This window comes from Neomesorhizobium albiziae (genome assembly GCF_900114255.1).
GTDB classification, from domain to species: Bacteria; Pseudomonadota; Alphaproteobacteria; order Rhizobiales; family Rhizobiaceae; genus Neomesorhizobium; species Neomesorhizobium albiziae.
In genome coordinates, this window is record NZ_FOSL01000010.1 from 56,432 (window position 1) to 165,152 (window position 108,721).

Annotated in this window: 121 protein-coding genes (2 of these 121 cut by a window edge); 47 read left to right on the plus strand and 74 right to left on the minus strand. The window is 64.1% G+C overall.

Annotated features, from left to right (window positions below):
• The 9 genes from F3H98_RS16810 to hisB all read right to left on the minus strand — a co-directional run.
• Positions 1–167, minus strand: partial view of a glycerophosphodiester phosphodiesterase family protein gene (locus tag F3H98_RS16810; protein WP_210249688.1) — the 5' portion only. The gene continues 757 nt to the left of window position 1, outside the view; the window shows 167 of its 924 coding nt (coding positions 1–167); it begins with the start codon at positions 165–167; its stop codon lies beyond the left edge, outside the window.
• 156 nt (positions 168–323) lie between these two features.
• Entirely contained in the window at positions 324–1,280 is a 957-nt protein-coding gene (gene coaA / locus F3H98_RS16815; RefSeq protein WP_149761313.1) for a type I pantothenate kinase, read from the minus strand.
• A 28-nt stretch (positions 1,281–1,308) separates the two neighbouring features.
• Entirely contained in the window at positions 1,309–1,632 is a 324-nt protein-coding gene (locus F3H98_RS16820) for a phosphoribosyl-ATP diphosphatase (protein ID WP_149761314.1), read from the minus strand.
• A gap of 9 nt (positions 1,633–1,641) precedes the next feature.
• Positions 1,642–2,436 (minus strand): imidazole glycerol phosphate synthase subunit HisF, encoded by a 795-nt coding sequence (gene hisF, locus F3H98_RS16825; protein ID WP_149761315.1) that lies wholly within the window; start codon positions 2,434–2,436, stop codon positions 1,642–1,644.
• Between the two features lie 49 nt (positions 2,437–2,485).
• Positions 2,486–3,046, minus strand: a complete 561-nt coding sequence (locus F3H98_RS16830) for a Uma2 family endonuclease (RefSeq protein WP_149761316.1) — start codon at positions 3,044–3,046, stop codon at positions 2,486–2,488.
• Positions 3,047–3,050: 4 nt separating this feature from the next.
• On the minus strand, positions 3,051–3,806 hold the full coding sequence (hisA, locus tag F3H98_RS16835; protein WP_149761317.1) for a 1-(5-phosphoribosyl)-5-[(5-phosphoribosylamino)methylideneamino]imidazole-4-carboxamide isomerase: 756 nt from the start codon (positions 3,804–3,806) through the stop codon (positions 3,051–3,053).
• On the minus strand, positions 3,803–4,453 hold the full coding sequence (gene hisH / locus F3H98_RS16840) for an imidazole glycerol phosphate synthase subunit HisH (protein ID WP_149761318.1): 651 nt from the start codon (positions 4,451–4,453) through the stop codon (positions 3,803–3,805). The genes hisA and hisH overlap by 4 nt, the downstream gene beginning before the upstream one ends.
• 1 nt (position 4,454) lies before the next feature.
• Positions 4,455–4,934 (minus strand): DUF2628 domain-containing protein, encoded by a 480-nt coding sequence (locus F3H98_RS16845; protein ID WP_149761442.1) that lies wholly within the window; start codon positions 4,932–4,934, stop codon positions 4,455–4,457.
• Positions 4,935–4,969: 35 nt separating this feature from the next.
• Complete coding sequence (gene hisB / locus F3H98_RS16850; RefSeq protein ID WP_149761319.1) at positions 4,970–5,581, minus strand: imidazoleglycerol-phosphate dehydratase HisB; 612 nt, start codon at positions 5,579–5,581, stop codon at positions 4,970–4,972.
• 338 nt (positions 5,582–5,919) lie between these two features.
• On the opposite strand from hisB, the gene F3H98_RS16855 reads away from it, so the two are divergent.
• Both F3H98_RS16855 and F3H98_RS16860 read left to right on the plus strand, forming a co-directional pair.
• The gene (locus F3H98_RS16855) at positions 5,920–6,360 is read left to right on the plus strand and encodes a hypothetical protein (RefSeq protein WP_244621751.1); all 441 of its coding nucleotides are present in this window, start codon (positions 5,920–5,922) and stop codon (positions 6,358–6,360) included.
• Between the two features lie 68 nt (positions 6,361–6,428).
• Complete coding sequence (locus F3H98_RS16860; RefSeq protein WP_149761321.1) at positions 6,429–7,844, plus strand: Dyp-type peroxidase; 1,416 nt, start codon at positions 6,429–6,431, stop codon at positions 7,842–7,844.
• A gap of 87 nt (positions 7,845–7,931) precedes the next feature.
• Here the strand turns inward: F3H98_RS16860 and F3H98_RS16865 are convergent, their stop codons facing one another.
• From F3H98_RS16865 to F3H98_RS16875, 3 genes are all read right to left on the minus strand, one after another.
• On the minus strand, positions 7,932–9,404 hold the full coding sequence (locus F3H98_RS16865; protein ID WP_149761322.1) for an ammonium transporter: 1,473 nt from the start codon (positions 9,402–9,404) through the stop codon (positions 7,932–7,934).
• A 51-nt stretch (positions 9,405–9,455) separates the two neighbouring features.
• Positions 9,456–9,794, minus strand: coding sequence for a P-II family nitrogen regulator (locus tag F3H98_RS16870; RefSeq protein WP_149761323.1), 339 nt, complete (start codon positions 9,792–9,794; stop codon positions 9,456–9,458).
• A gap of 366 nt (positions 9,795–10,160) precedes the next feature.
• Positions 10,161–11,024, minus strand: coding sequence for an acyl-CoA thioesterase (locus F3H98_RS16875; protein ID WP_149761324.1), 864 nt, complete (start codon positions 11,022–11,024; stop codon positions 10,161–10,163).
• 110 nt (positions 11,025–11,134) lie between these two features.
• On the opposite strand from F3H98_RS16875, the gene F3H98_RS16880 reads away from it, so the two are divergent.
• The gene (locus tag F3H98_RS16880; RefSeq protein ID WP_149761325.1) at positions 11,135–12,394 is read left to right on the plus strand and encodes a ubiquinone biosynthesis hydroxylase; all 1,260 of its coding nucleotides are present in this window, start codon (positions 11,135–11,137) and stop codon (positions 12,392–12,394) included.
• Positions 12,395–12,510: 116 nt separating this feature from the next.
• Complete coding sequence (locus tag F3H98_RS16885) at positions 12,511–13,440, plus strand: TIR domain-containing protein (protein ID WP_149761326.1); 930 nt, start codon at positions 12,511–12,513, stop codon at positions 13,438–13,440.
• Between the two features lie 120 nt (positions 13,441–13,560).
• On the opposite strand, the gene F3H98_RS16890 is transcribed toward F3H98_RS16885, so the two are convergent.
• Positions 13,561–14,088 (minus strand): hypothetical protein, encoded by a 528-nt coding sequence (locus F3H98_RS16890; RefSeq protein ID WP_149761327.1) that lies wholly within the window; start codon positions 14,086–14,088, stop codon positions 13,561–13,563.
• A 230-nt stretch (positions 14,089–14,318) separates the two neighbouring features.
• Between F3H98_RS16890 and F3H98_RS16895 the strand changes: the two genes are divergently transcribed.
• The gene (locus F3H98_RS16895; protein WP_149761328.1) at positions 14,319–14,744 is read left to right on the plus strand and encodes an OsmC family protein; all 426 of its coding nucleotides are present in this window, start codon (positions 14,319–14,321) and stop codon (positions 14,742–14,744) included.
• Positions 14,745–14,812: 68 nt separating this feature from the next.
• Here F3H98_RS16895 and msrA read toward each other — a convergent pair whose 3' ends face one another.
• The 10 genes from msrA to F3H98_RS16945 form a co-directional block, all read right to left on the minus strand.
• A complete protein-coding gene (gene msrA / locus F3H98_RS16900) occupies positions 14,813–15,427 on the minus strand; it encodes a peptide-methionine (S)-S-oxide reductase MsrA (RefSeq protein ID WP_149761329.1) in 615 nt (204 codons plus the stop codon).
• A gap of 219 nt (positions 15,428–15,646) precedes the next feature.
• Entirely contained in the window at positions 15,647–16,273 is a 627-nt protein-coding gene (locus tag F3H98_RS16905) for a glutathione S-transferase family protein (protein ID WP_244621752.1), read from the minus strand.
• A gap of 26 nt (positions 16,274–16,299) precedes the next feature.
• A complete protein-coding gene (locus F3H98_RS16910; protein ID WP_149761330.1) occupies positions 16,300–16,884 on the minus strand; it encodes a dihydrofolate reductase family protein in 585 nt (194 codons plus the stop codon).
• 53 nt (positions 16,885–16,937) lie between these two features.
• Entirely contained in the window at positions 16,938–17,402 is a 465-nt protein-coding gene (locus F3H98_RS16915; protein WP_149761331.1) for an SRPBCC family protein, read from the minus strand.
• Complete coding sequence (locus F3H98_RS16920; protein ID WP_149761332.1) at positions 17,399–17,968, minus strand: dihydrofolate reductase family protein; 570 nt, start codon at positions 17,966–17,968, stop codon at positions 17,399–17,401. Before F3H98_RS16920 ends, F3H98_RS16915 begins: the two co-directional genes overlap by 4 nt.
• A gap of 30 nt (positions 17,969–17,998) precedes the next feature.
• Positions 17,999–18,550 (minus strand): dihydrofolate reductase family protein, encoded by a 552-nt coding sequence (locus F3H98_RS16925; protein ID WP_149761333.1) that lies wholly within the window; start codon positions 18,548–18,550, stop codon positions 17,999–18,001.
• 15 nt (positions 18,551–18,565) lie between these two features.
• Positions 18,566–19,039 (minus strand): SRPBCC family protein, encoded by a 474-nt coding sequence (locus tag F3H98_RS16930; protein WP_149761334.1) that lies wholly within the window; start codon positions 19,037–19,039, stop codon positions 18,566–18,568.
• 4 nt (positions 19,040–19,043) lie between these two features.
• Entirely contained in the window at positions 19,044–19,388 is a 345-nt protein-coding gene (locus F3H98_RS16935; protein ID WP_149761335.1) for an ArsR/SmtB family transcription factor, read from the minus strand.
• A 4-nt stretch (positions 19,389–19,392) separates the two neighbouring features.
• On the minus strand, positions 19,393–20,055 hold the full coding sequence (locus tag F3H98_RS16940; protein WP_149761336.1) for a glutathione S-transferase family protein: 663 nt from the start codon (positions 20,053–20,055) through the stop codon (positions 19,393–19,395).
• An 80-nt stretch (positions 20,056–20,135) separates the two neighbouring features.
• Complete coding sequence (locus tag F3H98_RS16945) at positions 20,136–20,981, minus strand: alpha/beta fold hydrolase (protein WP_149761444.1); 846 nt, start codon at positions 20,979–20,981, stop codon at positions 20,136–20,138.
• Between the two features lie 218 nt (positions 20,982–21,199).
• On the opposite strand from F3H98_RS16945, the gene F3H98_RS16950 reads away from it, so the two are divergent.
• On the plus strand, positions 21,200–21,733 hold the full coding sequence (locus tag F3H98_RS16950) for a winged helix-turn-helix transcriptional regulator (RefSeq protein ID WP_149761337.1): 534 nt from the start codon (positions 21,200–21,202) through the stop codon (positions 21,731–21,733).
• Between the two features lie 120 nt (positions 21,734–21,853).
• Here the strand turns inward: F3H98_RS16950 and mutS are convergent, their stop codons facing one another.
• Positions 21,854–24,547, minus strand: coding sequence for a DNA mismatch repair protein MutS (mutS, locus tag F3H98_RS16955; RefSeq protein ID WP_149761445.1), 2,694 nt, complete (start codon positions 24,545–24,547; stop codon positions 21,854–21,856).
• Positions 24,548–24,792: 245 nt separating this feature from the next.
• Here mutS and F3H98_RS16960 point away from each other — a divergent pair, with 245 nt between their 5' ends.
• Positions 24,793–27,078, plus strand: a complete 2,286-nt coding sequence (locus F3H98_RS16960) for an NADP-dependent malic enzyme (RefSeq protein ID WP_149761338.1) — start codon at positions 24,793–24,795, stop codon at positions 27,076–27,078.
• Positions 27,079–27,993: 915 nt separating this feature from the next.
• Here the strand turns inward: F3H98_RS16960 and F3H98_RS16965 are convergent.
• The 9 genes from F3H98_RS16965 to F3H98_RS17005 all read right to left on the minus strand — a co-directional run bounded on the left by F3H98_RS16965 (position 27,994) and on the right by F3H98_RS17005 (position 36,597).
• Positions 27,994–28,353, minus strand: coding sequence for an MmcQ/YjbR family DNA-binding protein (locus tag F3H98_RS16965; protein WP_149761339.1), 360 nt, complete (start codon positions 28,351–28,353; stop codon positions 27,994–27,996).
• 176 nt (positions 28,354–28,529) lie between these two features.
• Positions 28,530–29,336, minus strand: coding sequence for a l-ornithine N(alpha)-acyltransferase (gene olsB / locus F3H98_RS16970; RefSeq protein WP_149761446.1), 807 nt, complete (start codon positions 29,334–29,336; stop codon positions 28,530–28,532).
• 185 nt (positions 29,337–29,521) lie between these two features.
• Positions 29,522–31,813, minus strand: coding sequence for an ATP-binding protein (locus tag F3H98_RS16975; RefSeq protein ID WP_149761340.1), 2,292 nt, complete (start codon positions 31,811–31,813; stop codon positions 29,522–29,524).
• A gap of 87 nt (positions 31,814–31,900) precedes the next feature.
• The gene (gene acuI, locus F3H98_RS16980) at positions 31,901–32,893 is read right to left on the minus strand and encodes an acrylyl-CoA reductase (NADPH) (RefSeq protein WP_149761341.1); all 993 of its coding nucleotides are present in this window, start codon (positions 32,891–32,893) and stop codon (positions 31,901–31,903) included.
• Between the two features lie 162 nt (positions 32,894–33,055).
• Positions 33,056–33,523, minus strand: a complete 468-nt coding sequence (lspA, locus tag F3H98_RS16985) for a signal peptidase II (RefSeq protein ID WP_149761447.1) — start codon at positions 33,521–33,523, stop codon at positions 33,056–33,058.
• A gap of 20 nt (positions 33,524–33,543) precedes the next feature.
• The gene (locus F3H98_RS16990; RefSeq protein ID WP_149761342.1) at positions 33,544–34,398 is read right to left on the minus strand and encodes a TrmH family RNA methyltransferase; all 855 of its coding nucleotides are present in this window, start codon (positions 34,396–34,398) and stop codon (positions 33,544–33,546) included.
• A 43-nt stretch (positions 34,399–34,441) separates the two neighbouring features.
• The gene (locus F3H98_RS16995) at positions 34,442–35,497 is read right to left on the minus strand and encodes an RsmD family RNA methyltransferase (protein ID WP_149761343.1); all 1,056 of its coding nucleotides are present in this window, start codon (positions 35,495–35,497) and stop codon (positions 34,442–34,444) included.
• Between the two features lie 113 nt (positions 35,498–35,610).
• The gene (locus tag F3H98_RS17000) at positions 35,611–36,009 is read right to left on the minus strand and encodes a DoxX family protein (RefSeq protein ID WP_149761344.1); all 399 of its coding nucleotides are present in this window, start codon (positions 36,007–36,009) and stop codon (positions 35,611–35,613) included.
• A 105-nt stretch (positions 36,010–36,114) separates the two neighbouring features.
• Positions 36,115–36,597, minus strand: a complete 483-nt coding sequence (locus F3H98_RS17005; protein WP_188130448.1) for a DUF1772 domain-containing protein — start codon at positions 36,595–36,597, stop codon at positions 36,115–36,117.
• Positions 36,598–36,747: 150 nt separating this feature from the next.
• Here F3H98_RS17005 and F3H98_RS17010 point away from each other — a divergent pair, with 150 nt between their 5' ends.
• Positions 36,748–37,425: an HAD family hydrolase gene (locus F3H98_RS17010; RefSeq protein WP_149761346.1), complete on the plus strand. Its 678-nt coding sequence runs from the start codon at positions 36,748–36,750 to the stop codon at positions 37,423–37,425.
• 133 nt (positions 37,426–37,558) lie between these two features.
• Here the strand turns inward: F3H98_RS17010 and lhpI are convergent, their stop codons facing one another.
• From lhpI to sppA, 4 genes are all read right to left on the minus strand, one after another.
• Entirely contained in the window at positions 37,559–38,524 is a 966-nt protein-coding gene (gene lhpI, locus F3H98_RS17015) for a bifunctional Delta(1)-pyrroline-2-carboxylate/Delta(1)-piperideine-2-carboxylate reductase (RefSeq protein WP_149761347.1), read from the minus strand.
• A gap of 174 nt (positions 38,525–38,698) precedes the next feature.
• Positions 38,699–39,037: a LapA family protein gene (locus F3H98_RS17020; protein ID WP_149761348.1), complete on the minus strand. Its 339-nt coding sequence runs from the start codon at positions 39,035–39,037 to the stop codon at positions 38,699–38,701.
• A 142-nt stretch (positions 39,038–39,179) separates the two neighbouring features.
• Positions 39,180–39,464 carry an integration host factor subunit beta gene (locus tag F3H98_RS17025; protein WP_149761349.1) on the minus strand — a complete coding sequence of 95 codons (285 nt, stop codon included), beginning with the start codon at positions 39,462–39,464 and terminating at the stop codon, positions 39,180–39,182.
• Positions 39,465–39,521: 57 nt separating this feature from the next.
• Positions 39,522–40,487, minus strand: a complete 966-nt coding sequence (gene sppA, locus F3H98_RS17030) for a signal peptide peptidase SppA (protein ID WP_149761350.1) — start codon at positions 40,485–40,487, stop codon at positions 39,522–39,524.
• A 394-nt stretch (positions 40,488–40,881) separates the two neighbouring features.
• Between sppA and lptC the strand changes: the two genes are divergently transcribed.
• From lptC to ptsN, 6 genes are all read left to right on the plus strand, one after another.
• Positions 40,882–41,619: an LPS export ABC transporter periplasmic protein LptC gene (gene lptC, locus F3H98_RS17035; RefSeq protein ID WP_244621754.1), complete on the plus strand. Its 738-nt coding sequence runs from the start codon at positions 40,882–40,884 to the stop codon at positions 41,617–41,619.
• Entirely contained in the window at positions 41,606–42,166 is a 561-nt protein-coding gene (locus F3H98_RS17040; RefSeq protein ID WP_149761351.1) for an LptA/OstA family protein, read from the plus strand. Before lptC ends, F3H98_RS17040 begins: the two co-directional genes overlap by 14 nt.
• Positions 42,166–42,969: an LPS export ABC transporter ATP-binding protein gene (lptB, locus tag F3H98_RS17045; RefSeq protein WP_149761352.1), complete on the plus strand. Its 804-nt coding sequence runs from the start codon at positions 42,166–42,168 to the stop codon at positions 42,967–42,969. Before F3H98_RS17040 ends, lptB begins: the two co-directional genes overlap by 1 nt.
• Positions 42,970–43,195: 226 nt before the next feature.
• Positions 43,196–44,725 (plus strand): RNA polymerase factor sigma-54, encoded by a 1,530-nt coding sequence (rpoN, locus tag F3H98_RS17050; protein WP_149761353.1) that lies wholly within the window; start codon positions 43,196–43,198, stop codon positions 44,723–44,725.
• A 246-nt stretch (positions 44,726–44,971) separates the two neighbouring features.
• Positions 44,972–45,550 (plus strand): ribosome hibernation-promoting factor, HPF/YfiA family, encoded by a 579-nt coding sequence (gene hpf / locus F3H98_RS17055; protein ID WP_149761354.1) that lies wholly within the window; start codon positions 44,972–44,974, stop codon positions 45,548–45,550.
• Between the two features lie 72 nt (positions 45,551–45,622).
• Complete coding sequence (ptsN, locus tag F3H98_RS17060; RefSeq protein ID WP_149761355.1) at positions 45,623–46,087, plus strand: PTS IIA-like nitrogen regulatory protein PtsN; 465 nt, start codon at positions 45,623–45,625, stop codon at positions 46,085–46,087.
• Positions 46,088–46,336: 249 nt separating this feature from the next.
• Here the strand turns inward: ptsN and F3H98_RS17065 are convergent, their stop codons facing one another.
• Positions 46,337–46,594 carry a BQ00720 family protein gene (locus tag F3H98_RS17065; RefSeq protein WP_149761356.1) on the minus strand — a complete coding sequence of 86 codons (258 nt, stop codon included), beginning with the start codon at positions 46,592–46,594 and terminating at the stop codon, positions 46,337–46,339.
• A 72-nt stretch (positions 46,595–46,666) separates the two neighbouring features.
• Positions 46,667–47,095, minus strand: a complete 429-nt coding sequence (locus F3H98_RS17070; RefSeq protein WP_149761357.1) for an Hsp20 family protein — start codon at positions 47,093–47,095, stop codon at positions 46,667–46,669.
• Positions 47,096–47,210: 115 nt separating this feature from the next.
• Here F3H98_RS17070 and F3H98_RS17075 point away from each other — a divergent pair, with 115 nt between their 5' ends.
• On the plus strand, positions 47,211–48,152 hold the full coding sequence (locus F3H98_RS17075; RefSeq protein ID WP_149761358.1) for a nucleoside hydrolase: 942 nt from the start codon (positions 47,211–47,213) through the stop codon (positions 48,150–48,152).
• A 122-nt stretch (positions 48,153–48,274) separates the two neighbouring features.
• Here F3H98_RS17075 and F3H98_RS17080 read toward each other — a convergent pair whose 3' ends face one another.
• From F3H98_RS17080 to F3H98_RS17115, 8 genes are all read right to left on the minus strand, one after another.
• Positions 48,275–48,889 carry a LysE family translocator gene (locus F3H98_RS17080; protein ID WP_149761359.1) on the minus strand — a complete coding sequence of 205 codons (615 nt, stop codon included), beginning with the start codon at positions 48,887–48,889 and terminating at the stop codon, positions 48,275–48,277.
• Positions 48,890–48,994: 105 nt separating this feature from the next.
• Positions 48,995–49,897 carry a ribokinase gene (locus tag F3H98_RS17085; protein WP_149761360.1) on the minus strand — a complete coding sequence of 301 codons (903 nt, stop codon included), beginning with the start codon at positions 49,895–49,897 and terminating at the stop codon, positions 48,995–48,997.
• A gap of 73 nt (positions 49,898–49,970) precedes the next feature.
• Positions 49,971–50,462 (minus strand): hypothetical protein, encoded by a 492-nt coding sequence (locus tag F3H98_RS17090; protein WP_244621755.1) that lies wholly within the window; start codon positions 50,460–50,462, stop codon positions 49,971–49,973.
• Positions 50,459–50,881, minus strand: coding sequence for a hypothetical protein (locus tag F3H98_RS17095; RefSeq protein WP_149761450.1), 423 nt, complete (start codon positions 50,879–50,881; stop codon positions 50,459–50,461). The genes F3H98_RS17090 and F3H98_RS17095 overlap by 4 nt, the downstream gene beginning before the upstream one ends.
• A 17-nt stretch (positions 50,882–50,898) precedes the next feature.
• A complete protein-coding gene (locus F3H98_RS17100; protein ID WP_149761361.1) occupies positions 50,899–51,294 on the minus strand; it encodes a hypothetical protein in 396 nt (131 codons plus the stop codon).
• 14 nt (positions 51,295–51,308) lie between these two features.
• On the minus strand, positions 51,309–51,773 hold the full coding sequence (locus F3H98_RS17105) for a hypothetical protein (RefSeq protein ID WP_149761362.1): 465 nt from the start codon (positions 51,771–51,773) through the stop codon (positions 51,309–51,311).
• 130 nt (positions 51,774–51,903) lie between these two features.
• Positions 51,904–52,821, minus strand: a complete 918-nt coding sequence (locus F3H98_RS17110; protein WP_188130449.1) for a methylated-DNA--[protein]-cysteine S-methyltransferase — start codon at positions 52,819–52,821, stop codon at positions 51,904–51,906.
• A 208-nt stretch (positions 52,822–53,029) separates the two neighbouring features.
• Positions 53,030–53,524, minus strand: coding sequence for a DUF2244 domain-containing protein (locus tag F3H98_RS17115; protein WP_149761363.1), 495 nt, complete (start codon positions 53,522–53,524; stop codon positions 53,030–53,032).
• A gap of 22 nt (positions 53,525–53,546) precedes the next feature.
• On the opposite strand from F3H98_RS17115, the gene nth reads away from it, so the two are divergent.
• Entirely contained in the window at positions 53,547–54,293 is a 747-nt protein-coding gene (gene nth / locus F3H98_RS17120; protein ID WP_149761364.1) for an endonuclease III, read from the plus strand.
• Here the strand turns inward: nth and F3H98_RS17125 are convergent.
• The gene (locus F3H98_RS17125; protein WP_149761365.1) at positions 54,290–54,742 is read right to left on the minus strand and encodes a DUF2214 family protein; all 453 of its coding nucleotides are present in this window, start codon (positions 54,740–54,742) and stop codon (positions 54,290–54,292) included. The two genes, nth and F3H98_RS17125, sit on opposite strands and share 4 nt — an antisense overlap.
• On the opposite strand from F3H98_RS17125, the gene F3H98_RS31785 reads away from it, so the two are divergent.
• Complete coding sequence (locus F3H98_RS31785) at positions 54,741–55,130, plus strand: YdeI/OmpD-associated family protein (protein WP_244621764.1); 390 nt, start codon at positions 54,741–54,743, stop codon at positions 55,128–55,130. The genes F3H98_RS17125 and F3H98_RS31785 overlap by 2 nt on opposite strands.
• Positions 55,131–55,203: 73 nt before the next feature.
• Here F3H98_RS31785 and F3H98_RS17135 read toward each other — a convergent pair whose 3' ends face one another.
• A complete protein-coding gene (locus F3H98_RS17135; RefSeq protein WP_149761366.1) occupies positions 55,204–55,944 on the minus strand; it encodes a sulfate transporter family protein in 741 nt (246 codons plus the stop codon).
• A 155-nt stretch (positions 55,945–56,099) separates the two neighbouring features.
• Between F3H98_RS17135 and F3H98_RS17140 the strand changes: the two genes are divergently transcribed.
• Positions 56,100–57,092 (plus strand): adenosine kinase, encoded by a 993-nt coding sequence (locus tag F3H98_RS17140; RefSeq protein WP_149761367.1) that lies wholly within the window; start codon positions 56,100–56,102, stop codon positions 57,090–57,092.
• Positions 57,093–57,271: 179 nt separating this feature from the next.
• Here the strand turns inward: F3H98_RS17140 and F3H98_RS17150 are convergent, their stop codons facing one another.
• From F3H98_RS17150 to hrcA, 5 genes are all read right to left on the minus strand, one after another.
• Positions 57,272–57,904 (minus strand): trimeric intracellular cation channel family protein, encoded by a 633-nt coding sequence (locus F3H98_RS17150; protein WP_149761369.1) that lies wholly within the window; start codon positions 57,902–57,904, stop codon positions 57,272–57,274.
• A 100-nt stretch (positions 57,905–58,004) separates the two neighbouring features.
• On the minus strand, positions 58,005–58,370 hold the full coding sequence (locus F3H98_RS17155) for a type II toxin-antitoxin system VapC family toxin (RefSeq protein WP_149761370.1): 366 nt from the start codon (positions 58,368–58,370) through the stop codon (positions 58,005–58,007).
• Positions 58,364–58,579, minus strand: a complete 216-nt coding sequence (locus F3H98_RS17160) for a ribbon-helix-helix domain-containing protein (protein WP_149761371.1) — start codon at positions 58,577–58,579, stop codon at positions 58,364–58,366. The genes F3H98_RS17155 and F3H98_RS17160 overlap by 7 nt, the downstream gene beginning before the upstream one ends.
• 131 nt (positions 58,580–58,710) lie before the next feature.
• Complete coding sequence (gene grpE / locus F3H98_RS17165) at positions 58,711–59,364, minus strand: nucleotide exchange factor GrpE (RefSeq protein ID WP_149761372.1); 654 nt, start codon at positions 59,362–59,364, stop codon at positions 58,711–58,713.
• A gap of 240 nt (positions 59,365–59,604) precedes the next feature.
• The gene (hrcA, locus tag F3H98_RS17170; protein WP_149761373.1) at positions 59,605–60,675 is read right to left on the minus strand and encodes a heat-inducible transcriptional repressor HrcA; all 1,071 of its coding nucleotides are present in this window, start codon (positions 60,673–60,675) and stop codon (positions 59,605–59,607) included.
• Positions 60,676–60,882: 207 nt separating this feature from the next.
• Here hrcA and rph point away from each other — a divergent pair, with 207 nt between their 5' ends.
• The 6 genes from rph (at position 60,883) to ftsZ (ending at position 65,718) form a co-directional block, all read left to right on the plus strand.
• Positions 60,883–61,599: a ribonuclease PH gene (gene rph / locus F3H98_RS17175; RefSeq protein ID WP_149761374.1), complete on the plus strand. Its 717-nt coding sequence runs from the start codon at positions 60,883–60,885 to the stop codon at positions 61,597–61,599.
• A 246-nt stretch (positions 61,600–61,845) separates the two neighbouring features.
• Complete coding sequence (locus F3H98_RS17185; protein WP_149761375.1) at positions 61,846–62,256, plus strand: VOC family protein; 411 nt, start codon at positions 61,846–61,848, stop codon at positions 62,254–62,256.
• Positions 62,256–62,903, plus strand: a complete 648-nt coding sequence (rdgB, locus tag F3H98_RS17190; RefSeq protein WP_149761376.1) for an RdgB/HAM1 family non-canonical purine NTP pyrophosphatase — start codon at positions 62,256–62,258, stop codon at positions 62,901–62,903. Before F3H98_RS17185 ends, rdgB begins: the two co-directional genes overlap by 1 nt.
• Positions 62,900–64,063: a radical SAM family heme chaperone HemW gene (gene hemW, locus F3H98_RS17195; RefSeq protein WP_149761377.1), complete on the plus strand. Its 1,164-nt coding sequence runs from the start codon at positions 62,900–62,902 to the stop codon at positions 64,061–64,063. Before rdgB ends, hemW begins: the two co-directional genes overlap by 4 nt.
• A gap of 200 nt (positions 64,064–64,263) precedes the next feature.
• The gene (locus tag F3H98_RS17205) at positions 64,264–64,449 is read left to right on the plus strand and encodes a hypothetical protein (RefSeq protein ID WP_149761379.1); all 186 of its coding nucleotides are present in this window, start codon (positions 64,264–64,266) and stop codon (positions 64,447–64,449) included.
• 231 nt (positions 64,450–64,680) lie between these two features.
• On the plus strand, positions 64,681–65,718 hold the full coding sequence (gene ftsZ, locus F3H98_RS17210) for a cell division protein FtsZ (protein WP_149761380.1): 1,038 nt from the start codon (positions 64,681–64,683) through the stop codon (positions 65,716–65,718).
• Between the two features lie 195 nt (positions 65,719–65,913).
• Here the strand turns inward: ftsZ and F3H98_RS17215 are convergent, their stop codons facing one another.
• Positions 65,914–66,912, minus strand: coding sequence for a Bug family tripartite tricarboxylate transporter substrate binding protein (locus tag F3H98_RS17215; protein WP_149761453.1), 999 nt, complete (start codon positions 66,910–66,912; stop codon positions 65,914–65,916).
• 335 nt (positions 66,913–67,247) lie between these two features.
• On the opposite strand from F3H98_RS17215, the gene rsmI reads away from it, so the two are divergent.
• From rsmI to F3H98_RS17235, 4 genes are all read left to right on the plus strand, one after another.
• On the plus strand, positions 67,248–68,114 hold the full coding sequence (gene rsmI / locus F3H98_RS17220; protein ID WP_149761454.1) for a 16S rRNA (cytidine(1402)-2'-O)-methyltransferase: 867 nt from the start codon (positions 67,248–67,250) through the stop codon (positions 68,112–68,114).
• Entirely contained in the window at positions 68,107–68,481 is a 375-nt protein-coding gene (locus tag F3H98_RS17225) for a YraN family protein (protein ID WP_149761381.1), read from the plus strand. The genes rsmI and F3H98_RS17225 overlap by 8 nt, the downstream gene beginning before the upstream one ends.
• Before the next feature lie 87 nt (positions 68,482–68,568).
• Positions 68,569–69,393: a cyclase family protein gene (locus F3H98_RS17230; RefSeq protein ID WP_149761382.1), complete on the plus strand. Its 825-nt coding sequence runs from the start codon at positions 68,569–68,571 to the stop codon at positions 69,391–69,393.
• Between the two features lie 150 nt (positions 69,394–69,543).
• Positions 69,544–69,903: a VOC family protein gene (locus F3H98_RS17235; RefSeq protein ID WP_149761383.1), complete on the plus strand. Its 360-nt coding sequence runs from the start codon at positions 69,544–69,546 to the stop codon at positions 69,901–69,903.
• Positions 69,904–69,985: 82 nt separating this feature from the next.
• On the opposite strand, the gene F3H98_RS17240 is transcribed toward F3H98_RS17235, so the two are convergent.
• Complete coding sequence (locus F3H98_RS17240) at positions 69,986–70,264, minus strand: acylphosphatase (RefSeq protein ID WP_149761384.1); 279 nt, start codon at positions 70,262–70,264, stop codon at positions 69,986–69,988.
• 32 nt (positions 70,265–70,296) lie between these two features.
• Positions 70,297–71,670: a cytochrome P450 gene (locus tag F3H98_RS17245; protein ID WP_149761385.1), complete on the minus strand. Its 1,374-nt coding sequence runs from the start codon at positions 71,668–71,670 to the stop codon at positions 70,297–70,299.
• A 172-nt stretch (positions 71,671–71,842) separates the two neighbouring features.
• Between F3H98_RS17245 and F3H98_RS17250 the strand changes: the two genes are divergently transcribed.
• Positions 71,843–72,409 carry an NADPH-dependent FMN reductase gene (locus tag F3H98_RS17250; RefSeq protein WP_149761386.1) on the plus strand — a complete coding sequence of 189 codons (567 nt, stop codon included), beginning with the start codon at positions 71,843–71,845 and terminating at the stop codon, positions 72,407–72,409.
• Between the two features lie 156 nt (positions 72,410–72,565).
• Here the strand turns inward: F3H98_RS17250 and F3H98_RS17255 are convergent, their stop codons facing one another.
• Complete coding sequence (locus F3H98_RS17255; protein WP_149761387.1) at positions 72,566–73,675, minus strand: DUF2793 domain-containing protein; 1,110 nt, start codon at positions 73,673–73,675, stop codon at positions 72,566–72,568.
• Between the two features lie 203 nt (positions 73,676–73,878).
• Positions 73,879–74,802 (minus strand): alpha/beta hydrolase, encoded by a 924-nt coding sequence (locus F3H98_RS17260; RefSeq protein WP_149761388.1) that lies wholly within the window; start codon positions 74,800–74,802, stop codon positions 73,879–73,881.
• 396 nt (positions 74,803–75,198) lie between these two features.
• On the opposite strand from F3H98_RS17260, the gene gyrB reads away from it, so the two are divergent.
• From gyrB to F3H98_RS17275, 3 genes are read left to right on the plus strand one after another with little or no spacing between them, the layout of a single operon-like run.
• Entirely contained in the window at positions 75,199–77,673 is a 2,475-nt protein-coding gene (gene gyrB, locus F3H98_RS17265) for a DNA topoisomerase (ATP-hydrolyzing) subunit B (RefSeq protein WP_149761389.1), read from the plus strand.
• On the plus strand, positions 77,673–77,867 hold the full coding sequence (locus F3H98_RS17270; protein ID WP_149761390.1) for a type II toxin-antitoxin system HicA family toxin: 195 nt from the start codon (positions 77,673–77,675) through the stop codon (positions 77,865–77,867). Before gyrB ends, F3H98_RS17270 begins: the two co-directional genes overlap by 1 nt.
• A 13-nt stretch (positions 77,868–77,880) precedes the next feature.
• Entirely contained in the window at positions 77,881–78,156 is a 276-nt protein-coding gene (locus F3H98_RS17275; RefSeq protein WP_244621756.1) for a type II toxin-antitoxin system HicB family antitoxin, read from the plus strand.
• Between the two features lie 30 nt (positions 78,157–78,186).
• On the opposite strand, the gene F3H98_RS17280 is transcribed toward F3H98_RS17275, so the two are convergent.
• The 3 genes from F3H98_RS17280 to F3H98_RS31790 all read right to left on the minus strand — a co-directional run bounded on the left by F3H98_RS17280 (position 78,187) and on the right by F3H98_RS31790 (position 83,199).
• Positions 78,187–80,169, minus strand: a complete 1,983-nt coding sequence (locus F3H98_RS17280; protein ID WP_149761392.1) for an AI-2E family transporter — start codon at positions 80,167–80,169, stop codon at positions 78,187–78,189.
• Between the two features lie 158 nt (positions 80,170–80,327).
• A complete protein-coding gene (locus F3H98_RS17285; protein WP_149761393.1) occupies positions 80,328–82,466 on the minus strand; it encodes an adenylate/guanylate cyclase domain-containing protein in 2,139 nt (712 codons plus the stop codon).
• A 454-nt stretch (positions 82,467–82,920) separates the two neighbouring features.
• Positions 82,921–83,199, minus strand: coding sequence for a hypothetical protein (locus F3H98_RS31790; RefSeq protein ID WP_244621757.1), 279 nt, complete (start codon positions 83,197–83,199; stop codon positions 82,921–82,923).
• A 30-nt stretch (positions 83,200–83,229) separates the two neighbouring features.
• On the opposite strand from F3H98_RS31790, the gene F3H98_RS17290 reads away from it, so the two are divergent.
• Complete coding sequence (locus F3H98_RS17290) at positions 83,230–84,267, plus strand: phenylacetate--CoA ligase family protein (protein WP_244621758.1); 1,038 nt, start codon at positions 83,230–83,232, stop codon at positions 84,265–84,267.
• A gap of 175 nt (positions 84,268–84,442) precedes the next feature.
• Here F3H98_RS17290 and F3H98_RS17295 read toward each other — a convergent pair whose 3' ends face one another.
• Positions 84,443–85,546, minus strand: a complete 1,104-nt coding sequence (locus F3H98_RS17295) for a saccharopine dehydrogenase family protein (RefSeq protein ID WP_149761394.1) — start codon at positions 85,544–85,546, stop codon at positions 84,443–84,445.
• Between the two features lie 35 nt (positions 85,547–85,581).
• Between F3H98_RS17295 and F3H98_RS31110 the strand changes: the two genes are divergently transcribed.
• Together F3H98_RS31110 and F3H98_RS17300 are read left to right on the plus strand one after the other, a co-directional pair.
• Positions 85,582–85,740 (plus strand): hypothetical protein, encoded by a 159-nt coding sequence (locus F3H98_RS31110; protein WP_188130450.1) that lies wholly within the window; start codon positions 85,582–85,584, stop codon positions 85,738–85,740.
• Positions 85,741–85,766: 26 nt separating this feature from the next.
• The gene (locus F3H98_RS17300; RefSeq protein ID WP_149761395.1) at positions 85,767–86,195 is read left to right on the plus strand and encodes an Lrp/AsnC family transcriptional regulator; all 429 of its coding nucleotides are present in this window, start codon (positions 85,767–85,769) and stop codon (positions 86,193–86,195) included.
• 78 nt (positions 86,196–86,273) lie between these two features.
• Here F3H98_RS17300 and F3H98_RS17305 read toward each other — a convergent pair whose 3' ends face one another.
• On the minus strand, positions 86,274–86,525 hold the full coding sequence (locus F3H98_RS17305) for a DUF982 domain-containing protein (RefSeq protein WP_149761396.1): 252 nt from the start codon (positions 86,523–86,525) through the stop codon (positions 86,274–86,276).
• Positions 86,526–86,537: 12 nt separating this feature from the next.
• On the minus strand, positions 86,538–86,798 hold the full coding sequence (locus tag F3H98_RS17310) for a DUF982 domain-containing protein (RefSeq protein WP_149761397.1): 261 nt from the start codon (positions 86,796–86,798) through the stop codon (positions 86,538–86,540).
• A 180-nt stretch (positions 86,799–86,978) separates the two neighbouring features.
• On the opposite strand from F3H98_RS17310, the gene F3H98_RS17315 reads away from it, so the two are divergent.
• Positions 86,979–87,173 (plus strand): hypothetical protein, encoded by a 195-nt coding sequence (locus F3H98_RS17315; protein WP_149761398.1) that lies wholly within the window; start codon positions 86,979–86,981, stop codon positions 87,171–87,173.
• A 235-nt stretch (positions 87,174–87,408) separates the two neighbouring features.
• On the opposite strand, the gene F3H98_RS17320 is transcribed toward F3H98_RS17315, so the two are convergent.
• From F3H98_RS17320 to cysG, 5 genes are read right to left on the minus strand one after another with little or no spacing between them, the layout of a single operon-like run.
• Positions 87,409–87,942, minus strand: a complete 534-nt coding sequence (locus F3H98_RS17320; RefSeq protein WP_149761399.1) for a DUF934 domain-containing protein — start codon at positions 87,940–87,942, stop codon at positions 87,409–87,411.
• A gap of 9 nt (positions 87,943–87,951) precedes the next feature.
• Positions 87,952–88,716, minus strand: a complete 765-nt coding sequence (locus F3H98_RS17325; RefSeq protein WP_149761400.1) for a phosphoadenylyl-sulfate reductase — start codon at positions 88,714–88,716, stop codon at positions 87,952–87,954.
• Positions 88,691–90,361: a nitrite/sulfite reductase gene (locus tag F3H98_RS17330; protein ID WP_149761401.1), complete on the minus strand. Its 1,671-nt coding sequence runs from the start codon at positions 90,359–90,361 to the stop codon at positions 88,691–88,693. The genes F3H98_RS17325 and F3H98_RS17330 overlap by 26 nt, the downstream gene beginning before the upstream one ends.
• 36 nt (positions 90,362–90,397) lie before the next feature.
• Entirely contained in the window at positions 90,398–90,706 is a 309-nt protein-coding gene (locus F3H98_RS17335; RefSeq protein ID WP_149761402.1) for a DUF2849 domain-containing protein, read from the minus strand.
• Positions 90,703–92,145 carry a siroheme synthase CysG gene (gene cysG, locus F3H98_RS17340; protein ID WP_149761403.1) on the minus strand — a complete coding sequence of 481 codons (1,443 nt, stop codon included), beginning with the start codon at positions 92,143–92,145 and terminating at the stop codon, positions 90,703–90,705. Before cysG ends, F3H98_RS17335 begins: the two co-directional genes overlap by 4 nt.
• A 445-nt stretch (positions 92,146–92,590) precedes the next feature.
• Here cysG and F3H98_RS17345 point away from each other — a divergent pair, with 445 nt between their 5' ends.
• From F3H98_RS17345 to F3H98_RS17355, 3 genes are all read left to right on the plus strand, one after another.
• Positions 92,591–93,040, plus strand: coding sequence for a baeRF12 domain-containing protein (locus tag F3H98_RS17345; protein WP_149761404.1), 450 nt, complete (start codon positions 92,591–92,593; stop codon positions 93,038–93,040).
• 242 nt (positions 93,041–93,282) lie between these two features.
• Positions 93,283–94,191 (plus strand): adenylate/guanylate cyclase domain-containing protein, encoded by a 909-nt coding sequence (locus tag F3H98_RS17350; RefSeq protein WP_149761405.1) that lies wholly within the window; start codon positions 93,283–93,285, stop codon positions 94,189–94,191.
• A gap of 295 nt (positions 94,192–94,486) precedes the next feature.
• Positions 94,487–95,377: a DMT family transporter gene (locus F3H98_RS17355; protein WP_149761406.1), complete on the plus strand. Its 891-nt coding sequence runs from the start codon at positions 94,487–94,489 to the stop codon at positions 95,375–95,377.
• 42 nt (positions 95,378–95,419) lie between these two features.
• Here F3H98_RS17355 and F3H98_RS17360 read toward each other — a convergent pair whose 3' ends face one another.
• The 3 genes from F3H98_RS17360 to F3H98_RS17370 all read right to left on the minus strand — a co-directional run bounded on the left by F3H98_RS17360 (position 95,420) and on the right by F3H98_RS17370 (position 98,537).
• Positions 95,420–96,397, minus strand: a complete 978-nt coding sequence (locus F3H98_RS17360) for a small ribosomal subunit Rsm22 family protein (protein ID WP_149761407.1) — start codon at positions 96,395–96,397, stop codon at positions 95,420–95,422.
• A 9-nt stretch (positions 96,398–96,406) separates the two neighbouring features.
• The gene (locus F3H98_RS17365) at positions 96,407–97,666 is read right to left on the minus strand and encodes an Hsp70 family protein (RefSeq protein WP_149761408.1); all 1,260 of its coding nucleotides are present in this window, start codon (positions 97,664–97,666) and stop codon (positions 96,407–96,409) included.
• Positions 97,667–97,868: 202 nt separating this feature from the next.
• Entirely contained in the window at positions 97,869–98,537 is a 669-nt protein-coding gene (locus tag F3H98_RS17370) for a protein-L-isoaspartate(D-aspartate) O-methyltransferase (RefSeq protein WP_342211621.1), read from the minus strand.
• 158 nt (positions 98,538–98,695) lie between these two features.
• Between F3H98_RS17370 and F3H98_RS17375 the strand changes: the two genes are divergently transcribed.
• The 6 genes from F3H98_RS17375 (at position 98,696) to F3H98_RS17400 (ending at position 107,053) form a co-directional block, all read left to right on the plus strand.
• Entirely contained in the window at positions 98,696–101,497 is a 2,802-nt protein-coding gene (locus tag F3H98_RS17375; protein WP_149761409.1) for a [protein-PII] uridylyltransferase, read from the plus strand.
• A 151-nt stretch (positions 101,498–101,648) separates the two neighbouring features.
• Positions 101,649–103,241: a murein biosynthesis integral membrane protein MurJ gene (gene murJ / locus F3H98_RS17380; RefSeq protein ID WP_149761410.1), complete on the plus strand. Its 1,593-nt coding sequence runs from the start codon at positions 101,649–101,651 to the stop codon at positions 103,239–103,241.
• 117 nt (positions 103,242–103,358) lie between these two features.
• Entirely contained in the window at positions 103,359–104,567 is a 1,209-nt protein-coding gene (locus F3H98_RS17385) for an acyltransferase family protein (RefSeq protein WP_244621759.1), read from the plus strand.
• A gap of 161 nt (positions 104,568–104,728) precedes the next feature.
• Entirely contained in the window at positions 104,729–105,796 is a 1,068-nt protein-coding gene (gene trpS, locus F3H98_RS17390; protein WP_149761411.1) for a tryptophan--tRNA ligase, read from the plus strand.
• A gap of 69 nt (positions 105,797–105,865) precedes the next feature.
• Positions 105,866–106,357, plus strand: coding sequence for a universal stress protein (locus tag F3H98_RS17395; protein ID WP_149761412.1), 492 nt, complete (start codon positions 105,866–105,868; stop codon positions 106,355–106,357).
• Between the two features lie 120 nt (positions 106,358–106,477).
• Entirely contained in the window at positions 106,478–107,053 is a 576-nt protein-coding gene (locus tag F3H98_RS17400; protein WP_149761413.1) for a NifU family protein, read from the plus strand.
• Between the two features lie 98 nt (positions 107,054–107,151).
• Here the strand turns inward: F3H98_RS17400 and F3H98_RS17405 are convergent, their stop codons facing one another.
• Complete coding sequence (locus F3H98_RS17405; RefSeq protein WP_149761414.1) at positions 107,152–107,772, minus strand: L,D-transpeptidase; 621 nt, start codon at positions 107,770–107,772, stop codon at positions 107,152–107,154.
• Between the two features lie 229 nt (positions 107,773–108,001).
• Here F3H98_RS17405 and cueR point away from each other — a divergent pair, with 229 nt between their 5' ends.
• On the plus strand, positions 108,002–108,436 hold the full coding sequence (cueR, locus tag F3H98_RS17410; protein WP_149761415.1) for a Cu(I)-responsive transcriptional regulator: 435 nt from the start codon (positions 108,002–108,004) through the stop codon (positions 108,434–108,436).
• A 119-nt stretch (positions 108,437–108,555) separates the two neighbouring features.
• A protein-coding gene (locus tag F3H98_RS17415; protein WP_149761416.1) for an MmcB family DNA repair protein crosses the window boundary here: on the plus strand, positions 108,556–108,721 show its 5' end (the start). The gene runs 335 nt beyond the window's last position; only the first 166 of its 501 coding nucleotides appear in the window; its start codon is at positions 108,556–108,558; the stop codon falls past the right edge of the window.

The following is a 108,721-nucleotide window of genomic DNA, read 5'->3' on the forward strand; positions in this document are numbered from 1 at the left end:
TGTATGGCGACGAGGGTATTCTCCGGGGCGTCGGCCGTGCCGCCGCGATGAGCGATGATTTCCGGCGAGCCGGCAAAGGCTGCCCCGATGCCGAACGCGCCGATAATCGCCAGCGAGGCCAGCCGACGGAACGCCATTTTCCTCATTACGAAAGGAACCCTCATCATGGATTTTTCCCCCTCGAACACACGACCGCGCATTCCGGCGAAGTCGGCCATCATGCCAATCGAAGGCGGCAGCGCTGGAGGCGATTTCGCTCGGACGGGCGGATGATGTTTCGGAACGGAATGCAAGTCAAGGTAGCGTGAATGGCTCGAACACCCTCAAAGCTTGCGCAGCGCGACTTCCTCGACCCGATGGTTGGCACCCTTGCGCAGGATGAGATCGGCGCGCGGCCGCGTCGGCAGGATGTTTTCCTTGAGGTTCTTCAGGTTGATGTTGTTCCACAGGCCTTCGGCGATCGCCTTGGCGGCATCTTCGGAAAGCTGCGAATAGCGGTGGAAGAACGAATCGGGGTTGCGGAAAGCGGTCTCGCGCAGCCGCATGAAACGGGCGATGTACCACTGGTGGATCTGCTCTTCCTCGGCGTCGATGTAGACCGAGAAATCGAAGAAGTCCGAGACGAAGGGCACCGCCTTGCCGTCGTGCGGCAGTTCCCGCGTCTGCAGCACGTTGAGGCCTTCGAAGATCAGGATATCGGGGCGGTCGATGGTGACGAACTCGCCGGGCACGACGTCATAGGTCAGGTGCGAATAGACAGGCGCGCGGACATTGCGTTGCCCGGACTTGATGCCCGACAGGAACCGTAGCAGGGCGCCGACGTCATAGCTGTCGGGGAAACCCTTGCGCTCCATCAGGCCTTTCTGGCGCAGCGCCGCGTTGGGAAAAAGGAAACCGTCGGTGGTGATCAGGTCGACCTTGGGGCTGGACGGCCAGCGCGCCAGCAATTCCTTGAGCACGCGCGCGGTGGTCGATTTGCCGACCGCCACCGATCCGGCCATGCCGATGATGAAGGGGGTCTTGGCATCCGATGCGTTGAAGAATACCCGCCGCTGGTCGAACAAAAGCTGGCTGGCCTCGACATGCGCCGACAGGAGCCGCGACATCGACAGATAGACCCGGCGCACTTCGTCGAGATCGATCGGATCGTAGAGGGAACTGAGGCGGCGGACTTCGTCGGCGGTCAGCGTCAGCGGCGTGTCGGCGCGAAAAAGCGCCCAGTCCTGCGCCGAAAAGAACCGGTAGGGCGAGTATTTTTCGGTGGGTACGAGCTGGTCCATCAAAACTCACCCTTGCACTGCCGCCGCATCAGGCCGGCTTGCGTGAAGCCTTTTCGGCCAGCCCGGACTGCGCCGTGCGCCGCTCCAACTCCTCCAGAACCGCCGACAGCGGAACGCCGGCGAGCGCCAGAACGACGAGCCAATGATAGAGAAGATCGGCACTTTCCGAAACGAGACCTTCGGCGTCGCCTTTCACGGCGGCGATGACCGTTTCGACGGCTTCCTCGCCGAGTTTCTGAGCCGCCTTGTCCATGCCGCGCGAAAACAGCTTGGCCGTCCACGAATCCTGATCGCCCGATTGCGCGCGCTCGGCAACGATCCTCTCCAGGTCGGCAAGGGAAAATCCGGTCATTTCAGCCCTTTATGACGTCAGGGCCGGAGAGTCGAGTCGCATCGCAAGGCCCGCGGCGGCCATATGCGCCTTCGCCTGGCGAACCGAGTAGGTGCCGAAATGGAAGATCGATGCCGCCAGCACCGCGGTCGCGTGGCCCTCGCGGATGCCGGCGACCATATGGTCGAGATTGCCCACGCCGCCCGAGGCGATGACCGGCGCCCGCACGGCGTCGGCGACGGCGCGCGTGAGCGCGATGTCGTAGCCGATCTTGGTGCCATCGCGGTCCATCGAGGTGAGCAGTATCTCGCCGGCGCCGCGGTCGACGACCTTTCGCGCGAACTCGACGGCATCGATGCCGGTCCTTTCGCGCCCGCCATGGGTGAAGATCTCCCAGCGGTCGTCTTCGCCGGCGCCGGAGACCTTCTTGGCGTCGATGGCCACGACGATGCACTGGTTGCCGAACTTGTCGGCCGCCTCGGCGACGAAATCAGGGTTCTTCACCGCCGCGGTGTTGATCGATACCTTGTCAGCGCCCGCCAAGAGCAGTCTGCGGATGTCGGCGACCTGGCGCACTCCGCCGCCCACCGTCAGCGGCATGAAACACTGCTCGGCGGTCTTGGCCACCACGTCGAAGATCGTCTCGCGGTTGTCGGAAGAAGCGGTGATGTCGAGGAAGCACAATTCATCGGCGCCGGCGGCGTCGTAGGCCTTGGCGGCTTCGACGGGATCGCCGGCGTCGATCAGGTCGACGAAATTGACGCCCTTGACGACACGGCCGTCCTTGACGTCGAGGCAGGGAATGACACGGGCCTTGAGGGTCAACGGGCAGCCTTCATTTCTTGAGTTTTCGCCGCTGCGCGCTCGGGACGCGTCAACTTTCGATTCCCGCGTAGAGGGTGGCGAGATCGATGGAGATGCCAAGCGCAGGCAGGCTGACCGTTTCCTCACGTCCGGCGATGGAGACCGGTCCGTCCCAGCCCCCGCTTTCGTTGCGCGACCACAGCCAGACGCGCGGCTCGTCCTGGGAAAGGATGATATAGTGCCGCAATGTCGGCAATCCGGTGTATTCCGTGACCTTTTCGCCGAAATCCTGGCCGTAGGAGGATGCGGAAAGGATTTCGGCAAGCAGCAGGGGTTCCCTTGCCGTCAGGTCTTTCAGCGTGTCGAATGCGCGATCGACGTAGACGTCGGGGTAGCGCACGCCATCGCTGGTCTTGACGCCGAAATCGGCCGATCCGATGTCGTATTTCGCCAGATCCAGTTGCTGGCCGAGCTGCATGGACAGTCGGAACGCCAGCCGCGCATGCGCCCGCGTCACGTTGATCATCATCTCGACCACCCTCCCGCGCACGAATTCCCGCTTGCCCTCGCGCCCTTCGTTCCAGCGCAGGAATTCATCCGCCGTGGTCGGCATTTTGGTCTGCAGGTTCATCGGCCTAATCTAGCATGCCGCGCGGCGGTTTTGAAACGCCGCGCAAAATCGCCAGCGCTTCCTGCGGGTCGATGCGCCCGTCGTAAAGCGCCCGTCCGGAAATCGCGCCTTCCAGCTTTTTGGCATCGGGCATGGTCATGCGCACGATGTCGGCTATCGACGCCAGGCCGCCCGACGCGATGACAGGGATCGAGACGGCATCGGCGAGATCGATCGTGGCCTCCCAGTTGATGCCGGTGAGCACGCCGTCGCGGTCGATGTCGGTGTAGACGATGGCCGCCACTCCGGCGCCCTCGAACTTTTTCGCCAGTTCTATGACGCCAAGCCTGGAGGCCTTGGCCCAGCCTTCGACGGCGACCTTGCCGCCCTTGGCGTCGATGCCCACGGCGACCTTTCCCGGGAATTTCCGGCAGGCTTCCTTGACCAGCTCCGGGTTCTTCACCGCGACGGTGCCGAGGATCACGCGGGCGAGCCCCTTCTCCAGCCAGGCTTCGATATGTTCCAGCGTGCGGATGCCGCCGCCGAGCTGCACCGGGTTCCTCGTCGCCTTCAAAATGGCTTCGACCGCCCCTCCATTGACGCTTTCGCCGGCAAAGGCGCCGTTGAGATCGACGACGTGCAGCCATTCGAAGCCCTGGCCCTCGAAGGCTTTCGCCTGCGCTGCAGGGTCGGCGTTGTAGACGGTCGCCTGTTCCATGTCGCCGAGCTTCAGGCGCACGCACTGGCCGTCTTTCAGGTCGATCGCGGGATAAAGGATCAAGGCTTCCACCTCAGGAAATTGGCGATCAGGGCAAGGCCGAGCGCCTGGCTCTTTTCAGGATGGAACTGGGTGCCGGCAAAATTGTCGCGCGTCACCGCCGCCGTCACCGGGCCGCCATAGTCTGTCACCGCCAGCACCTCGCCGTCGTTTTTCGCGTCCAGATGATAGGAGTGGACGAAATAGGCATGCAGGCCGTCCGCCCCGGTCGGAATGCCGGCAAAGAGCGGATGCTGACGCTTGAGTTCCAGCGTGTTCCAGCCGATCTGCGGGATTTTCAACGACGGGTCGGCCGGCTGGATCTCCTTCACGTCGCCGGCGATCCAGCCGAAGCCCTTTGTGACCGTCTTTTCCAGCCCGCGCTCGGACATCAGTTGCATGCCCACGCAGATGCCGAGGAACGGCCGCGCCCTGGCGACGGCAACTTCCTCGACCGCCTCCCACATGCCCTCGACGGCGTGCAGGCCCGCCGCGCAATCGGCATAGGCCCCGACGCCCGGCAGGACGATGCGGTCGGCGCCGCGCACACGCCCGGCATCCGCGGTGAGTTCGATCTCGGCGGCGATGCCGGCCTCGCGGGCGGCGCGCTCGAAGGCTTTCGTCGCCGAGCGCAGATTGCCCGAGCCGTAGTCGATGATCGCTACCCTCATCTCAGGACTTGCCCGGATTGAGCAGGAAGCCAAGTGCTGGACCGGGATCAGCCTTGCGCGACGCACTCGCCATCGGCAGCAGGTCGCGATTGTCGAACCCGTCGTCCGCCACGCCGACGGTCTCGATGACATAGCGCGTTTCGGCGGCATCGAGGCTGTCGGCATCGACCACGCCGAATTCATGCCAGCCGCGGCGGCGCAAGGCCGCGATGCGCAGTGCTGCGCCCTCCAGGCCCATGTAAAGCGAAACCAGCAGCGAGAGCAGCGGCGAGGCGAGGCCGAAGCCCGCGACATTGCCAAGCGCGGTCAGGCCTACGGTGACCGCCAGTGCAAACGCGGCCTCGATCCACAACCGATGCCACAGCAGCCACAGCACCGGCACGAAAAAGGCGAGCCAGGCAAAGCCGTCGCGCACGAACACCGCATCGTCGGCATCCCCGCCTCTGCCGCCTTCAGCCTGCATCACCACGTAGCTCGCCATCTCGCTCACCCGTTCCCCGGTTACCCGTTCCCGTATCAGCCGTTCAATGTGCCCTTGGTCGACGGCACCGCGTCGGCCTGGCGTGGATCGGGTTCGAGGGCCGCGCGCAACACCCGCGCTACCGCCTTGAAGCAGGTTTCGGCGATGTGGTGATTGTTGGCGCCGTAGTGGTTTGTCACATGCAGCGTGATGCCAGCGTTCTGCGCCAGCGCCTGGAAGAACTCGCGCACCAGCTCGGTGTCGAAGGTACCGATTTTGGGCGCGGAAAAGACGACATTCCACACTAGGAACGGCCGGCCGGAAACGTCGATCGCTGCGCGGGTCAGCGTCTCGTCCATGGCAAGGTCGAGCGATGCATAACGGGCGATACCACGGCGCTCGCCAAGCGCCCTGGAGATCGCCTGCCCGATGGCGATGCCGGTGTCTTCGACCGTGTGGTGGTCGTCGATATGCAGGTCGCCCTTGGCCTTGACCGTCATGTCGATCAGCGAATGGCGCGAAAGCTGCTCCAGCATGTGGTCGAAGAAGCCGACCCCGGTCGAAATATCGAACCGGCCGCTGCCGTCGATTTCGACTGCGACGCTGATTTCGGTCTCTTTGGTCTTGCGCGCGACTTCAGCCGCACGCTGTGTCCTGCCGGGAGCCATGAGACGATCCTTGCCTGCCCAAAACGGTGCCTTTTAACAGCAGGGTCGGCCAAGCGCCAGCGTCCGCTGATGCCGGGCCGGACGGTCGAAGGCCGGGCGCCGTTGTGGATAGGGAAGAAGGACGCACCCAGTTCCAGAGAAGAAGACGCAAGTATCTTATCAAATGCTTTCTTCCTGATTTTCTGTCAATTATCAACAAACGTGCCTTTCGTTTCTTTGTTACAGAGATTCTAACTAGCAAAGGTGAAATATTTCACTTTCAAATAGCTGGGGCGTGGTTCATACTTCCTTGCGCAGATTTGGGAGGTACGTCGATGACCCATGCGTTGAATCTCACATTGCCGCTCAAGCAGGATGCCGAGAGCCAGGCCAAGCTCAAGCAGCTCGAAGCCATCTTCACCGATCAGGTGCAGCCGAAGATCGAAGAAGCGCTGAAGAAATCGAAGCTCGTGCACTTCGCCCGCGTGGTCGTTATCGACAACAAGTACATCCAGGTCATCACGGAATACGAAGGCGACCACCAAGAATATACGGAATTCTTTCGCCGCGAACTGACCCCCGTATTCGGGGCCATTTTCGGCCTGGCGGAAGGCGCGCCCTCATCCTCCGACTCCGTGGCGTTCTGGGAATACTCCAAGACGAATAACCGGAGAAGCCTTGGCCAGGACACCACCGGCGCGCTGGATTTTTCCGGCAATCCCGCCGGCTGGCTGTTCTCGGCCTACGACCACAAGGACGTCAGGACCATTCAGGCCGCGCTGGATAAAGCCGGCGCCTGACCGCAATCCCCGCTTTCTCAGCAATCCCGCCACGCGGGAACGAGAGCCCTTTTCGCTCGAGGGAATGAATGCCCGCACCGGACCCAGATCCGACGAAGCCGGACCGCCGCAATGTGCAGGGGCTGGTCGCCTACCGCTACGAGCAGCCGCGCTATGCCGTGCTGCTTTTCAGCATCGCCGATGCCGGGCTGGCGCGCGGCTTCCTGCGCTCGTGGTTGCCGCGTGTGCCGCGCGGCGACCAGGACCCGAAATCGCTGACCGGGCCGGTTCTGAACTTCGCCTTCTCCTGGACCGGATTGAGCAAGCTGCTGGCGGCCGATCCGGCGCTCGACGCCGCTTCGGGAAGGCGCGAGCTCGACTGGGCCTTCACCGACCAGACCCCCGACCAGGCGGCTGTCTCCAGCCAGCTTGGCTTCATCGAGAACAGCGCCCCCGCAAACTGGTGGGGCAAGCACGTTGCGCCCGCCGATATTCACCTGGCGGTCTATATGGCCTTCGATGACGACGACCAGGCGACGCGCTCGCTCGCCGAGATTCGCACGTCCGCCGCGCTATCGGGACTGGCCGAATGCAAACTGCCCGAGTTTGGCCAAGGCGCGCTTTCCGGATACCGGCCCGAAGGCGGCTTCCTGCATTTCGGCTACCGCGACGGCGTCACCTCGCCGGCGATCGACTGGGACGACAGCAAGCAGAGCGGGACGGTCGACTTCCGCGAGTTCCTGATGGGCTATCCCAACGACGACTACCCGGTCGCGCCGCAGAACCCCGGAGCCTGGCGGGACTTTGCGCGCGACGGATCCTTTGCCTGCCTTGCCTGGATTTCGCAGGATGTCGCGGCCTTCAATCGTTTCCTCGACGCCAACGCGCCGCTGGCAACCAGACATGCGGCGCCGGGCTTCGAACGGGACTGGGTCGCCGCCAAGCTGCTTGGCCGATGGCCTGACGGGTCGCCGTTGATACGGCACCCCGAGCGGCCTCCGGACAGGCCGGATTTCGACGACGCATTCGGCTACGGCGATGACAAGGCAGGGCTTCGGTGCCCGCTTTCGTCGCACATCCGCGTCGTCAACCTGCGCGACCAGGAACTGACGTTCGTCAATCAGCGACGGTTTCCGGGCGGGCCGCCCCGATTTGTCAGGCGCGGCTTCAGCTACGGCCCGAAGCTCACCGGCTCGGTCGACGACGGCATCGACCGGGGCGTCATCGGCACCTTCATCTGCGCCAGGGTGAACGAGCAGTTCTATTCGGTGCTGCGCTGGATCCAGAAGACGGATTTCGCGGAGGGCTATTTCAACCTGCCCTATGCCGGCTCCATGCAGGACGCGCTGTTCGGGAACCGGAAGAAGCCCGGCAGCAGCGCCAGGTTCCCGATCCCGTTCGAAAGCGGCGAACCGGCTCGCGCCGATCTTGTCGACTTCATCACCTACAAGGGCGTGGCGGTGCTTTTCCTGCCGAGCTTCACAGCACTTGCGCGCCTGACGTGATGGCTGGGATAGCCCCATAGAAAAAGAGCCCGGCCGGAGCCGGGCTCGAAGTTCGGACGGCTCCTGCGAAGGGCCATCCGGACGGGATCAGTTGTAGGCGCGCTCGCCGTGTGTGGTGATGTCGAGGCCTTCGCGTTCGGCAGCTTCGGGAAGCCGGAGGCCGATCGTTGCCTTGACGATGATCATGGCGACGAAGGAGACCACCGCCGTCCAGACGACCGTCACCAGCACGCCCTTGATCTGTGACATGATCTGCGTGGCGAAGACGTAGTCGGCTGTACCGCCGGCGCCGCCGTTCATCGCGTAGTCGATCACACCGGCGCCGCCGAGCGCCGGGTTGACGAACACGCCGGTCAGGATAGCGCCGATGATGCCGCCGACCGCATGAACGCCGAACACGTCAAGCGAATCGTCGTAACCCAGCTTGGCTTTGAGCCAGACAACCGCCCACAGGCAGACCGCGCCGGCGACGATACCGATCACGATGGCGCCGAGCGGGCCAGCAAAACCTGCGGCGGGGGTAACCGCGACAAGACCGGCGACAGCGCCGGAGGCTGCGCCAAGCAGGCTGGCGTGGCCGCGGGTCCAGTACTCAAGCAGGCTCCAGGTCAGCGCCGCCGCGGCTGACGCCACGATCGTGTTGAGCACAGCGATCGCCGCGTAGCCGTTGGCTTCGAGGTTGGAACCGGCGTTGAAGCCGAACCAGCCGACCCAGAGCAGGCACGCGCCGATCAGGGTGAAGACGAGGTTGTGCGGCGCCATGTTTTCTTTCAGGTAGCCGACGCGCGGGCCGACCATGATCGCGGCCACCAGACCGGCGACGCCGGCATTGATGTGGACGACCGTGCCGCCGGCGAAGTCAAGCGCGCCGAACCCCCACAGCAGACCGGAAATGGCGACCGTCTCTTCGGCAGTATGCGTCGCGGCGAATTCCGGACCAGCCCACCACCAGACCATATGCGCGACCGGCAGATAGGAAAACGTGAACCACAGCACGATGAAGAACAGCACCGCCGAGAATTTGGTGCGTTCGGCGATGGCGCCGATGATGAGAGCCGGCGTGATTGCAGCGAAAGTCAACTGGAAGATGACGAATGTCAGCTCCGGGATGACGACGCCGCGCGAGAAGGTTTCGACCACGGTGGTTGGATTGACGCCGGCAAGGAAAAGTTTCGAGAAGCCGCCGACAAATAGGTTCATGCTGCCGCCGTCGGTGAATGCCAGCGAGTAGCCATAGACCACCCACAGGATGGCGATCAGCGAGAAGCCGATAAACACCTGCATGAGAACGGAAAGCATGTTCTTGGCGCGCACCAGGCCGCCATAGAACAGGGCCAGGCCCGGGATGGTCATCAGGATGACGAGAACGGTCGAGATCAGCATCCAGGTGGTGTCGCCCTTGTCGGGAACGGGCGCTGCAGCGGGTGCCGCTGCAGCGGTGTCAGTTGCGGCCGGGGCGGCTTCCTGGGCGAAGGCGGCAACCGTGCCCATCGCTCCCAGAATGATCGTGCCCAGAAGGGCCTTGCGCGCCAGCGGCGCCAGACTGCTCGGAATTTTCATTGAAATGTCTCCACAAAAATCTGATGGCGGCTCAAGCGGTTTCCCCACGGCTCAGAGCGCATCTGTGTCTGTTTCGCCGGTGCGGATGCGGACCGCCTGGTCGATGCCGAAAACGAAGATCTTGCCGTCGCCGATCTGCCCGGTCTTGGCGGCGACGGTGATCGCGTCGACGGCCTTGTCGACCAGGTCGGCGGCCACCGCGACTTCGATCTTGATCTTCGGCAGGAAGCTGACGGCGTATTCGGCGCCGCGATAGATTTCCGTGTGCCCCTTCTGACGCCCGTAGCCTTTGACTTCGGTGACGGTCAGGCCCTGGATGCCGACAGCAGTCAGCGCTTCGCGGACCTCGTCGAGCTTGAACGGCTTGATGATTGCCATCACGATTTTCATAAGGTTTCACCCTCTGCTTTGCGGGTCCCCCGCGTTGCGTGACATCGCCGGCCCAATACGCGGCCGGTGAGTGCAAAGGGTTATTCAAGCTCCGTGCCAGTTGGCTCGGCCACGTGTTAACGCTCTGGAAACAAACGGAAACAGAGCTTGAGCAGCCATATTTGTTCGCAGATGCAGCAAGGCATCCGCTTAAAATTTAGGCAAAAAACAAAAAATGCCTATTCCGCAGGCTTCGTCTTGAGGGTCTGCTGAGATTCAGGTCAGGCCGAGCCGAAAAGGGTGGATTTCGAGAACCGGAGCGCAGCGTACATTTGGGTACGTGAGCACCGGAAGCGCAGAAGCCGCCATTTGCAGGCCGGCTGAATATCAACGCACCCTGAGGCGAATGAGGCCTTCCTGCGCTACCGACGCGATCAGGGTGCCATCCTCGCCATAGATCGCGCCACGGGTGAAGCCGCGCGAGCCCGACGACGAGGGCGTGTCCTGGGTGTAGAGAAGCCAGCCGTCGAGCGGGTGCGGCCGGTGGAACCACATCGCATGGTCGAGGCTCGCTACCTGCAGGTCAGGATCGAACACCGCGCGGCCATGCGGGAATGTAGAGGTGTCCAAAAGCGTCATGTCGGACAGGTAGGCGAGCACCGCCGTCTGCATCGCCCTGTCGGCCGGCACGGCGCCGGTGGTGCGCAGCCAGATGTTCTGCTCCGGCGGCAGTTTCTCGCGGCTGGTGTAATGTTCGAGCGTCACCGGCTTGATTTCGAGCGGCCGTTCGCGCGCCCAGTAGCGGCGGATGTTTTCGGGAACGTGCTTGGCATGGTCGAGCAGTTCGCGCTGGGTCTTCAGTCTTTCCGGTCCGGGCACGTCGCGCGGCATCGCGACCTGGTGCTCCAGCCCCTGTTCGTCGACCTGGAACGAGGCCTCCAGGGAAAAGATCGCATGCCCGTGCTGGATCGCGGTGACCCGGCGCGTGGTGAACGAGCCGCCGTCGCGCAGCCGCTCCACCTCGTAGATGATCGGCACGGTGATGTCGCCCGGCCGCATGAAATAGGCATGCAGCGAATGAGCATGCCGGTCCGGCTCGACGGTGCGTTGCGCCGCCACCAGCGACTGGGCAATCGTCTGACCGCCGAAGACGCGCTGCCAGTTCACTTTTGGGCTGCGACCACGATACAGATTGTGTTCGAGCTTCTCGAGGTCGAGTATGCTCAGGAGCTCTTGCATGGCCGCCGACATTTTCGCGCCTTTCGCGGAGGTACGGGAACAGCCGGTTTCCAACAGGAAGGCCGGGCGAAGTCAAGGTTGGGTAAAGTCGGGGCAGGGCGGGAAAGCGAGAGGAAGCAACGATGGCGGAAACCAGGACCAAACGCAACACGCCGAACGATGATGGCCCCCGCCTCGACGTGCTGGTCGCCGGCGCCGGCTATGTCGGGCTGGCCAGCGCCGTCTCCATCCGCCAGGCCCAGCCCAACCTGAAGGTCGCCGTCGTAGACGCAGCGCCCGCCGGCGTGTGGGAGCGCGACACGCGCGCCTCGGCGATCGCCGCCGCCGCCAGCCGCATGCTCGGCCAGCTCGGCTGCTGGGACGAGATCGCGCCCGAGGCTCAGGCCATCACCGAGATGATCGTCACCGATTCGCGCACAACCGACCCGGTGCGCCCGGTCTTCCTCACCTTCGACGGTGAAGTGGCCCCGGGCGAGCCGTTCGCCCACATGGTCGCCAACAAGGTGCTGAACAAGGCCTTGCGCCGCCGCGCCGCCGAGCTCGACATCGACATCATCGAAGGTGTGGCGGTGCAGGCGTTCGAACGCGGCCCCGCCGCGATGACGATCCACCTTGCCGATGGCATCGTGGTCAATGCGCGGCTTCTGGTGGCGGCCGATGGCGTCAACTCGAAACTGCGCGCCATGGCCGGCATCAAGACCGTCGACATCGACTACGGCCAGTCCGGCATCGTCTGCACCGTCCTGCACGAGCGACCGCACAATGGCCGCGCCGAGGAGCATTTCCTGCCGGCGGGTCCGTTCGCCATCCTGCCGCTCACCGGCGACCGCTCGTCGATCGTCTGGACCGAGCGCACCGAGGACGCCAACCGGCTTGTTGCTTCCGACGACCTGGTGTTCGAGATGGAGCTGGAGCAGCGCTTCGGCCTGAAGCTCGGCGAGATCCGCGTCGAGGGCAAGCCCCGCGCCTGGCCGCTCGGCCTCAAGCTGGCGCGCGGCTTCGTGGCGCCGCGGCTGGCGTTGGCGGGCGACGCCGCGCACGGCATCCACCCGATCGCCGGCCAGGGACTGAACCTCGGCTTCAAGGATGTCGCGGCGCTTGCTGAAACCATCGTGGAGGCCGATCGGCTGGGCCAGGACATCGGCGCGATCGACGTCCTGGAACGCTACGAACGCTGGCGGCGCTTCGACACGGTGCAGATGGGCGTCACCACCGACATCCTGAACCGCATGTTTTCCAACGATTTCGGGCCGCTCAGGGCGATCCGCGACATCGGGCTCGGCCTTGTCGACCGCATGCCGCGCATGAAGGAGTTCTTCATCCGCCAGGCGTCGGGACTGTCAGGCGACACGCCGCGGCTTTTGAAGGGCGAGGCGATCTAGAACCCGGGGCGACCGCGGACGCGGCCGACCGAAGTCCCGGTGAACTTGTTCCTTGACCTTGAGGCCCGCTGCGGCGAAACCCGCGGCAGGCGTTTTGGACCCGCAGGAGAGGCAGCATGTACAAACCTCGCATCTTTCTTGGTTCATCGGGGAAGCAGGAAAAGCTGCTTCAGGCGTTGACGGACGGTCTCGAAGACATCGCGCAGGTCGACCCCTGGACGACATCCTTCAACCCCGGCACGACCACGCTGGAGCGCCTCGTCGAACTCGCGCATGAGGTGGACTTCGCGGCGTTCCTGTTCGCCCAGGACGACTGGACGGCCGTGAACGTGGCCGCATCGCCTTCCGGCGAAGCCGGTCAGGCCTCGCCACGGGACAATGTCGTCTTCGAAGCGGGCCTCTTCGGCGGCGTCCTTGGCATGCGCCGCACCTTCATTCTCCACGCAAGCGGCTCCAAGCTTCCGACCGACCTCCTCGGCCTCACCTCCATACGTTACGGCGAAGCCACGACCCAGGAAGAGATCGACGCCGTCTGCCAGAAACTGCGCAAAGCGGTCGAAAATACGGGCCGCAAGGCCCACATCATTGGGACGTGGTGGCAGTTCTCCCTGACCGAGCGCAGCGAAAAGGAACCCTCCGCTGTCAGCCTGCTTCGGATTGCGCGCAACCGCGACGGCGCGCTCGAACTGAGCGGACGCTCATGGCAGGCGGATGGCCGGCTGTCGGCGCGCTACTGGAGCGAAGCGGTAAGGGAGAGGAAGGACCCGTCGGGGCTGTTCTATTACTGGAACGGAGAACGGCCGCTGGATCCGAAAGCGCCGCAACTGTTTGGGACCGGGGAGATCAAGCTCGAATCCGCCGATCGCGCGACCGGGTACTTCACGACCCGTGTCGACAAGCAGCCCAAAATAAGGGAGCGGACGTCCGGCATCTACATACGCGCCGAACCAGGCGACCTCGCCATCCTCGACGGCCTCGACAATGCGCAGCGCGCGAAACTGATCGCGGATCGGCTGAGCAACTGGGAAGCGGTCAAGAGCATGTAAGGTCCAAAGCATTTTGCAGCCGGGTGGCGACACCTGGCATCGTGCAAAATGCGGCTAAAGACGGATACAGCGGAATGCCCGGTTTACCCCGCCTGCACTCCGCTGCAGTCCGCCTGCCTTTCAGTTGACTTCCAACCCGAGTTTCTGGCGCAGCCTGCGCATGCGCGGCTCAAGGGTCGGCAGTTGCGGCCCGGTCATGGCCGAGGTCCGCCGGATCATCGCCAGAAGGTCGTGCCGCTCCTCCTCGCTCAGCCGGTCGCGCAGGAAAGGCCCGAGCTTGTCGATGACGGCGCCGGTATCGTCGATCTGGCTTGCCGCCCATTTGGCATAGACGAGCGTCTCCTCCAGCTTGCCGGCCCGTGCGATCGCCTCGATCTCCTTGCGCAGCGCAGTCTCCCGCTCCGGGGTCAGCGATGCGTCGTCCGAAAGCAGCGCAGAAATCAGCGTCGCGGCGGCAACCACGGGATCGTCGATGGCGGTGAGCGGCGACATCTCGTTCTGGTGGCGTATCCTGTTGCGCCGGATATTGCCGCGCACCCGGCCGATCACATCGGCAGCCTCGTTGGCGGCGTCCTTCATCATCTTCATGCGGTACCACCACAAGGCCGCAGCCGCCAGGATGCCGAGCACGGCGAGTAGAATATGCATGTCGGGCAGCCCTCCAGTCCGCCGAAAATAGGACAAGTTTCGGCAGCCATCAACGGCGTGAAAATGCAGGCTCCCGACCGGAGATGTGCGCCGCGCCCGCCTATGCCAGCCGATTTTGCGCAACCCAGGTCACAGATAGAGCGCAATGCCCGGTTCACCTGAGAGCATTCCGCTCTATAGTCATGGTGCGGCCGCCACGGCCTCGACTTCAGGAAACCCAGGAGAACACCATGGACCGTCACGCAACCGCCGTCTGGAAAGGCAATCTCAAGGAGGGCGCCGGCACGCTCGACACGCAAAGCGGCGCGCTCGCAGGGCTTCCCTATTCGTTCAAGAACCGCTTCGAGGACGAGAGCGGCAAGTCGGGAACCAATCCGGAAGAGCTGATCGCCGCGGCGCACGCGGGGTGCTACGCTATGCAGCTTTCGCATTTCCTCGCCGAGAACGGCACGCCCGCCGCAAAGCTCGACGCCAAGGCGGTGGTGACGCTGGTGCCCGGCACCGGCATCACCGGCAGCGCGCTGACGCTCACCGGCACGGTGCCCGGCATCGACGCGGCGAAGTTCAAGGAACTGGCGGATAAGGCCAAGGCGGAATGCCCGGTCTCCAAGGCGCTCGGCGCCATCAACGTGTCGCTCGACGCGAAGCTTGCCTGACTTTTTTCGCTACCGGCACGAAACGCAACACCGGCCCGGACATTGCTCCGGGCCTGCCTTTCGCCGCTTCAATGGGCGGCGATGCCCTTGTGCGCCGAGGCTCCCCACACTTCTGAGATGCGGCCGTCGCGGCCGCAGTTTGCGCGGTAGAATTTGTAGCGCAGCGGATTCTTCCTGTAGAAATCCTGGTGGTATTCCTCGGCCGGCCAGAAAGCCGGCGCCGCCACGATTTCGGTGACGATCGGCCTGCCCAGTTCCGCTCCAGCGGCCTGCTTCGATTTCTCCGCCGCGGCCAAGTCCTGCGCGTCGGCCGCGTAGATCGCCGTCGTGTAGCTGTGGCCGCGGTCGCAGAACTGGCCGCCATCATCGGTCGGGTCGACCGAATGCCAGAAAACGTCGAGCAGGGCTGTGTAGTTCACCTTGCTTGAGTCATATTCGATCCGCACCGCTTCCCGGTGCTTGGCGGCGGTATGGTTGCGGTAGGTCGGATTTTCGGTGGTGCCGCCGATATAGCCGGATGTCGTCGAAAGCACGCCGGGAACCCCGTCGAAATCCGATTCGACGCACCAGAAACAGCCGCCGGCAAAGATCGCGGTCTTTGTCTGGGCAAGGGCGCCGGATGTCTGCAACGGCAATGCTGCTGCAAATGCCAGCGCCAGAATGGCGAAAGTCCTGCGAAGCATCGGCATCGTCCTCCCCGAAGCATTTGCGGCCAGAACCTGGCGTCGCACAAATGCGGTCAACAACAGACAGGCCGGAATGCATGGGTCGAACCCACCATCCCAAGCCAAGACGTACAGAATTTGCCGGCGTTTTCAAAATCACGCCGCAACACGGCCGCGTGATTTCTGCGTGGCTTTTCCCGTATGACGACGATCGGCAGGCCGTCGCGCAATGCCCCGTCAGGCGTTCCAGCTTGGACGGCTGCGCACGCGCTCGTTCCAGCGCTGGACGTTCGGCAGGTCCTTCGGGACCGGCATGCTGAAGAAATCGCCGAGCCAGGAGCAGATCATGCCGCTGATGTCGGCGATGGAAAAATCGTCGCCGGCGATGAACGGACGACCGTCGCTCATCTCGCGGTCGAGCCAGGCCCATTTCCCCGGCACTGCCTGCCGTTGCGTTTCGGCGAAGGCGGGAAACTGCACCAGCCTGTCCTTGAAGAATTCGTCGGAGTGAAACGCCACATTGCCGATGGTGGTGAGGATTTCCAGCTCGACGCGACGGTTCCACATTTCAGCCTTCGCTTGGGCGAGCGCATCGCCGCCAAACAGCGCCGGCTCCGGATAGAGCTCCTCGAAATAGCGGCAGATGGCGACGCTCTCGGTGATGACCGTTCCATCGTCGAGCACGAGAACGGGGATCTGCCCCAGCGAGTTGAGTTTCAGGAATTCCGGCGCCTTGTGCTCGCGCGTGGCGAAATCGACGTTCACCAGGGGAACTTCCAGCCCCTTCTCGGCAAGGCAGATGCGGACCCGGTAGGAATTCGGGCCGTCGCCCTGGTGAAGCTTCATGCCGCTCAGTTTTTTCATCGCACGGTTCCTCCAGGATTTTGGTTTCATTTCGGACGGTAGCTGACCAGCACCGCGCCGCAATCGAAGGATCTGGATCCGACGAGCTGCAGCGTCGAGCCGCCGCGCCCGCCCTGGAACAGCGGCGTGCCGGCGCCGAGCATCACCGGATTGACGAGCAGCCGGTATTCGTCGAGCAGTCCCAGCCGCATCATGCTGTTGGTGATTGCGGCGCCGCCGAACAGGGCGATGTCCCTACCGGGCTGCCGCTTCAGCCTTGCCACTTCTTCAGCAAGATCACCACCCAGAATTGTGGAGTTCGCCCAGGACGTTTCCTTCAATGTCCTGGAGAAGACTATCTTCTGCTTGGCGTTCATCATATGCGCCGCCTCGACATGGCGCTCCGGCCTGGCGGGATCTGCTGCCTCGCTCGGGTTTTCGGCGGCGGTCGGCCAGTAGCCCGCCAGGAGTTCGAATGCCTTGCGGCCGAGGATCATCGAATCGATCGAGCCAAGCATGCCGTTGATATAGTCTTCGACCTCGTCGTCGCCGACCATCCAGTCGAGGCTCTTGTCCTCGCTTTCGATGAAGCCGTCGACCGAAACGAAGATGTGCAGGAAGATCTTTCGCATCCGGTTCTCCTCGCGCGATCGCGTCGCCGGTCGGGATTGCCACCGCCCGCCCGTCAGGTGCGGGCGAACTCGGCGTGCAGATTGTCGAGCGCTGCATTGAACCCCGCCCGGCTGCCTTCGATCATGCTGGCGCCGCCGAAGGCCGCGATCTGGTCGGTGAGCGTGAGTTTCGTGCCTTCTCTGGCAGCCTCGATTTGCACGGTGATCAGCGAGAACGACAGCCGGTTGACGCCTTCCGAGACGATCTCCGTCGAGATTATCCGCTGCTCCGGCACGATGTCGTGATAGCGGGTCTCGACGCGGTAGATCAGGTTGCTCTTTGGGCCGCAGCGGCTGATGTCCAGTCCGCCGACGCGGAAATCGGCCTCGTCATAGACCAGCCCGGTGTTGCTCGACGGCGCTCCCCAGCGCATGCGCGCCTCGGGGTCGGCGAAGGCTTCGAAGACACGCGCCGGCGATGCGTCGTAGAGGCGTTCCAGGACGATGGTGTCGTGATTGACGGGGGCAGCGATGGTCATGGCCGTTTTCTCGCAAATTTGAGGTGGGTGACGACCGGCGACGCGATGGCCCGGACCGGCGCGAATTCAGGCATGGATTCGCCGGCGAACAGGCGTGTGCCATTGCCGAGCAGGATCGGCACGAGCTGGAGAGTGATCTCGTCGACGCGGCCGGCTGTGAGGTATAGCCTCGCGGTTTCGGCGCCCATCACCACGATGTTCTTTCCGGCCGCGGCAGAGTGGGCCTGTTCGAGCGCGCTTTCGATGCCGTCCGTGACGAAGGTGAAGGTGCCGCTTTTCATGGGAAGCGGTGCACGCTTCTCATGGGTCAGCACGAAAGTCGGCACCGGAAAGGGCGTGTCACCCCAAGGCCCGAGGCCGACATCGAAGGTGCGCCGGCCAACCAGGACGGCGCCGAGCGTCGGGGCCAGCTCGCCGGCCATTTCCTTGTCGATCGGATCGTCCGAGCTGAAAATCCAATCATGCAGACGCTCGCCGTCCTTGCCCATCGGTTCCTCGACGCTGACACCGGACCCGGCGACGAAGCCGTCGAGCGATATCGAAAACGACAGAATGAGCTTGCTCATAAAGAAACGCCTTCCTTTTTGATTAGCCGGCTATATTCTCCGCTGCTCGCGCCCGTAGTGAAGGACAATCAGGCCGGATTTCAGCGGCCGCGCCTCCAGCAGCGTCAGACCGAGTTTGCCGCCGCTGCCTTTGAACATCGGCGTTCCCTTGCCGAGGATCAGCGGGTTAAGGCCGATGCGGTATTCGTCGATCAGATCGTGCTCGACGAGCGTCGCCGCGAAGTCGGCGCTGCCGAACAGGAAGATGTCGCCGTCCTTCCCGGCCTTCAGTTTCGACACCTCCTCCGGAGCCTTCTCCCTGACCAGCCTGGTATTGTTCCAGTCGGCGCTTTCGAGCGTCGTCGAGAAGACGTGCTTCTCGGCGCCGTTCATGAAGTCGGCGATCCAGCCTTCTGCGGATGGCCAGTAGCCGGCCATGAGCTGATAGGTCTTGCGTCCGAACAAGAGGGCCTTCGCGTCCTCCTGGGTCTCCCTGATGTATTTCTCGAGTTCCTCGTCGAAGACGAACCAGCCAATGTCGTTCCCGGGTCCCTCGAAGAAACCGTCGACGGTGACCATGTTCCACCAGATGACTTTGCCCATTGACGTGTCCTTTGCTCAGGCCACCTTGCGCTGGCGTTCGAGTTCGACGGCAAGCGCTTCATAGAGTTCGCGGCAGCCGGCTTCGCGTTGCGCGACATTGTCGTGGCCGTCGAGGAAGGCGCCCTGTTCGGTATAGGCGAGCTTCGTGCCGGCGCCTTCGGCGAAGAGTTCGATGGTGCCCAGCGAGGCCGAAATGCGGTTCTCACCGACCGCCATCGAATAAGCGAACACGATGCGCTGGTTCTCGATAATATCCTGGTAGACAGTGTCGTTGCTGACCACCGGTCCGTCCTGGTAGCGGAACGAACTGCGCTCGGCGCCGCCGGGACGGAAATCCATCTCGAAGCTATCGACCTGCCAGCCTTCGCCCTCGACGAACCAGCGCCGCTTGGATGCCTTGTCGGCCAGTGCGAAGAACACCTGTTCGGGCGTCGCGTCGTAGCTGCGCTCGATGCGGAAGGTGCTGTGGATGACTGAACGTTCGGTCATGATCCTACTCCTTGGGGTTGGTCTTCGATTGAGCGGCGAGAAAATCGCCAAGGCGGTCGAGCCGGCGCTCCCAGGTGGAGCGCCGTTCGGAAATCCAGCTTTCGGCCATCGAGAGCCCCTTCGGCTCGATGCGGCAGGTGCGCACGCGCCCGACCTTTTCGGAGCGCACCAGGCCGCTGGTCTCCAGCAGCTGCAGATGCTGCATGACGGCCGACAGCGACATGTCGAGAGGCTCGGCGAGTTCGCTGACCGACGCCGAACCGCGCGACAGGCGCTCCACCATCATGCGGCGCGCCGGATCGGCGAGCGCCTGGAACATCAGGTCGAGCTGGGCGGAATCGTGGAACATGGCGTCACATCTCCCTTGGCTCGGCCGGGAAGAACTTGAAGTACGGCCCGGCTTCCTCGACCACCCGCATGAAGGAGGGCCGCTGCATCAGGCGGCCGAAATAGGCGGCGAGGTTTTTGTGGCGCCCGCCGAAAGGCTGCACCTTGTTGGCGTAGAAGAGCGCCGGCGAGGCCGCGCAGTCGGCCATCGTATAGGTTTCGCCTGCCGCCCACGGCCGGTCCGCCATCTGGTCTTCGACGATGTCGTAGGAAGAGACGATCTGCGCCCGCTCGACCTTCACGCCGTAGGGGTCTCTTTTGTCTGCCGGCCGCAGCCTGTCAGCGATGATCCTCTGCATCGGCAGATGGACGTAGTGGTCATAGAACCGGTCGCCGAGACGCGCCTGAAAGGCCGCGTCCGAGTCGCGGGGCACAAGGTCGACCATGCCTGGAAAATGCTCGGCCAGATATTCGGTGATGATCGTCGATTCGGGGACAGTGCGATCCCGCGCCTCGTCACGCAGCACCGGAAACTTGCCGACCGGCCAGACCTTCTGGAAAGCCGCCTTCGATTCCGCGTTGCCGAGATCGACGATCACCGGCTCGAACGGCGTGTCGTTCTCATAGAGAGCGATCAGCACCTTCCAGCAGAAGGAAGCGAGCGGGTGGTAATAGAGGGTCAGCGACATTGCGGTCTCGTTCTGTTCAATTGTAAAGTGGATGCTTAACTATTGCGCCGTCACCCGGCTGTCAATGGTTAAGTCAACGCTTAACTCTTGGTGTGGTCGAGGATGGCTGCGGCGATCTCCTGCCAGTCCTGGCGGTGCAGTTCGTGGCCGCCGCCTTGCAGTTTCACCAGCCTTGAGCCGGGCACCGCGCCAGCGAGAGCCTCGCCATGCTCGACCGGGAAGATCGGATCGGCGGTGCCATGGATGACCAGCAGCGGCACCCTCATCTTCGGCAGCCGTCCCTTGAAGCCATCGCCGCCTGAAAGCATGAAATGGTTGGTGGCGCTGAGATAGCCGCCGGAACGGTCGTAGTCGCTCTCGATGAAGGCCAGTGCGGCGGCTTCGTCGAAGGGATGCGCGGTGCCGGCAATCATGCCGACGTCCTTCACCACGAAATCGATCGCCTGCTGGCGGTCGCTCCAGTCGACGCTCGCGCCGGCTTCCGAATGCTCCATATAGGCCTGCGTCGTCTGCGGCAGGTGGGACGTGTCGGTGCCGAGCGGCGACGTGCTGATCGCGGTGAACGACAGCACCCGCTCGGGATATTTCAGCGCCACGATCTGGCCGATCATGCCGCCGAGCGACATTCCCACCACGTCAGCCTTTTCGATGCCGTAGCCGTCAAGCACACGGATCGCATCGTCCGCCATGTCGTCGAAACCGTAGGATGGTTCGCCAGGCGCGTATTTGGTCGAAAGGCCGGTGTCGCGGTTGTCGTAGCGGATGACATGGCGACCGCCCGCGGCAATCTGGCGGCAGAATTCCTCCGGCCACCAGAGCATCGACGCCATCGCGCCCATGATGAGCAGCACGGCCGGATCTTCAGGGTCGCCGAAGGATTGGGTGGCGATCACGACGCCGTCGGCGCGGATGGTCTTGGTGCTCATGTCGATATTTCCCTCTTCTGGAAATGCGCCTCGTGCGCCAAGCAGATTTGTCACGGTGGCGGCTGTCGCGGCCTGGATCAGGTTGCGTTTGGATATGTTCAGGACGTGTTCCATCGATGCCTCCTCCCGGCGCTCGTCTAACCAATTGTATTTTGCAACTGGTTGCAGTATAATCATAACCGATTTTGATTTGCAACCGGTTTTTTGGAGCAACGGGGATGAACGAGGAATTCAGGGAATCCAGGTCGGGATGCCCCATCAACCTGTCGCTGGAAGTGTTCGGCGACAAATGGAGCCTGCTCATCCTTCGCGACATGACGTTCGGCGGTAAGCGGCATTTCCGGGAACTGATGCGCTCTCAGGAGGGCATCTCCTCGAACATCCTGGCCGACAGGCTGAAGATGCTGGTCGAGAAAGGCATCCTGACCAAGGCGGACGACCCCACGCACAAGCAGAAGGCGATCTACAGCCTCACCGAAATGAGCATCGAGTTGGTGCCGATCTTCGCCCACCTTGGCGCCTGGGGCCGCCGCTGGCTGCCGGTGAGCGAGGAACTCAGCATTCGCGCGCAGCTGCTGGAAGCGGGCGGCCAGGCGATGTGGGATGAGTTCATGGCGGAACTGCGCGAGGAACATCTTGGCGCACCGCCTCCGGACCGGTCGAGGACCGGCGGCAGGACGGTTCGCCAGACCTTGCAGGTCGCCTACGAGGCGGTGCTTGCGCGGCAGGCCGCCGAAAGGGCTGCGGAATAACCGGAAGCCGCCCGCATTAGCGGCAGGCCGATCTCCCCCCTTGTGGGGGAGATGTCCGGCAGGACAAAGGGGGGCAACGTAGGGCACATCATCATGTTGCGTCGAAGAGCAACTGCAATGTTACCGCCCTGCCAGCCCCTTTAGCCGGTAGAGCGCATCGAGCGCATCGCGCGGCGTCATCTCGTCGGGATTGAGCGCCGCCAGCGCATCGCCCAGCGCATCGGATTTCGCCGGCTTCGGCGCTTCCTTCTTAGCGGCGACGCTGAACAGCGGCAGGTCATCGACCAGGCGGTCGACCTTGCCGGACTGCTCGCCCTCTTCGAGCTGGTGCAGCACGTCCCTGGCGCGGTTCACCACGGCTTCGGGCAGGCCGGCAAGCCGCGCCACCTGCACGCCATAGCTGCGGTCGGCCGCGCCCTTGCCCACCTCGTGCAGGAATACCACGTCGCCTTCCCACTCCTTCACCCGCATGGTGACGTTGGAAAGCCGCGACAGCTTGGCCGAGAGCGATGTCATTTCGTGGAAATGCGTGGCGAAGATCGCCCGGCAGCGGTTCTTCTCGTGCAGGTATTCGACCGCCGCCCAGGCGATCGACAGGCCGTCGAAGGTGGCGGTGCCGCGGCCGATCTCGTCGAGGATGACCAGCGCCTTCTCGCCCGCCTGGTTGAGGATGGCCGCCGTCTCCACCATCTCGACCATGAAGGTCGAGCGGCCACGCGCCAGGTCGTCGGAAGCGCCGACGCGGGAGAAAAGCCTGTCCACGACGCCAATGTGGGCGCTGGCGGCAGGGACAAACGAGCCCATCTGCGCCAGGATGGCGATCAGCGCGTTCTGGCGCAGGAAGGTCGACTTGCCGCCCATATTGGGGCCGGTGAGCAGCCAGATGGCGCCATGCCTGCCGTTCTCGCCGGGCGACAGGTCGCTGTCATTGGCCACGAACGGGCTCTCGGCGGCGCGGCGCAGCGCCTGCTCGACAACCGGATGCCTCCCGCCCTCGATCCGGAACGCCAGGCTGCCGTCGACCAGCGGCCGGTTGTAGTCTTCCGATGCGGCGAGCACCGCAAGGGCGGCCGACACGTCGAGCACTGCAAGGGCTGCCGCACCGGCGCGGATCGCGTCGGCATGGCTCACCGCCTCCGCCACCAACCTGTCGAAAACGCCGAGTTCAATTGCCAGCGCCCGGTCGGCGGCGTTGGCGATTTTTGTCTCCAGCCCGGCAAGCTCGGTGGTGGTGAAGCGCATGGCGTTGGCCATGGTCTGGCGGTGGATGAAGCGCGCCTTCGCCCCGTCCGAGCCCATCATGATGTCCTGATGGTTGGCCGTCACCTCGATGTAGTAACCCAGCACATTGTTATGCCTGATCTTCAGCGACCGAATGCCTGTCTCGTGGATCAGGCTGCGTTCCAGTCCGGCGATGACTTTTCGCGATTCGTCGCGCAGTGCCCGCATTTCGTCGAGCTCGCCGTCGTAGAGCGAGCGCACGAAGCCGCCGTCGCGCTTCAACAGCGGCAGTTCGTCGCCCAGCGCGCTGCTGATATGGCTGGCGAAATTGGCAGGCAGCGCTGCGATCGCGGCAAAGGCCGCCTGCAGCTCGGCCGGCAGCATCGCGCCGGCGAAAAGTTGGCCGATTTCGGCCGCCGCCTCGAAGCCGGCCCTCAAGCCGCCGAGGTCGCGCGGGCCGCCGCGGTTGAGCGCCAGCCTCGACAGCGCGCGCGGCATGTCGGCAACCCCCTTCAGCGCGGCGCGCAGGCCTTCGCAGAGCCTCGGTTCGGCCAGGAAGAACGACACCGAATCCAGCCTGGCCGAGATCGCCTGCGGCTCCGTCAGCGGCGCCATCAGCCGGTCGGCGAGCAGCCGTGCGCCGGCTCCCGTCACCGTGCGGTCGATCGCCTTGAACAGCGAGCCGTCGCGGCTGCCCGACATGGTGCGCAACAGTTCGAGGTTGGCGCGTGTCGCCGGGTCGATGAACAGCGACGAGCCCGCCTGCTCGCGCTCCGGCCGGTCGAGCGGCGGCCGCTCGGCCTTCTGCGTCTTCTCAACATAGGCGATCGCGCCGGAGATCGCCGAGAGCTCGGCGCGCGAGAACGTGCCGAAACTGTCGGGCGTCGCCACGTCGTAGAAGCGGGCGATCCGCATCGTCGCCGAGGCCGAATCGAACAGGCTGGCCGGCTGCGGGCAGGCCGCGCGGCCAAGCATGTCGAACACCGGCTTCAACTCGGCATCGTGGAACACCGGCTCGGCGACGATCAGTTCCTTGGGGTCGACGCGGAAGATGTCGGCCGCCAGCCGCTCCGCCGTGGTTTCCGAAACGCGGAAGGCGCCGGTGGAAATGTCGATCCAGGCCAGCGCATAGGCGTTTTCGGCGCCGCCTTTCACGCGCCCCAGCGCCATCAGGAAATTCGATTCCGATGGGGCCAGCAGTTTTTCCTCGGTGATGGTGCCGGGCGTCACCAGGCGGATGACGTCGCGCTTCACCACCGATTTGGAGCCGCGCTTCTTTGCCTCCGCCGGGTCCTCGATCTGCTCGCACACGGCGACGCGGTGGCCGAGCCCGATCAGCTTCTGCAGATAGTCGTCGGCGGCATGCACCGGCACGCCGCACATCGGGATGTCCTGGCCGTCGTGCTTGCCGCGTCTGGTCAGCGTGATGCCGAGCGCCCGGCTTGCCACTTCGGCGTCGCCGAAGAACATCTCGTAGAAATCGCCCATGCGGTAGAACAGCAGCGAATCCGGGTTCGCCGCCTTGATCTCGATGAACTGCTCCATCATCGGCGTCGCGCCGGCGGCCGGCAGTGTGGTCGGCGTGCCTTCCATGCGTCTTGGCGTTTCGTCGTTCACGGCTCGTTTCGTTTCTCTATCACGGCGCTCCCCTCGTTATTGCGGGGAGAGGATGCCGGCGGGCAGGTGAGGGACGGCACACACATGTCCGATTGCCGAAGCCTTCAACCAGTTCCAAAAACACTCTCTTCCTGATTGGCGGTTTACAGCTTCGAAGTGTAGCCTTAATCCCGAATGCTCCACAAAAAGAAGTGCCTATCCGGGAGGGAACCGCTCACATCATGGCTTCAGGCAAGAAAACCGACAGCGCCGGCCCTTCCGTCAGCGCACAGGAAGCCCTCGAATTCCACGCCATGGGCCGCCCCGGCAAGCTGGAAATCTCTCCCACCAAGCCGATGGCCACGCAGCGCGACCTGTCGCTCGCCTATTCGCCGGGCGTCGCGGTGCCCGTCAAGGCCATCGCCGAAGACCCGACCCGCGCCTTCGACTACACCACGCGCGGCAACATGGTGGCCGTCATCTCCAACGGCACCGCCATCCTCGGCCTCGGCAATCTCGGCGCTCTCGCCTCCAAGCCCGTGATGGAGGGCAAGTCGGTGCTGTTCAAGCGCTTCGCCGACGTCGATTCGATCGATCTCGAGGTCGACACCGAGGACGCCGACGAGTTCATCAACTGCGTCCGTTTCCTCGGACCTTCCTTCGGCGGCATCAACCTGGAGGACATCAAGGCGCCGGAGTGCTTCATCATCGAGCAGCGCCTGCGCGAGCTGATGGACATCCCGGTCTTCCACGACGACCAGCACGGCACCGCCATCATCGCCACTGCCGGCCTGATCAACGCGCTGGAGATCACCGGCCGCGACATGAAGACGACCAAGCTCGTCTGCAACGGCGCCGGTGCTGCCGGCATCGCCTGCATCGAGCTCGTTAAGTCGCTCGGCTTCTCGCCTGAAAACGTCATCCTGTGCGACACCAAGGGCGTCGTCTACCAGGGCCGCACCGAAGGCATGAACCAATGGAAGTCTGCGCACGCCGTCAAGACCGACAAGCGCACGCTGGCCGACGCCATGGACGGTGCCGACGTGGTGTTCGGGCTGTCGGCGCGCGGCGCCTTCACCAACGCCATGATCCAGTCGATGGCGAAGAACCCGATCATCTTCGCCATGGCCAATCCCGACCCGGAGATCACCCCGGAGGAGGTCGCCGAGATCCGCACCGACGCCATCATGGCGACCGGCCGCTCGGACTATCCCAACCAGGTCAACAACGTGCTTGGCTTCCCCTATATCTTCCGCGGGGCGCTCGATGTCCGCGCCACCACCATCAACGACGCCATGAAGGTCGCCGCCGCACGCGCGCTGGCCGAGCTTGCCCGCCAGGACGTGCCCGACGACGTCGCCGCCGCCTACCAGGGCATGCGGCCGAAATTCGGCCCCAACTACATCATCCCGGTGCCGTTCGACCCGCGCCTCATCTCGGCCATCCCGGTGGCGGTGGCGCAGGCGGCGATGGAAAGCGGGGTCGCCGGCCGGCCCATCCTCGACCTTGCCAAATACGCCAACGAGCTGTCGGCCCGCCGCGACCCGATCGCCTCCACCCTGCAGCGCATCTACGACCGCGTGCGCCGCCAGCCCAAGCGCGTCGTCTTCGCCGAGGGCGAGGAGGAGCAGGTGATGCGCGCCGCCGTCTCCTATGTGAACCAGAAGCTCGGCACCGCCATCCTGGTCGGCCGCGACGAGATCATCAGGGAAAACGCCCGCCATGCCGGCGTCGACATCAACAAGCCCGGCATCGAGATCATCAACGCCCGCCTGTCGCGCCGCAATATTGTCTATGCCGACTATCTCTACGAGCGCATGCAGCGCAAGGGCTACCTGTTCCGCGACTGCCAGCGGCTGATCAACAACGACCGCAACCATTTCGCCGCCTGCATGCTGGCGCTGGGCGATGCCGACGCGGTGGTAACCGGCGTCACCCGCAACTATTCGACGGCACTGGAAGACATCCGCCGCGTCATCGACGCCAAGCCCGGCCACCGGGTCATCGGCGCCTCCATCGTGCTGTCGCGCGGCCGCACGGTCATCGTTGCCGACACCGCCGTCCACGACATGCCCAATGCCGAGCAGATCGCCGACATCGCGGAAGAGGCCGCGGGTTTTGCCCGCCGCATGGGCTACGAGCCGCGCGTCGCCATGCTTGCCTATTCCACCTTCGGCCACCCCGCCGGCGAACGCTCCGAGCGGGTGCAGGAGGCGGTAAAAATCCTCGACAAGCGCCGCGTCGATTTCGAGTATGACGGCGAGATGGCCGCCGACGTGGCGCTCAACCCGCGCGCGATGGCGCAATACCCCTTCATCCGCCTGTCGGGCCCGGCCAATGTGCTGGTCATGCCGGCGTTCCACTCGGCCTCGATCTCGACGAAGATGCTGCAGGAACTCGGCGGCTCCACGGTCATCGGCCCGCTGCTGGTCGGCCTCAACAAGCCGGTGCAGATCGTGCCGCTCAACGCCAAGGATTCGGACATCGTCAACATGGCGGCGATTGCGGCGTATTCGGCGGGGGCTTAGCTCGGCTGTCACCAAACCAAAGTTTGTTGCCCTTCCCTATTTGGGAAAAGCATTAGCTCGGTACTTAAATTACGGTTAATTTGTTATTCTACCGTTTTTGACCAAATGCTAAACATATTGTTAATTCCGTAATACGCTCGGCCCAGAACACGCACTACCGTCTCGCCTTGAGAGAAGGGTGCCTGAAAGCAGTGAAGGCGAATGAGGCGTGCCGGCCGGAGGCACACCCTCCCGTCGTCATCCTCGGGCGGAGCAGGCCGAAGGCCGTCGCGCAGACCCGGGGATCCATGCCGTGACCTGACGGCAGCGCACTGCGGTCCAGCTGTACTTCTTTTGGCTCTGCCTCTCTTGTCATCAGCCTCGCGGCATGGATCCTCGGATCAAGCCCGAGGATGACGAAGCAGAGGGGTGTGGACAAAATTCCCCACCTGTTTCCCCTCTGCTAAAGATTCTTCCGCGCGATTTCAATCACTTAGCCGAATCGCCAAAATACTTTTGTCCACACCCCTTCCGCATAATGCCCTCACTGTTCTCGCGGGGAAGCCTGGTGCGCACGGGGTATCAGGTGAGGACGGCGGCGCCGGATCGGCGGCACGACGGTTGTGCCGCTGGGGGAATGAACCCGCAGGTCCGGGCCCTGACCGAGGCTAGTTCGCGGGCCTGAAAACCCGCGCTCCCTGCGGTAGGGCAAGAACGCCGGCGACGCCTGGGAGACCGCGCCGCTAAACAATTGAAATGGCGCGGTCCCAGGCGTCGCTTCCCGGCCTTCCAGAGGCGCGGGCCGCCTTGGCGCGCGCCTGAAATCCCCATCACAATCATCGGAGGGAACCAGATGCCGAAAACCAATACGAGATCGAACCCGGCAAGGCCGGCCAATATCGCCCGCCCGGCGGTGATCTCCCACCAAATCGCCCCTTACCCTTTCGCGTCCCGCCACGCCTTCACCAGCTTCTTCGGCGCGGTGCGCAAAAAAGTCTGCTCCAGCCGGTGGCTGAGTTCGTCGAGCGGGATTTCGTGGATGCGGGCAAGCAGCGCCGGCCAGCCCTTGTAATGGTCGGTCTCGAAATAGATGTCGGGTGCGGCCGCCATCAGCATTTCCTTTTCCTCCAGCGGGCACATCAGCACCACCGTGTCGGGGTCCTTCACGCGGGAAAGCATTTTCTTGCCGACCCTCAGGGCCGGCGTGCCGTAGGAGAGGCTCTCTTGCACCTCCGGCAGCGTGCTTGCCGCCTGTTTCAGCTTTTCGAAAGCCGGCAAAAGATCGTCGTCGGACATGGCGTGATGACTCCGCCGCAGTGCAGTCCCTGTTTGCGCGCTCCGGCTTCCCGGAAGGCGTCAGGGCGCGTCGAAAATGGTGCTTTCTTTCGAGCCGAAGCGGAGCGTACTTAAAGTACGTGAGCATCGGAGCGCAGGAAAAGCGCCATTTGCAGACCGCCATCACGCCTTTCGTCTCAGGCGGCGAAGCGTTCGGCCTCGGCACCATAATAATTGAGGTAGCGGGCGCCTATCTCGGCCACCGGCATGACGATGAACACGTCGGTGGTGCCGAAATCGTGGTCGACCACGCAGCCGTCGCCGATGCGCGCGCCGACCCTGAGATAGCCCTTGATCAGCGGCGGCAGCGCGGCGATCGCCTGGCGCGTGTTGACCGCCTCGCGCGGCAGCATGTCCATGGCGCGATAGCGGCCGGCCACCGCCCGCACGTCCCATTGCGGCTCGGTGCGGCAGTAATGCGCGAGATAGGACAGCGCCTCGGCGTGGGCGGCGGGCTCGGTGCCATGGAAGGAGGCGCAGCCGGTCATCACGCCGATCGCATGGTGGTTGATGTAGGCGTAAAGACCCTGCCAGAGGATCTCGATGGTGCGCTTCGAGCGGTATTCCTTCAAGACGCAGGAGCGGCCGAGTTCAAGGAAGCGCTGCCCGGGGTGGCGCGCGACCAGCTTTTCCAGCTCGAATTCGTCGTCGGAATAGAAGCCGCCGGCGGCCGCGGCGCTCTCCTGCCGAAGCAGCCGGTATGTTCCGACGATGCGGCGGTGGTCGGGTCCGGGCAGTGCGTTGTCGACGACCAGCAGATGGTCGCACAGCGCGTCGAAGCGGTCCCGGTCGCGCTCTTCCAGCGAATGCAGCGCATCGCGCCGCGCGCCAAGCTCTCCGTAGAAGACGCGGAAACGCACTTCCTGGACCGCGGCGATCTCGGCGTCGTTGCGAGCGAGCCGGACTTCAAGCGAGCCGATGCGGCCGAGCGTGCCACCTGTCATGACGGCGTCGAACCTGCGGGCCAAGCGTGGCGATTTGTTGGCAGCCGGGTAATCGTCACGCTCCTGCAGTACCGTTTGCACGGGTGATTCTCCTTACGAGCCATCTGGGCGCGGGGATAGAAGGACTGTGCAACAGGAGGATGACAGTAACGTGAAGCGTTCAGCCGGGCAATAGTTTGCCGGTTTCAGGCGGCGACTTGGTCCTCGACCGCGCGCACCAAAAGATCGGGGTCTAGCGGCTTGGTGACGAAGCCGCTGGCGCCGTGGGCCAGCACCGAATGCCGGGTCTTTTCCTGGCTGTCGGCCGAAAGCACCATGATCGGCACCGGCGGCAGGCTCCTTTCCTCTTCGAAGCGCCGGATCGCCGAAATCGCGTCGAGCCCGTCCAGCACCGGCATGTGCAGGTCCATCAGCACCAGGTCGTAGCGGTGCCCGGCGGCGGCGGTCAGCGCATCGACGGCCGCGCGGCCGTTGCCCACGACATCCACATGGTGGCCGGCCTTGGTCAGCGTCGCCTGCGCCAGAAGGGCGTTGATGTCGTTGTCCTCGGCGATCAGGATCGACAGCTCGCGCCGGCGAAAGCTCCTGGAAACCGCTTCCCGGCGGGGCTGCGGCCGGTCGGAGCCGGCAGGTGCGGCAACGTTGGCCGGCGTCGTCAAAAGCACGCGGATCAGCGTTTCGCCGCGCACCGGCCGCGCCAGGAAAGTCGTGTAGCCGCCCGCCCGGAATTCGCCGAGCATGCCGCGGTCGGTCGGCGCGATCAGCGTCACCGCCTCGGCGCCGGCAAGCCCCAGGTTGCGCAGACGCCGCAACAAGCGGCCATCGGTCCGTTCGAGCGCCGCGTCGACCAACAGCGTGTCGCAATGGCCCGCATGAGCTGCGGCAAGTGCGGCGGTGCCGGCGATTTCGGCGTTGCCGCCATGGGCGCGCACGGTGCGGGCGATCGCCTCGGCCTCGGCCTCGTTCTGCGAAACCACCACGACATGGCGTCCGTCCAGTGCCCCCGCACGCTCGACGGTTGTCGCCACTGCGTCCGTCGCCGGGATTTCGAGGACGAATTCCGATCCCTTGCCGGGCGCGCTGGACACCGAGATCGTTCCGCCCACCGCATCGGCGATGCGCTTGGAGATCGCCAGGCCGAGGCCGGCGCCGCCATGCCTGCGTGTCGAGGTGCCGTCGGCCTGCTCGAATTCCTGGAAGATGCGGTCGAGATCGTCCTGTTCCATGCCGGGTCCGGTGTCGGCTATGGAAAACCGCACCACGGGACCGCTGTCCGTCGTTGCCGCCGTCACCGCGACCAAGACGCCGCCGGCGTCGGTGAATTTCACCGCATTGCCGACGAGGTTGATCAGCACCTGTCGCAATCTTCCGGGATCGGCGACGATGGTCGCCGGCACGTCGGGAGCCACATGGCAGCCGAGACCGATATCCTTGGCGAAGGCCTTCGAGGCCAAAAGTTCGACGACGCTTTCGGCAAGCGCGCGCGGCGAAACCGCCTGCTGCTCGAGGTCGACGCGGCCCGCCTCGATCTTGGAATAGTCGAGCAGATCCTCGATCAGGGCGAGAAGCGCTGAAGCCGACGTCGAGACCGCGCCGACATAGGTGCACTGTTCGGGCGAGAGCTGCGTGTCGGCCAAAAGCTTGGCCATGCCCATGATGCCGTTCATCGGCGTGCGGATTTCGTGGCTCACCGTTGCCAGGAAGCGCGATTTGGCCTGACTGGCAAATTCGGCCCTTTCGCGGGCGCTGATCAGCGCGGTTTCGGCGCGTTTGCGCGCGGTGATGTCGCGCGCGATGGCGCGATGCGACACGGCATCGTTCTGCTTGTCGCGAACCGAGAGTTCGATCCACGAAAACCAGCGCAGCCCTTGCGGCGTGCGGATCGCCACGTCCGTGGAACTCAGGCACTCGCCGTCGGAGAAGGCGGCGTCGGGAACCACGCCGACATCGACGCCGATCTCGGCTAGCGTTTGCCCGAACAGCCGCTGCTGCTCGAAACCGACGAGGTCGGCAAAAACCCGGTTGGCGTAAACGATGCGGCCCTCGCGGTCGCGGTGCACCACAAGGTCGCCCAGCGCGTCGATCAGCCCGCGAAAGCGCTCCTCGCTTTCCTGCAATTCCCACACGCGGTCGGCGAGCTTTTCGAACTCTGCGCGGCCGCGCACCAGATTTTCATCGACAGCGGCAGCGGCTTTTGCCTCGGCGCGAAGCGACCGCGCGATTGCCCCCAGGCCAGCCAGCCCGATCAGCGCCAGTATCGCGCTGATGAACAACGGCGCGCTGCTCAGATACGAAAGGCCGGCGACAGTGAAGACCGCGCCGACCAGCAGGATGTGCGCAACGCGCGGTTTGCCCCGCGCCATCTCGGCAACCAGCGGCGGCGGCGCGATCGCAATGCGCTCCAGCGCATCCGGCATGGCGCCGGGCGCATGACCCCCATGCGATTTCTGTCCGTCCAACCGGGATTTCGCCAGCATGCGAAAACCCTAATCTGCCAAGCATTAGGGAAGCTTTTGGCGGATCGCTACAATTTTAGGGGCCAGCCGAATTGCAGCCGGCGCACCTTACATCTCCACCACCACCCGGCCCCTGACCTTGCCCTCGACGATATCGCGGGCGGCGTCGATGATGCCGTCGAAGGGAACCGTCGTCGAAAGTGCAGCGAGTTTCGCATGGTCGAGATCGCTGCCGATCCGCCGCCATGCCTCAAGCCGCAGCGCTCGCGGCGCCATCACCGAATCGATGCCGAGCAGCGATACGCCGCGCAGGATGAAGGGCGCAACGCTCGTCGGCAGGTCCATGCCTTGCGCCAGGCCGCAGGCCGCGACGGCTCCGCCGTAAGACGTCATCGACAGGACATTGGCCAGCGTATGGCTGCCCACCGCGTCGACGCCGCCCGCCCAGCGCTCCTTGGCGAGCGGCTTGGCGGGACCGGAGAGTTCGTCGCGCGAAATGACCTCGGCGGCGCCCAGTTCCTTGAGGTAGTCGCTCTCGGCCAGCCGGCCGGTCGAGGCGACGACATGGTAGCCGAGCTTCGACAGGATCGCGACGGCGACCGAGCCGACACCGCCGGCGGCACCCGTCACCACCACCGGGCCGCGGTCCGGCGTGATGCCGTGGCGCTCCAGCGCCATCACCGAAAGCATCGCGGTATAACCTGCCGTGCCCACCGCCATGGCGTCGCGGGCGCTCATGCCCTCCGGCAGCGGCACCAGCCATTCGCCCTTGACGCGGGCCTTGCCGGCGTAGGCGCCGTGATGCGTCTCGCCGACGCCCCAGCCATTCAGCACCACCTTGTCGCCACGCCTCCACTCCTCGTTCTCCGAGGCCGTCACGGTGCCGGCGAAGTCGATGCCGGGAATGAGCGGGAAGCGGCGCACCACGGGCGCCTTGCCGGTGATCGCCAGCCCGTCCTTGTAGTTGACCGTCGTCGCCTCGACGGCAACGGTGACATCGCCGTCCATCAGGTCGGCCTCGGTCAGCTCCGTCACGGCCACCGACTGCTTTTTGTCCTCGTCACGCGAAACCAGGATGGCTTTGAAGGCTTCTTCCGGCATTTTCTTCTCCCAGCGCTTAGGGGTGTATTTGAGATTCAGGTCCGGCCGCGCCGAAAATTACGGCTTTCGAGAACCAGAGCGGAGCGTACATTTGGTACGCGAGCACCGGCAAGCGCAGAAAGCCGCCATTTGCAGGTCGGCTGAATATCAACACGCCCCGGGTCAATCGTTCGATGGTTTTACCCGGTCGCGGCGCCAGCCGACAAACTCCTCGAGGATCACCAACCCGGCGCCGATGGTGATGAACGTGTCGGCCATGTTGAAGACCGCGAACGACCACCCCGGCGTGTGGAACAGGATGTAGTCGATGACGTGCCCGTAGACGGACCGGTCGATCAGATTGCCGACGGCGCCGCCGACGATCAGCACGAAGCCGATCCGCGCCAGAACCTGGCGTTCTGTCGTGCGCGACGCGAGATAGAGCACGAACGCGACGACCACCAGCGAAAGCAGGATCAGCCCCTTGTCGCCCATCGAGGAAAACATCGAGAAAGCGACGCCGGTGTTGTAGGTGCGAAACAGCGCTAGGAACGGCAGCACATCCACCTGCACATGCATCTCCAGCCGGGTCTCGACCAGATATTTGATGTACTGGTCGACTGCGACCACCAGCGAAAGCAGTGCCGCCATCCAGCCCCAGGTTCTTGCCTTCACGCTCTGGCCTCCGGGTCGAGCTTCAGGGCGCTGCGCCTGATCTCGAACAGCATCACGCCGGTTGCCACCGCCAGGTTGAGCGAATCGGCGCGTCCGGCCTGCGGGATGCGCAGCAGCCGATCACAGATTTCGGCGAGATTGTCGGGCAGGCCCTGCTGCTCGTTGCCCATCATTAGCAGTACCGGGCGGTTGGAAAATTCGACGCTGCGATAGTCGACCGCGCCCTTCAGATGGGTGCCGGCGACAAGGCCGTGAAAGCCCTTGCGCCAGGCGATGAACGCCTCCGGCGTGGCTTTTGCGATCGGCACCGCGAAGATCGAGCCCATCGTCGCCCGCACCGTTTCCAGCGAAAACGGATCGGTGGTCTCGCCGATCAGGATGACGCCCTTGGCGCCAACTGCGTCGACGGTGCGGATCACCGTGCCGAGGTTGCCGGGATCGCGCACCCGGTCCAGTGCCACCCAGACGTCGTTCCGCTCCGGGCGGATATCCTTCAGCGGCATGTAACGTTGCGCGAAGACGCCGACGACCGCTTGAGGATTGTCGCGGCGGGTGATCGCCGTCAGCACTTTTTCGGAGACTTCGAGCACCGTCCCACCGGCGGCAACCGTGCGCGCCGCCACCTTCTCCACCGCCGCGTTGCCGATCGCCGTCTTGGCGAAGACCAGCGTCTTGATCGACCAGCCGAGATCGAGCGCGTCGATGACCAGCTTCAGGCCTTCCGCGAGAAAAGCGTTCTGGCTGTCGCGGAATTTCTTCAGCGCCAGCGCCTTGATGTCCTTGACCAGCGGGTTTGCGAGGCTGGTGACCTCCTTGACCCGGCCCGGCGCGCCCGTGCGATGCTCGCTCATGTGCTTTCTCCGCGCATGGTCTCGTCCGAAAACCGGTTCGGGATCATGCGGCCACCCAGCGCGAGAACAGCGAGGTGGAGAGCGCGCGGCCTGCCGACTTCTCGCGGATGATCAGCTCTCCGGATTCGACGGCGCCGCCCATGCCGGCAAATGTGTCGCGCATCAGCGCATGGATGGCAAAGAAGGAGGCGCGGATCGAATAGGCGGTAAGCACCACCGCCAGCGGTTTCGGCGTCAGGATGGAGCGGCAGATATCGGCCAGCGCCGGCAGGTCCTCGAACAGCTGCCACACCTCGCCCTTCGGCCCCCGGCCATAGGCGGGCGGGTCGAACAGGATGATGTCGTAGCCATTGCCGCGGCGCTCCTCGCGCTCGGCGAATTTCATCGCGTCCTCGCAGATCCAGCGGATCGGCTTGCTGGCCAGCCCCGCCATCTCCTGGTTCTCGCGCGCCCAGCCGATCGCCTTCTTGGAGGCGTCGACATGCGTCACTTCGGCGCCGGCGCGCGCCGCGACCAGCGACGCCAGTCCGGTGTAGCCGAACAGATTGAGCACTTTCACCGGCCGTTTCGCCCGTTCGATAAGCCCGGCCATGTGATCCCAGTGGGATGCCTGCTCCGGAAACACGCCGACATGTCGGAATGAAGTGAAGCGCCCGAGATAGTCGATGCCGTCGTGCTTCATCGGCCAGGTCTCGCCGAGCGGCGTCTTGGGGAAGCGCCAGCGGCCCAGGCCCTCTTCGTCGGTGTCGCCGGTGAAGATGGCGTCCGCCGCGTTCCACTCCCGCGCCGGCAATGCGCGCTGCCAGATCGCCTGTCCCTCAGGCCGCACGATGCGATAGGGCCCGTATTGCTCCAGCTTCTCGCCATCGCCGCTGTCGATCAGCGCATAATCCCGGTTCGGCGCCACTTCGAGGATCAGCGGCAGCCGTTCCGCCGGCAGGGCTCCATCGCGGCGGGTGAGCTGGCGCGGCTTCGCCGCAGGCTCGGTGGTGTGAACCGGCGCCTGCTGCTCGTCCCTGCGTTTGCCGTGCTGGACGGGCGCGGCCCGGCGGTCGGGCGGCGTACGCTGGTCGCGGCGTTTGTCGCGCGTGGGTTTCAAGAAAAACGATCTCCGGCGATGCAGGCCGCTTCTGCCACAGCCCACCCGGTCGTGCAACAAAGCGGGGCGCGTCGCATTGGCGCTGGCGGCGCCGGCTCCGATGCGGCCTGCCGTCAGGCGCGCAGCGGGATGAGCGCGCGCAAGCGGCTATCGCGCAGGAAAAGTCCACCCCAGACCATCACGCCCAGGCCGATGGGAAAAAGGAACCAGGGGTTTTCCAGGCGCGCAATGGCGGCGGCCGCGCCGCCGAGATGGCCGGTCAGCAATATCGCGCCAAGAACGGCGGTGCGCGGAATCAGATAGAGGACAACGCAGACCAACTCCATTATCCCGATACCGACAATCAGGCTCTCGGGGTAACCCAGCCGTTGGGCTCCTTCCACGGCGGCAGTCATTTTCAGGAGCCTTATGCTGCTGTCGAAGAGCAGGTACAACGCAACCAGGGCAGTTACGACGCGTCCGATGCGGACATTTGTCGAGACCGTAGCCGTCTGGGTATCCGGTTCAACCATGTGCTCCTGCCTTCATTGCAGCGATGATCCGCGGCGACAATAGGACGAAAATGCCACCTGCCAAAGCCCATCCGGTCGCGAGCGTCGCATGAGCGTTGCGTGCAGTCAGGCGCGAGGGGGACGTCGTATCGAAAGCAGCGCGCAGGCAAGGGCGATGAAGCCCGCCAGCTTCAGGGCGGCCACGACCATGTGACCTACCTCCCAGCGCCAGCGGATGGCTTCGAAGTTCGCCGCGATCGGCCCGGGCGTCCAGGTGGACAGGACGCCGTTGGCCGGCGCCACCAGCACGAACCACGCGGCAAGAGCGATCGCGTAAAGGAACGCCGCCGCGATGGCGCAGCGGAATGCCCGGCGGTCGTTGTGAAGGATCAGCGCCAGCACCGCGGGAAAGGCGATGGCTGATATGTCGAGCGGGGCGCCGACGGCCGCGAAAAGCCGGAACTGGGCGTTGAACACGGTCGTTTCGCGCCACAGCTCCGGCGACCACTGGGTGAGGCGCGGCACCGATTCCAGCACATGGGCGAACGATGGCCCGAGACTGAGAGCGGCGACTGTGGCGGTGAGAACCGCCCACAGGAACAAGGACACGCGCATTTCCATCGCTAGGAAACGGCTGCCCGGGGGTTACGTTCCCCGCGGCATGATGCGGACTTTCCGCCCGCGCCGTGTTTGCTTAAGAGGGACCAGCCTGCTGCAGCGGCATCTCTCCAGATCGGACTCCAGGACTCGGAACTCTAAATGAACCTGATCATTTTCGATTGCGACGGCGTGCTGGTGAACAGCGAGGAAATCTACATCGCCGCCGAACTGGAATTCCTCGCCGGCATCGGCGCCAGCTTCGAGCGCGGCCCCTACATGCAGGCGTTCATGGGGCTTTCTCCCAGCATGTGGCGCGAGAAACTCGAACCGGCCGTCGTGGCCAGCATCGGAAAGGCCTTGCCGGCGGATTTCTTCGACCGGCTGCATGCATTCGCGGTGGCGAAAATCGAGACGGGACTGGCGGCGTTGCCGGACGCGTATGAGACCATCGACGCCATCGCCATGCGGCGCTGCGTCGCCTCGAGCACGCCGTCGCCGCGGCTGCGGTGGAAGCTGCAGCGCGCCGGGCTGATCGATCTTTTCGGGCCGCACATCTTCTCATCCGACATGGTGACCAATGGCAAGCCGGCGCCCGACCTTTTCCTTCATGCGGCGGCAACGATGGGCGTCGATCCCGCCGACTGCCTGGTCATCGAAGACAGCGCCAACGGTGTGCTGGCCGGCAAGGCGGCAGGCATGAAGGTCATCGGCCTCACCGCCGGCGGCCATTGCCTCGACGGCCACGCCGACATTCTTGTGGACAGCGGCGCCGACATCATCGTCGACCGTTATGCCGGTCTGGCGGACGCTGTCGAAAAATTCAGGCGCGCTGCGTAGGGTGTGTTGAGATTCAGATTAGGCCGGCATCTCAGAGCATTTTGCAGCCAAATGGAATCATTTGGCGTCAGCATAAATGCGGCAAAACAGACAGTCAGAGCGAGTTACCGGTTCTGAAAGTACCGGAACCGCTCTAGGCTTCGAAACGCCTGAAAACCTCAATGCCCGCCGCCAGGTCCTCCAGCGCCGCCCCTACCGACTTGAACAGGGTGATCTCGTCTGCCCCGCCGCGGCCCTTCTTTTGGCCGCGCGCCAGTTCGTGCAGGTCGGCGACGATGTCCTCGGGCTTGAGCACGCCCGACGCCAGCGGCTGGACGATGTCGCCGGCCTCCTTGGTGGCGCCGGCGCGTGTGTCGACATAGACGCGGGCGCGGCGGATCGCGTCATCGTCGCTCTCGCGCATGCCCGGCGCGAAACCGCCGACCAGATCGACATGGGTTCCGGGCTTGAGCAGCGCGCCCCTGACCAGCGGCGTGGTGGCGATCGTCGCCGAAGAGACGATGTCGGCGTCGCCCAGCGCCTGCTCGAGATCGGCCGCCGCCTCGACCTCCAAGCCCTCGGCCTTCAGTTGCGCCGCCACCTTTTCGGCGTTGGCGAAGGTACGGTTCCAGATGCGTATCTGGCGGATCGGACGCACCGCCGAATGCGCCTTGGCAAGGAAGGGCGCCAGCGCGCCGGCGCCGATGATCAGGAGGCGGGAAGCATCCTCGCGGGCGAGATAGGAGGCGGCAAGCGCGGAGGCGCAGGCGGTGCGCCATTGCGTCAGCCGCTGCCCGTCGATCAGCGCCTGCGGTTCGCCGGTCTTGCCGTCGAGCAGCAGGTAGAGCCCCATCACGGCCGGCTTGGCGATTTCGTTGTTGTCGGGCGAAACGGTCACCACCTTCACGCCGATGTGGCCGTTGGCGGACGTGCCGGCCGCGTTGAAGTCGGTCCATGCGGGCATCAGGAGAAGCGTCGAAGCAGCACCATCCGGTCGCTCGACGGTATGGTGGTGACGCACCGGCTGCACCGCGCCGTCACGAAACGCCGTGCGCAATGTTTCGACCAGGCCGCCAAAAGTCAGCGCGCGGTCGACCGCTTCGGCCGAAATCATGAACATTCGTCGTCCCCCAGAAGTTCCGGCTACCGTCCCAGAGCGGTTCCGGTTCTTTCAGAACCGGTAACTCGCTCTAACTACTTGTTTTACCGCATTTATGCGGATGCCAAATGATTCCAGTTGGCTGCAAAAATGCTTTCGAGCGTCCAAAGGACGCGCGGCGCTCTAATCCCGTTGTCAGGCGTTGTGCCTGGTGATCGCCTGTGTCTGCGCGGTGGCTTGCGAGGCGTTGCGCTGTACCGAATCGCGCAGGATCTGCGCCTCCTGCCCGCGCTGCCGCGCCAGCTTGCGGTAGCGTCCCTGCTTCAGCCAGGTGGCGACGCTGCCGACGATCAGCCCGACGGCGAGTGCGGCAAACAGCAGCACGAACAGCGGCATTTGCAGCGTCAGCGCCTGATTGCCGGGATTGAACGGGTCGAGGGTGAAGGCGACCGGGCCGCGGTTGGCGACCGCCAGCGCGATCAGGATGACGGCCAGTGGCACGAAGACCACGACAAGCAGGAAACGGTTGTACATTTCAACTTCCACTATCGGCCGGCGGAGGGGCCGCCGGCGCGTGTCCTGGAGCAGCGAATGCCAAAAGAATCGCCTTCGCTGCTCCATCCTTTGTTCAGCATCGGGTTTTTCGAAACCCCTTCGCACTTTTCGGTCCGATGCTCTAGTTTTCGACGTTCAGCCGCTCGCGCAGCTCCTTGCCGGTCTTGAAGAACGGCACCCATTTTTCCTCGACCTCGACCGATTCGCCGGTGCGCGGGTTGCGCCCGGTGCGTGCCGGCCGGTTTTTCACCGAGAAGGCGCCAAAGCCCCGCAATTCGACCCGGTTTCCATCGGCAAGCGCTTCGGTGATCTCTTCGAAAATCGCGTTGACGATGTTCTCCACGTCGCGGAGGAAGAGATGCGGATTGCGGTTGGCAATAATCTGTACAAGTTCTGACTTGATCATACTTCGTCCCCTGCGAATGTGTCTTATTTTTAGTATGAGGATGATTTTATTCGATTTTCAGTCGGTCAAAACGGCCTTCTCAGGGTGCCAGACCGACAACATACCGTCAAGAAAGATACGGTCGACGCCGAGTTCCTTCAGGAGATCGGCGCCATATTCCGGCAGGCCGAGCGACTTCGCCAGCGCGTTGGCGAACAGGAAGCCGCCGCGCGAGCTCTTCGGTTCCCATTCGATAACCTTCAGCTTGCTGTCCACCCCCTTCGTGCCCAGCCATTCGATCGCCTCGCGTTCGCCGCCAAGCGAATCGACAAGTTTCCTGCTGAGCGCCTGGCGGCCGGTGAACACCGAACCGTCGGCAAGCGTCATCACCTCGGTCCGCGGCAGCGTCCGCCGATCGGCGACGATGCCGACGAACCAGTCGTAGCTGTCGAGGATCATGCTGCGGATCATCGCGCGCTCTTCCTCGGTGGTCGGGTTGAACGGCGAGGGCTCCGCCTTCAGCGGCGACGATTTCACCTCTTCGAGCTTGATGCCCACCTTGTCCATCAGCCCGGTAAGGTCCGGAAACTGCACCAGGACGCCGATCGAGCCGACGATCGAGGATTTGCGCGCCACGATGTGGTCAGTGGCGCTGGCGATCATGTAGCCGGCCGAGGCGGCCAGCGTGCCGACCTGGGCGACCACCGGCTTCTCCTTGGCAAGCAGTCGCACCTGGTCAAAGATCGCTTCGCCGCCCGCGGTGGTGCCGCCGGGGGAATCGATCGACAGGATCACACCTTTCACCGCCGGCGACTTGCGTATGCGCTCGAGCCGCTCCAGCAGTTCCTCGTTTTCGGTGATGGTGCCTTCGATCTTCACCTTGGCGATGTGGTTTGTGGTGCTGCTCCTGAACTCCTCGCCGTAGAGCCAGGACGAGACCGCGCCGATCGCCAGCGCGGCAACCACGATGGCGGCGATCCTCCAGAAAGTGAGTTTGCGCCGCAGTCTGCGGCGGTCGATGATGTCGTCGGCGCGGAGGGCCATGGCTGTTTCCTGAACGCGGAGAACCGGTTGTAGACCATGATCCGGACATATTGAAGCCGTTCCGTGCAATCGGGCGGATGCCGCAACGGCGGATCCGCGGCAAGGCCGGCAACAGGCATTCGCACGTCAGAACAGCCGCTTATCCAAAAATTACCATATTGCAGTGCAACAGATGCGCGGGGCGACAGACCGCCGGAAAGTCCGCAATGCTCGCGCATGTCCGGCGGCAATAATGGCGGGACCTGCAACCGGAAGGCGTAAGCCGCTTCCCCGGAGCTGGAAAAATTCGTTGTTCAACCCCCCTGTTTCGGGCGGGGCAGGATTTCTATATGCTGTTCGACCTTGAAGTGTCAGTTTTCAACGCGGCGTGGGCGGCCGCCAGCAAGCCGGGTTCATGATGGCGATAGCCGCAACACAACCGGAAGACAACTCCCGCAATCGGCCGAAAATGCCGCAGCGGGTAACCAAGCCGGACAACGCATCCCGGGTGGCGGAATTTCATCAGGCGCAGCATCATTCGCGCCGGGTGCGATGGCTAAAGGTCGTCCTGCCTTCCGTGGCGGCAGTCATGGCGCTCGGCTTTGTCGGCTATTCCTATGTTTCGAGCCCTGCCAAGGGGGTCGACGTCGACATTTCCAGTTCCGCGGTTTCCGACGGCAAGCTGGTGATGGCCAGCCCCAAGCTGGAAGGCTTCACCAAGGACAATCTGCCCTATTCGATGAAGGCGTCCCGCGCCTTGCAGAACCTGACCTCGACCGGGATCATCGAACTCGAGGACATCGACGCGAAGCTGCCGGTGGATGACAAGAACGTCGCCACGATCGGCGCCTCCCGGGGCACCTACGACCGCGACAAGAACACGCTCGACATCCCCAGCGAAATCGTTGTCACCACCACCGACGGCATGGTGGCCAAGCTGAAATCGGCGTTCATCGATATCGGCAAGGGGGATTTGAAGACCACGGACGCTGTCGATATAGCGCTCAAGGGCACCAATATTACTGCCGATTCGATGATCATCCTTGAAAACGGGAAGGTTTTGGTATTCGAGAAGCGGGTGCGCATGCAACTCAGCCCCGACAAGGTCAAGGCCGGGCAACAGGCAGACGGAGGGACCAATGCCGCGAATTGATCGACACTCGGCCAAGACTGTCCTGCTCGGATTGATGCTGGCGGCAATGGCCGCGGGTCCCGCCCTGTCGCAGGACCAGCAGCAGGGCCGGCTGGGGGGCCTGAAGCTTTCCGGCGACCAGCCGATCCAGATCGAAAGCGACAAGCTCGAGGTCCGCGAGGCGGACTCGATGGCGATCTTCAGCGGCAATGTCAGCGTCGTGCAGGGCCCCACCTTGCTCAAGGCCGGCAAGATGACCGTCTACTACGCCAAGGACGGCGGTGGGTCGGCGACCACCGGCTCGGCCAACATCGACCGGCTCGAGGTCGAGGACAAGGTGTTCGTGAAATCGGAAACCCAGACCGCCACCGGCGACAAGGGTTCGTTCGACATGAAGACCGAGATCTTGAACCTCACGGGCAAGGAAGTCGTGCTGACCGAGGGCGAGAATGTCCTCACCGGCTGCAGCCTTACCGCCAACATGAAGACCGGCCTTGCCGAGCTTGGCGGCTGCGGCGGCCGGGTCAAGACGCTGCTGACGCCAAGTTCCCAGCAGCAGAGCCAGTAATGGCGGCAGACATACCCCTGTTTTCGCGCCTGGGTTCCGCGAGGAAGCCGGCGACGCCTCCGCTCCATGCCGACAAGCTGAAAGGCACGCTGATCGCGCGCGGCCTGACCAAGAGCTACAAGGGCCGGCAGGTGGTGAACGGCGTGTCGTTCGGCGTTCGCGCCGGCGAGGCCGTCGGCCTGCTCGGACCCAACGGCGCCGGCAAGACGACCTGCTTCTACATGGTCACCGGCCTGGTTCCCGTCGACCAGGGCAAGGTCGAGATCGACGGTTTCGATGTCACCGCCATGCCGATGTACCGCCGCGCCCGCCTCGGCGTCGGCTACCTGCCGCAGGAAGCCTCGATCTTCCGCGGCCTGACGGTCGAGGACAACATCCGCGCCGTGCTGGAAGTGGTCGAAAAGAGCCGCAAGGAGCGCGAAACCAACCTCAGCGCCCTGCTCGACGAGTTTCATATCGCCCATCTCAGGAAGTCGCCGGCCATCGCGCTTTCGGGCGGCGAGCGGCGGCGCCTCGAAATCGCCCGGGCGCTGGCAAGCCGACCCAGCTACATGCTGCTCGACGAGCCGTTCGCCGGCATCGACCCGATCGCCGTCGCCGACATCCAGCAGCTGGTGCGCCATCTCACCCAGCGCGGCATCGGCGTTCTGGTCACCGACCACAATGTCCGCGAGACGCTCGGCCTGATCGACCGCGCCTACATCATCCACGCCGGTGAAGTGCTGGCCCACGGCCTGCCGACCGAGATCGTCGCCAATCCCGACGTCCGCCGCCTCTATCTCGGCGAGGGTTTTACCCTCTGAGACGGCCGGACCGTCCGGCGAAATCTCCATCTTCCGCAAAATTTTGCCCGATTCCTCGCGGTTTTGCGATTTTAACGGCCGCTTGCCCGGGAAACAGCGCGCCGGCAGTGGGTTTGCGCACTAAGTCCGCCTTGACAAGCAAAAGCCGGGCCAGTTTGTATGATCCCGCTTAACAATCGCGCGGAACCGGTTTCGCGCCGTGTCAGTCGGGGGTTTTCGGTTAGAAATGGCGCTTGCAGCCAAATTGCAGCTCCGCCAATCGCAGTCGCTGGTGATGACACCGCAACTGCTGCAGTCGATCCGTCTCTTGCAGTTCACCCATGCCGAACTCGAGCGTTTCGTCGACGAGGAGATCGAGCGCAATCCGCTGATCGAGCGCGTCGAACAGCGCGATGAAGGCCCGGCCGAGCCGGCTCCGGAAGCGCCCCAACAGGCGGACGGCGGCGAAAGCGACTGGTTCACCGAGACCGAGCGGCCCTGGAGCGCCGAGGCGATGTCGGAAAAGCTCGACACCTCGCTCGAAAACATCTTCCCGGACGATCCCGGCACCAGCGACCGGCTCGGCCCCGACCTCACGGCGCAATGGAAATCGGCGGCGGCAAGCGGCGGTTCCGGCGGCTCCGGCGGGGCTTTCGACCTCGAAGACATGGCCGCTTCGGCGATTACGCTGCGCGACCATGTCGGCGAACAGATCGCGCTCGGCTTTGCCGATCCGGCGTCGCGGCTGATTGCCGGCGAACTTGCCGACGGCCTCGACGAGGCAGGCTATATGCGCGCGGAGATCGCCGACATCGCCAGCCGGCTGAACATAGAGCAGACCGCCGTCGAGGCGGTGCTTTCGACCTGCCAGGGCTTCGATCCGCCTGGCCTGTTCGCCCGCGATCTGGCCGAGTGCCTGGCGCTGCAGCTCATCGCACGCGACCGGCTCGACCCGGCGATGCGGGCCCTGGTCGGCAATCTGGACCTTCTGGCGCGGCGCGATTTCCAGGCGCTGAAAAAGATCTGCGGCGTCGACGAGGAAGATCTGCTCGACATGCTGGCCGAAATCCGCGCGCTGGACCCCCGCCCGGGCATGGCGTTTTCGGGCGGCAGCGCCGACACGATCGTGCCCGACGTGCTGGTGAAGGCGGCAAGCGACGGCAGCTGGGCCGTCGAGCTCAACCCGGACACGCTGCCGCGCGTGCTCGTCGACCAGGTCTATTTCGCCAATGTTTCCAGCCACGCCAGGGACCAGGCCGAGAAGGATTTTCTCGCCGAATGCCTGCAGAACGCCAACTGGCTCACCCGCAGCCTCGACCAGCGCGCCAAGACCATCCTGAAAGTGTCCTCCGAGATCGTGCGCCAGCAGGACGCCTTCCTCGTCCATGGCATCAGGCAGTTGCGCCCGCTCAACCTGCGCACCGTGGCCGACGCCATCGGCATGCATGAATCGACGGTCAGCCGCGTCACCGCCAACAAGTACATGCTCACCCCGCGCGGCGTGTTCGAGCTGCGCTTTTTCTTCACCGCGGCGATCGCGTCCGCCGAAGGCGGCGATGCGCATTCCTCGGAAGCGGTGCGCGACCGCATCCGCGAGCTGATCGAGGCTGAGCGGCCGGTCGATGTCCTGTCCGACGACGCGATTGTGGATATCCTGAAGAAGAACGGCGTCGACATCGCCCGCCGCACTGTCGCCAAGTATCGGGAAGGAATGAATATTCCGTCCTCGGTGCAGCGCCGGCGCGAGAAACGCGCGCTGGCGTCGGCGGGGCGCTGACCGCCCGCCTTACGCAGGGTATCCGGCGGCTTCATTGACAAGCGCTGCCGAAGTGACTAGAAGCCCGCCCGCATGAGACGGGCCTCTGCGGTCCATGCAGGGAACCGTCCTGGAGACGGGATTGTTATCAACCGGAAAAGTTCGGACCTAAAAAGCGGCGTTGAGATCGCCGGAAACCTTGTGCGCTCCGGCCACGGGTATAAACTCCAAACGGTTTGAAGTCTGAACAGGAAGGTCAGTTTTCAGATGAGCCTGCGCATATCGGGAAAACACATGGAAATCGGCGACGCTTTCCGGACCCGCATTGAAGGCCGGATCGGTGAAGCCATCGAAAAATATTTCGACGGCGGCTTTTCGGGCCGTGTCAATGTGGTCAAGTCGGGCTCCCGCTTCACCGCCGACTGCATGATCCATCTCGATTCCGGGATGGCGCTGCAGGCGACCGGCGATGCCCAGGAGCCGACCGCCGCTTTTGAGGCCGCCGCCGACCGTTTCGAGACCCGGCTGAGGCGCTACAAGCGCAAGCTGAAGTCACACGGAACCGGCGCCAACGGCAATTCCACGGACATCGCCTATACGGTCGTGGCGGCCGTCGGCGACGACGAGGACGAGGTGCCGGAAGATTATGCTCCCGCCATCGTGGCCGAATCGACGGTTTCGCTCAAAACCATGTCGGTTGCTTCGGCCGTCATCGAACTCGACACCAAGGACAGCCCCGTCTTCGTGTTCCGCAACGCCGGAAACGATCACGTCAACATCGTCTATCGCCGGGCCGACGGAAACATAGGCTGGATCGATCCGTCGAACGTGACGGCCAAGGGATAGACAACTCTCTACCGGACCGCGGGGCGGTGGGGCCTAGCGGCGGAAACGGGCAGAGCAAAGGATACAAGAAGAATGGATCTCAGCGATCTGATCGAGGTTACGGCAATCCTGCCGGCCTTGAGGGCCAACTCCAAGAAGCAGCTCCTGCAAATGCTCTCGGAAAAGGCTGCGGCGACCACGGGCATTCCGGAACGGGAAATCTTCGACACCATCCTGCAGCGCGAACGTCTTGGCTCCACGGGCGTCGGCAACGGCATCGCCATTCCGCACGGCAAGCTTGCCGGCGTCAAACGCATCACCGGGGTTTTCGCGCGCCTCGACCAGCCGGTCGACTTCGAAGCGCTGGACGATCAGCCGGTGGACCTGGTGTTTCTGCTGCTGGCGCCGGAGGGCGCGGGCGCCGATCACCTGAAGGCGCTGTCGCGCATCGCACGGGTGTTGCGCGACGCCGATACGGTGGCCAAGATCCGCGGCACCAAGGACGCCGCTGCGATCCACACCTTCCTGGCGTCGACCCCGGCATCGCATGCCGCCTGATCGCGTTCAGGATATGGCTTTCAAGGGCGGCATTGCCGCCCTTTGTCATTTGGGGAGCGGCTGTTGTTCAGCCGCATTTGTGATTTCGCCCAGCTGCAAAATGCGTAGAGGCTGTTTGATAACTCGCTGCGGTGAGTCAAATGGCGGTGGTTTCGAGAACCGGAGCGGAGCGTACTTATAGTACGTGAGCACCGGAAGCGCAGAAAACGCCGTCAGTTGGCCGCCGCAGTAGAGTTTGCAAAAGGGCTCTCAGTGCAGGGCGACTGGGGTAAGATCGTTCTCGAAAGCGCCCGCAAGCGCGCGGTCGCGTTCGTCCGACAACAGGATCGGCTGGCCGTTGGCCCCGAACAGCGCCCACAGCCGGGTGCCAGGCTCGATCTGCGGCAGGCCGGGGAACTTGCCCATCAGCTCGTCGCTACCCATTTCGCGCAGATATGCCACCGTGCCTTCGCCGAGATGGGCGAGCTGCGCCGGCGTGACTGCAGGTCTTGCTTCATTGCGTGTCATTTAAGCCTCCTTTTGCGGGGCCGTCGTCTAGACCAACCCGCGATAGAGCCATTGGTTCCGGAAGGTCCGGTCTCAGTCTTTCACCGAGATGTTTATTTTTCGTACAAGGCGTTCGGGCTCAGGCCGGTCGAGGTCGATCGACAAAAGTCCGTTCTTCAGTTCCGCCGCCACCACCTTCATGCCGTCCGCCAGAACGAACGTGCGCTGGAACTGGCGCGCGGCGATGCCGCGGTGCAGAAATTCGCGGCTGGCGTTTTCCTCGCCCTGGCGGCCACGCACGACAAGCTGGTTTTCTTCCGTGGTGACTTCCAGATCGGCGTCGCAAAAGCCGGCGACTGCCAGCGTTATGCGCAGCCTTTCGCACTCGCCATCGGCGCCGCGCAGGCGTTCGATGTTGTAGGGCGGGTAGCTGTCGCCGGTCTTGGCGAGCCTTTCGAGCGTCTTTTCCATGGCGTCGAAGCCAAGCAGAAGGGGACTCGAAAAGGGCGTCATGCGAGACATTGTGTCCTCCAGGGAGCGACGAAAAAGGGAAAAACCCGGATGGCATTTCTCCCGATGACCCTGATATGGTCCGCGCCGCAAACAAGTTCAAGACTCAAAAGGACAAGGGAAATAGATGCCGAAGGCACAGAAAATCATCATCGACACGGACCCGGGGCAGGATGATGCCGTGGCGATCCTTCTGGCGCTAGCAAGTCCGGAACTCGAAATCCTCGGCCTCACGGCCGTCGCCGGCAACGTGTCGCTGAAATTCACCGAAAAGAACGCCCTCAAGATCTGCGAGCTGGCCGGCAAGACCGATATCAAGGTGTTTTCCGGGGCGGTGCGGCCGCTGGTGCGCCCGCTGGTCACCGCCGAGTATGTCCACGGCAAGACCGGCCTCGACGGCCCCGACCTGCCGGAACCGAAGATGAAGCTGCAGGAAAAGCATGCCGTCGATTTCATCGTCGAGACGCTGATGAAGGAAGAGGCCGGCACGGTGACGCTGTGCCCGCTCGGACCGCTCACCAACATCGCGCTGGCGCTCATCCGCGAACCGAAGATCGCCGGGCGCATCAAGGAGATCGTCCTGATGGGCGGCGGCTTCTTTGAGGGCGGCAACATCACGCCCACCTCCGAATTCAACATCTATGTCGACCCGCACGCCGCCGACGTGGTGTTCCGCTCAGGCGCTCCCATCGTCATGATGCCGCTCGACGTCACCCACAAGGCGCTGACATCAGCCAGGCGCGTCGAGAAGTTCCGCACCATGGGAACCAGGGCCGGCACGGCCACCGCGCAGATGCTCGATTTCTACGAGCGCTTCGACGTCGAGAAATACGGCACCGATGGCGGTCCGCTGCACGACCCCTGCGTCATCGCCTACCTGCTCAAGCCGGAGCTCTTCAAGGGCCGCCAATGCAACGTCGCCGTCGAGACGGGGTCGGAGCTGACCATGGGCATGACGGTGGTCGACTGGTGGGCCGTCACCGAGCGCGAGAAGAACGCCATGGTGATGCGCGACATCGACCATGACGGGTTTTTCGACCTGCTGATCGAGCGCATCGGCCGGCTGTAAGGGTTTTACCCTCCCTCTTGTGGGGAGGGTCGACGCGTAGCGTCGGGGTGGGGGTGATGAACTTTTCTACCCCCACCCGAACTTTCGGTCCGACCTCTCCACAAGGGGGAGGTAAAAAGCGCTCACTTCGCCCTCGAAAACGCCAGCCAGAGGCCGCCGCCGATCAGGACGCCGCCGCTGATGCGCGACAGGAGTTTCACACGGCTGGCCGACAGCGCGCGTGCGGCGCGGCCGGCGACGATGGCGTAGGCCGAGTCCGAAAACGCCGCGAAGACCAGCGCCGTGATGCCCATGATGACGATCTGCGGGGTGTAGGCGAGGTTGTGGTCGATGAACTGCGGGATGAAGGCGCCGAAGAAGATCAGCGTCTTCGGGTTGCTGACGGCAACCAGGAAACCCTGCAGGAAAAAGCCGCCGCGCGGCGTCACCGGCGCTTCGCCCTCGGCCAGCCTGCCGCTCGAGCGGATCATCTGCCAGCCCATGTAGATAAGGTAGGCCGCACCCAGCAGCCGCACCCATTCGAACCAGTGGCCCATGGCTTCCATCATCGAGTTGAGGCCGACGCCGACAATGGCGATCATCACGGCGATGCCGGCCTGGGTGCCGGCGACGTTGAGCAGCCCGGCGCGGGTGCCGTGGCGCATGCTGGAGGCGATGACGAGGGTGACGGTCGGCCCGGGCACCAGGATGATGACGATGCAGGCCAGCGTGTAGGCGATGTAGACTTCGAGCGACATTTTCAGCCCCTGACGGTTTGCAGCATCAGGCTGCATGTTGCCGACGCTGCGTCAAGTGCGGTCGATGCCAGCCGGAGCGAACCAGGCATTCCCTGGGTTCAACCTCTAGAAGCGGTTCATCGCTGCCGCGACCTCGGAACCCAGCGGGATCGAAGGCTGTGCGCCGGGTTTCAGGCAGGCCAGCGAGCCGGCAGCAGCAGCCCGCCGCAGCGCATCCTCCAGCGACTGGCCCGATGAAAGGCCGGCGGCGAGGTAGCCGCAAAAGGTGTCGCCGGCGCCCACCGTATCGACCGGCGTGATGCGCAAGGCCCCGACCTTGATCAGTTCGGTCGGGTTTGCCGCCAGCACGCCCTCGCCGCCCAGCGTGACGACGATCGTGCGGCCGGTCTTTTCGGCGAAACTCTTCATCCGGGCCGGGCGGTCGCGGCCCTTCAGCGCCAGCGCTTCGCCGTAGAGATCGAACTCGGTTTCGTTGGCGACGACATAGTCGGCCTTTTCGAGCAGCGCGGCCGCTTCGCTGCGGAAGGGCGCCGTGTTGAGCAGGGTCAGCGCGCCGGCGGAGCGGGCGGCGTCGAGTGCGGCGTCCACCGTCTGCAGCGGAATCTCGTGCTGGAGGAGCACGATGTCGCCGGCGGCGAGGTCGACCCTGGCGAGATCGCCCGGCAAAACCGCGCCATTGGCGCCGGGCACCACGGCGATGATGTTCTCGCCGTCGGCCGCCACCAGGATCAGCGCCGTGCCGGTGCTGGCGTGCGCCTCGTGCACGCCGGTCAGGTCGACGCCGCCGGCATCCAGCAGCGCCAAGGCCTCCTTGGCGAAGGAATCCTTGCCGACAGCGCCGATCATGCGGGTTTTTTCGCCGGCGCGCGCCGCGGCGAGCGCCTGGTTTGCCCCCTTGCCGCCGGGTGCGGTCTTGAAGCTGTCGCCGGGAACGGTTTCGCCGGCGGCCGGCAGGCGGTCGACCGTGGCGATCAGATCGAGATTGATGGAGCCGATGACGATGATCAAGAAATGCCTCCCCGGCGATGTGTTCGGTCCGGCTATATAGGCCGCACCCGAACGTCGCCACAAGCGGCTGAAATCACTCGCAGCGCAGCACCACCTGCGCCTGATAGACACCAGCGGGAAACAGCCCGGCCGCTTTGGTGGCGGTGAGGTCCACCTGGACGGTCTTGCTGCCGTTCGCCACGGTCGTCGGCGTGTTGCCGGGCATGTCGGCGCCGCCGTTGATCCTGTAGATCGTCGAAAGCGCCAGGTTTGCTTCCGCACCTATGGGCGCCGACAGAAAACCCGCCGGTGCAGGCGTGGAAATCGAGTAGCAGTCGAGCAGCGCCAGGATGTTGCACAAAAGGGATTGCGGGTCGACCGTGGCAGTCGCCGCGCTGCCGCCGGGCTGGCGCGAACCCATGACGTTGAGCAGGGGGCTCGCCGTCATCGTGCCCGGCGCGCCGATGATGATGGTGCAGGTGCCGATGATCACCGCCGATGCTGGCGACGGCAACATCAGAGCTGCCGCGGCGGCGGCAAGCGTCAGGCGGCGTAAAGAAACTGGAGCGTTGCGGAGTGCCCTCATTTCCCGGCCTTGTCGCTCCAGCCCTGCTCGGCCCAGCCGGCGTTGGTTGCCATGTCTGGCCCCTTGCCCTGGGGGTCGAGCCCCATTTTCAAGAGCCTCAATTCCATCTGCAGGCGCTCCACCTCGAGTTGGTAGAGCCGGGCGCAGTCGAGCCGCTTGGGCTGGCGGCCGAGCGGGATGACGATGCGTCCATATGTGGAAAGGTCCGAAACGCTGCTGCCATAGGTCGGGCCGTTGCCCTGGATGACGCCGACGTCGAGATAGGCGCCGCTGCCGGCAACCGCCGAGCGGCAGGTGGTGCCGTCGGCGGCGCGCACTTCGTCCTGGCCCTGCGGCAAGGTCACGCCGGGCAAGGTGAAGCCGGTCTGGTTCTGCGTGTAGTAGATTTCTTCCGCCGCGGCGTTGGCGCCGAAGATCATGGCCCCCAGCAAGGCCGTCAGGATTTGTGCTGACCCAGGAACTTTCCACATATCTGTGCCTTTATCTGCGTTTGCTCGCCAGGAAAGGGGACGCTTTCGGTACAGATACGCACTTTGCGCGTGGCGGCGCCGTCAAATGGAACAACCACGAGAACTGGACGGGAGGCCTGTCCTCCCAGCATGAAATCGGATGGCGCGACCCGGGCCTGCACCGGGCGGAAATCCTGGTCGTAGACGCGGATTTCCACCTTGATGCGGTGCTCGTAGGGGTTGGCCGGGAAAACGCGGACCGCGAAGGCGTCGGTGAAGCTCGCCACCTCGCCGCGCATCGGCGACATCGATTGCGCGAAAGCCGCCGTACCGGAGATCGAGACCGCCAGCCCGGCGGCGAGGAAACGCTGCTGCAAGGTCATCGCCTTCCTCCGGCCTATTCGCAGCGAACCGTCACCGTGGCCTGGTAGCTGCCGGCGGTGAAGCGGTCGCTGCCGCCCTTGGTGCCGGCCAGGTTGACCGTCACGGTCGAACTGCCCGGCGCGGTCAGGCTGGAGGAACTCCCGGTCTCGGCGATTGCGTGGGCGCCGCTTGAAGCATAGGTGGGCGTCCAGGTGGTCGCGGTGACGTCGCCGACCGGCACCGTGGTCGAGGTCACCGGATCGACGCTCAGCGTCACGCCGCCCGTGGTGCTCAGCGTCACCGTGCCCGGCGCGCCGCCAGCATTGTTGGAACTCAGCGATTGCAGGTCGGGGCTCACCGTCATGGTGCCGTTCGTGTCGACCGTCAGCGTGCAGGTCGCGGCGATGGTGCCGTTGAAGATGACGTTGCCGGTCGCGGCAAGAGCGGGCAGCGGCGCTGCCGAGCAAATCAGGGAGGCTAGAAACCAACGGAACCGCATCCGGTATGCTCCTATAGGTTGTATATATTCAAGATTTACAACCTTATTGGTTAATTATCCGTTGCCGCAAAAGGAGACAGGCGCCGGAGTGCCCGGCGCCTGTCCTGTTCTGCAAGCCGTCGATGATGGATTAGCGGGCGGCGGCCACCTGTCCGGCTTCCCAGCCGAGAATGGCGCGCTTGCGGGTCAGACCCCAGTGGTAGCCGGTGAGGGCGCCGGACTTGCCGAGCGCGCGATGGCAGGGCACCACGAAGGACAAAGGATTGGCGCCGACCGCCGCGCCCACCGCGCGGCTCGCCGCGGGCGAACCGATGTCCGAGGCGATCGCCGAATAGCTGCACGCCCTGCCCATCGGGATTTTGAGCAGCGCCTGCCAGACGCGGATCTGGAAGTCGCTGCCGATCATGACGACGCGCAGCGGTTCTTCCGAACGCCAGCGCGACGGATCGAAGATGCGGGCGGCATAGGGTGCTGTCGCCGACATGTCCTCGACATAGGTGGCGTTCGGCCAGCGGCTCGACATGTCGGCGAAGGCGGTGCGCTCGCTGCCGGCGTCGTTGAAGGCGAGGCCGGCCAGGCCGCGGTCGGTGACCATGATCAGCGCGACGCCGAAGGGCGAGATGTGGAATCCGTAGCGTATGGTCAGGCCCTCGCCGCGCGTCTTGTAGTCGCCGGGCGACATCGCTTCATGGGTGACGAACAGATCGTGCAGGCGTCCCGGACCCGACATGCCGACCTCGTATGAGGTTTCCAGAAGCGGCATGCCATCGTCGAGCAGCTTTCGCGCATGGTCGAGGGTCACGGCCTGCAGGAAACCTTTCGGCGACAGGCCCGCCCAGCGGGTGAACAGCTTCTGCAGGCCGGTCGGGGTCTCGCCGACTTCGCCCGCCAGCGTCTCCAGCGAAGGCTGGTCGCGGTAGTCGAGGCTGATCTTCTCGATGACGCGGCGCACGGTTTCGTAATCGCCGCCCTCGGGCGTGATGTCGTCTTGCAGGATGGCTGAAGGCTTCATCGACATCCCGGTATTAGCCTGTGTGTGAGCGTTCATGGCAAGTTCTCCTTGGCGCCGAATATCGTGCCTGGCGGCCACGTTCTCCACCCGTTTCTTGCAACCAGAGATTTTTTTGCCGTTTGGCCGAGGGTATTTTTCCCACGCTCGAGCGGAATGCGTTCAGGTTGAACCGGGCATGCCGCTCCATCTGTCTGTTTAGCCGCATTGTGCGACGCCCGGCGATTCCACCTGGCTGCAAAATGCTCTATCCGCGTTTCGCCTTGGCCAGCGCGACGGCGAATGCGGTGGCAAAACTTTCGCGGTCGTCGGGGTTGAGGAATCCGCCGATCGGCACGCTGCGGCCCTGTCCTTCGACCTTCATGCCGGTGATGCCGATCTCGGCATGGCGGGCGACCTGGAAACGCGCCCAGAAAGGGTTGAAATGGTGAGCTTCGGTGCGTCCGGAAGGCGCGGTCTTGAGAATGTCGAGAGCGGTGCGCGATACGGCCACTTCCTCGCGTGCGCGTGCGGCGCGGTAGTTGAGCTTGAAGGCGCCGTAGATCAAGAGCATGTCGAGACCGAAGAAGCCGAACACCGGCCAGGCCCCGTTGGCGACGAAGATGGCTCCGCAGGCGAGCGAACCGACGAGCATCGCACCCATCAGCACCGCAAAACCGGTGCGCCCAAGCGACCGGTGCGGCATGAGCAGCGCCCTGAAAAACGGTTCGTCGGCGGCGAAGCCGGCATTGTTCTCGCTCATTGCCTCAGAATATAGAAAGGCGATGAAAAAGCCCAACGACAAAGTTGCCGCAGGCGCTGCCCGACGCACCGTAAAGCGCGCGGCGCGGCCAAAATCGCTCTACACGCCGGAAGAGGTCGAGGAAATCTTCCGCCGCTTTTCGGTGCAGCGGCCGGAACCCAGGGGCGAACTCGAACACGTCAACGCCTACACCTTGCTGGTCGCCGTCGTCCTGTCGGCGCAGGCGACCGACGCCGGCGTCAACAAGGCAACGCGGGCGCTGTTCAAAACCGCCGATACGCCGCAAAAGATGCTGGAGCTCGGCGAAGCGCGGGTTGGCGAATACATCCGCACCATCGGCCTGTGGCGGGCCAAGGCCAAAAATGTGATCGCCCTGTCGGCGGCGCTGATCCGCGACCATGGCGGCGAGGTGCCGGGCGATCTCGACGCGCTGGTCAAGCTGCCCGGCGTCGGCCGCAAGACCGCCAATGTGGTGCTCAACATGGCGTTCGGCCAGCCGACCATGGCGGTGGACACGCACATCCTGCGCATCGGCAACCGGCTCGGCCTGGCGCCGGGCAAGACGCCCGAAGAGGTCGAACGCGGCCTCATCAGGATCATCCCGGAAAAATACATGCGCCACGCGCATCACTGGCTGATCCTGCATGGCCGCTATGTCTGCAAGGCGCGCGCGCCGGATTGCGTTGCCTGCATCATCGCCGATATCTGCAAGGCGGCGGTGAAGACCAACAGCATCCCGGCGCCGCTGGTCGAAATCGGTGCTGTTTAGATGCCGTAGCCGCGCGCCATCGCGGCGGCGAAGACCGGAATAAGCAGGAACACCGCCCCCTCGGCCCTGAGCCAGACCTGCGCCGCACTGATCTCCCTGTCGGGCACGACATGGGCGGGGTTGGTGCGCAAGGCCTGGTTCCATTTCAGCACACGCACCGTCAGCGGCCCCGAAAGCGCGCCGACCAAAAGGAAGCACGCGATCTTGGCCCAGAACACCCAGTTGTAGATATAGAATTCCCAGCCCTTGAGACCGAAGAAGACGCGGCTGAAGCCGACGATCAGCATCAACCCCGCCAGGCCGCCATAGGCTGAATCGAGCCTGCCGACGCGCCGCAGCGCGTCGCCGGCAAGGCCGGGGCGCACCAGCACGGTTTCGGCGGCCAGAATGGCGATCAGAGCGAAGAACACAAGATGGTGGACAATCGCCAGCAGCAGGTCGGTGGTCATGGTTCTCGCCTCCCCGGCTCAGCGAGCCACCGATGTCGACGGCGTCAAGAACTATCGGCCTGTCACGGCGACGTCAATCTCACGGCATTCGCCGCGTGGAAAACGCCACGGCGGCCATATTGACCCGTCTGCGCTGCCGCATATTTATGCACCGATGGCCCTCAAGCGCGACCTCCATCCGATGCCCGATTTTGTCCGCGAGGCGCTCCTCGAACACGGGCTGACGGGTCTCTACGAGGCGCGCCCTGACTACCAGCGCAACGATTACCTCCGCTGGATCGCCAGCGCCAAACGCGTGGAAACGCAGCGCAAGCGGCTGGCGCAGATGCTCGACGAGCTGGCGCAGGGCGACGTCTATATGCGCATGGCGTGGCGCACCAGGTCCTGATCCTCGCCAACTGCCCCCGCCCGCACTATACAGGCGCCAGGCATCGCCCGGGCTCCCGGCAAAAACCTGGCGCTCAGGCAGCGCGCTGCATCGCCGACGCCGGCTCCGAAAATTCCGGGTCGCTCGCCGATATCATCTTGTGCAGATGCACCATCATGGCGGCGGCAAACAGCGGCGTCAGAAGGTTGAGCAAGGGTACGGCCAGAAACGCTGAAATGACCAGGCCGGCCAGGAAAACGGTGCCGGCGTGCTTGCGGCGCAACGCCTTGGCTTCCGCTTCCGGGCGGAACCGCATGGCGGCGAACTCGAAGAACTCGCGGCCGAGCAGGTAGCCGTTGACCAGGAAGAAGGCGGCGATGTTGACGCCGGGTATCAACAGCAGGAACAAGGCGATGATATTGCCGACAACGACCACGCCGAAGAATTTCAGCGACAGCACCGTTGCCCGGAAGGCCGGCACGGGGCTGCCCGGCCGGTCGCGCGGATAATCGTTGCGCTCCACCACTTCGGCGACATCGTCGAGGAAAAGCCCGGCGACGATGGCCGTCACCGGCGCGATCAAAAGGGCGAGCCCGAGCGCCAGGCCGATGCCGGCGACGATCGCGGCGGCGAGGCCGAGCCAGCCGGCCCAGCTCGGGAAGCCCGGCAGGACGGCGTCGATCCAGGGCTGCGCCACCACGCCGAACAGCTCGTTCAGCCCGAACCACAGGGCGACTAGCGCCAGCAGCGTGAGGCCGAGCGTCTTGAAAAAGACGCTGCGGAACTCCGCGGTGAACAGCCGGCTGGCGGCGGCTCGGGCAGCTTCCATGATCATCTGCGAAAATCTCCTTGCGCCAGCGAGATAGGAACAGCCCGGCGCTGCCGCAAGAATCTTGGGAAGAATGAGTTGCAATTGTCCGTCGAACCGGTAAACCCGCCCGCGACCGGCGCGCAGGATGGCCGGATTGCCGGCTTTCTGCGGAGAACTTGATGGCCCAGTACGACGTGCTTTGCATCGGCAACGCCATTGTCGACATCATCGCCCACTGCGACGACGCCTTCCTCACCGAAAACGGCATCATCAAGGGCGCGATGAACCTGATCGACGCCAAGCGCGCCGAACTGCTCTACAGCCGCATGGGACCGGCCATCGAAGCTTCTGGCGGCAGCGCCGGCAACACGGCGGCGGGCATTGCCAGCTTTGGCGGCCGCGCCGCGTTCTTCGGCAAGGTGTCGTCCGACACGCTTGGCGAGATCTACGCCCACGACATCCAGGCGCAGGGCGTCGCTTTCGACACCGTGCCGCTTGCCGGCACGCCGCCGACGGCCCGTTCGATGATTTTCGTGACGCCGGATGGCGAGCGCTCCATGAACACCTATCTCGGCGCCTGCGTCGAGCTGGGGCCGGAAGATGTCGAGGCCGACAAGGCGTCGGGCGCCAAGGTCACCTATTTCGAGGGTTACCTCTGGGATCCGCCGCGCGCCAAGGAAGCGATCCGGCTGACCGCCAGGCATGCTCACGCGGCAGGCCGCGAAGTCTCGATGACGCTGTCGGATTCCTTCTGCGTCGACCGCTACCGCGACGAGTTCCTCGACCTGATGCGGTCGGGCATGGTGGACATCGTCTTCGCCAACAGCCACGAGATCAAGTCGCTCTACCAGACCTCCTCATTCGAAGAAGCACTGGCCGCCATCCGCAAGGACTGCCGCATCGCCGCGGTCACCCGCTCGGAAAAAGGCTCGATCATCGTGCGCGGCGATGAAACCGTGCCCATAGAGGCGACGAAAATCCACCAGCTGGTCGACACGACCGGCGCCGGCGACCTCTACGCGGCCGGTTTTCTCTACGGTTACACAACCGGCCGCAGCCTGAAGGAATGCGGCGATCTCGGCTCTCTCGCGGCCGGCCTTGTCATCCAACAGGTCGGCCCGCGCCCGCGCCAGAACCTTCGCCAGGAAGCCATGGGAGTGGGGCTGCTCTGAGGCTTTTCCGATCCGCCGCCGTTCTGGAATCTCGGAGACCGTCTGAAAAATCCGTCAGGCCGAGCCGAGAATGGTGGATTTCGAGAACCGGAGCGCAGCGTACATTTGGGTACGTGAGCCGCGGCAAGCGGAGAAAGCCGCCATTCGTAGGCCGGCATCACGGATTTTGAACCGGTCTCTCAAGGAATATCCTCCGGCCTTCGCCCCGGCCGGCTCTTGTAGGCGGGAAAGCTCCAGCCGAATTTCAGCGCCCCGCCGCGCACGATCAAGGCTGCGGCGAATGCGACGATGCCCGCGGCGACCGGCGGAACGCCGGCGATGTGGAGCACGGTGTAGGTCGCCGCACCGGCAAGGGCAGCACTCACATAGATCTCGGGCCTCAGCAGCACCGAAGGCTCGCCTGCCAGCAGGTCGCGCAGAATGCCGCCGAATGTCGCCGTCAGCATGCCCATGACGATGGCGATCGACGCCGATCCCGTCACCACCAGGCCCTTTGCCGCGCCCATCACCGAGAAGGCGGCGAGCCCGATGGCGTCGAACCACAACAGCAATTTGTAGCGCGACTCGACCTTGTGCGCGGTGAAGAAGACGATGATGCCAACCACCACGCAGATCGCGAGATAGTCGGGATTGACCACCCAGGCCACGGGAACCGCGAGGATGAGGTCGCGGAAGGTTCCGCCGCCGATGCCGGTGACGGCGGCCAGGAACAGGAAGCCGATGATGTCGAGTTCCTTGCGCGACGCCGCGAGCGCACCGGTGGCGGCAAACACGGCGACACCGGCATAATCGAGAAACAGGGTCGGATTCATCAACAAAGCAAATAGCAATGAGCCAATAGCGAATAGGTACACTATTCGTCCCTATTCGCTACTCCCTACACGCTATTCGCTGTTAAGGCTTCCGCCGCCGCTACAGCACGTAGGGAACGCGGACACCCGGCGCGTCTGCCGCAAAGTCCTTGGTGTTGCGTGTGACAAGCAGCACGGAATGGATGTCGGCCGACGCCCAGATCACGGCATCGGGCAGTTTGACCCGGTACTTGCGCCGCAAGGCAACGGCGCGTTCGGCAATCTGGTTGCCAAGCGGGATGATGGTGAAGGTATCGAGAAAGGAGCGCGTCGGCGGCTCCAGTTCGGCGTCGGCGCCGATCATGACTTCCATCCAGGTGATGACGCTGATCGCCTTTTCGTCGTACCGCGCCAGTTCCTCGCGGGCTTGAGGGACGGCGTTCAGAAAATCGATCAGAATGTTGGTGTCGAAAAGCGCTTTCACCATTCGCCGCGGATTTTCTCCTGATAGGCCAGTCCATCGACCTTTCGCTTGCCCCACAGGCCGAAGGCACTTTCCGTCGTCTCTTGTGCTTGCTTGCCGAGATAGTCGGCAACAGCCTCCCGTATCAGGGCCGCGCGCGATTGCTTCTGCTTCCTCGCCAGCCGGTCGAGTTCCAGGATCTGACTTTCATCGATATCCACGAGCGCGCGCATGAGGAAACCTCCTATATGATATCGATATCATATATCACATTTTGAAGTGTGCGAATAGCCAATGCCAATAGGGAATAGCGACAAGTGCACCGCTATTCCCTATTCGCTACTCCCTACTCGCTATTCGCTGTTCAGGCGTCTCTTTCGGCCTGTTCGTTGACCGGACCAGGTTCGACCGTGCCGTCATTGACCGCCGCCTGCTTGGGGCCGCCCTTGGAAACGCCCACCATGGCCGGGCGCAGCACGCGCTCGCCTATCGAATAGCCGGGCTGCACGACCTGCACCACCGTGTTGGCCGGCACGTCGGGGTTCGGCACTTCGAACATCGCCTGGTGGAAATTCGGATCGAATTTTTCGCCCTCGGGCGCCAGTTTCTTGACGCCATGGCGCTCCAGCGCCGTCAGCATGGCGCGTTCGGTTATCTCGACACCCTCGATCAGCGCCTTGAAACCGGCGTCGCCGGCGGCCTTGGCCTCGTCGGGGATGGCGTCCATGGCGCGGCGCAAATTGTCCGACACCGACAGCATGTCGCGGGCGAAGTTGGAGACCGCGTAGGAGCGCGCATCGTGCACGTCGCGGGCGGTGCGCCGGCGCAGGTTTTCCATTTCGGCGGCCACGCGCAGCGCGCGGTCCTTCAATTCCTCGTTTTCCTTGACGAGGCGCACGACGACTTCATAGTCGCCGTCGCTGCCGGGCATTTCGGCGGCAGGCTCGCTTGCCGTCTTTTCCATTTCGTTCAACGCATTCTCGTCGGGCGCGCGTTCGTTTTTCGCCTGGTCGCTCATCGCCGTTTCCCGTCAGTCGTATTGGTTCTCAAGTTGCGCCCGATATCGAGGTTCGGGCAGCAAAAATCAAGGGTAAACGGGTATTGCGGACCCGGGTCGTGGATCAGGGGGTGCTGGTATCAGGTCAGGCCGAGCCGAAAATGGTGGATTTCGAGAGCCGGAGCGCAGCGTACATTCAGGTACGTGAGCACCGGAAGCGCAGAAGCCGCCATTTGCAGGCCGGCCTCGCCTGAATACACCCTAGCGCAGCATGCGGCTGATCAGTTGCGCGGTATAGTCGACCATCGGCACGATACGGGCATAGTTCAACCGCGTCGGGCCGATCACGCCAAGCGCGCCGACGACGCGCGCATCCTTGTCGCGGAAGGGCGCCACCACCAGGGAGGAGCCTGAGAGCGAAAAGAGCCGGTTCTCGGAGCCGATGAAGATGCGCACGCCGGAACCCTCTTCGGCAAGGTCGAGCAGTTGCATCAGCCCGTCCTTTGTCTCCAGGTCCTCGAACAGATGCCTGAGCATTTCGATATCGGCCTGGGCGGTGACGTTTTCGAGCAGATTGGCGCGGCCGCGCACGATCAGCCGCGCCGGAAGGTCGCTCTCGGTGCCGGCCCACACGGCGAGGCCCTTTTCCACCAGGTCCTGCGACAGCGTGTCGAGGGCAGCCTTGGTTTCCTCGCGCAGCCGGGCGATCTCCAGTTTGGCTTCCACCAGCGTACGGCCGCGAATATGGGCGTTGAGATAGTTCGACGCCTCGTGCAATTGCGAGGTGGTTACGCCGGCCGGCAGGTCGACCACGCGGTTCTCCACGTCGCCGTTCTGCGACACCATCACGGCCAGCGCCTTGGTCGGCTCAAGCTGGATGAATTCGATATGCTTGAGCGCGGCGTCGCTCTTGTTGGCCAGCACCAGGCCGGCGCCGCGCGACAGGCCGGAAAGCATCTGGCTCGCCTCGGTTAGCATCTGTTCCAGCGTGGCGCCGCTGGCCGAAGCCTTCACCTGCGCGTCGATGACCCGGCGCTCGTCGTCGGAGAGGTCGCCGATTTCCATGAAGGCGTCGATGAAAAGACGCAGGCCCCTCTGGGTCGGCAGCCGGCCGGCAGAGATATGCGGCGCGTAGACGAGGCCCAGATGCTCGAGGTCGCTCATCACGTTGCGCACGGTTGCCGGCGACAGCGAATGCGGCAGCATGCGCGACAGGTTGCGTGAGCCGAGCGGCTCGCCTTCCCTCAGGTAAGTGTCGACGATGAGCCGGAAGATGTCGCGCGAGCGGATGTCGAGCGATTGCAGCGTCTGGTCAATGACGGGCTTCGTCATTTCTGCGGTCACCTCCGAAGCTTACCCTAGAGATATAGACTGCCCGCCGGCGAACACAACCTTGGGCGGGAAGCCGGCCAAGACTATCGCATGTGAGTGGTCGACCCGGCTACGCGATGACCCGGCGGAAGCCGGCGTTTTCCTTTGCGCCCCCGCCCTCATGCGGTTACAAGCCGCCAGGATTTTTGAAAAAGCGGAAAGCCAACAATGCGCCCCTCCAAACGCCAGGCCGACGAAATGCGCTCCATCTCCTTCGAGCGTGGCGTCTCGAAACATGCGGAAGGCTCCTGCCTGGTCAAGTTCGGCGACACCCATGTGCTTTGCACGGCAAGCCTGGAGGAAAAGGTGCCGGGCTGGATGCGCAATTCCGGCAAGGGCTGGGTGACGGCCGAATACGGCATGCTGCCGCGCGCCACCGGCGAGCGCATGCGCCGCGAGGCTTCCTCCGGCAAGCAGGGCGGCCGCACGCTGGAAATCCAGCGGCTGATCGGCCGCTCGCTGCGCGCCGTCGTCGACCTGCAGGCGCTGGGCGAGATGCAGATCACCGTCGACTGCGACGTCATCCAGGCCGATGGCGGCACCCGCACGGCTGCGATCACCGGCGGCTGGGTTGCGCTCTACGACTGCCTGCGCTGGATGGAGGCGCGCCAGATGGTCAGCGTGCAGAAAGTCCTGAAAGACCATGTCGCGGCGATTTCCTGCGGCATCTGCGACGGCCAGCCGGTCATCGACCTCGATTACGTCGAGGATTCGGCCGCCGGCACCGACGCCAACTTCGTCATGACCGGCAAGGGCGGCATCGTCGAGATCCAGGGCACTGCCGAGGGCACGCCGTTTTCCGAGGAGGAGTTCTCCGCGCTGATGGGGCTTGCCAGGAAGGGCATCTCGCGCCTGGTCAACCTGCAGCAGATGGCGGTGGCTTAACGTTCGGCGGTTTGTTTCACCAATGCTTTCGCTCTTTCGCGCCCCCCTCTGTCCTGCCGGACATCTCCCCCACAAGGGGGGAGATTGGCTGTCTTCGACGTTTTCGCTAATCGCCGTGGTAGCAAGGTGGGCGCAGTCGGTCGCGCGGGTCGATCTCCCCCCTTGTGGGGGAGATGTCCGGCAGGACAGAGGGGGGCACCGTAGAGCGCAGACAAGCCCGATTTCGAGACCGCCGGCGGGGGTGCCATGACCCCCTCGGCGATCCTTGAATCCGCTCTCTACGTGACCGATCTCGCGGCGGCCGAAGCGTTCTACCGCGACACGCTCGGCATGGAGGTGATCGGCAAGGTCGAAGGACGCCACGCCTTCTTCCGTTGCGGAAAGGGCGTGCTTTTGCTGTTCAACGCCGACGCGACGAGCAAACCGCCGGCGCCCGACGCCAGGCTGCCGGTGCCGCCGCATGGAACGCGCGGCCCGGGACATCTGTGCTTTTCGGCGAGTGCTGAAGAAATCGAAGGCTGGAAGGCCTATCTGACGAACAAGGGCGTCGCGATCGAGGCCGGTTTCGAATGGCCGCAAGGCGGCCGCTCGATCTACTTCCGCGACCCCTCCGGCAATTCCATCGAATTTGCCGAGCCGAGAATCTGGGGACTTTGATGGATACGCTCGCCAACCGCAGAATCGTCGTCGCCAGCCACAATGAGGGCAAGCTGCGCGAATTCGCCGACTTGATGGCGCCGTTCGGCTTCGAGGCGAAGTCGGCCAAGGAATTCGGCCTGCCGGAGCCCGACGAGACGGGCACGACGTTCGAGGAAAACGCCTACATCAAGGCCTACGCGGCAGCACAGGCAACCGGGTTGCCGGCGCTTTCGGACGATTCCGGCCTGGTCGTCGACGCGCTCGGCGGGCAGCCCGGCGTCTACACCGCCAACTGGGCGGAAAAGCCGGAAGGCGGCCGCGATTTCATGATGGCGATGCAAAAGACCGAGGATCTGCTGCAGGCGAAGGGCGCGGCGCTGCCCGCCGACCGCAAGGGCCGCTTCGTCGCCGTCATCTGCCTGGCGCAGCCGGACGGCAGCGCCGAGTATTTCCGTGGCGAGGCGGAGGGCACGCTTGTGTGGCCGCCGCGCGGCGACAAGGGGTTCGGCTACGACCCCGTGTTCATGCCCGACGGGTTTTCGCGGACATTCGGCGAGATGAGCGCCGAGGAGAAGCATGGCTGGAAGCCAGGACAGCCCGACGCGCTGTCGCATCGCGCCCGCGCCTTCCAGAAATTCGCACGCGCCAAGCTGGGCTCGCAATGATCGCGCCCGACGACAGGACGCCGGGTTTCGGCGTTTATGTCCATTGGCCGTTCTGCGCGGCCAAGTGTCCGTACTGCGACTTCAACAGCCATGTCCGCCACCAGCCGGTCGACCAGGAGCGCTTTGCCGCGGCATTCGCCGCCGAGCTTGCCACCATGCGCGCCCGCACCGGTCCGCGCACCGTCACCAGCATCTTCCTCGGCGGCGGCACGCCGTCGCTGATGAAGCCGCAAACCGTCAGCGCGGTGCTCGATGCGATCGCTCGGCATTGGACGGTGCCCCAAGGCATCGAGGTTACGCTCGAAGCCAACCCTTCCTCGGTCGAGGCCGAACGGTTCCGCGGCTACCGTGCCGCCGGCGTCAACCGCGTGTCACTCGGCGTGCAGGCGCTCAACGACGCCGACCTGAAGTTTCTGGGCAGGCTGCACAATGTCGGCGAAGCGCTGCACGCCATCGGACTCGCCCGCGAGATCTTCCCGCGACTTTCCTTCGACCTGATCTACGCGCGGCCGAAACAGACGCCGGAAGCCTGGGAGAAGGAGCTGGAAGAGGCGATCGGCCACGCCGCCGACCATCTGTCGCTCTACCAGCTCACCATCGAGGAGGGCACGCCGTTCCACGCCCTGCACGCGGCGAAGAAGTTCGCCATTCCCGACGGCGATCATGCCGCCGACCTTTATGCAATCACCCAGGAAATCACCGCCGCGCGCGGCCTGCCGGCCTATGAGGTTTCCAACCACGCCAGGCCGGGAGCCGAGAGCCGCCACAACCTGACCTACTGGCGTTACGGCGAATATGTCGGCGTCGGACCCGGCGCGCATGGCCGTTTCGTGGAAGGTGGCCGCCGCGTGGTCACCATCGCGGAAAGGATGCCGGAGACCTGGGCGAACCTCGTCGAAGCCAGGGGCCATGGCATCGTCGACGGCGAGCTACTGTCGCGCTCGGAGGAGGCAGACGAATTCCTGCTGATGGGGCTGCGGCTGGCCGAAGGCATCGACCTTGCCCGCTACGAGGCGCTTTCGGGGCGCACGCTCGCGTCGAACCGCCTGTCGATCCTGCAGGGCGAGGGCCTGGTCGCGCCGGTCGGAAATTCGAGGCTGCGCGCCACGCCGCAAGGCATGATCGTGCTCGACGCGGTGGTTGCCGACCTCGCGCGGTAAAGCATGTCGCGCAAAAGTGTGCAGCGGTTTTGCGATAACGACATGCGTAGAATCGAGGGCTTGGTGCTGTTCGCGTCTCCTTCGATAGGCTCAGGCACAAGCAGCGTAGACATCCCAACGGCTTACTTAATCGGCGAAATGACTACTGCCGGAAATATCGTCCGGGCGCATAGAATCCCCACGGCAATGGGGAAAACGCGATGGCTGAGCCCGACATCCTCGACGAACTGCTGAACATGGCCAAGAAGCCCGACGACTTCACCAAATCGGACCTCGGCGAGATGATCCTGGTGGCCGCGACCGAAATCATCCGGCTCAGGCAATTCGGCGCGCTGGAACCCTTCCGGCCTATGGTTTTCCCGGCCAAGCGCGACCATGCGTCCTGATTCGGCTGAGCGTCTTGCAGCCAGGTGAGATCACCTGGCGTGGCGCAAACGCGGCTGAAACACACCAGAGCAACGAAGTTCCCTCTATCCGCAGCGGCTGACGCCCGCATCACCGGCAATTATGTGAGGTTCGAGCGATGTGAATCACCGGCTGCTTGCGCAGCAGGCGCGTATCTGATTCCCTTGGTAACGATCCGATTCGGGCAGGGGCGCTGCGTAGGAACCGGGCTCATGAAACCGTCCAGCAAGCATGGGATTACAGAAATGAAGCCGAGGCTGACCGTCATCGGCGTTGGCGGCGGGGGCGGCAATGCCGTCAACAACATGATCGCCGAGCGCCTTGAAGGCACCGAATTCATTGTCGCCAACACCGACGCCCAGGCGTTGACGATGTCCAAGGCGCCACGCCTGATCCAGCTCGGAGCGGTGGCGACGCAGGGCCTGGGAGCCGGCTCGCTTCCTGAGATCGGCGAGGCTGCCGCCCTCGAAACCCTCGACGAGATCATGGACCATCTCGCCGGCACGCATATGTGCTTCGTCACGGCGGGAATGGGGGGCGGAACAGGAACGGGCGCAGCGCCCGTCATCGCCAAGGCGGCGCGCGACGCCGGCATCCTGACGGTCGCAGTGGTCACCAAACCCTTCACCTTCGAGGGCAAGCGCCGCATGCAGATGGCCGACATGGGCATCGAACGGCTGCGCCAGGCGGCCGATACCGTCATCGTCATCCCGAACCAGAACCTTTTCCGGGTGGCGACGGCCACCACCACCTTCGAGAACGCCTTCGGCATCGCCGACCGGGTGCTTTTCTCCGGGGTCAGCTGCATCACAGATCTCATCGTGAAAGAGGGACTTATCAATCTCGACTTCGCCGATATCCGCACCGTCATGCGCGACATGGGCCGCGCCATGATGGGAACGGGCGTCGGCGAGGGCGAAGGCCGCGCCATGCAGGCGGCGGAAGCCTCGATTGCCAATCCGCTGCTCGACGAGCGGTCGATGCGGGGCGCGAAAGGCGTGCTGGTGTCGATATCCGGCGGCATGGACATGACCTTGTTCGAAGTCGATGAAGCGGCCACGCGCATCCGCGAAGAGGTCGGCGACGACGCCGACATCATCGTCGGCGCGATTTTCGACAAGGCGCTGGAAGGCCAGTTCAAGGTGTCCGTCGTCGCCACGGGGCTGGAGGCGCCGCAAGCCGAGGTCGGCGGCCCAGCCGTGACCGCGCGCGGCGACGCCATGCAGGGGCAGCCCCGCGTCGTCCATTGAGGTTGGCGGCAGCGTCTCAGTCTTCCCTCGCCCCATCATGAGCTTGTCGAAGGGTGACGGGGCGAGGCCGGGGCGGGCGGCTGTGAGCCGCAGTATGCGCAGAATGCCGCCATTCGCAGGCCGGCTGAATATCGACGCACTCTGCTGTGTGTCACGCCGAACGGTATTCGGCGCGACGAAAGAACCGGAACTACTCTAGTCGAGGGACGCGCCCGACGCCTTCACCACGTCAGCCCACTTCACGGCTTCCGCTTTGATGAATGCAGCAAATTCCTCGGGCGTTTCGGGATTGGGCTCGCCACCGATGTCGACGATCTTCTGGTTGATCGTCGGCTCGTTGAGCGCCTTGACAATCGCTTCGTTCAGCTTCGCGACCACGTCAGGCGCGGTATCCGCCGGAGCGAACACTCCAAACCAGGACGTGGCTTCAAAGCCGGGCAAGCCAGATTCATCGATGGTGGGCACGTCCGGCAGTGCCATTGAACGCTTCTTGGATGTGACGGCCAGGGCACGCAGCTTACCGGATTTCAGATGCTGAATGGAACTCGGAACGTTGTCGAACATGATCGCGACCTGATTGCCGAGCAGGTCGACCAGCGCAGGGGCCGAGCCCTTGTACACGACGTGTTCCATATCGACGCCGGCCATCTTCTTGAAGAGCTCGCCCGCCATATGGATGGAGGTGCCTGTGCCCGATGACGCGAAAGTAACCTCGTTCGGATGCGCCTTGGCATGGTCGATCAATTCCTTGACCGTCTTGTAGGGTCGCTCGGGATTGACCTCGAGAACATTTGGAACGTTGGCGATACGCGACAGGGGCTGGAAGTCCTTCTGCGGGTCGAAGGCCATGTTCTTGTACAGGCTTTGATTGATGGCGTGTGTGCCAACGGTGCCGACCAGCAGCGTGTAGCCGTCCGGCGCCGCCTTGGCGACTGCCTCCGTTCCAATGTTGCCGCCGGCCCCGCCGCGGTTCTCGATCACGACAGGCTGGCCGAATTGCTGGCTGAGGGACTGTCCCACCAGGCGTGCGAAGATATCCGTCGTGCCGCCGGCCGCGAACGGCACGATGACGGTGATCTGGCGTTCGGGATATGTCTGCGCCAGCGTCCGTGGCGTGCCGACGGCAACCACCGCAGCAACGGCAGCCAGCGTCATGAATGCACGGCGCGTCTGGTAGTTCGTCCAATTCCTCATCAACTTTCCTCCCTTGTGATGAATTCGATTACCTCGATCACTGATGATTTCTACAGGGAAAGTAGAAATCACACCCTCATCTCGTCTGCAAGTTGCGGTCAGCGAGCCTCCGCATTAATTGCAGGAAGCGCCGGCACAAGCACGGCTTCGAGGCTGAATATTTGTTGGCTAACCTTATGTTGAGATTTGCAGATGCCACGATTTCGGGGATGAGACGTCGGCGCTGCTCATTTTGCCGCCGCATCATTTTGCAACTGCCGCCGCGCCGTGCCAAATGAAGGCTGCAGCAAGGACGAGCAAGCGTGACCGCAGAGGCCGAACAGCGCAGGACCTACATGATCGGCCAGACCGAGATTTCGGCGCGGCCGCTCCCTCCGGCGCTCTATCTGGTGGCGACGCCGATCGGCAACCTCGCCGACATCACGCTGCGCGCGCTCGAAACGCTGGCCGGCGCCGATATCGTCGCCTGCGAGGATACCCGCGTCACCCGTGTCCTGCTCGACCGCTACGGCATCCGCCAGCGCAGCACCGCCTATCACGAGCACAACGCCGCCGAGGCCGGGCCGCGGCTGATCGAGGCGCTGTCGTCCGGCAGGAGCGTCGCGCTGGTGTCGGACGCCGGCACGCCGCTGGTCTCGGACCCCGGCTTCCGACTGGTCGGCCAGGCGCTCGATGCCGGCATCCGGGTGGTGCCGATCCCCGGCCCGTCCGCCGTGCTGGCGGCGCTGACCGCATCGGGGCTGCCTTCGGATGCGTTCCTGTTCGCCGGCTTCCTGCCGGTGAAGGACGGCCAGAAGCGAACCCGGCTCGAAACCCTGAAATCGGTTCCCGCGACGCTGATCTTCTTCGAATCGCCGCGTCGCGTTGCCGACACGCTGTCCGCCATGGCCGACGTTCTGGGCGCTGCGCGCCCCGCAGCGATCGGCCGCGAACTCACCAAGACCTTCGAGGAGATGCGTTTAGGAACGCTTGCGGCGCTTGCCGCGCATTATGCGGAAGCCGACACGCCGAAAGGCGAGATCGTCGTCTGCGTCGGTCCGCCGGAGGAACAGCCGGCGGCCCAGCCGGAAGATGTCGACCGCCTGCTCCTGTCGCTGGCAAGCGAGATGCCCGCGTCGAAGGCCGCGGCGGAGGCTGCCCGCATGACCGGCGGCCACAAACCCTTGCTCTACCGCCGCCTCATGGAACTGAAGGGTGATTGACCTCCGCGCAAAGCGCTTCAAGGCCTATCGCCGGGGTCATCGCGGCGAATGGCTTGCCGCCCTTGCCCTGATGCTGAAGGGCTACCGCATCGTCGCCCGCCGATACCGCACGAAGCTCGGCGAGATCGACCTGATCGCGCGGCGCGGCGACCTCGTGCTGATCGTCGAGGTCAAGGTGCGGGCAACGCTCATCGAGGCTATGGACGCCATCGCCCGCCAGTCAGAGCGCCGCATCGAGGCCACGACCGATCTGTGGCTGTCGCGCCAGCCCGACCATGGCCGCCTGTCGATCCGCTTCGACATGGTCGCGGTGCTGCCCCGGCGCTGGCCCATCCACGTCGAAAATATCTTCTACGGCCGCACCTGAAGAGACCCAACGCCGGCCTTGCGCCAGGCATGACGCGGCGTCATTCTCCCAGATTGCCGTAAAATCATTCCCCGGGAGGTAATCGCAATGTGCCATCACTGCATCATCGAGAATGTGAAGTCCGGCATGCTGTCGCGCCGCGACTTCTTCAGGGGCACCGCCGCCGCAAGCATGGCGGCCATCGCCGTTTCGACGGCCCCGACGCCGCTGTTCGCCCAGGCCGCCGCGCCCCGGAAGGCCGAAGACCTGACCCATGAGATCTGGGAAACGTTCCCGACCTATTTCGGCGGCCAGCAGCTCTTCATCGAGCAGAAGTTCAGCCACGCCAAGGATACCTTCAACCTCAACGAATGGCGCATCAGCGAACACACCGGAACCCATATCGACGCGCCGCTGCATTTCACCGCAGATGGCAAGTCTGTGGCCGAACTGCCGGTCGAGGATCTGGTGGCGCCGCTGGTGGTGATCGATATCCGCGCCAAATCAGCAGAAAACCCGGACTCGCAGCTTACCCCGGAAGACATCAAGGCATGGACCGACGCCAATGGCGATCTACCGGAAGGCGCGGTCGTGGCCATGCTGTCGGGCTGGGGAGCCCACGTGGCGACGGACAAGTTCCGCAATGTCGGCGACGACGGCAAGAGCCTGCACTTTCCGGGCTTCCACGTCGATGCGGTCAAGCTGTTGCTCGAAGGTTCGACCAAGGCCATCGCGGTCGACACGCTGTCCCTGGATTTCGGCGCCTCGCCGGATTTCATCGTTCACAATACCTGGCTGCCGGCCGGGCGCTACGGCATCGAGGCCGTCGCCAACCTGGACAAGCTGCCGGCCAACGGAGCGACGATCGTCGTCGGCGCGCCGAAGATAAAGAACGCCACCGGCGGTCCGGCGCGGGTGTTCGCTTTCATTTGAGTGCTTCAAGCGGTGGGCAGGCGGTGAGCTGGTGGGACTTTGGCAGGCGGAAGAAAAGATCGACAAGACTGCCGCTCGATCATGCTCCGGATGTCACGGAACCTTACTGGTTAAGCAGGCGTTCATACCGGGTCTGGTCCGGAGGAAAAAATGAACGTGCAGAAGATCTACACCGCATTGCTCACCACAGACCTTGCGGCGGCCGAAGGCTGGTATACGAAGCTGCTCGGTCGTGGACCGGACAACCGGCCGATGGATACGCTGGTGCAGTGGGAGCTCTTCGACCAGGCCGGGTTGGCGCTTTCAAGCGACGGCGAGATTGCCGGCAGGGGCGTGATGTTCCTTTATGTCGACGATGTCGCGGCCGAGCGCCGCAGGCTGCAGGGTATGGGGATCGTGCTCGGGGACGACATTGAGGGCGACTACTCAACGCTGGCGCAGGTGCGTGATCCTGATGGCAACCTGCTCACGCTGGCGACGCCGCCCTCGCGGCCATTTCCGCCGGCATGACCAGCTCGCCCCGTGCGGCTGTGGCTCCGCGCGTAAACGGCTGGCGAGGAACCGACGAGCGAGTTGCAGCGCGTCCCCGGGATCAGCTTGTGATCCTGAAACCCCGCGGCGCCGCATCGGCCGGCGCCGTCGCGATGTCGGCGACCACCGCTCCCGCAGGCCCTTGCCGCAGCTGCTCCAGCATGGCCGCCACGGCGGGCCCGGAGCCGGCGATAAGCGCTGTCACCGAGCCGTCGTGCTCGTTGCGCACCCAGCCGCGGATATCGAGTTTGCCGGCTTCGATCAGCGTCCAGGCGCGGAAGCCGACGCCCTGCACCCGCCCGGTGATGCGCACTGTCAGAGCCCGTTCTTCGTCGTCCATTCGTCGCCTCCGGCCAAACAAACAGATAGAGATCAACGCCGCCGCGTCACCCGCATCGGCAGGCCGCCTTGCGGCTGGGTCGTCAGTTTCTGCACCGGCCAGGGTTTTGTTTCCGGCGTCGTGTCGAAACGGTAGCGCGACAAGAGCACGCCGAGCGCGATCACGGCTTCCTGCATGGCGAAGCTCGCGCCGATGCAGACGCGTGGACCGGCGCCGAACGGCAGGTACTGGTAGCGGTCGATTTTGTCGCGGTTTTGCGGGTGGAAGCGCTCCGGCATGAAGGCGTCCGGCCTGTCCCACAGCTTGCGGTGCCGATGGATGGTCCAGGGCATCATCAGCACTGCGGCATATCTCGGGATTTTCAGGCCCTTGTAGGTTTCCGGCTCGATCGGCTCGCGGTTGATCGATGGCGCCGGCGGATAGAGCCTGAGCGCCTCCTCGAAGGCGGCGCGGGTGAACGGCATCGCCTCCAGCCATTTCGCGGGGTCGGGCTCTCGCGCCAGCACATCGTCGATTTCCGCTTCCACCCGGTCGCGCTCCCACGGCGCCTCGGCCAGGCAATAAAGCGTCCAGCCCAGCGCGCGGGCGGTGGTCTCGTGGCCGGCGCCGATGAAGGTGATGATATTGTCCTCGATCTCGGCGCGGGTCAGCCCGTCCGGACCTTCGGCGCGCAACAAAAGCGTCAGGAAATCCTCGGGCGTGCCTTTCGGGTTGCGCTTCATCTTCTCTTCGCGCATCGCCACCGTGTCGGTGACTATCTTGCGGAAGTAGGCCATCGTCTTCCTGCCGCGCAGCCGGGTGAGCCGCGGCAGCCATTCCGGCGCGCGCAAAAGGTCGAGCGGGTCGACGCGGCCCATCGTCTCGAACAGATGGTCGATCTCTCCCTCGAAGGTGCCCTGCCCGCCGGCGATCTCGCCCGAAAACAGGGTTTCGGCCAGGATATCGTAGGTGAGCGTGGTCATGTCGTGCGCGATGTCGATGGGTTCGCTGGCATTCTCGTACTTCGCCGCGAATTCCTCGCTGCATCTCAGCATCGGTCCGGCGAAGCCGAAAATGTGGCGCGGCGTGAACACCGGCGCCATCGCCTTGCGCGAGCGCTTCCAGACGTCGCCTTCGGCGGTCAGCAGCCCGTCGCGCAGGATCGGCCGCAGGATCATCTGGCGCACCGTCGCCATCTTGTAGTTTTTGGCGTTGTCGAGCAGCACGTGGCGGATGAGGCCGGGATCGTTGGCGATCACCAGCGGACCGCCGATGCCGGTCACTGAAATCCACGGCTCGTTGTAGGAAGGCTCGCCCCAAAGCTCGAGCGGGTTGCGGTAGACGATGCGGATCATCTCCAGCGTCGATGGCGGGCTGGTGCGCGGTTTCGGCGCCGGCGGCACGAAAGGGGCTGGTTTGCTGTCCATCGGGACTCCGCTTTGCCAACCTATGTAGGAGCATGGATATGCGGCGTCCATGCTGCCGCCGTCCGCGCGGCCGATTTTCATCACACCGGATTGCCGGCGGGCGCCTGCTTGCCTCTCAGCCTTCGGCACCCTAATTGCGGCGGGTTGCGAACGGATACCACAGGAGAACACCTTGACGCTCAGGCTCAACATCGTCATCGCCAGCACGCGGCCCGGCCGTGTCGGCCCGGTCTTCGGGAAATGGTTCGAGGCTTTCGCGCAAGAGCACGGCAAGTTCGAACCGGCGCTTGTCGACCTCGCCGATTTCAACCTGCCGGTCTATGACGAGCCTCGGCATCCGCGCCTCGCGCAATACGAGCATGAACACACCAAGGCCTGGGCGGCATCGGTCAAGTCAGCCGACGCTTTCGTCTTCGTCACCCCGGAATACAATTATTTCGTGGCGCCTTCGCTGGTGAACGCGCTCGACTACGTGCTCTCCGAATGGCACTACAAGCCCGCCGGCTTCCTGAGCTATGGCGGCGTGTCGGGTGGCCTGCGGGCCGTTCAGTCGGCAAAGCAGCTCATGACCTCGCTGAAGATCATGCCGATACCGGAGGGCGTGCCGGTCTTCAGCTACGCCCAGCATCTCAACGAGGGGGTCTTCCAGCCGACCGAGATTATCGAGAAGGGCGCAACGACCATGCTGGACGAACTCTCCCGCTGGGCCGCTGCGCTGAAGCCGATGCGCGCCGCCTGAAGCACATCGCGCAAACCACGCAGCGGGTTGCGATAGCGGCACAGAAATTTCCTCTCCCCCGTCGATCGGGGGAGAGGTGGTTTGCAGAGCAAACCGGAGTGGGGGTCGACCACTCATACGCGATAGCCCAGGTCATGACGGGGAAGCGCGGAGCGATCAGGTCGCGATTTCCGTGACGCTCAGGTTGGATTCTCCACGCAGCGACAGGTCGGAGTCGCGGATGTTGAGATGGACCGGCGTACCGGCGGCGCTGGATGCGAGCCGCACCTCATAGGTCACCGCGCTGGTCGTCGCCGGCAGGTCCTCGAACTCGACGGCCGCCTGGTAGGAAATGAGCCGCGAATTGGCGGCGGTGTCGGCAAGCATCTGGTGCTGCATGTGAACGCCAGGCTGCGACGGCCAGACCTTGGCGCCGTCGCGGAAGATGGCGACAAGGGGAACTGCCGACCAGAAATCGCCGCCGACCGTGAGACTGGTCCGCACCACGACCTTCGACGTCGCCGAGACGGGTGTGATCGCAAGGTCGAGGCCGGTCGGCTGGGGCGTTGCGAGCGTGGTCGTGAAGCCGCTGGTCAACCGGCTCGCCGCCGCCTGCAGGATGTGCCCCGGCGTGCGTATTCCCACGGGAAACGACACCGTCCCGGATCCCCGCGCGATCGTCATCGCGGTGTGCCAGGCGCTCCCGTCGGCGCTGACCTTGAAGGAAAAATCGTCGCTGCCGGCGAGCCCGAGTTCGGCGCGCCCCTGCCAGTCGTTCTGCATGAGCAGGGAGCCGGTATGGCCGGCTGACGATTTGTTGATGACAAGACGGTGGTCGCCGCCCTGGTGGGTCAAAAGCGTGCTCGGGGCAGAGACGGTCAAGCGGTTGTAGCTGTTCGCCGTGGCGTTGATGCCGACCGTGTCGGCCGACACGTCGCCAGCCGGCATGCTGCTCAGACGCACCCAGGCTGAGCCGGAATAGACAAACGGCGCGGCAGCATCCTTCACCCACGCCTGCATGCCCTGCGTCGGCGTCACATAGTTCCAGTCGGCGACGGTGAAGACCGCGATCTTGCCGGAATGGCCGGACCACGCGCCGGAGGCCGATGGCGGCACGATGTGCCGCAACCCCTGGCCGGGCGCACCCGGCGGGGTGGTGACGGTGGCGCTTTCGACGGCGAGTTGCACCAGCGCATCGAGAACGTCCAGGGCCTCGTTGTGGGTGACATGCTTCTGGGCCTGCGAAGGCAGGATGTAGGGGAGTTGCAGGTTTGGCGATTGATCCATTGCGGCGTTCCTTGTGAATGAAGCCCACAAGTGTAAGGCCGCCCAGATGGGGGTGGATTGTTTTGTCCGTCATTTCGCAGACGTCTATGCCGCTTAAACCAGCCGATCTCCGCCCTTGAGGGGGAGATGTCCGGCAGGACAGAGGGGGGCAACGTAGGGCGCAATCTTGATGTGCGTCGCCGGCCTCACCTGAATACCACCCCCTATTGCATCGAAACCGTGGCCGAACCAGCCAGCCATTCGCCGACCAGCCGTGCGTCCTCGTCGTCGAGGCCGTGGCCTGCCGGAATCGTGTGGGCGATGACATGGGCGCCGTTCCTGGCCAGCACCTTTTCCAGCGCCGGCGCATAGCGGGCATAGAGGCCGTCATCCTTGCCGGCGATGACCAGGAAATTGGCGGCGGCAAGGTCGGCGGCCGGCGGCCTGTCCAGCACCGGCATCGAGCGCAGCAATGCCGCGCGCTGCACCAGCCGGGGATGCAGCAGCGACAGGGCGGCAATCAGGTTGGCGCCGTTGGAATAGCCGATGAAGGTGGTGCGGCGAAGGTCGAAGCCATAGGCACTCGCTGCCGCCTCGAGGAAGGCCGCGAAGGCGTCCGCCTCGGCGCGGATGTCCTTCTGGTCGAAGCGCACCGGCGTCACCCGCCGATACCAGCGGGTTATGCCGTCCTGGACGATGCGGCCGCGCACCGCAAGCAGCGTAGCGTTTGGCGCCATGCGCTCGGCCATCGGCAATAGCGTCGTCTCGTCGCCGCCAGAGCCGTGCAGCAGCACCAGCGTTTCGCCGTTCGGGCGTTCGGGCCGGTAGAGCTTGTGCACGAAGCCCAGCTCCGGATGGATTTCTTCGTCGCTCACCATCGTTCGGATGCTCTGTTCCTGTTGCGGCTTTACAGCTGCCCCCGTGGCGACTGTGCCGGCCCCGCGCTTGCCGCGCATCGGCGCCGGGGCCACCGCCGCTTCCTCCAGGCAGTCGGCCCGAGCCCTGCCGTCCATGACAGTCACCGGGACGGCGCGGCCAGCCGCCTTGTCCGGCGAAGCGCAGCCGGGATTCTCGGCAGCACTTCCGGTTTCGGTCAATCCCAACACCCAGCCAAGCGCAAGCGCGCCAAGAATATGCTTTGTTGCCATGAGAGCCCAAGCTGACGGTGGAAGGTTAACGGGACCTTTCGCCCAAGGGAGTCCGCATCGTGCTGGCGACCCCCGCCTCCCGGCATTGCGCCCGGGAGCTTCGACACGTGCTGGTGCCCACCGCCGCCAGCCGCATCGGGAAACCGGTCTCTAGTCGATCGGGACAGCCATGTCATCCGAAAATGTTTCAATCGGACATTTTTCGCGATCAAAGCATGTCGCGCAAAAGTGCTCAGAGGTTCGCGAATTTCCCGGTTTTCTGGCGAAAATGGCCGCAAAACCGCCCCTATAATTTGGAAAAAGACGGTCGAACGCCTATATCTCGGTCAACAGCGGGCGCGTGATTCGGGGACAGATCGACGCGCCCTTTCTGCGGCATAACCACGAAAGCATTTCATGAGCGACACGCCAGACATCACACCCGGCGAAACCCCGGAATATGGCGCGGATTCCATCAAGGTCCTGAAGGGTCTCGATGCCGTCCGCAAGCGCCCCGGCATGTATATCGGCGACACCGACGACGGTTCCGGCCTGCATCACATGGTCTACGAGGTCGTCGACAACGCCATCGACGAGGCACTGGCCGGCCATGCCGACCTGGTGACGGTGACGCTCAATCCGGACGGCTCCTGCACCGTCATCGACAACGGCCGCGGCATCCCGACCGACATCCACACCGGCGAAGGCATTTCGGCTGCCGAAGTCATCATGACGCAGCTGCATGCCGGCGGAAAGTTCGACCAGAATTCCTACAAGGTTTCCGGCGGCCTGCACGGCGTCGGCGTCTCCGTGGTCAATGCGCTCTCGGTATGGCTGAAGCTGAAGATCCGCCGCGACGGCAAGATCCACGAGATGAGCTTCACGCACGGCAACTCCGACGCGCCGCTGAAGGTGACCGGCAGCTACGAGCCCCATAGACTTCCCGGCACTTATGACGGGCGCAGCGGCAGCGAAATCTCCTTCATGCCGTCGACCGACACCTTCACCATGGTGGAGTTCGACTACAACACGCTGGAGCACCGGCTGCGCGAACTGGCGTTCCTGAACTCCGGCGTGCGCATCGTCTTGACCGACAAGCGCCATGCCGACATCAAGACCCAGGAACTGCTCTACGAGGGCGGCCTGGTGGAGTTCGTGAAATATCTCGACCGCGCCAAGAAGCCGCTCATCGACAAGCCGATCGCCATCAAGGCGGAGCGCGACGGCATCACCGTCGAGGTGGCGATGTGGTGGAACGATAGCTACCACGAGAACGTGCTGGCCTTCACCAACAACATCCCGCAGCGCGACGGCGGCACCCATCTCGCCGGCTTCCGCGGCGCGCTGACGCGCCAGGTCACCGGTTATGCCGAAACCTCGGGCATCGCCAAGAAGGAAAAGGTCACCATCACCGGCGACGATTCTCGCGAAGGCCTGACCGCGGTGCTTTCGGTGAAGGTTCCGGACCCCAAATTCTCCTCGCAGACCAAGGACAAGCTGGTCTCGTCCGAGGTGCGGCCGGTGGTCGAAAGCCTCGTCAACGAGGCGCTCGGCACCTGGTTCGAGGAACATCCGGCGGAGGCGAAAACCCTGATCGCCAAGGTGGTCGAGGCGGCGGCAGCGCGCGAGGCTGCCCGCAAGGCGCGCGAGCTGACCCGGCGCAAGGGCGTGCTCGACATCACCTCGCTGCCCGGCAAGCTCGCCGACTGCCAGGAGCGCGACCCGGCCAAGTCCGAAATCTTCATCGTCGAGGGCGACTCGGCCGGCGGCTCCGCCAAGGGCGGCCGTTCGCGCCAGAACCAGGCGATCCTGCCGCTGCGTGGAAAAATCCTCAACGTCGAGCGCGCCCGCTTCGACCGCATGCTCGGCTCCGACATGATCGGCACGCTGATCACCGCGCTCGGCACCTCGATCGGCAAGGACGAGTTCAACATCGAGAAGCTGCGCTACCACAAGATCATCATCATGACCGACGCCGACGTCGACGGCGCCCACATCCGCACGCTGCTCCTGACCTTCTTCTTCCGGCAGATGCCGGCGATCATCGAGGGCGGTTATCTCTATATCGCGCAGCCGCCGCTCTATAAGGTCACCAAGGGCAAGAGCGCCCAGTACATCAAGGACGAGAGCGCCTTCGAGGACTTCCTGATCGGTTCCGGCCTGGAGGAAGCCTCGCTCAATCTCTCGTCGGGCGAGGTCCGCACCGGCCAGGATCTGCGCGCCGCCGTCGACGACGCGCTTGCGGTCCGCTCGCTGATCAACGGCCTGCACACCCGCTACAGCCACAGCGTCGTCGAGCAGGCGGCGATCGCCGGCGCGCTCAATCCCGACCTCTTCAATGATCTCGGCCGCGCCAACGCCATGGCCGAGACCGTCGCCCGCCGCCTCGACCTGATCGCCGAAGACACCGAACGCGGCTGGCAGGGCCGCACCTCGACCTCCAACGAAGGCCCCGGCGGTTACGTCTTCGAGCGCTCGGTGCGCGGCGTCAAGGAATCGGCGACCCTCGACATGGCGCTGCTCGGCTCCGCCGACGCGCGGGCGCTGGACCGCTATGCGGCGCGTCTTGGCGAAGTCTACGCTGCTCCGCCTGTGCTGCGCCGCAAGGAGCTTTCCGAAACGCTCGCCGGGCCGCTTGCGCTGCTCGACGCGGTGTTCGCGACGGGCCGCAAGGGCCTCACCATGCAGCGCTACAAAGGCCTTGGCGAGATGAACGCCGAGCAGCTGTGGGAAACGACGCTCGACCCGAATGTCCGCTCGCTGCTGCAGGTGAAGATCAACGACGCCACCGATGCCGACATGCTGTTCTCGCGGCTGATGGGCGACGAGGTAGAGCCGCGCCGCGAATTCATCCAGGAAAACGCGCTCTCCGTGGCCAACCTGGACGTTTGATGCTCAGGGATAGTCGCGATATCATCAAGCGGCTGAAGGATGACGGATTCCACCTCGTCTCGACGAGGGGATCACATCACAAGTTCCGTCATCCCCAGACCCGCAGGATCGTTATCGTGGCGCATCCGCGCAAGGATATTCCGGCTGGAACGGTGCGGTCGATCTACGATCAAGCCGGTTGGCCGAAGGATTAGGGATCGCGACGTGATGCATTACATCGCTCTCATCCATAAGGAAGCGGACAGCGGCTACGGCGTTTCCTTCCCGGACGTACCGGGCGTGATCGCCGTTGCCGATACGCTCGATGACGCGTTGCGCGAGGCTGGAACGGCGCTCGGCTTTGCATTCGAGGATTGGGAAGGCGCTCTGCCGGTCAGGCGCTCGCTCGACGATCTTCGTGACGATCCGGATTTTCTGGAATCGTCTGTCGACGCTGTAGTCGCCGCGGTGGCGCCTTCTCCCCCGGTGGCTGCAGCAGCCTGACACTTCCGCGCCGCCGAGCATCCGCTACACTCAGGCGCTTTCCTTCGCCTTTGCCTTGCTCTTCGCCGGCTTCCGCCGCTTCGGGATGCGCCGGGGCGCCGGCTTGATGGCGACGGCCGCTTCGTCCGAAAGCGCACCCGCCACCGCCTGCGTCATCTTGTGGGCGACGAAGTCGCAGTTGATGGATGCCATCAGCTTGGCGTCGCTGAAATGGTCCTCAGCCGGCAGCCAGAAGGCCACACCGACGCGCAGCGTCTTGCGCGCGCGCTTGATGCGTCTGACCATGTAGCGCGCATGGGCGACGGAATCGGCGTTGAGATAGCCGATCACCACCGAATGCACGTCCTTGAAGTCGAGCCGGCCGATGTTGCTGGCTGATATGGCCCTCGTCTCGACAAGGCGGGCCGTGGCGCCGTGCGCGGTCAACACCTGCGCGAGCATGGCGGCCGACGCCTCGTCGAGCTCGCCGCGGCCGCCGACGCAGAGCACCGTCTTGCCGGTGCCGTCGGGCAGTTCGGCCGCATCGTCCTCGCCTTCATCCTCCGCCTCGTCGCCGTTCTCGTCGTCCTCTTCCGCCGCTTCCTCCTCGGCATATTCCTCCAGATTGTCGACCAGCGTCATGGCGCCTTCGGCGACGCGCTGGCGGCGGGCATCGTCCATCACGCCGCGGGCGCGGTCGGTCTCGCCGAGCGACAGCGCCGGAATGGCGACGGTCTCGTAGAACGCGACCAGATCGTTGTCGGCCAGAAATTCCTCGGCGCGGTCGGTCGCTTCGTCCGGATCGCCGGCCAGCAGCCGCTGATAGAGCGCTTCGTGCGGCTCCAGCACCGGCTCGCTGCCGAACAGCACGTCGAGGAATTCGAATTGCGGCACATGGCGGCCGAGCACCACGAGGCACACCGTCAGCGGCGTCGACAGAAGCAGGCCGAGCGGACCCCATAGCCAGGTCCAGAAGATCGCGGCCACGATGATGGCCAGCGGCGACAGGCCGGTACGGGAACCGTAGAGCCACGGCTCGACGGCGTTGTTGCTGATCAGTTCGACGACGATGAACAACGCCACCGCCCACAGCACCATCGTCCAGCCGGGGTCGACGGCCAGCGCCAGAAGCAGCGGGAAGACGGCCGCGATGATCGGGCCGATATAGGGCACGAAGCGCAGAACCAGCGCAAGAAGCCCCCACAGCAGCGGGTTGGGCACCCCGATGACCCACAGGCCGACGCCGATGGGGATCGCGTAGGTGACGTTGACGATCAGCTGCATCAAGAGATACTGGCCGACCCGCTTGCCGGCATCCTGCAGCGCCTCGGTGGTGCGATGCAGGTCGCTGGCGCCGACCAGCCGGATGAAGCGGTCGCGCAGATCCTCCCGCTTCATCAGCATGAAGATCACCACCACGATGATGATGCCGCCGGTCGCCAGCGGCTCGATCAGCGGCCCGATGATGGTCTGCAGCACCTGGAAGGGCTGCAGCTGCGGCTCGACCACCTCCACCGGCAGGGGTTTCACCTGCGGCGCGTCGGAGGTGCCGGGCGGGTTGGCGTCTGCCGGCGGCTTGTCGTTGCGCCGTATCTCGGCTCCCAGCCTTTCCAGGAGCCGCGAGACGCGGTCGATAATGCCTTCCCCGACATTGGCGTCTTTGACGACGCGTACCTTGGCCTCGATGTTGGACTGGTAAAGCGGCAGGTTCTCGGCCAGCACGCCGAGTTGGGTCGCCACGACGGTGCCGAAAAGCGCGATCGCGGCGAAGGCGGCGATGACCACGGTGATGACGGCGGCTGGCCGCGGCAAACGGAATTTGCGCAGCCACGAAACCACCGGCGCCAGCGCGAAGGTCAGCAACACGGCCACTGCCAGCGGCAGGAAGATATCCTTACCGAAATAAAGTGCCGCAACCGTTGCCGCGACGGTGATCAGGGTTGGATAGGTGACGGCGGGCGCGTGCGACTGTGGGCCGATCGCACTGGCTTTTGCCCGCGAGGACGCTGCGGGAGCGTTGGTTGTCGTGTTCATTCCCGCGATGACTTCCCCTGCGTGGCCGCATTCGCTGCGGCTTCACGCCCTATAACCGCCAGGCGGGGCTTCCGGTTCCATTTGCGGGGGACGGGCCGGCCGTCGGGTCATTTAGGACTTTGGCGGCGACCTGCCGGCATGGGAAGCGCCCGACGCCCCTACAGCCGCAAGAGCCAGGCCTCCACGTTGCCCTTGCCCTTGACTTCGATGGCGCCGCGCGGCTCGAAGACGAACTGGTCCTTGAGCTGCTCGTAGACGGCCCGCGTCACCTGGACCGCATCGGGAACGCTGCCTGATTCCATGCGGCTTGCGAGGTTCACCGTGTCGCCCCACAGGTCGTAGATGTACTTGCTCTTGCCGATGACGCCGGCCACCACCGGTCCGCTGTTGACGCCGACCCTGAGCTTCATCGAGACGTTGTGCTCCATGGCGTGCTCGCGCGTTATATGGACCATGCGAATGGCCATGCGGATCATGCGCTCGGCGTGGTTGGGCACCGGCACCGGCAGGCCGCACACGGCCATATATGCGTCGCCCACCGTCTTGATCTTCTCGATGCCAAGATCGTTGGCGGCTTCATCGAAGCGCGTGAACAGCCCGTTGAGGAACGTCACCACCTCCTGCGGCGGCATCTCCGACGTCAGCGCCGTGAAGCCGACCAGGTCCGCGAAGGCGACCGTGACCTCCGCAAAGCCGTCGGCGATCCTCTCCTCGCCGCCGCGCAGCCGGTTGGCGATCGGCGCCGGCAGGACGTTCAGCAGCAGCTGCTCGTTCTCGCGGTTCTTGTTCTCGATCACGACATTCTTTTCGCGCAGTTCCTCGACCATGCCGTTGAAGGCCGAGCAGAGCTGGCCAATCTCGTCACGCGTGCGGACCGGCACGCTGGCCGCGTAGTCGCCGGCGGCGAAGCGTTTTACGCCGGCGGTCAGCTCGCGCAGCGGTCCAAGCAGTGCGCGCGAAAGCCACGCGGCGGTGGCCGCCACCGCAAGCAGCGCCAGCCCGCCGACGATGAGCAGGTCGCGGCGCAGCCGGTTGATCGGTGCGAACGCCTCGGCGCTGTCCACCTTTGCGACGAGACCCCAGTTGACGCCGGGTATCGCGAGCGGTCCCCACGAAGCGAGCGTCGGCACGCCACGATAGCCGATGATCTCGCCGGTGCCATCGACGCCGGCAAGGGCGGCCCGTGTGGCCTTGGTGTCGATCGCCTGATGCAGCACCGGCGTCCCGTAACGCTGGATGGCGGCGATTTCCTCGTTCGATGTGCCGACCGATTTGAGTTCGGCGAAATAGTCCTCCTGGTTCTCGTAAAACGCGCGCGGGGCCGAGCGCACCAGATGATCAGGCCCGACGAGGTAGGCCTCGCCCGTGTCGCCAAATCCCTCCTGCCGCCAGCGGCGGCCGCCGGTCACCACATTGTCGATCTCCTCGTTCGACAATTGCGCGATCAGCACCCCGATGACGACGCCCTGGTCGATCACCGGTGCGCCCATGAAGGCGATGGGTGCGCCACCCGACGGCGCGTAAGGGGCGAAATCTTCCAGGCAGACGGCCGACCGGTCGGCGCTTTCCGCGCAGCGGGCGACGGCGGCGGCGGCGTTGGAGCGCCGGTAAGGGCCAAATTGGAGGGACGTGGTGAAGTCCGCCTCCTTCTGGACCGTGTAGATCAGGCGACCCGATTTTGGATCGGCGACCATGAAATCGAAAAAGCCGACCGTGGCTGCCGCGGCGCGCATCAGCGGATGATACACGGCGTGAAGCCGGCTGTAGTCGCTTCCGTCGCCGGCGTCGTCGAGAAGCTTGCGCCGCTCGCCCTGGTTCGGATTTTCCACGATGTAGTGATACTGGAGGTAGTAAGGGGCGCCGCCGACCGGCAGGTAGTCCGACAGGGCTGGTTCCCTGCCGAGGATGCGCGTCATCTGAGGGATGAAGTTCGCGGCGTACCAATCGCCGACCTTCTGCCGCAGCTCGGGCGGCGCGCCCGTCCGGTCGAGCTGGTCGACCGCGATCCGGAACTCGCGCGTCGCATCGACGACCATCTTGGAGGTGGCAAGCAGGCGCAGTTCCGCCTGGATCGTGCGGAAGTAGGTTTCAACCTGCCGTGTCTTGGTCTGGCGGGCGGCTGTTAGCTGGTCGAAGACCGCTTTTTCGAGCGCCTCGCGGGCGCGGAAGTAACCGAGCACCCCGGTCACCATGACCGCGATCGCACCAAGCAGGACGAGAGTTGTAAACAGCTTTGCGGATAAGCCCCAGCGGGACGGTCGGTGTGGGGATGTGCTCGTTGCGCCTGCAGAAGACATGAATCAGCTCGAACCAACAACGCGAAGTATTTGGCATGTATCGCCGATAATGATGATGATGATAATCCTCCGCTAGCGAAGAAAGCTGATCCGAACCGGCGGCAGATGCTACTGCATTCGCCGACGGATGGGCAGCGCAATCTGCTACCGCGAACATCCACCAATGGGATGGACGGCTCCGCTTCCCCGGCTGAGTGGTTTGCCTGGCCCGCGCTGCCTCGCCCCTCGGAGGCTGCCGTGGAGACTTGTGTTACCGAGGCCGGCCCCGCCTTTCGAAGTGCGGCGGCAAACGACTGCGTTGTCGTCGCTTGTGGCGTCATCCGATCCTCGATGGCGCTCGCGGGCCGGCGAACGGTCGACAGCATGGTCGCATCGAGTGCGCACGAGGGACCTCTCCGCGGCTTCCATGTGATAGACTGGCCTGCGGAACAATCGGAAAGCAATCGCGCCGATGTCACTCGACCCGGCTTTGGTTCAGCGGCTTGCGACCGGGCTTATCGAGCGCGATCGCTGGTCGCGCGCCCGGCTGCTGGCTCATCAATCGCAAGCCCTCGCTCACACGCTTCAACACGCCGCAGCCAACTCTCCCTATTACCGCGAGACGATCGGTCCCCTGATAGCCCGGCAGGCGCCGCTGGATGAGCTTCCGATACTGACCAAGGGCAAGCTCATGGCCGAGTTCGATCACATAGTGACCGATGATCGCTTGCGCCTCGGCGATATAGAGCGACACCTGGCCAGCCCGCAGGCCGCGGACCTGCTGTTGAGCCAATATCGCGCCTGCGCAACCGGTGGCACCAGTGGGGAAAGGGCCATTATCGTCTACGACCAGCCGGCCTGGGAGGTTGCCGCGGCGAGCTATATTCGCTTCCTGCGAGCGGCCGGCGTGATGGCAAAAACGCGCTTCATCGGCATTGGCTCTCCGTCGCCTTTCCACATTTCCAATCGCATGTTCACGGAGTTGCGGGAAGGCCGTCCAGCCACACCTCGGCTTTCCGTGACCACGCCCTTGCCGGAGATCGTCGCGACGCTGAACGCGTTCCTGCCCGAGGCGCTTATCACATATCCTTCATTCATACGCAGGCTGGTCGAGGAACAGGCCGAAGGCCGGCTGCGCATCGCGCCCCGGCTCATGGGTTCGGTTGCCGAGACCCTGCAGCCGGATATCCGCGAGCTTGTTCAGCTGACCTGGGGCATCGGCGTCTTCAACGGTTTTGGAACGACCGAAACCGGGACCAGAGGCCTGGAATGCGAACACCTCACGGGCATCCACCTTCCCGAGGACCTGATTGTCTATGAGGTCGTCGACGAGGCCAATCGCAAGGTTGCCCCCGGCGCAACCGGCAGCAAGATCCTGATCACGTCACTGACCAACAAGGTGCTTCCGCTCATCCGCTACGAGTTGTCGGACATGGTTTCCCTGGCGGATGGCGTTTGCCGATGCGGGCGCCCGTATGCCCGCATCGCCTCGATCGAAGGCCGGCGCGAAGAGGTCCTTGAACTGCCTGCCCGTGGCGGTGGTCATGTCAAGGTTCATGCGGGCCGTCTGAGGTCGCCGCTGGTCCGCATTCCCGGCATCCGGCAGTTCCAGGTTGCTCAGCACCCGTTTGGATTGAACATCAGGATTTCAGCTCGCGAAGATGCGCCCAGGGACGAGATTCTGGCCTCGGTCCGGCAGGAAATTCGAAGCGCATTGCTGCAAACCGGCGCAGACGTCCCTGACATTCGCGTGCAACTCGTCGAAAGCATCGAACGCGTTGGCACTGGCGCCAAGGAAAAGCTGGTGACCCGTGAAGCCTGAGACTAGAGGGGCTCCGGTTCTTCAGAACCGGTAACCCGCTCTAGCTATTTGTTTTGCCGCATTTATGCGGACGCCAAATGATTCCATTTGGCTGCAAAATGCTCTGGCTGGAGGTTCGGGGATGCAATCATCCAAGATTGCATCCCTTAATCCCAAAATCGCGCTCTAAACTGCCTTACGCCACCAGCCGGCCGGCCGGCTCAGACTGCGCGTAGGCGCGGCCGAAGCGGTTGGCCAGGAAAGCATCCAGCGCGATATCCTCCTGCTTGACGAAACCCTTGGCCGGCAGGTTGCCGTCGGCCAGCATGTCGAGAACGGCGCAGATGCCCGACGCCGTGGTGATCTGGATGGCGCTGCGCACCACCTCGCCGATGCGGCGGCTATAAACCTTGTTGGCGTAGGTTTCCTGCAGCAGGCGGCCGTTCTTGCGCCCGCTGACGGTGACGAAGACGATGACCACGTCCTGCAGCGTCGCCGGCAGCGCGCTTTCGAAAATATCCTTGAGCACTTCGCGGCGGTGGCGCAGGCCGAGATCGTTGAGCAGCGCCTTCATGATCGCGGCGTGGCCGGGGTAGCGGATGGTGCGGTAGTTCAGCGTGCGCACCTTGCCCCTGAGGGTTTCAGCCAGCGTGCCGAGGCCGCCCGACGTGTTGAACGCCTCGTAGGTGACGCCGTCGAGCGAGAATTCCTCGCGCTCTTCCAGCGGCGGCACTTCGACCAGTTCGCCCTCGACGATCGCCTCGCAGGGCTCGCAATATTCGTTGATGACGCCGTCGGTGCTCCAGGTGAGGTTGTAGTTCAGCGCATTGGACGGATATTGCGGCAGCGCGCCGACCCGCATGCGCACGCTCTCCAGGCTGTCGAAGCGGCTGGCGAGATCGTTGGCGACGATGGAGATGAAGCCGGGCGCCAGGCCGCATTGCGGAATGAAGGCGCTTTTCGAGCCGCGCGCCAGTTCCTTCACCCGCCGGGTGCTGACGACGTCCTCGGTGAGGTCGAGATAGTGGACACCGGTCTTGGCGGCGGCCTCGGCGATGCGCGTGGTGAGGTGGAAAGGAGCGGCACTGAGCACGGCGAACTTGCCTGCCAGCACCGCCTCGAGTGCTGCCTGGTCCTCGATGTCGAGTTCCTGCGTTGCCACCGCATCCGTCACTTCGAGCGCCGCAAGCTGGGCTGCCGAACGGTCGACCACCGTCACCCGGTAGTCACCGCTTCCCGCCAGCATGTCGGCGATCGTCGCGCCGATCTTGCCTGCCCCGACCACAACTATGTTCTTCATCGCCCTTTTCCTTCCGCCTGGCTGAGATTTCACGCATGTCGCCCGAAACCGTGCTCGGTTCGGAAAACGGCATGCAAACTAAGAAGTTGAGGCGCGGCCGCCGCATCCCGTTCGGTGCCACGCTGTGGCGCAAAATCGCAGATAGCCGGTCGAAAGGAAGGGTGCTTTCTGTGCAAAAAGCAGTGTATGATTGATCACTTCGACGAATGAGAGCGCCAGAATGACGACCGATGCCGACCAGACGCTGCTTTCCCTGCTGCGCGAAAACGCCCGCGCCTCGACGGCCGACCTGGCGCGCCGCCTCGGCGTCTCGCGCACCACGGTGCAGAGCCGCATCGAAAGGCTGGAAAAGCGCGGGGTGATCGCCGGCTACGGGGTTCGGCTGGCCCCCGAATACGAGCGGACGCTGATTCGCGCCCATGTGCTGGTCACCGTCACGCCGAAGCTTGCCGACAAGGTCGTCGCCAGCCTGAAAGCCATGCAGGCGGTGCGCACAGTGCACTCCGTCAGCGGCAATTTCGACATGATCGTCGTCGTCGAATCGCCGTCGATCGGCGACCTCGACAGCCTGATCGATCAGATCGGCGTGCTCGACGGCGTCGAACGCACGCTGTCCTCGATCATCCTCTCAACCCGCATCGACAGGTAGACGACGTTGCGGCCTCGTCTCCCTCCCCTCAATGGGGAGGGTGGCCCGCAGGGCCGGGTGGGGTGATCCTGATGTTGCTCATTCGTCGACGATGACGCCGGCGTGTGCGGCCAGCGCTGCGAAGGCTTCGCGAGCCTGCTGTGGCGTCGCGGTGCCGGCGATCGCCGCCTCCACCACCTCGCGGGCCGACTGGTAGAACGGTCCACGCCGGGCATGCGGCCAGTCGATCAGCACTTCGCAGGCGCCTTCAACGCTCTTGACCGTACGCAGCGTCTTGTCGCCGCCGACCTGCAGCTTGACCGGGCTGTCGAAACTCTTGCGATCCGTCATGGTTTCCTCCCGTCAGCGATGGGGTTGGTGCTCTTCGAGGATGCCGGCTTCGCGCGCCGCCTCCTTGAAGGCTTTCTCGGCGTCTATGGCGGAGCGGTGGCCGTCGATCACCTTGAGACAGGCGTCGAGCGCGTCGCGATGGCGCGGGCCGCGATCCGCCGGCCAGCAATACATCAGGCAATCGAGAGCTTCGTGCGTGTCGGTAACAGTGCGGGTCTGCCCGAACTCCTTGAAGCGGACATGGATCGCATGGGAAAACCGCTTGTTGTCCATTCCCCATGAACGCGCCGGAAGTTTCGCAGTTCCGTCCCGGCAGGTCGTTCCTCCGCTTTTCCTTCGTTCGAAGAATTTAATTCAAATTTTACCGTGTTCGAGCCTTGCGCTTGCGTCATTGCTGCAATGCGGGAACCATTACCGCGCGGGTGTGTTGGATTGCTACGACAGGATTGGAAAATGTCCCGCAGCAACGGCAACAAGTCTCAGACGCTACCGGCAAGCATTCGGCGCCAGATCCGCACCGAAGCCAATGCACGCTATCTGCGTTCCATGCCGGCGTTTCGTGTGGACGCTGAACTGCCAGCGGACCTGCGCAAGATACTCACCGACATGGAGCGTGCCGAGACGATCGCGGCGAAGCGCGAGCGCTGATTGCCGGGCCTCTGGCTCCAACTCATCCTTGAGACAAAAAACGCGTGTGAACACGTCGATCCGAGCGCCAAAACAGCGGTAATTGCAGTCGCGGCAGGAAGCTGTGAACCCATTTCGCGGCGCGACGGTCGCGCAAACTGCACAAGCAATTGAAATTATTGTAATATTCTAAATTCGCATTCGAGGCGGAGATAAACTTCATCCACCTCCGGACATTATCGCGCTGGGAAGAGTGTTATTCTCGAACGCGCCGCCACGAATATTTCGGGCCTTTTTCTGCCGGTTTGCTGGTCGGCTGGTAATAGAGCGGGATACCGCCGGTATCGCCGGCCTCCAGGCGTTTGATCAGCACCGGGTGCGAGACTTCGAACTCGTCGAAACCAAGCCGAATCATGTGCGGCAGCTGGTCGATCAGCACCTGGCCGGTGGCGCGCACGGTGCTCTCGAAACCATGCCGGCTGCGCAGCAGTTCCGCCTTGGAGAAGGAGCGGCCGTCGTTGAAGGCCGGGAATGCCAGCGCCACCAGCGACAGCTGGTCGAGCAGCGGCACGATCTTTTCCAGCTGGTCACCCGGCAAAAGCAGCACGCCCAGCCGTTCCCTCGCCGAAATCCTCACCTCGGCATCGAGGTCAAGAAAGACCTGCAAAGGCAGGATGAAGCGGCCGTTCGCAGCCAGCGCTTCGGCGTTTTCGGCATGTTGCCATTCGTCTTCGCGAAAGCCCTGCGGCGTCCACAGGCGGGGCGCCGCCTGCTCGGTCTGTTCGGTCATTCCTGGTTCCTAGTGAGAGGCGTTGGCCAGCGACTTGTCGAGTTCCGGCAAGTGAATACCACATTCGGTCTTCGCCTGTCCCGCCCAGCGGCCGCTGCGCGCATCCTCGCCCGGCTTTACTGCCTGCGTGCACGGGAAGCAGCCGATCGACAGATAGCCATAGGCGACCAGCGGATTCTCCCGCAGGTCGTGGGCGCGCATGTAGTCTGCGAGATCGGAGGTGGTCCAGCGCGCCAGCGGGTTGATGCGCGCGCGCGGACCGACGGCCTCGAAAACCGGAAGGGCAGCGCGGGTCGCTGCCTGGAAGCGCTTGCGGCCGGTGAACCAGGCGCGGAACGGCTCGACGCCGCGCGCCATCGGCTCGACCTTGCGGATGGCGCAGCAGGCGTCGGTGTCGCGTTGATGCAGCGTGCCGTCGGGATCGTCGCGGTTGAGGGCTGCCTCCAGCGGCGTAATGATCCTGATGTCAGTCAGGCCGAAATCGGCGGCGAGCGCATCGCGATAATGCAGCGTCTCCTCGAAATGCTTGCCGGTGTCGAGAAAGATCACCGGCAGGTTGCGGTCGACTTCGGCGAGCATGTGCAGCAGCACAGCCGAGTCCGCGCCAAACGACGAAACCGCCGCGATCTGGCCGGGGAAATAGCGCTCCGCCGCCCGCTCGATGATTTCGACCGGCGTCAGATGGCCGTAGCGCTGATCGAGCAGCGCCGCCTGTTCGGCCATCGCCAGATCGGCGTCGGTCGCCATCTCAGGCCGCCTTGGCTTCGTTGCCATAAAGCGCCTCCTTGAAGGGGGCGGCGCCCAGGCGGCGATAGGCATCAAGGAATTTTTCGGACTTGTCGGTTCGGAAACGCAGATAGGTTTCCACCACCGTCTCGATGGCGTCGGTGATCTCGTCCGGGCCGAAGCCGCGGCCGATGATCTCGCCGACGGAGGTGTTTTCGTCTCCGGAGCCGCCGAGCGTCACCTGATAGAGCTCAGCGCCTTTCTTCTCGACGCCGAGGATGCCGATGTGGCCGACATGATGATGGCCGCAGGCGTTGATGCAGCCGGAAATCTTCAGCTTCAGCTCGCCTATGTCGCGCTGCCGCTCGAGCGAAGCGAAGCGGTTGGAGATGTTCTGGGCGACGCTGATGGAGCGGGCATTGGCGAGCGCGCAATAATCGAGGCCCGGGCAGGCGATGATGTCGCTGATCAGGCCCGAATTGGCGGTCGCCAGCTCGATTTCGACCAATGCGTCATAGACCGCTTTCAGGTCGGCGCGCGCGACATGCGGCAGCACAAGGTTCTGCTCATGGGTGACCCTGAGTTCGTCGAAGGCGTATTTTTCGGTGATGTCGGCGACGGCTTCCATCTGGCTGTCGGAAGCGTCGCCCGGCGCTTCGCCGATGCCCTTCAGCGAGATCGTCACCGCCGCATAGTCCGGGTTGCGGTGCGTGACGACATTCTGGTCAAGCCATTCCGCAAAGCTTTTCGAATCGAGCCGCGCCAGGCGCACCGCCTCGTCGCCTTCGGGGCGGGCAACCAGCGCCGGCGGCGCGAAGTAGGCTTCGATGGCGCGGATGTCGGCTTCCGGCAGCTTGAGCTCACTGTTCTTCAATTCCGCCCATTCGGCCTCGACCTGGCGCGCAAACTCCTCCGTGCCGGTCTCGTGCACCAGGATCTTGATGCGGGCCTTGTACTTGTTGTCGCGGCGGCCATGCAGATTGTACACGCGCATGATCGCGGTCGTGTATGAGAGCAGGTGCTCTTCCGGCAGGAAATCGTTGATCTTCTTGGCGATCATCGGCGTGCGGCCCTGCCCGCCGCCGACATAGACGGCGAACCCCAGTTCGCCGGTGGCGTTCTTCTTCAGGTGCAGGCCGATATCGTGGACCTGGATGGCGGCGCGGTCGCGCTCGGCGCCCGTCACCGCGATCTTGAATTTGCGCGGCAGGTACGAAAACTCCGGGTGCACTGAAGACCACTGGCGCAGTATTTCCGCATAGGGCCGCGGGTCGGCCACCTCGTCGGCGGCGGCACCCGCAAAGTGGTCCGCGGTGACGTTGCGGATGCAGTTACCCGATGTCTGGATGGCGTGCATCTCGACAGAGGCGAGATCGGCGAGAACCGCCGGGATGTCCGACAGCGCCGGCCAGTTGTACTGGATGTTCTGGCGCGTCGTGAAATGGCCGTAGCCCTTGTCGTACTTGCGGGCGATATGGCCGAGCATCCTGAGCTGCTTCGAATTCAGCGTGCCGTAGGGAATGGCGACGCGCAGCATGTAGGCGTGAAGCTGAAGGTAGACGCCGTTCATCAGCCGCAGCGGCCGGAACTGGTCCTCGGTGATCTCGCCGGCCAGCCGGCGCTCGACCTGGTCGCTGAACTCGGCGACGCGGGCATTGACGAAATCGTGATCGAACTCATCGTAGCGGTACATTTTGTCTACCTGCCTGAGGCGCCCTGCGCCCTGGGATCATGCTATAGCAGCGGTTGTTGAACGGGCTTGTTTGCCGAGGTCGGTGCGGTTGGTCGGCCCGGCGGCGCGGATACGCTCGCGCAACCGGACCGGAATGATGGCGCCATCGACCAACTGAACATCGATCAGTTCGATATCGAGGGCGAAATTGCCGGCAAAGGCCGCCTTGCCGATGGCTTCGAGCTTTTCTTCAGCCGCCTTGTCTGCGGCGATCTCGGCGCCGACAATGGTTTCCGACCAGGCCTGCCCTGCCGAATACCAGATGGCTTCGCCGTCGATCAGGCGGTTGGCAGTCAGGACTTTCATGCGTCGGCTCCCTGCTTGGCGGCAACGAGACGATCATGCGCCGCCAGCGGCTCGGATTTGCCGAAATTGGCGCCGGCGACGGCGTCGCCGATGAGCGTCATGACCGGCCCGGTCAGTTCGTCGCGGCCTTCCAGCGCGGGCAGGTCTGCGATGGTGCCGTGGAACAGCCGGCGATCGCCGAGGCTAGCGTTTTCGACCACAGCGACGGCGGTGTCGGGCGAAAGTCCGGCCTCGATCAGGCGGCTCGCGACCTCTGCCGCGACTGAGCGGCCCATATAAACGGCGACGGTGGCGCCGGAGATGGCGAGTTTGCCCCAATCGGGCAGCGTGCCGCCCTTCAGGTCGTGGCCGGTGGTGAACACCATCGAGGAGGCGACGCCGCGCAAGGTGAGCGGTAATTCGAAATCGGCGGCAGCGGCGAATGCGGCGGTGACGCCCGGCACCACCTCGTAGGAGATATCGGCATCGCGCAGCGCCTGCATTTCCTCGCCGGCGCGGCCGAAGACCAGCGGATCGCCGGACTTCAGGCGCACCACCCGCTTGCCCTCGCGGCCGAGAGACACCAGCAATTCGTTGATTTCCGCCTGGCTTTTGGAGTGGCAGCCCTTGCGCTTGCCGACCGGCAGCCGCTCGGCGTCGCGACGGCCCATTGCGACCACCGCCTCCGGCACCAGCGCGTCATGGACGATGACATCGGCCTGCATCAGAAGACGCTGCGCGCGCAGCGTCAGAAGGTCCTCGGCTCCCGGTCCGGCGCCCACCAATGCGATGTGACCTTGCGCGGCGGTTCTGCGCGCCAGCAACTCGGCAGCCGCCTCATGCGCTTCGGCGAGATGGCCAATTTCCAGCGCACGCGCCGGAGCGCCTTCGAAGAAGTCGTTCCAGAAGCGGCGGCGGGCGCTGCCCTTCGGCAGGAGCCGTTCGGCGGCATCGCGGAAGGAAGCGGCAAGCACCGCCAGACCGCCCAGCGAAGGCGCCAGCATGCGGTCGATCTTCGCGCGGATCAGCTGGGAAAGCACGGGGCCGGCGCCTTCGGTGCCGACAGCCACGCAGACCGGCGCGCGGTTGACGATGGCCGGCGTGAAGAAGTCGCACAGCTCCGGCCGGTCAACGGCGTTGACTGGGATATTTTTGGCGCGCGCGTCCGAGGAGATGCGCTTGTCGAGCGCTGCGTCGCCGCTGGCGGCAAACACCAGGACCGCGCCTTCGAGATGGTGCGGCGCGTAGGCCTCGGCGACATGCTTGGCGCCGTGGGCGGCGATCCAGGCCGCGAGCGGCGCATCCGGATCGTCGGCGACGATCTTCAGCGCAGCACTCGACTGCGACAGCAGCCGCGCCTTGGCCAGCGCTTCGCCGCCATTGCCGACGATGACCACCAGCGCATCTTCCACCCGCATGAAAACGGGGAAGGCGTTGAGTTTGGTTGTTTCTGGCAACATGCCGGCAGTCTCCGGGAACAGACGGCATTTCTAACTTTTGGCGGGAGAAACCAGAAGGAATGTCGTAGCGCGGCCACGCGAGCGGAGCAATCGCTTTTCCGGGAAGCCGGGTAGTGGGAGAATTTTTTTCTCTATCCCCTGGCGAGAGGGCGATATCCTCGGTCCCCGGCCGAACGAAACCCTCCGGACGCCAGCAAGGGCAGCCTGATCTGGAAAGCACCAGATGACGGATTTAACGACGCGCGGCGCACCAGCAAAGGGCGTTTTTTCCAATTTCTACCAAATGAGTAGAATTTAGCCCGGTGAGACGGCTTTTCGACGCTCGACGCTTTGTTCCGGACGGCCGGAACAAAGCGCTTCGGCGCGGCGTTACCCCAACACCGGTCCGGACCGAAATCTGTTTTCGCAGCAGCCCGTCCGTGGCCGGCAAGCAAGGGAGTTTTTCATGCCGCATATCAAGCTCGAGCACAAAATCTGGGTCCTGGTCGCCGATGGCGAAAAGGCCCTCTTCCTGAAAAACGAGGGCGACACGAAACATCCCAACCTCACCGTTTTCCGGGAAATGCAGGAAGAAAACCCGCCTACGCGCGAGCAGGGATCGGACCGTCCCGGCCGCTTCAACGACGGGCCGAGCATCCATAGAAGCGCCGTCGCGGATACCGACTGGCATCGCGTCGCCAAGGATCGCTTCGCTGACGAGATCGCTCAACGACTCTACAAATTTGCCCATCGCGGCGATTTCGAAAAGATCATCCTGGTGGCGCCGCCGGCGGTGCTGGGCGAGATGCGCAAACAATTCCACAAGGAGGTCAGCGACCGCGTCATGGCCGAAGTGCCGAAGACGCTGACCAATCATCCGGTGCCGGAGATCGAAAAGCTGTTGATTACAGCGTAAGCAGCAACTTACGAATTCGAGCCGACTCCGCCACCAACCCGAGATGATTTTGGGACGGCCGCTTCAGGTGGCCGGCCTACAGCGCCGTTCTTCTTTCAGACACGCCGATTTTATGAAAACCTCGCGACCGGACACCCAAGATACGACAAAATTCTTTATCGTTACATGCAGCCGACGTGGTATTACCGGTGAAGCAATGGATACACCGACCGTGGCGGGGTTGGATCGCAGCGGCTGACTGCATGAGTAGTTCCCGAACGCAAACCATCCTGTTCGCAGACGTCAGCGGCAGCACATGGTTGTTCGAAGCGAAAGGTGATCTCGAAGCGCGTCGCCTGATCGCCGCCGTGCTCGACGCGCTTGCTCTGATCTGTCAGCAGCACGGCGGGCGCGTCATCAAGACGATCGGCGACGAAATCATGTGCTCCCTGCCGGATGCGCTCGAGGGCGTGCTGGCGGCGTGCGACATGCAGCGCAGGATGGCGCGCGACACCGATTTCGTGCGCGACCATCTCGGCGTGCATATCGGTCTGCACCATGGCGACGCGCTGGAAGAAAACGGCGATGTCTATGGCGATGCCGTCAACACCGCAGCCCGCATGGGGGCTCTGGCCAAGCGGGAACAGATCATCGCTTCCGCCGGAAGCGTGCGTGGGCTGGGCGGCAGGGCGCCGGCGTTCCGCGGCCTTGGCCGCGTCCATGTCGACGGCAAGTTGCAGCCGATCGAGATCGTCGACGTGATCTGGCATGAAGACATGTCGGGCATGACGACGGTGCAACGCACCACGCACCTGGATTGGTCACCGAGGACGGACGGTGCGCCGGCCGGACCAAGGCTGCAGCTTTGCCATCGCGGCAAGGTAGTCACGCTTGATGGCGATTCAGGTTCGTTCATGATGGGGCGCGGCCCGATCAATTCCTTGCAGATAGAAGCCGACTGGGTCAGCCGCTCCCACGCGCTGATCGAATTCAAGCGCGGGCATTTCGTGATTTCCGACCGCTCCACCAACGGCACCTATGTAAAGCTCGGCGAAGACGACGAACTGCACCTGCACCGCGACGAGCTGCATATGCGCAAGGCAGGCACGATCAGCCTCGGACGGGTCTCGGCCGCCAATGTCGCCGACGTGATCAGGTTCGAAATCGGCTAATTGCATGTCGCCCGAAAGTACCCTCGGTTTCGGGCGAAACGACATGCACAAGCAAGAAGCTACAGCGCGGCCGCCTACTCCCATTCGGCGCGACGCGCTGTAGGCCGGCGGCTGCGTTGGCCGGGAGGTTTGCTCCCGGCGTCCTCCCCACGATGGCTCTTTGAAGATAGCGGCCTGGCTCAGTCTTATTTCGTGTCGGCAGTGTCATTCGAGCTTGTGCGCTTAGGGCTGCGCGGTTACCCAACCGACATGTTGCAAACCGCGCCGGTGGCGCCGAACGTCCGGGAAGCCACGCGTGAACAGCGGTATCCTTCTGGCTCTCGTCGCCTACGCGGTCTATGCGTGGGGTGACGGGATCATCAAGGCGCTCGGCAGCCAGCTCTCGGTCTTCGAGATCGGTTTCTTCAACATCCTGTTTGCCGCCGTCTTCCTGTTTTTTCTCAAACCCGACGGCGAGCGCTGGCATGGCTTCTGGAACATGCAGCGGCCCTGGGCCGTGCATGCCCGCGCCGTCTCAGGCCTCGTCGCCGGCATCTTCAGCGTCTATGCGTTCACCACCATCCCGCTGGCTGAAGCCTATGCACTGATCTTCCTGGCGCCGCTCTTCGTCACCCTCCTGTCGATCGTCATCCTGAAGGAACAGGTTGGGCTGTGGCGCTGGCTGGCGATCGTCGCCGGCCTCGGCGGCATCCTGCTCGTGGTGCGGCCGGGATTCCGGGCGCTTGAGTTTGGCCACCTCGCGGCACTCGCCGTCGCGCTGCTTGCCGCCATCACCATCATCCTCATGCGTTCGCTGGCGAGCGAAAAGCAGACGACGATGCTCGGCGTGCTGGTGGGCTACGGACTTCTGTTCAATGGCGCCGCGATGCTGGCTACCTCTTCCTTTCATGTGCCGGACTGGAAGCTGCTTGGCATGCTCGCGCTGGCAGGCGCGTGCACCGCCGGCGGCCACCGCCTGCAACTGCTGGCCACACGGCGCAGCCCGGCGAACCAGATCGCGCCGACGCATTATTCGCAGATCGTGTGGGCGGTGGTCATTGGCGCTGCGTTCTTCGCGGAATATCCCGACTGGATCGCGCTGGTCGGCCTGGCCGTGGTGGTCGGGTCCGGCCTGCTGACGCTGGTGCGGGAGAGGATCAGGCTGGGCACCGTCCGCTGGAACCCGTTTTCCCGCAACCGGCTTTGACAGGAGGAGCCACAATCCAAGCGGACGGAGATCGCCCCGCTGTCACCCCAGATCCTGCCAGGTCGCATCGCCCCAATCCAGGCGCCGGGCGGCCTTGAAAGCCGCACCTTCGCGCTTGCTGACCAGCCGCTCGGTGGCAGAGCCATCCTGCCGGCAAAGCTTCAACCGGACCGTGCCGCTCGCCGTCTGCGGCGGCGCCAGCACGCGGGCGGCGGGACGTTCGCCAGGGGTGCGTGAGGCGGCGATGAAAATATACTTCTCGTCTTCCCACGGCACCTCGGCGTTCTTTGCGAGGCGATGCAGGCGAGAGCGGGCGACGCGGCGCGAGAAATGGCACCAGTCAGGCGAGACGATGGGGCAATCCGCCTGATGCGGGCACGGCGCGACGAGAAACGCGCCGGCAGCGACGAGGCGTTCGCGCACCTGAAGGATGCGTTGCCAGCCGGCCGGCGTGCCCGGTTCGACAATGACGAGAGTATCGGAAGTGAGCGCCCACAGCTGGTCCGTCACGCGTCCTATCAGCGGTGGCGGCAACTCGTCGAGCACATAGGCAAGCGTAACGATTTCGGCCCGGGGCAACGCGGGCAATCCGGTCTCGACGTCGCCGGGAACCCATGAGATCCGCGTCGGGGCTGCATGCGCCGAAAGACCCGCGCCGATCTTGCGGATGGCGTCGCTGGTCTCGACGAGAGTGGCCTCATCGAGGCTCTCCCAGCAGTCGCGGGCGGCCCAAAGCACGGAACCCGGCCCGGCGCCTACATCGAGCAACGTCTTCGGCGCGAAATCCGGGCGGACTTCAGAGATCGCGGCAAGGCTGGCGCGGATCGCCGCGTAGGTGGCAGGCAGCCGGGTTGCGAGATAGGCTTGTGCTGCGAGCCTGTCGGAGAGATGCAGGCGCCCGTCGCGCACCTCGCCGCGGTAGCGGCGCGACAGAATGTCGGCGGCGCGCTTCAGGTCGGCGAGTGCAACGCCGTGCAGCGCCTGATCGACGGCTTGCCGCAGCGCGGGCGGAAGTTCCATATGGCTATCCTATGCGCCGTATTTGCGCCTCGCATCGAGCGCCAGCCCCAGCCCGACGCTGCCGAACATGTCGCCTTCGACCACAGTGGCGTGAGGGAACATGTCCAGCACACTCTGCTTCATCATCGGGATGGCTGTCGAGCCGCCGGTGAGGAACAGCGTGGTGATGCGCGATCGCGCGACTCCGGCGTCTTCCAGCGTGCGTTCGATCACCTCGGTGACCCGTCCGACAGCACCCCGGATCGCGGCGTCGAAACCGGCGCGTGTCAGCGGCAGGCTGAGCTTCTCGTCGGTTAGCGTCATCTCGATGGCTGTCCGGTCCGTGTCGGTCAGCGCAATCTTGGCGCGCTCGATCGTGGCGGCCAGCGCATGGCCCTGACGGTGCTGCACGATGTCGATCATGCGCTCGACCAGTTCGGGCCGTGCCGCCTCGTAGCGGATCTGGCGCAGATCGGTCATCGCCTTGTTGGTGTAGAGCATGTTGATGCGCTGCCATGTGGCAAGGTCGATGAAATAGCCAGCGGGCAGGTTGCGCTTGCCGTCCTTGGTGGGTGTGAGATAGCCGAGTTCTGGCATCACATGGGCGATCGAGAGTAACCGGTCGAAATCGGTGCCGCCGATGTGCACGCCGCTCGAGGCGAGGATGTCGTCCTTGCGGTCATCGGCGACAGCGCGCTCAGGCGACACGCGCACGATGGAAAAGTCCGAGGTGCCACCACCGATGTCGACGATCAGCGCCAGTTCTTCTTTTGCTACGCTCTGCTCGTAGTCGAGTGCTGCCCCGATCGGTTCGAACTGGAAGGCGATGTTCTTGAAGCCGCGCTTGTGGGCGGCCTTCTCCAGCTCGTTCTGCGCGCGCCGGTCGGCTGCCTCGTCGTCGTCGACGAAATGCACGGGACGCCCGAGCACGATGTTGTCGACCGGCTCGCCGACTTCGTTTTCCAGCTTCTCCTTCAGGAAGTGCAGGAAGGACCCGATGATGTCGGAAAAGGCGATCGAGTGCGCCTTGATGCGGGTCTTTTCGTGGATGAGGGATGTGCCAAGCACGCTTTTCAGTGCACGCAGAAGCCGCCCCTCGACGTTTTCGGTATAGTCGCCGATGGCGCGCCGGCCGAAATGAGTGCGGCCGTCTTCGAAATTGAAGAACACCGCACTCGGCATCGTCACCTGGCCGTCTTCCAGACGCACCAGCCGCGGCTTGCCGTTTTCCACGAAACCAACGGTCGAATTGGACGTGCCGAAATCGATACCGCCGCTGACCGGTCGCATGATCCGTCCTTGAAAGCTGATTGATGGGGTCCGCGGTGCGGAGGGGCGCGGATACACAATCCCGGCGGCGATGTCGAGCCGATGGCTTTTGTTTTTCGGCTAGAGCAGTTCCGGTTCTTTCAGAACCGGTATCTCGCTCCAATTATTTGTTTTGCCGCATTTGTGCGGGACGCCAAATGATTCCATTTGGCTGCAAAATGCTCTAGCCGTGCTCACCCACCAGCGGGACGAACATGACGCTGCCGAGGTTTTCCTCGGCAAAATTGCCTTCGGAGACGCGGGTCAGCTTGATAAGCTTCTGTACGCTCCTCATGCCGCCGCGCGGCATCACCAGGCGGCCGCCGATCGCCAGCTGCAGCTTCCAGGCCTCGGGAATGCGCAGTCCGCTGGCCGCCGCGAGGATTGCGTCGAAGGGAGCGTGCTCGGCCCAGCCCTGCGTGCCGTCGCCGCAGCGAACTTCGATATTGCCGTGCCCCAGCACGGCGAGACGCCCCCGTGCCGTCTCTGCCAGCAGGGCATGCCGCTCGATGGTATGGACATGGGCTGCCAACTGGCCGAGCACGGCGGCGGCATAGCCGGAACCGGTGCCGATCTCCAGAACGCGGTCGCCGGGTTTGATCTCCGCCGCCTCCGCCATCAGCGCGACGATATAAGGCTGTGAAATGGTCTGCCCCAGCTCGATGGGCAGCGCACAGTCGTCATAGGCGCGGCGGGCAAGGTAATCGGCCACGAACGCCTCGCGCGGTACGGTCCGCATGGCGTCGAGCACACGCGGATCGGTGATGCCGCGGCGGATGAGCTGGCGCTCGACCATACGCTGGCGGTATTTCTCCGAATCGGTCAATAATCGTGTATCGGCGGGGTCGCGCATAGGCGGGCAACGGACCGGCGCGGCGCCGGTTCCTTCAAACCTGTCGCTGGGATCGTAATGCCGCGCGAGAGCGCGCGCAAACTTTGGCGGCATGCCATACCCACGCAAGGGAAAACGCGCTATAGACGCCGCCCGGAAAGCGAGATTTTCTTTAGCGCATGGCGAAAATTCCCCTGAAGCTGGATGAACTGATCGACGGCGACGCCCTGCGCCGCGAACTCACGGCGCTGACGGAAAAGTCCGCCGGCGATGGCTCGTCCGCCGAGACGCGCGCCGCCGCACTGCAGATCCTCAAGGAACGCATCGCCGCCGGACGCAAGACCGCCGAAACGATGCTGATGCGTGATGGCGGCGGCATCGCCTGCGCCGAGCGGCTGTCGCATCTGATGGACGAGATCATCCGGGCGCTCTACGACTTTGCGGTTACCCACGTCTATCGTTCGAAAAACCCGTCGGCGGCCGAGCGCATGGCGATCGTCGCCGTCGGCGGTTATGGCCGCGGCACGCTGGCGCCGGGCTCCGACATCGATCTCTTGTTCCTGCTGCCCTACAAACAGACGCCATGGGGCGAGCAGATCGTCGAATACATGCTCTACATGCTGTGGGACATGGGTCTGAAGGTTGGCCACGCCACCCGCAATGTGGAGGAGTGCCTGCGGCTGTCGCGCGCCGACATGACCATTCGCACTGCGGTACTGGAAGCCCGCTACGTGTGGGGCGAAAGGACGCTTTGCAACGAGCTGATCGACCGCTTCGATAAGGAAGTGGTGAAGGGAACCGGCGGCGAATATGCGCAGGCCAAGCTTGCCGAGCGCGACGAACGCCACCGCAAGGTGGGCGAAAGCCGCTACCTCGTCGAACCCAACGTCAAGGACGGCAAGGGCGGGCTGCGCGACCTGCAGACCCTGTTCTGGATCGGCAAGTATTTCTACCGCGAACGCACCGTCGGCGAACTGGTCGAGCAGGGCGTGTTCACGCAAGCCGAATACGCCGAATTCCTGAAGGCGGACGACTTCCTGTGGGCGGTGCGCTGCCACATGCATTTCCTCACCGGCAAGGCCGAGGAGCGGCTGCATTTCGACATCCAGCGCGAGATCGCCGAGCGGCTCGGCTACAAGAGCCACCCCGGCCTGTCGGCCGTCGAGCGCTTCATGAAGCACTATTTCCTGGTGGCCAAGGATGTCGGCGACCTGACCCGCATCTTCTGCGCCGCGCTCGAGGAAGAGCAGGCGAGCCACGTCTCCGGTTTCAACCGTCTGTTCCTCACATTCTCGCGGCGTCGCCGCAAGCTTGCGGGCACCAGCGACTTCATCGTCGACAACGACCGCATCAACATCGCCGATGACCGCGTGTTCGAACGCGACCCGGTCAATCTTCTGCGCCTGTTCTGGTTCGCCGACCGGCACGGGCTGGAATACCATCCGGACGCGCTGAAGCTGGTCACCCGGTCGCTGAAGCTGGTAGACCTCAACCTGCGCCGCAACAGGGAAGCCAACCGGCTGTTCCTCGACGTGCTGACTTCGGACCGCAAGCCGGAACTCAACCTTCGGCGCATGAACGAAGCGGGGCTGCTCGGCAGGCTGATCCCCGATTTCGGCAAGATCGTCGCGATGATGCAGTTCAACATGTACCACCACTATACGGTGGACGAGCACCTGCTGCGCTGCATCGACGTGCTGTCGGAGATCGAGCGCGGCGACGGCGAAAAAATCCACCCGCTGTCGCACAAGCTGATCGGCGAGCTCAAGAGCCGGCGCGAAGCCCTCTACGTCGCCGTGCTACTGCACGACATCGCCAAGGGCCGGCCCGAGGACCATTCCGAGGCCGGCGCCAAAATCGCGCGCCGCATCTGCCCGCATATGGGGCTTTCCCCGGCCGACACCGAGACAGTGGCCTGGCTGGTCGAGAACCACCTCGCGATGTCGATGACGGCGCAGACGCGCGACCTCAACGACCGCAAGACGATCGAGGATTTCGCCCACACGGTGCAATCGGTCGAGCGGCTGAAGCTGCTGTTGATCCTGACGGTCTGCGATACCCGCGGTGTCGGGCCGGGCGTGTGGAACGGCTGGAAGGGGCAGTTGCTGCGCACGCTCTATTACGAGACGGAGCTTCTCCTGACCGGCGGATTTTCGGAAGTGTCACGCGCCGAGCGCACCGCGGCAGCCCGCGAAAGGCTGGCCGATGCCCTTGACGGCTGGCCGGCGAAGGAGCGCAAGCGCTATGTCGGCCTGCACTACGAAAACTACCTGCTGACGGTCGACCTGAAAGACCAGATAAGGCATGCCGAATTCATCCGCGAGGCAGACGCTGCCGGCCGGCGGCTCGCCACCATGGTCAAGACGCACGAATTCGAGGCGGTGACCGAGATCACGGTCCTGGCGCAGGACCATCCCCGCCTGCTGTCAGTGATCGCCGGAGCCTGTGCGGCCGCGGGCGGCAACATCGTCGATGCGCAGATCTTCACCACCTCCGACGGGCGCGCGCTGGATACCATCCTGATCAATCGCGAATTCGACCGTGACGAGGACGAGCGGCGGCGCGCCGAACGCGTCGGCAAGCTGATCGAGGATGTGCTCTCCGGGCGCGCATGGCTGCCCGAGATGATCGAGAAGCGCACCAAGCCGAAACGCGGCGCGAAGGTTTTTCGTATCCAGCCGCGCGCCGAGATCCGCAATACGCTCTCCAACCGCTTCTCGGTGATCGAGGTCGAGGGGCTCGACCGGCCGGGCCTGCTGTCGGAGATCACCGGGGCGCTGTCCGACCTGTCGCTTGACATCTCTTCCGCGCATATCACCACCTTCGGCGAAAAGGTGATCGACACGTTCTACGTGACCGACCTGACCGGAGCCAAGATCGACAGTCCGTCGCGGGTGGATAACATCCGCGCCAGCCTGATCACCACGCTCGAAGGCGCCTCGCCACAGCGCGCCGGCAAGACCAAGGCGGCCGCGGAATGATGGCGGCGTTCAAACCTCCTTCTCCCCGTTTACGGGGAGAAGGTGCCCCTAAGGGGCGGAGGAGGGGCAACGCCAGCCTCTCTGTGCTCAAGCTGCCCCTCATCTGCCTGCCGGCATCTTCTCCCCGTAAACGGGGAGAAGAAAGCCAACCATGAGCCTTGTAAAAAAATTCGCCACAGTCGCGTCGGGAACGCTGGTGAGCCGCATTCTCGGCTTCAGCCGAGAGATGCTGATGGCGGCGGCTCTGGGTACCGGGCCCATCGCCGACGCCTTCAACGCGGCCTTTCAGTTTCCCAACACGTTTCGCCGGCTGTTTGCCGAGGGCGCCTTCAACGCCGCCTTCGTGCCGCTGTTCGCCAAGGAGATCGAGGCGGAAGGCATGGACGGCGCCAAGCGGTTTTCCGAGGAGGTGTTCGGCGTCCTCTTCACCGTGCTGATCGCCCTGACAATCCTGATGGAACTGTCGATGCCGTTGCTGGTGTCGACCATCATCGCGCCGGGCTTCGTCGACAACCCGCAGAAGTTCGAGCTGACCAAGGCGCTGGCCACCATCATGTTCCCCTACCTGGTGTGCATGTCGCTCGGCGCCATGATGGCCGGCATGCTGAACTCGCTGCGCCGTTATTTCGCCGCGGCGATCGCGCCGGTTTTTCTCAACGTCATCCTGATCGGGGTGCTGGGTTATGCCTGGTATGCCGGGCATGACGGCCTGACCGTCGGCTACGCGCTGGCCTGGGGCGTGCTTGCGGCCGGCCTGGTGCAGCTTGCGATCGTCTGGGTGGCGGTGCGGCATGCCGGGATTTCGATCGGCTTCCGGCGGCCGCGCTTTACCCCCAATGTGAAGCGTCTCCTGGTGCTGGCGTTTCCGGCTGCGATCACCGGCGGCATAACGCAGATCAACCAGCTGATCGGAACGGCCATCGCATCGGGAAAAGAAAGCGCTGTGTCGTCGCTCGCCTATGCCGACCGCGTCTACCAGCTGCCGCTCGGCGTCGTCGGCATCGCGGTCGCCATCGTTTTGCTACCAGAACTGGCGCGCGCGCTTAAATCCGGCAATTTGAAAGAAGCAGCGAACCTGCAGAACCGCTCGGTCGAGTTCACGCTGTTCCTGACCTTGCCGGCAGCGGCGGCTCTTCTGGTGATGTCCGAGCCAATCGTGCGCGTGCTTTATGAGCGCGGCGCCTTCGCCGCCGGTAACAGCACGCCCACCGTCTCGGCGATCCTTGCCATCTTTGGATTGGGGCTGCCGGCCTTCGTGCTCATCAAGGCGTTCACGCCGGGCTATTTCGCCCGCGAAGACACCCGCACGCCGATGATTTTTGCGGCGATCTCGGTGGTGGTCAACATCTCGATCGCGCTGACGCTGTTTCCCGACCTGGGTGCGCCGGGCATCGCCATCGCTTCGGCGATCGCCGGCTGGGTCAACGCGCTGCTGCTGCTCGGTTTCCTCATTCGTCGCGGCCATTGGGGCAGCGACATCCCGCTTCTGACCCGCATCCCGCGCCTCGTGCTGGCGGCTGCGGTCATGGCCGCTGCCGCGTATTTCGCCGCCGACTGGCTGTCGCCCTATCTTGCCTCGGAAGCGCCGCTCCTGGTGCAGGCCACGGCCCTTGGCATCCTCATCTGCGGCGCTGCTATCGTCTATTTCGCCGTCGCCTTTGGTATCGGCGGGGCCGATATCCGGATGATACGGCGGAGCATGAAGAGGGGCGCGGCGCCGAAAATCCAGGCCGATTCCGACTAAGCGCGGCCATTCACGGCGTTCCAGACAAGTTTCATGCGCCGGCTGTCAGTTTCTTAACGAAAGACGTTCACAACGGAAAAAGCGACGGCCAGGCCTGTTCCACGGGCCACGTCGCGCATGGGCGGGTTTTCGATGCAGTCGGCGGGCAGGCTCCACTATGTTGACGCGCTGAGGATAGCGGCGTTCGTCATCCTGATCGTCTACCATTCATCGGTGGCTTTCTTCCCCGACATGTCGTGGCTGATGAAAAGCGCCGAGACCAGCCCGCTTCTGTCGGAAGTGATGAAGTTCCCGCGCGCCTGGCGGCTGGCCCTCCTGTTCTTCGTTTCCGGCATGGGCACATGGTTCGCATTCCGCTCGAATTCCGGCTTCACCTTCCTCAAGGACCGCTTCGTGCGGCTGTTCGTGCCGCTGATTTTCGCCATGTGCGTCATCATCGTGCCGCAGGTCTGGTACGAACGCATGTACGAGGACGGCTACGATGGCTCGCTGATCACCTTCTGGGTGGCCCGTTACTTCAGCGAAGGAAAGTACCCCGAGGGCAACTTCACTTGGGCGCATATGTGGTTCGTGGCCTACCTGCTGGTGATGACGGTTCTGTGCTATCCGATCTTCCGGATGATCATTGACCCGAAGATGCGCTGGCTGACCAGCCGCTTCGAAGCCGTCGCCAGATCCAATGCGCTCTATCTGTTCTTCCTGCTGCCGCTGGCGCTCAATCTCGTTTTGACGCCGATCTATCCGCGCCAGACCAACGCGCTCTACAATGACGGCGCATGGTTCGCTGTGTGGGCTTGCTGGTTCGGTTTCGGCTTCCTGGTCGCACGTCACCATCACGCGATCATCGGAACGATCGTCGACCGCCGATGGCTGAGCGCATCCCTTGCGCTGCTCCTGACGGCGCTGCTCTACGTCTATTCATGGCATGGCGGAAACGCGACGATCGGCAGCTACGACGACATGACGCCGCTTTACAAGACGGCGATCTTCGCGCTGGCGTGGGCCATGATCCTGGCTGCAACCGGCTTCGCAGCGCTCCATCTCAATCGCAAAAGCGCCATCCTCGCCTGGCTCAACCGCAAGATCTTCCCGCTCTATATCGTGCACCAGACGGTTATACTGGCGGCGCTGTTCTACATCCTGCCGATGCAGGCGAGCGTTGCAGCGAAATACATGATGGTGCTGGCGCTCACCGTCGGCGTCTCACTCATCTTCTGCGTACTGGCGGAACGGTTGCCGTGGCCGCTGCGCGCGCTGGTCGGGCTGCCAGAGCAGCCGGCCGGCGCCCGCGACCTCGCAACAGCGAGCCAGCCGGTAAGGTTCTGAACCCAAACCGGCCGGGCTTGATCAACGCCGCGTCCTCGTTCATAAGCGCGCGCATCGAAATTTCGCCGCGCGGGATTCCTTAAGCCGCACGATCTTGTCCGAAAAATCTGCAACTTTTCGGGATCATGCTCTGACGGCCCTCCACAAGCCACGGGAACATCATGTCTAGCTTCAAACAGCTCGTCTTTTCCGGCGTCCAGCCGACCGGCAATCTCCATCTCGGCAACTATCTCGGCGCGATCAAGAAATTCGTCGCGCTGCAGGACGCCTACAACTGCATCTACTGCGTGGTCGACCTGCATTCGCTGACCGCCCAGCTCGTCCATGACGACCTCGGCGATCAGACGCGGCAGATTACGGCGGCGTTCCTGGCCTCCGGCATCGACCCCAACAAACATATCGTCTTCAACCAGTCGCGGGTGATGCAGCATGCCGAGCTCGCATGGATCTTCAACTGCGTGGCGCGCATCGGCTGGATGAACCGGATGACGCAGTTCAAGGACAAGGCCGGCAAGGACCGCGAGAACGCCTCGCTCGGTCTCTTGGCCTACCCCAGCCTGATGGCTGCCGACATCCTGGTCTACCGCGCCACCCATGTGCCGGTCGGCGAGGACCAGAAGCAGCACCTCGAACTGACGCGCGACATCGCCCAGAAATTCAACAACGACTTCTCAGGCCGCATCGCGGCGCGGGGGCTGGGCGTCGAGATGAAGGTCGGCGACGAGACGGTCAACGGCTATTTCCCGATCACCGAGCCGGTGATCGGCGGCCCGGCTGCGCGCATCATGTCGCTGCGCGACGGTTCCAAGAAGATGTCGAAATCCGACCCTTCCGACCTGTCGCGCATCAACCTCACCGACGACGCCGACACGATCTCGAAAAAGATCCGAAAGGCCAAGACCGACCCGGATGCACTGCCGAGCGAGGTCGACGGCCTTGCCGGGCGGCCTGAAGCGGAGAACCTGGTCGGCATCTATGCCGGCCTTGCCGAGATCTCCAAGGAGGCCGTGCTGCAGCAATATGGCGGCCAGCAATTTTCGGTGTTCAAGCCGGCGCTGGCCGACCTGGCCGTCGAGAAAATGGCGCCTGTGGCGGGTGAAATGCGCCGCATTTCGGCCGATACGGCCTATGTCGACAGCGTGCTGCGCAATGGCGGCGAACGCGCCAGCGTGCTTGCCGAAGCGACGATGAAGGACGTTCGCGACATCATCGGCCTGCTCCAGGATTAAGGGCTGCTTGCCGATCACAGTTGCCGGTGGCAGATTGCCGGCGAATCCTTCCTCCGTCAGGGGCATTGCATGGTCTCGAAACGACTGAGCCGGGAAGCCGGCCACCGGCGCAAATTCCTGGCGATCATCGACGACACGCCGGAATGCGAGCGCGCCGTCGCTTATGCCTCGCGCCGCGCCAAGTCGACCGGCGGCGTGCTGGTGTTGCTCTGGGTGATCGAGCCGGGCGACTTCCAGCATTGGCTGGGCGTCGAGAAGATCATGCGCGACGAGGCGATCGCCACCGCCAATTCGACGCTCGACACCTATGCGGTGAAGGTGCGCGAGCAGCTCGGCATCGAGCCCGAACTGGTGGTGCGCGAGGGGTACCCCACCGAGGAGATCCACAAACTCATCGAGGAAGACCAGGATATCGCGATCCTGGTGCTGGCCGCAGGTGCGGGCAAGGAGGGGCCGGGACCGCTCGTCGCCTCGATCGCCGGCAAGGGCGCGGCCTTCCCCATTCCGGTCACAGTGGTGCCGCAGAATCTGTCTGACGAAGAGATCGAGAGCCTGGCGTAGCAAAACATTCCACGTGGCCACCCACGGAGCGATGCGTTTCGCTTGAATAGTCGGCAGCTTGAGCCTATTTAGAATTATTCCAAACAAGAGGCTCCGTAGGCGGAGCCTGGAGAGACGTCGATGTTCATCCAGACCGAGGCAACACCAAATCCGGCGACCCTCAAGTTCCTGCCCGGCAAAGAGGTGCTGGCTTCCGGCACTGCTGACTTCCGCGACGCCGATACGGCGCGCGAAGCGTCGCCTTTGGCCGGGCGGCTGTTCGATATCCCCGGCGTGACCGGTGTGTTCTTCGGCTACGATTTCGTCACCGTGACCAAGGACGGTCCCGACTGGCAGCATCTGAAGCCGGCCATCCTCGGCGCCATCATGGAGCATTTCATGTCCGGCGCCCCGGTTATGGGCACGGGCGCCCAGGCTGCCGCCGACGACGGCGAGACGGCCGCGGAGTTCTATGACCAGGCCGATCAGGAAATCGTCGTGACGATCAAGGAACTGCTCGACACGCGGGTGCGCCCGGCCGTGGCGCAGGACGGCGGCGACATCACCTTCCGCGGCTACGAGAACGGCACCGTGTTCCTGCACATGAAGGGCGCCTGCGCCGGCTGCCCGTCGTCGACGGCCACGCTGAAGCACGGTATCCAGAACCTGCTTCGCCATTTCGTCCCGGAAGTACAGCAGGTCGAACAGGTCGGCTGATTTCTCCACCGTGACGATCGAGACAACAAAAAACCGGGCTTTTGGCCCGGTTTTTTTGCTTGCGGCGTCTTTGTTGCCGAGACGGCTCGCTAGAAATTCTACCTGACGATGACCTTCGCGCCGATTTCCGCGCGGTTGTAGAGATCGATGATGTCCTGATTCAACAGCCGGATGCAGCCCGACGACATGGCCTTGCCAATCGAGGCCCATTCAGGTGTGCCATGCAGACGGTAACCGCTGTCGCCACCCTTGTTGAAAAGGTAAAGCGCGCGGGCGCCAAGCGCGTTGGTGAGGCCCGGATCCATGCCGCCGCGGAACTTCGCCAGTTCGGGCTGGCGCCTGATCATCTCCGCCGGCGGCGTCCACACCGGCCATTCGCGCTTCAGCGCGACGCGGGCGGTGCCCTTCCATTCGAACCCTTCACGGCCGACGCCGATGCCGTAACGCATCGCCTTGTCGTCCTCCATGATGAAGTAAAGGAACTTCTGTGACGTATCGACGATTATGGTGCCGGGTTTCTCGTCGGTCTGGTAACGCACCACCTGCCGGTGGTATTTGCGGTCAACCTTGTAGATCGGGATCGCGGGGAGGTTGTAACCTGCGTCGGTGCGGGCACCATAATCATTGGAGAAAAGACGTATCGCACCGTCACTGCTGCAGCCTGCAAGAGCAGTTGCCAATGCCAATCCTGCTGCAATTACAAATGGTTTCATCCGCATGTAGGGCTCAGTTCCATTCATCGGCGCAGATCTGGCTCGATTCGAGCCAATCCTTTCGATATTCTTAAGACGCATCCGTTTTGCTTGCCAAGGGCTTCGCACGCATCCACATGCGCTCGATGCGTGTAATCCCGCAGATATGGTATTTCAGCAACAGCTCAGGTGGCTGGCTGATTGTTTCGGGCCCCGCCCGTAACTACCTGACAGGGATGGAAACAGGAGATTTGCCATGAATGTCGGTGATGCTGCGCGACGCTCCGGCCTGCCCGCAAAGACGATCCGGTATTACGAGGAAATCGGCCTGATCGCGCCGATGCGCGCCGCCAATGGCTATCGCGACTACTCCGACGACGACATCCACCGGCTGGCGTTTCTGCGCCGGGCGCGGGGGCTTGGCTTCTCCATCGACGATTGCCGGCAACTGATGGCGCTTTACCGCGACCGTGAGCGCGCCAGCCACGACGTGCGCGAAATCGCATCGGCGCATGTTACGGCCATCACCGAAAAGATCGCCGAACTGGAATCGATGCGGACGACTTTGCGCAAGCTTATCCATGCCTGCCATGGCGACGACAGGCCGGATTGCCCGATCCTCGAGGATATCGCCGGCGCGCAACCTTCAAAACGCGGCGCCCGCGTCGCTGCCACTGCATCGGCCCGATAATCGGACCCGATTTTCGGAAAGCACAAGTCTCAGAGCGTCCTTTGCGCGCCCAAGAGTACGCACGGCGCTCTAGACGGCGGAACATTGATAGAACATCGAAATGATGGCATGGTTCGGAGATGCCGATCATTTCACCGATTCTCTCCAACCCGTTGGCCGACGGCAGGCAATCCGAGCGTGCCATGGTCATCCGCCGTGGCGTGCAGCGCTTGCTGCGGGAAATGGGCGCGCATGTGCTGCCGGAACTGTCGTTGGCGACGGGCCGGCGGGCCGACCTCGTCGCCC

Bases quoted from the DNA above. Each gene is read 5' to 3' on its own strand.
- ptsN (WP_149761355.1), top strand. From the start codon at position 45,623: ATGGATCTCAGCGATCTGATCGAGGTTACGGCAATCCTGCCGGCCTTG.
- F3H98_RS17065 (WP_149761356.1), bottom strand. From the start codon at position 46,594: ATGACACGCAATGAAGCAAGACCTGCAGTCACGCCGGCGCAGCTCGCC.
- F3H98_RS16890 (WP_149761327.1), bottom strand. From the start codon at position 14,088: ATGCATATTCTACTCGCCGTGCTCGGCATCCTGGCGGCTGCGGCCTTG.
- F3H98_RS17270 (WP_149761390.1), top strand. From the start codon at position 77,673: ATGCTCAGGGATAGTCGCGATATCATCAAGCGGCTGAAGGATGACGGA.
- F3H98_RS17100 (WP_149761361.1), bottom strand. From the start codon at position 51,294: ATGACCTTGCAGCAGCGTTTCCTCGCCGCCGGGCTGGCGGTCTCGATC.
- F3H98_RS16860 (WP_149761321.1), top strand. From the start codon at position 6,429: ATGCCCGCACCGGACCCAGATCCGACGAAGCCGGACCGCCGCAATGTG.
- F3H98_RS17345 (WP_149761404.1), top strand. From the start codon at position 92,591: ATGCCGCATATCAAGCTCGAGCACAAAATCTGGGTCCTGGTCGCCGAT.
- F3H98_RS17040 (WP_149761351.1), top strand. From the start codon at position 41,606: ATGCCGCGAATTGATCGACACTCGGCCAAGACTGTCCTGCTCGGATTG.
- F3H98_RS16920 (WP_149761332.1), bottom strand. From the start codon at position 17,968: ATGAGCAAGCTCATTCTGTCGTTTTCGATATCGCTCGACGGCTTCGTC.
- F3H98_RS16905 (WP_244621752.1), bottom strand. From the start codon at position 16,273: ATGAAAAAACTGAGCGGCATGAAGCTTCACCAGGGCGACGGCCCGAAT.
- hemW (WP_149761377.1), top strand. From the start codon at position 62,900: ATGATCGCGCCCGACGACAGGACGCCGGGTTTCGGCGTTTATGTCCAT.
- hpf (WP_149761354.1), top strand. From the start codon at position 44,972: ATGAGCCTGCGCATATCGGGAAAACACATGGAAATCGGCGACGCTTTC.
- hisH (WP_149761318.1), bottom strand. From the start codon at position 4,453: ATGAGGGTAGCGATCATCGACTACGGCTCGGGCAATCTGCGCTCGGCG.
- ftsZ (WP_149761380.1), top strand. From the start codon at position 64,681: ATGAAACCGTCCAGCAAGCATGGGATTACAGAAATGAAGCCGAGGCTG.
- rpoN (WP_149761353.1), top strand. From the start codon at position 43,196: ATGGCGCTTGCAGCCAAATTGCAGCTCCGCCAATCGCAGTCGCTGGTG.
- F3H98_RS16930 (WP_149761334.1), bottom strand. From the start codon at position 19,039: ATGACCGAACGTTCAGTCATCCACAGCACCTTCCGCATCGAGCGCAGC.
- F3H98_RS17150 (WP_149761369.1), bottom strand. From the start codon at position 57,904: ATGAATCCGACCCTGTTTCTCGATTATGCCGGTGTCGCCGTGTTTGCC.
- F3H98_RS16845 (WP_149761442.1), bottom strand. From the start codon at position 4,934: ATGGCGAGCTACGTGGTGATGCAGGCTGAAGGCGGCAGAGGCGGGGAT.
- F3H98_RS17070 (WP_149761357.1), bottom strand. From the start codon at position 47,095: ATGTCTCGCATGACGCCCTTTTCGAGTCCCCTTCTGCTTGGCTTCGAC.
- F3H98_RS16870 (WP_149761323.1), bottom strand. From the start codon at position 9,794: ATGAAAATCGTGATGGCAATCATCAAGCCGTTCAAGCTCGACGAGGTC.
- F3H98_RS17325 (WP_149761400.1), bottom strand. From the start codon at position 88,716: ATGGCAACGAAGCCAAGGCGGCCTGAGATGGCGACCGACGCCGATCTG.
- F3H98_RS17080 (WP_149761359.1), bottom strand. From the start codon at position 48,889: ATGTCGCTCGAAGTCTACATCGCCTACACGCTGGCCTGCATCGTCATC.
- F3H98_RS17000 (WP_149761344.1), bottom strand. From the start codon at position 36,009: ATGGTTGAACCGGATACCCAGACGGCTACGGTCTCGACAAATGTCCGC.
- F3H98_RS17135 (WP_149761366.1), bottom strand. From the start codon at position 55,944: ATGATCATGGAAGCTGCCCGAGCCGCCGCCAGCCGGCTGTTCACCGCG.
- F3H98_RS16945 (WP_149761444.1), bottom strand. From the start codon at position 20,981: ATGAGCACCAAGACCATCCGCGCCGACGGCGTCGTGATCGCCACCCAA.
- lptB (WP_149761352.1), top strand. From the start codon at position 42,166: ATGGCGGCAGACATACCCCTGTTTTCGCGCCTGGGTTCCGCGAGGAAG.
- murJ (WP_149761410.1), top strand. From the start codon at position 101,649: ATGAGCCTTGTAAAAAAATTCGCCACAGTCGCGTCGGGAACGCTGGTG.
- F3H98_RS17185 (WP_149761375.1), top strand. From the start codon at position 61,846: ATGACCCCCTCGGCGATCCTTGAATCCGCTCTCTACGTGACCGATCTC.
- lspA (WP_149761447.1), bottom strand. From the start codon at position 33,523: ATGGCGGCACTGCTTTCGCTGGTGGTCGCAGTCGACCAGTACATCAAA.
- F3H98_RS17395 (WP_149761412.1), top strand. From the start codon at position 105,866: ATGGTCTCGAAACGACTGAGCCGGGAAGCCGGCCACCGGCGCAAATTC.
- F3H98_RS17110 (WP_188130449.1), bottom strand. From the start codon at position 52,821: ATGAACGCTCACACACAGGCTAATACCGGGATGTCGATGAAGCCTTCA.
- F3H98_RS17360 (WP_149761407.1), bottom strand. From the start codon at position 96,397: ATGGAACTTCCGCCCGCGCTGCGGCAAGCCGTCGATCAGGCGCTGCAC.
- F3H98_RS31785 (WP_244621764.1), top strand. From the start codon at position 54,741: ATGGTTCTCGCCTCCCCGGCTCAGCGAGCCACCGATGTCGACGGCGTC.
- nth (WP_149761364.1), top strand. From the start codon at position 53,547: ATGAAAAAGCCCAACGACAAAGTTGCCGCAGGCGCTGCCCGACGCACC.
- F3H98_RS16950 (WP_149761337.1), top strand. From the start codon at position 21,200: ATGAACGAGGAATTCAGGGAATCCAGGTCGGGATGCCCCATCAACCTG.
- F3H98_RS17090 (WP_244621755.1), bottom strand. From the start codon at position 50,462: ATGAGGGCACTCCGCAACGCTCCAGTTTCTTTACGCCGCCTGACGCTT.
- F3H98_RS17025 (WP_149761349.1), bottom strand. From the start codon at position 39,464: ATGATCAAGTCAGAACTTGTACAGATTATTGCCAACCGCAATCCGCAT.
- F3H98_RS17260 (WP_149761388.1), bottom strand. From the start codon at position 74,802: ATGGCAACAAAGCATATTCTTGGCGCGCTTGCGCTTGGCTGGGTGTTG.
- F3H98_RS17305 (WP_149761396.1), bottom strand. From the start codon at position 86,525: ATGACGGATCGCAAGAGTTTCGACAGCCCGGTCAAGCTGCAGGTCGGC.
- F3H98_RS17255 (WP_149761387.1), bottom strand. From the start codon at position 73,675: ATGGATCAATCGCCAAACCTGCAACTCCCCTACATCCTGCCTTCGCAG.
- rsmI (WP_149761454.1), top strand. From the start codon at position 67,248: ATGATCGGCCAGACCGAGATTTCGGCGCGGCCGCTCCCTCCGGCGCTC.
- F3H98_RS17365 (WP_149761408.1), bottom strand. From the start codon at position 97,666: ATGCGACCGGTCAGCGGCGGTATCGATTTCGGCACGTCCAATTCGACC.
- F3H98_RS17075 (WP_149761358.1), top strand. From the start codon at position 47,211: ATGCCGAAGGCACAGAAAATCATCATCGACACGGACCCGGGGCAGGAT.
- F3H98_RS16935 (WP_149761335.1), bottom strand. From the start codon at position 19,388: ATGTTCCACGATTCCGCCCAGCTCGACCTGATGTTCCAGGCGCTCGCC.
- F3H98_RS17115 (WP_149761363.1), bottom strand. From the start codon at position 53,524: ATGAGCGAGAACAATGCCGGCTTCGCCGCCGACGAACCGTTTTTCAGG.
- F3H98_RS17310 (WP_149761397.1), bottom strand. From the start codon at position 86,798: ATGGACAACAAGCGGTTTTCCCATGCGATCCATGTCCGCTTCAAGGAG.
- F3H98_RS17245 (WP_149761385.1), bottom strand. From the start codon at position 71,670: ATGGACAGCAAACCAGCCCCTTTCGTGCCGCCGGCGCCGAAACCGCGC.
- grpE (WP_149761372.1), bottom strand. From the start codon at position 59,364: ATGAGCGACCAGGCGAAAAACGAACGCGCGCCCGACGAGAATGCGTTG.
- gyrB (WP_149761389.1), top strand. From the start codon at position 75,199: ATGAGCGACACGCCAGACATCACACCCGGCGAAACCCCGGAATATGGC.
- F3H98_RS17235 (WP_149761383.1), top strand. From the start codon at position 69,544: ATGAACGTGCAGAAGATCTACACCGCATTGCTCACCACAGACCTTGCG.
- F3H98_RS17315 (WP_149761398.1), top strand. From the start codon at position 86,979: ATGTCCCGCAGCAACGGCAACAAGTCTCAGACGCTACCGGCAAGCATT.
- acuI (WP_149761341.1), bottom strand. From the start codon at position 32,893: ATGCCGGAAGAAGCCTTCAAAGCCATCCTGGTTTCGCGTGACGAGGAC.
- F3H98_RS17205 (WP_149761379.1), top strand. From the start codon at position 64,264: ATGGCTGAGCCCGACATCCTCGACGAACTGCTGAACATGGCCAAGAAG.
- F3H98_RS17300 (WP_149761395.1), top strand. From the start codon at position 85,767: ATGACGACCGATGCCGACCAGACGCTGCTTTCCCTGCTGCGCGAAAAC.
- F3H98_RS16885 (WP_149761326.1), top strand. From the start codon at position 12,511: ATGTACAAACCTCGCATCTTTCTTGGTTCATCGGGGAAGCAGGAAAAG.
- F3H98_RS17295 (WP_149761394.1), bottom strand. From the start codon at position 85,546: ATGAAGAACATAGTTGTGGTCGGGGCAGGCAAGATCGGCGCGACGATC.
- F3H98_RS16965 (WP_149761339.1), bottom strand. From the start codon at position 28,353: ATGTCCGACGACGATCTTTTGCCGGCTTTCGAAAAGCTGAAACAGGCG.
- F3H98_RS17160 (WP_149761371.1), bottom strand. From the start codon at position 58,579: ATGCGCGCGCTCGTGGATATCGATGAAAGTCAGATCCTGGAACTCGAC.
- F3H98_RS17020 (WP_149761348.1), bottom strand. From the start codon at position 39,037: ATGTACAACCGTTTCCTGCTTGTCGTGGTCTTCGTGCCACTGGCCGTC.
- F3H98_RS16830 (WP_149761316.1), bottom strand. From the start codon at position 3,046: ATGAACCTGCAGACCAAAATGCCGACCACGGCGGATGAATTCCTGCGC.
- hisB (WP_149761319.1), bottom strand. From the start codon at position 5,581: ATGGCTCCCGGCAGGACACAGCGTGCGGCTGAAGTCGCGCGCAAGACC.
- coaA (WP_149761313.1), bottom strand. From the start codon at position 1,280: ATGGACCAGCTCGTACCCACCGAAAAATACTCGCCCTACCGGTTCTTT.
- mutS (WP_149761445.1), bottom strand. From the start codon at position 24,547: ATGGAAGGCACGCCGACCACACTGCCGGCCGCCGGCGCGACGCCGATG.
- cueR (WP_149761415.1), top strand. From the start codon at position 108,002: ATGAATGTCGGTGATGCTGCGCGACGCTCCGGCCTGCCCGCAAAGACG.
- F3H98_RS17105 (WP_149761362.1), bottom strand. From the start codon at position 51,773: ATGCGGTTCCGTTGGTTTCTAGCCTCCCTGATTTGCTCGGCAGCGCCG.
- msrA (WP_149761329.1), bottom strand. From the start codon at position 15,427: ATGCTTCGCAGGACTTTCGCCATTCTGGCGCTGGCATTTGCAGCAGCA.
- F3H98_RS17215 (WP_149761453.1), bottom strand. From the start codon at position 66,912: ATGAGGAATTGGACGAACTACCAGACGCGCCGTGCATTCATGACGCTG.
- cysG (WP_149761403.1), bottom strand. From the start codon at position 92,145: ATGTTGCCAGAAACAACCAAACTCAACGCCTTCCCCGTTTTCATGCGG.
- F3H98_RS17010 (WP_149761346.1), top strand. From the start codon at position 36,748: ATGAACCTGATCATTTTCGATTGCGACGGCGTGCTGGTGAACAGCGAG.
- F3H98_RS16910 (WP_149761330.1), bottom strand. From the start codon at position 16,884: ATGCGAAAGATCTTCCTGCACATCTTCGTTTCGGTCGACGGCTTCATC.
- F3H98_RS16915 (WP_149761331.1), bottom strand. From the start codon at position 17,402: ATGACCATCGCTGCCCCCGTCAATCACGACACCATCGTCCTGGAACGC.
- F3H98_RS17405 (WP_149761414.1), bottom strand. From the start codon at position 107,772: ATGCGGATGAAACCATTTGTAATTGCAGCAGGATTGGCATTGGCAACT.
- F3H98_RS17280 (WP_149761392.1), bottom strand. From the start codon at position 80,169: ATGAACACGACAACCAACGCTCCCGCAGCGTCCTCGCGGGCAAAAGCC.
- F3H98_RS17240 (WP_149761384.1), bottom strand. From the start codon at position 70,264: ATGGACGACGAAGAACGGGCTCTGACAGTGCGCATCACCGGGCGGGTG.
- F3H98_RS16940 (WP_149761336.1), bottom strand. From the start codon at position 20,055: ATGTCGCTGACCCTCTATTACCACCCGCTCGCTTCCTTCTGCTGGAAG.
- F3H98_RS17285 (WP_149761393.1), bottom strand. From the start codon at position 82,466: ATGTCTTCTGCAGGCGCAACGAGCACATCCCCACACCGACCGTCCCGC.
- rph (WP_149761374.1), top strand. From the start codon at position 60,883: ATGCGCCCCTCCAAACGCCAGGCCGACGAAATGCGCTCCATCTCCTTC.
- F3H98_RS16975 (WP_149761340.1), bottom strand. From the start codon at position 31,813: ATGCTGGCGAAATCCCGGTTGGACGGACAGAAATCGCATGGGGGTCAT.
- F3H98_RS16990 (WP_149761342.1), bottom strand. From the start codon at position 34,398: ATGAGCGAGCATCGCACGGGCGCGCCGGGCCGGGTCAAGGAGGTCACC.
- F3H98_RS17125 (WP_149761365.1), bottom strand. From the start codon at position 54,742: ATGACCACCGACCTGCTGCTGGCGATTGTCCACCATCTTGTGTTCTTC.
- olsB (WP_149761446.1), bottom strand. From the start codon at position 29,336: ATGACAGGTGGCACGCTCGGCCGCATCGGCTCGCTTGAAGTCCGGCTC.
- F3H98_RS17400 (WP_149761413.1), top strand. From the start codon at position 106,478: ATGTTCATCCAGACCGAGGCAACACCAAATCCGGCGACCCTCAAGTTC.
- F3H98_RS16875 (WP_149761324.1), bottom strand. From the start codon at position 11,024: ATGTCGGCGGCCATGCAAGAGCTCCTGAGCATACTCGACCTCGAGAAG.
- F3H98_RS17330 (WP_149761401.1), bottom strand. From the start codon at position 90,361: ATGTACCGCTACGATGAGTTCGATCACGATTTCGTCAATGCCCGCGTC.
- F3H98_RS16865 (WP_149761322.1), bottom strand. From the start codon at position 9,404: ATGAAAATTCCGAGCAGTCTGGCGCCGCTGGCGCGCAAGGCCCTTCTG.
- F3H98_RS17350 (WP_149761405.1), top strand. From the start codon at position 93,283: ATGAGTAGTTCCCGAACGCAAACCATCCTGTTCGCAGACGTCAGCGGC.
- rdgB (WP_149761376.1), top strand. From the start codon at position 62,256: ATGGATACGCTCGCCAACCGCAGAATCGTCGTCGCCAGCCACAATGAG.
- F3H98_RS16925 (WP_149761333.1), bottom strand. From the start codon at position 18,550: ATGGGCAAAGTCATCTGGTGGAACATGGTCACCGTCGACGGTTTCTTC.
- F3H98_RS17275 (WP_244621756.1), top strand. From the start codon at position 77,881: ATGCATTACATCGCTCTCATCCATAAGGAAGCGGACAGCGGCTACGGC.
- F3H98_RS16820 (WP_149761314.1), bottom strand. From the start codon at position 1,632: ATGACCGGATTTTCCCTTGCCGACCTGGAGAGGATCGTTGCCGAGCGC.
- F3H98_RS17155 (WP_149761370.1), bottom strand. From the start codon at position 58,370: ATGGTGAAAGCGCTTTTCGACACCAACATTCTGATCGATTTTCTGAAC.
- F3H98_RS17140 (WP_149761367.1), top strand. From the start codon at position 56,100: ATGGCCCAGTACGACGTGCTTTGCATCGGCAACGCCATTGTCGACATC.
- lhpI (WP_149761347.1), bottom strand. From the start codon at position 38,524: ATGTTCATGATTTCGGCCGAAGCGGTCGACCGCGCGCTGACTTTTGGC.
- hrcA (WP_149761373.1), bottom strand. From the start codon at position 60,675: ATGACGAAGCCCGTCATTGACCAGACGCTGCAATCGCTCGACATCCGC.
- F3H98_RS17095 (WP_149761450.1), bottom strand. From the start codon at position 50,881: ATGATCTTCGGCGCCAACGCCGCGGCGGAAGAAATCTACTACACGCAG.
- F3H98_RS16960 (WP_149761338.1), top strand. From the start codon at position 24,793: ATGGCTTCAGGCAAGAAAACCGACAGCGCCGGCCCTTCCGTCAGCGCA.
- F3H98_RS16880 (WP_149761325.1), top strand. From the start codon at position 11,135: ATGGCGGAAACCAGGACCAAACGCAACACGCCGAACGATGATGGCCCC.
- lptC (WP_244621754.1), top strand. From the start codon at position 40,882: ATGATGGCGATAGCCGCAACACAACCGGAAGACAACTCCCGCAATCGG.
- F3H98_RS17375 (WP_149761409.1), top strand. From the start codon at position 98,696: ATGGCGAAAATTCCCCTGAAGCTGGATGAACTGATCGACGGCGACGCC.
- F3H98_RS17230 (WP_149761382.1), top strand. From the start codon at position 68,569: ATGTGCCATCACTGCATCATCGAGAATGTGAAGTCCGGCATGCTGTCG.
- F3H98_RS17320 (WP_149761399.1), bottom strand. From the start codon at position 87,942: ATGACCGAACAGACCGAGCAGGCGGCGCCCCGCCTGTGGACGCCGCAG.
- sppA (WP_149761350.1), bottom strand. From the start codon at position 40,487: ATGGCCCTCCGCGCCGACGACATCATCGACCGCCGCAGACTGCGGCGC.
- F3H98_RS17335 (WP_149761402.1), bottom strand. From the start codon at position 90,706: ATGAAAGTCCTGACTGCCAACCGCCTGATCGACGGCGAAGCCATCTGG.
- trpS (WP_149761411.1), top strand. From the start codon at position 104,729: ATGTCTAGCTTCAAACAGCTCGTCTTTTCCGGCGTCCAGCCGACCGGC.
- F3H98_RS16895 (WP_149761328.1), top strand. From the start codon at position 14,319: ATGGACCGTCACGCAACCGCCGTCTGGAAAGGCAATCTCAAGGAGGGC.
- F3H98_RS17385 (WP_244621759.1), top strand. From the start codon at position 103,359: ATGGGCGGGTTTTCGATGCAGTCGGCGGGCAGGCTCCACTATGTTGAC.
- F3H98_RS17370 (WP_342211621.1), bottom strand. From the start codon at position 98,537: ATGCGCGACCCCGCCGATACACGATTATTGACCGATTCGGAGAAATAC.
- F3H98_RS31110 (WP_188130450.1), top strand. From the start codon at position 85,582: ATGTCGCCCGAAACCGTGCTCGGTTCGGAAAACGGCATGCAAACTAAG.